Origin of the sequence: Micromonospora sp. NPDC048868 (genome assembly GCF_043198195.1) — a bacterium.
Classification (GTDB): Bacteria; Actinomycetota; Actinomycetes; order Mycobacteriales; family Micromonosporaceae; genus Micromonospora; species Micromonospora reichwaldensis.
On record NZ_JBICUN010000003.1, the window covers coordinates 331,580 to 446,922 of the forward strand.

A 115,343-nucleotide genomic window follows, 5' to 3' on the forward strand; every position below is an offset into this window, starting at 1 on the left:
CGAGTAGGCCGCCGGGTAGGGGTGGTGGCGGCGGTCCCACTGCGCCACCGAGCGGGCCCACAGCTCCGGGTCGCTGCTGTCGAGGCGGCTCACCTCGGCGGCGCACAGCGCCAGGAAACCGTCCACCACGTCGCGTACCGGGCGGGCGGCGTGCCCGCTCTTGCGGGCGACCCGGTCGGCCACCTCCCGCAGCCGCCGCACCGCCGTCGGGTCGACGGCCACGTTCCGGCCGGCGTGCGCCTCGGCCTCGGCGCGCAGGCCGTGCCACACCAGCGCGGCGAGGATGCCCACGTCGTCGGAGCGGCTCTCGGTCAGGCCGCGCTGCACCGCCTGCCGGGCCAGGTCGTGCCGGCCCTGCCACATGGCCAGCCCCGCCCGCAGGGTGAGCAGCGGGATCACGTGCCGCGCCCCGCCGCCGGCGAGCATCGTGGCCACCGCGTCCAGGTCGCGGTCGGCGGCCTCGACGTCGCCGTAGCCCACCGACAGCCGGCAGCGCGCCAGCAGCAGCTCCACCGCGTCCGCGCCGGAGGGGCGGTGCCGCAACGCCGCCGCGACGACCTTCTCCGCCTCGGCCCACTGCCCGACGCGGAACAGCCCGTTGGTGGCGATGGCCAGCAGCCGGGTCTCGTACGTGCGGCCCAGGCCGAGCTCGGCCATCCGCTCGGCGCCCCGGCGGGCCACCACGACGCCCTCCTCCAGCACGTTCAGCGGGCCGGTCAGCAGCTCGGCCAGGTGCAGGTACGCGCACGCCACGTCCTCCGGCCGACCCGAGCGCTCGGCGGTCTCCAGCGCGCGGCGCATCACCGCCAGCCCGGCGTCCGGGTCCTCCAGATACGCCTCCGAGAAGCCGAGCGCGGCGCTGGCCAGCACCACCTCCGAGGTGGAGCCCGGCACCTCGGCGGCCAGCTCCAGCGCCTCCCGGGCCCGCCGGCCCGCGTCGGCGTACCGGCCGAGGTGCAGCAGCAGCTCGGCCAGGTGCGCCGCCGCCGTGGCCCGCTCCCGGGGCGTGCAGTCAGCGGCCTCCAGGGCCAGCTGGTACTCCGCCTCGGCCGGCGCCGAGCGGCCAGCGGCGGCCAGGTAGCGGGCCCGGCGGATGCGCAGCGCGCAGGCCGACGGATCGGCGTCGGCGGCGGCCAGCTCCTCGATCAGCGTCAGCGCCCGGGCGTGCTCGCCGCAGTGGTGGGCGGCCTCGGCGGCGTGCCTGAGCAGCGTGACCCGGTCCACGTCCGGCGGTGCGACGCCCGGCGCGGCGGCCAGCTGCAACGCGACCGACCAGTGCCGGTGCGCCTCGGCCCAGCCGTGCAGCCGCTCGGCCTCCCGGGCCGCGGCCATCGCCGCCGGCAACGCCCGCGCCGGCTCGCCGGCCAGCCGCCAGTGGTGCGCCAGGCGCGCCTGGTGCAGCTCCGCCGGGGCCGCGGTGAGGGCCTCGGCGTAGCGGCGGTGCAGGGCGGCCCGCTCGGCCGTCAGCAGCTCGTGCTCCAGCACCTCGGCGACCAGCCGGTGCCGCAGCCGGTAGCCGTCGTCCGCGCTCACCAGCAGCCGGTGGGCGACCGCCGCCCGGGCCGCCTCGATCAGCTCGTCCTCGGGCAGCCGCACCACCCGAGCCAGCAGCCAGTGAGCCACCGGCTCGACGCCGGCCGCCACCGCGTGCACCACGGCGTGCGCGTGCTGCGGCAGCGCGTCCACCCGGGCCAGGAAGATCTCGCGCAGCGTGTCGGAGAGCCCGTCGCGGCCGTCGCGCAGGTCGCGGGCCAGCTCCTCCACCACGAACGGGTTGCCGCCGCTGCGCCGCCACACCAGCTCCGCCGCCTCCGGGGTGAGCGCCCGGCCGACCACTGCGGTGGCGAGCCGGTCGGTGCCGGCCCGGTCCAGCGGGGCCAGGTCGAGCACCCGCACCGTACGCAGCCGGCGCAGCTCGGTGAGCACCCGGCGCAGCGGGTGCGCGCCCTGCAACGACTCCGCCCGTACCGCCGCGAGCACCGACAACTGGAGGTCGCCCAACCCGGCCAGCAGGTAGAGCAGCAGCTGGCGGGTGCTGCGGTCGACCCACTGGAGGTCGTCCAGGACGAGCACCAGCGGCCGTCCCTCGGCGATCAGGTGCAGCCCCCGCGAGACCCGCTCCAGCAGCGCCCCGGCGCCGTCCGGGCCGGCGGTCTCCTCGGCGAACACGCCCAGGAGGTCACGGACCGCCGAGGACGTCCGGGCCTGGGAGCCGGTCAGTTCGGCGTCGAGGCGGCGCAGCGCCTGGAGCAGCGGGTGCAGGGGCGACGCGTCGCCGATGTCCAGACAGGAGCCGGTGAGCACCAGGGCACCGGCGTCGCGCAGCCGGGTGCCCACCTCGCGCAGCAGCCGGGTCTTGCCGACGCCGCTCTCGCCGGTGAGGAAGACGGCGGCGGTGTTCCCCTGTGTGACGTCGTCGAGCAGCACGGACCGTACTGTCGTCACCAGGTCGGCCCGGCCGACGAGTGGTGCGGTGTCCACGTCGCTGGCCATGGCACGCAGCCTAGTCAAGTGCCCCCGCACCGTTCTACGGGTCTTTCGCGCCTGTGGTACTCCTCGCGTCGAGATCGCGACCGACGGTTGCGCAGGGTGGACATACGTCGTTCGGCAGATCCCCCGTCGGCCCATCGGTGACAGTGTCCGAGGCGTCGTCAGCACCGTGGGGAAGGCGGGTGCGATGCCCATGGCCACCATCGTCGCCGGTTCGCAGCGGTCCACCTCGGCAGGCTGGCCGGTACCGGAGGAGAAACGCCTGGTCACCGTGCTGTTCGTCGACATCGTCGGGTCGACCGCGCTCGTCGAGCGGCTCGACCCCGAGGACGTGCGGATCCTGCAACGGGCGTACTTCGACACCGTGGGCGGGGTGCTGCGCCGGTGGCACGGGGTGGTCGAGAAGTACGTCGGCGACGCGGTGATGGCCCTGTTCGGGGCCCGCCGGTCCGACGGGTTCGACGCGTACCGGGCGGTGCGGGCGGCGCTGGAGATCCAGGGGGCCCTCGACCGGCGACCGCCGCCCGGCGCGCCGTGCCTCCGGGTCCGGGCCGGGGTGGCCACCGGTGAGGCGCTGGTGGACCTCGCCGCGGCGCGCGACGGCGGGCACGGCGTGGCCAGCGGAGCGGTGATCACCACCGCCGCGCGGTTGCAGGAGTACGCCCCGCCGGGCGGGGTGGCGCTCTGCGCGGCCACCCACCGCGCCACCGTGGGGCTGGTCGACCAGCGCCGCGTACCGCCGGTGGCCCTGGCCGGCAAGGCGCTGCCGGTCGACGTGTGGCACGCCACCGGCACGACCCGACCGGCCCCGACCCGGCACGAGGGGCCGCTGGTCGGGCGGCGGCGGGAACTGGCCGCCGCCCGGGATCTGATCGTCCGGGCCGTGCGGGGCCGCGACCCGCGCTGGCTGTCGCTGGTCGGTCCCGCCGGCAGTGGGCGCAGCCGGCTGCTGCACGAGCTGACCCGGGCGGTACGGACCGTGGACGGGGTGCCGGTGCGCTGGTGCGTCGCGCACTGCGCGCCGTACCCGGAGCCCCTGGCGCCCGTCGCGGACCTGGTGCGCGGGCTCGCCGGCCTCCGCGACGGTGAGCCGCCCGCGACGGTACGGCAGCGCCTCACCGCCGCCCTCACGGACCTGGTGCCGCCCGCCGGCCTGACCGAGGCGGTGTACGCGCTGGAGGCGCTGCTGGGCACGCCGGACGGCTCCGGCGACGCGGTGCGGGGCGTCGAGGTGGCGCGGGAGGCGCTGCTGGGGCTCGCCGCCCGGCAGCCGGTGATGGTGGCGGTGGACGACCTCGACCGGGCCACCGCGACGCTGCACCGTTTCCTGCACCGGCTCTTCGCGGCGGCCACCGCGCGGTCGCTGCCGCTGGTGGTGGTGACCCTGCACCGTGCCGACTGGACGGACGTGCTGCCCGGCCCACGGGACCGGCGGCACCGGTTGGCGCTGCCGCCGCTGCGCCCGGTCGAGACCGGACGGCTGCTGCGGCACCTGCTCGGCCGGGCGGAGCGGCCGACGGCGGGTGTCGCCCGGCTGCTGCCGCTGGTCGGGGGCAATCCGGGGCGGGCCGTCGCGTACGCGGCGTCACCGGACGCGGGGCGGTCCGTACCGGAGGCGGTGCGCCGGGAGGTCGACGCCCGGCTGGATTGCCTGGACGGGGCGCGGCGGGCCGTGCTGATGGCCGTCGCGACCGTCGGCGCGGGGATCACCGCCGCGACGGTGGCGCGCCTGCTCGACTGGGCCCCCGGGCGGGCCGCCCCGGTGCTGCGCGCCCTGGCCTCGACGGGTCTGCTGGTCACCCGCCCCGACGGCCGGTACGCCGTCGCCGACCCGGTGGTCCGCGAGGTCGCGTACGCCCGGCTGCCGAGGGCGGCGCGGGCCGCGTTCGCCCGCCGGGCCGGGTGGCCGGCGGAGTCGGACGCCTCTTCGGTGCCCGCGGTCGTGCACGCCCCCACCGCCCAGGTGGCGTCGGTGCCGGCGCGCGCCGACGCCGACCGCCCGGCGGCCCGGGACGCTCGCGGGTCGCATCCGGCACCACTACGGCGGCCCGCCGCCGCGCCCCGTCCCGCTGCCGCGCCCCGCCCCGCTGCCCCGGCCCGGCCCGCCCGCGCGGTCCGGGTCGCCGACGTGTCCCGGGTCGCGGCGCTGCCGGGGGCGCGTTCCGCGCCCGGTCCGCTGGTCGCCGTCCCCGCGGAACGTGCCGGGGGCGGCCGGGTGGTGGAGCTGCGTGGCTGGGTCGCGGCCCGCGATCGCCACCCCTCGGCCGGCCCCGATCCGACGACCGCGCGCGACCGCGTCGTCATCGACCTGAGGACCGGCAGGTCCACCGCCGTCACGGCCAACGACCTCGCCGGGCACCCGGCCGGCCCCGCTGCGCCGGCAGCCCTCGGGGCGCAGGGTTCGGCGCGGCGGCAGGGGCGCGGGCAGCGGCCGAGGTGGGCCCTGCCGCGCGGCACGCCGGTCGCGGCGTGAGCGGGCAGTGTGCCAGGCGCGGCGGGAAGGGTGGGGCGACCAGGAGGATCTCCCCCCACGATCCAAGCTAACGGGGATTCGATCCGGGCGGTATCGGGCGGCCGACCGAATGCGCGCCCGGGGCCGGTTGGCTAGGTTCGCCCGATGCCTGTCGAAGACACCAACGCCTCCGCCGCCGGCACCTGGACGCTCGGCGACCGCACCGTGCACCGGATGGGGTTCGGCTCCATGCGGCTCACCGTCGACCCGGACCGGGCGCGTGCCGTCCGCGTCCTGCGCCGGGCCGTCGAGCTGGGCGTCAACCACATCGACACCGCCGCCTTCTACGTCTCGCCGGGCGGACCGCTCGGCGTCGGCACCGGCCCGCCCCGGTACGCGACCGACCTGATCCGCGAGGCCCTCGCGCCGTACCCGGACGACCTGGTCGTCACCACCAAGGTCGGGCCGTCCTTCGACGAGGCGACCCGGCACCGGGAACTGGGCCCGGCGGAGCTGCGCCGGGAGGTGGAGGAGAACCTGCGCCGGCTCGGCCGGGACCACCTGGACGTGGTGAACCTGCGGATCGTCCGGCGACCCGGGCGCGACTCGGTGGCGGAACGGTTCGCCGCCCTGGCCGAGCTGCGCGACGCCGGGCTGATCCGGCATCTCGGCCTGTCCAACGTGCGGGTGGACCACCTGGACGAGGTGCGGGACATCGCGCCGGTGGTGTGCGTGCAGAACGCGTACGCCCTCGACGTGAACCGGTGGGCCGACGAGCTGCTGCGGGTCTGCGGCGAGCGGGGAATCGCCTTCGTGCCGTTCTTCGCGATCGCGGGCGCCGGGCGGGAGGCGGGCGCGGGCGGCGACCACGACGAGGCCGTACGGGCGGTGGCGCGGGCGCACGGCGCGACCCCGCACCAGATCCGCCTTGCCTGGACGCTGCACCAGGGGCCGCACGTGCTGGCCATCCCCGGCACCGGCGACCCGGCGCACCTGGCGCAGAACGTGGCGGCCGGGGCGATCCGGCTCACCCCCGAGGACCTGGCCCGCCTCCGCTGACCGTCGGCGCCCCGCCCGCACGGCGTGGTGGCGCGTCAGCGACCGTGGAGGAAGGCGAGCGCCCTGTCCCACGTCTGAGTGGTGGCGGCCGAGTCGTGTTCGGGTAGGTCGGGGTCGGTGTAGAGGTGGCCGACGCCGGGATAGCGGTGGACGCTCAGGTCCGCGCCCGCTCCGGACATCGCCCGCTGCCACCGGCTCAGCTCGGGCTCCGGGGGGTATTCGTCCGGGTCGGCCATGTGCAGCTGCACCGGCAGGCCCGGGCGGACCGCCTCCGGCACACCGCCGGCGCCGTGCAACAGCAGCAGCGCGGCGGCTTCGCGCCGCTCGCTGAGCAGCGCGCCGGCCACCGCGGCACCCATGGAGAACCCGGCCAGCACCGCGTCGGGCGGCGCCTCGAGCAGCGCGGCCCGGGCCCGCCCCATCACCGCCGGCTCGCCGATCCGCTCGAGCAGGGCGAAGCCCTCCTCTAGCGTGTCGACGGCCGGCGCGCCGTAGAGGTCGGGGGTGACGACGTGGTGGCCGGCGGCGCGCAGCCGGTCGGCGGCCGTCAACACGGCGGGTCGCAGCCCGTAGGCGGAATGAAACAGCACGACGTGTCCCATCAGGACATTCTGTCTGACGAATGCGACAGGGCCGGGCCGCCGCGCTGACCCGCCGCCGACGCCGACGCCGGGTCAGCCCAGCGATTCCAGTCGCCGCACCAGCTCGCTCGGCGCCGGCATGGCGGCGATCTCGGCGCTGACCTGCCGCGCCGCGTCGCGCAGCGCGGTGTCGGTGACGAGCCGGGTCAGGGTGTCGGCGGTGATGTCGCGGGTGCGGGCGGCGATGCCGGCCCCGCGCGCGGTCACCAGCTTGGCGTTGTGCCGCCGGTCGCCCGCCCCGACGGTCGCCAGCTGCGGCACCCCGGCGATCAGCGCGCTCAGGACGCTGCCCGCGCCGCCGTGGTGGACCAGCGCCGCGCTCGCCGGCAGGGCCGCGGGGACCGGGATCCAGTCGACCGTACGCACGTTGCCGGGCAGCGCCCGGCGGGCCAGCCGCGCCTCCGGGCGGACCAGCACGAACTCGGCGTCGACCCGGTCGGCGACGGCCACCACGGCCGGCATCGGTCCGGCGCTGCCGGGGCCGGCGACGGTGCTGCGGCTGACCAGCACCCGGGGCCGCTCCCCCGGCTCGCGCAGCCAGTCCGGCAGCTCGCCGCCCGCCTCGGTGGCGTAGCGCATCGGCCAGCCGTCCTGACGCAGCACGCTGGGCGGGGCGACGGCGATCGCGGCGGCCGGCGGCGGCAGCTCGGTCAGGCCGTGCCGGCGCAGCGCCGGGCCGAGCCGCGCCAGGGTCGCCCGGGCCAGCTCGCGGCCGTCGAAGAGGGCGTTCTCCTGGCGTACGGCGGGCACGCCGAGCGTCGCGGCGGCGAGGGCGCCGGCCACCGCGAACGGCTCGTGGACCACCAGGTCGGGTCGCCACTGCCCGGCGAGGGCGACCACCCCGTCGGCGAGCTGGTCGTTGACGGCGCCGAAGAGCAGCCCGGCGCCCCGGGTGCCGGCGGTGCCGGCCAGTTCGGCCCGCGCGGTCAGCGGGTGGCGCAGCAGCACGCGGCGGGCGATGCGGCCGAAGTCGAACGCGGGCGCGACGTCGCGCACCGGCAGCCCGGGGCGCACCGCGCGCAGCCCGTCGGCGGCGGTGGCGACGAGCACCTCGTGCCCGGCGTCGCGCAGTGCGGCGGCCAGCGGCAGCAGCGGAGCGACGTGCCCGATCAACGGCGCGGAGACCACCAGTACTCGCACCGCGCCGATGCTAGCCGCGCCGGAGCCCGTCGTGGGGGCGCCGGGAGACGCGGCCCGGGGCGGCCGGCGGGGTCAGCCGGCGGTCGGGGGCAGGGTGCGGCTGCGGCCCCGGAACTCGGCCACCACCGCGCCGTCGTCCCGGGTGACGGTGACGTCGTAGATGCCGCTGCGGCCGTACCGGGTGCGCTCGGTGGCGTGCGCCGTCAGCAGGTCACCCTCGTGGGCGGGACGGACGAAGCTGATCTCGCCGCCGGCGGCGACGGTGGCCGGGCCGTGGCTGTTGCAAGCCAGCGCGAAGGCGGTGTCGGCGAGCAGGAACACGAACCCGCCGTGGGCGATGGCGTGGCCGTTGACCATCGCGGCGGTCACCCGCATCCGGGCCACCGCCGCGCCGCCGGCGGCCTCCACCAGCTCGATGCCGAGCCCCTGGCTGGCGACGTCGGCGGCGAACATGGCGTACGCGGCGTCGCGCCCGGCCACCTCAGCCGTCCCGCCGTCGCTCGACGATCGCACCGTCCCGCCCATCGACCGCTCCACGCCCGCCCGGGGCGGCCCCCTCGACCGCCGGTCCCGGTACGGTACGCCGGCCCGCGCGCCCGGGACCAACGCACCCGGACGTTAGGCTGGCGGGCGCGCCGAGGTCACGTCCGTGGCACCGGCGGGGAGGGCGAGGTGACCGGATCGGATCCGCGGGTCGACCCCGACGTCGACCTGCGCGTACCCGCCGACCGGGGCGAGCTGGCCACCCGACCCGGCGCGGTGCTCGGGTCCGTCGCGGCCGGCGGCGCGCTCGGTGCCCTGGCCAGGGCCGGCCTCCAGCACGCCGTCCCGCACGGCCCGACGGGCTTCCCGTGGGCGACCTTCGCCGTCAACCTGACCGGGTGCCTGCTGATCGGCGTCCTGATGGCGGCGCTGGAGCGCTCCGGTGGCCGCCGACCGTTGCTGCGCCCGTTCCTCGGCGTGGGCGTCCTCGGCGGCTACACCACCTTCGCCACGTACGCCGTGGACGTCCGCCTGGCGCTCGACGCCGGCGCGCCGGAGGTCGCCCTGGGCTACCTGGCCGCCACCCTGCTCGGGGCGCTGGTCGCGGTCTGGCTCGGCGACGCCGTCGCCGGCCGGCTGCTCGACGCCGCCCGCCAGGACCGGCGGCAGCACGGGGCCGGCCGGTGACCGTCCTGCTGATCGCGCTCGGCGCGGCCGTCGGCGCGCCCCTGCGCTACCTCACCGACCGGGCGGTGCAGGCCCGGCTCGGCAGCGCCTACCCGTGGGGCACGCTGACCGTCAACGTGACCGGGTCGCTGCTGCTCGGTCTCCTGGCCGGGCTGCCCGTCGGCCCGACCGCCGGCGCCCTGCTCGGCACCGGCTTCTGCGGCGCGCTGACCACGTACTCCACGTTCGGGTACGAGACGCTGCGGCTGGCGCGCCGGGGCCGGCGGTTCCTCGCGCTGGTCAACGTGCTGTCCAGCGTGGCCGCCGGCCTCGGCGCCGCCACCGTCGGCTTCGCCCTGGCCCGGGCCGTCGCCGGCTGAACGGGCGGTCCAGCGGGCGGTTCAGCGGGCGTGGCGCTCCGGGTGGGCCCGGTTCCACACCCGCATCCGCTCCGGGTAGCCGGTGCGGGCAGCCTCGTACAGCGGCACCGCGTGCTTGCGGGCGATGGAGCCGGCGGCGCGCGGCGAGCCGGTGCGACGGCGGATCCACTCGCCGTCGTGGGCAATGGCGACCACTGTGGTGTCGGTCGCCGTGGTCTCCGGTTCCAGGTAGAACTCCACGCCCCGGCGGCTGGCCACGAACGCCTCCAGCGCGGCCAGGTCCTCGCGGGTCGCCTCGCGGTCGAGCTTCGTCGGGATCGCGTCGGCGGCGCGCGGCCGCCGGTTGAACCAGCCCATGCCCGGCTCCTCTCCTCGGCGTCTGCCCAGTGCAGCACCGCCACCTGGCAAACGCCTGCGCCGCACCTGGGAGCCCCCTGCGCGGGCCGGTCGCCGCCGCGCGGGCCGGTCGCCGCCGCGCGGGGCCCGCCCCGGCGGGGCGGCGGACGAGCACGGGCCGGGTGACCGCTCAGCGGGCCGGTGGGCGGGTGGCCGGCACCAGGGCGAGGGTGGGCAGCAGCAACAGTGGCACCACGAGCAGGGCCCGCAGGGTGCCGACCCGGTCGCCGAGCAGGCCGAGCAGCGGGGGGCCGGCGAGGAACGCCGTGTAGCCGATCACGGCGACCACGCTGACCCGGGCCGGCGCCCGCCGCTCGTCGTCGGCCGCCGCGCTCATCCCCACCGGGAAGCCCAGCGACGCGCCGAGCCCCCAGAGCGCGACGCCGGCGATCGCCACCGGCCCGGAGTCGGCGAGCACCGCGACGCCCGCGCCGAGCGTGGCGAGCAGGATCGTGGTGGACAGGACGGGCACCCGGCCCCACCGGTCCAGCGCGACGGTGCCTGCCGTGCGGCCCAGGGTCATGCCGACGACGAAGACGCCGAAGACCGCGGCCCCGGCCGCCTCGCTGAGGCCGTGGCCGTCGATGAAGGCGACCGCCAGCCAGTCGCTGGCGCTGCCCTCGGCGAACGCCGACACCAGCACCAGCAGGCCGACGAGCAGGGTGCGGGGCTCCCGCCAGGCGGCGAGCAGTTCACGGCGACGCTCGGCCGGAGCGGCCGACGCGGAGGCGGTGCCGCTCTCGGCCACCGGCAGGAAGGACCGGACGGCCAGCAGCGTGCCGAGCAGCACCACCGCGGCCAGCGCGGCGAGGTGCGCGGCGACCGGCACGCCGAGGCGGGCCGCCCCGGCGCCGAGCCCGGCACCGGCCACCGACCCGAGGCTCCACGCCGCGTGGAAGCGGGGCATGACCGTACGCCCCAGCCGCCGCTCGACCGCCGCGCCCTCGACGTTCATCGCCACGTCGCAGAGGCCGGAGCCGTAGCCGACGGCGCACAGCCCCATCGCGACCCCGACCAGGGAGCCGGCCACGGCGGCGACCCCGGTCACCGTCAGCCCGGCCGCGAGGAGCAGGGTGGAGAGCGCGACCGTGCGGGCCGCCCCGAGCCGCTGGGCCACCAGGCCGGCGGTGGGCATCGCGAGCAGCGCGCCGACGGACATGGCCAGCAGCAGCAGCCCGAGCCGGCCCGCGCTGAGCCCGAGCGCGTCCCGGGCGGCGGGCACCCGGGAGAACCAGGTGGCCACGGCCAGGCCGTTGAGCGCGAAGACCACGGCCACGCCGGTACGGGCGGCCAGCACCGCCCGGGGCACGGCCGGGCGCGGCGCGGCGGGCGGGGCGATGGTGCGGCTCACGGTGGCGGTCCTCTCGTCTCGGGTGGTCTACCGCCCGATCCCACACCTGAGAGCGCTCTCAGGACAACCCGGTCCCACCCCTTACCGTGGACGCGCCGGAGGGGGATGATTCGGTCGACCGTCCACGCCGCGACGGCCGACGACGGGGAGGACCGGAATGGCGACGACACACCGACCACCGACCCTGGAGGACGTCGCCCGGGCGGCGGGCGTCTCCCGGGCCACCGCCTCGCGGGTGCTCGCCGGCACCGGCTACGCCTCCCCCGCCGCCCGCGAGCGGGTGAACGTCGCCGCCGACAGGCTCGGCTACGCGCCGAACCCGGCCGCCCGCGCGCTCGTCCAGGGCACCGGGTTCCGGCTGGTGGTGGCGGTGACCGGCCCCGCCGTGACGGTCCTCGACGACCCGTACGTCCACCGGGTGCTCGGCGCGTGCGCCCGGGTCTGCGCGCCGCACGGACTCGGGGTGGCGCTGCACTGGCTGCCCACCCGGTCGCCGGGCGAGGTGCGCCGGCTGGCGGGGGACCGCAGCGTCGGCGGGGTCGTCCTGATCAACACCACCGAGGGGGTGCTGGACGCGATCCCGGCGCGGCTGCGCGGTCGGGTGGCCTCGATCGGCATCGGCTCCCCCCTCGTACCGGCCTTCGACGTGGACAACGGCGGCGGCACCGAGGCCGTGGTCCGGCACCTGTACGCCACCGGGCGCCGCCGCATCGCCATGGTGACCGGGCCTCGCTGGCTGTCCTGCGCCAGCCGGTCGGTCGGCGCGTACCGGCGGATCGTGCACGACGCCGCCCTGCCGGAGCGGCTGGTGCCGGGGGACTTCAGCGCGGACCGCGGCCGGGCGGCGGCCCGGGAGGTGCTGGAGCGCTGGCCGGACACCGACGCGATCGTCGGCAGCAGCGACGCGACCGCGCTCGGGGTGATCGACCGGCTGCGCGGCGACGGCGTCCAGGTGCCCGGGGACGTCGCGGTCACCGGCTTCGACGACATCCCGCTCGCCGCGATGACCACCCCCGCGCTGACCACGGCGACGCATCCGGTGACGCAGATCGCCACGGCGGCGGCGACGGCCGTGCTGGGCGGGCGACCGGTGCCGCCGGCGACGATGTTCCCGTCCCGGCTGGTCCGCCGCGTCAGCGGATGAGCCGGTCCCCGGCCGCAGCCGCGCCGGCGGGACCCGCCGGTGGACGACCGCGCCGCTCGCCGGCCACGCCTGTGGCGGACCGCCGCTGGCCGATCGCGCCGTGGCAGGCCGCGTGGCGGGGCCGCGCCGCTCGCTGATCACGCCCGTGGCGGGACGCGCCAGCGGGATTGCGGGTCGGGTTGGCGGGTAACCGCCGGCGCATGCCCGCCCAGGACGAGGAGCGGTGATCCGGTGACCGAGCCCGCAACACCGCACCGGCAGCCGGAGGAGAACCCCCGGCACGGCCGGCTCGCCGCGCGTCCGGCCCCGCCGACCGCACTGGCCGCCGCCGGGCTGGCGTCGCTGACCGACCCGCGGGGTGCCGCGCTGGCGATGGTGTACGCCCCGGAGCCGGTCGACGGGCCGCCGTACCGGCTGGTGCTGCTCCTGCACGGGGCCGGCGGCTCGGCCCGGCAGGGGCTGGACCTGCTGCTGCCGGTCGCCGACGCGCACCGGCTGCTGCTGGTCGCCCCGCAGGCGGTGGCGAGCAGCTGGGACCTGATCGGCGGCGAGGGCTTCGGGACGGACGTACGGCGCATCGACGGCCTGCTGGCCACGGCCTTCGCCGGCTACCCCGTGGCGCGGGTGGCGTTCGGCGGGTTCTCCGACGGCGCCTCGTACGCCCTCTCCCTGGGCCTGACCAACGGCGACCTGGTCGACGCGGTGCTGGCCTTCTCCCCCGGCTTCGCCGCGCCGCTGGTGACCCACGGCCGGCCCCGGGTCTACGTCTCGCACGGCACGCGGGACCCCGTCCTGCCGGTGGACGTGTGCAGCCGTCGCCTGGTCCCCCGCCTGCGCTCGCTCGGCTACGACGTCACCTACGACGAGTTCCCGGGCTCGCACGAGATCCCCGCCCCCATCCGCACCCGCGCCACCACCTGGCTGACCACCTGACTCCACCCCCGCCCCGCTCCCGCTCCCGGCGCCGCTGCCGCTGCCGCTGCCGCTGCCGATCATGCAGTTCTGGTGGGCAATGTGGGATGTTATGCGGCATTCGCGGGGCACCACGACTGCATGATCGACGCTGGGGCGGCGGCGGGGCGACGGGGCGGCGGCGGGGCGACGGGGCGACGGTGGGGATCGGGCGTGGAGTCGCTCGGCGGGCCCCCGGTCGGGGTGCGGGTCGGGGTGCGGGTCGGGTCACGTCGATCGACGGTTCGGGCGTGACCGGTTGGGGAAAGTGACTCCGGCGGGACGATGAGGGGCAGGACACGGCGGCTGCTTGCGACCCGGAGACCAGCGCGGGGACAGGGGGCCGGGACGTGGATTCGAAGCAGCGCGTCGGACCGGCGGGCGCCGGGGCGTCCGCCGACGACCTCTTCGCCGGCGACGACCCGACCAGCGCCGCGCACCGGGCCACCGACTGGGCCGCCACCGCCCTGGGCCCGGTGGAGACCTGGCCGCCGGAGCTGTACGCGGCGGTGCGCACGGTGTTGCCGTCGAAGATCCCGATGCTGCTGTGGTGGGGCACCGAGCTGGTGCAGATCTTCAACCACGCGTACACCCCGGTGCTCGGCGACAAGTACCCGGCCGCGATCGGTCAGCCGGGCGCGCGGTGCTGGGCGGAGGTCTGGGACGAGTTGGGCCCGCTCACCGACCACGTGCTCGCCGGCCGCGGCGCCACCTACGCGCAGAACCAACTGCTCCTGCTCAACCGGCACGGCTACCTCGAGGAGACGTACTGGACCTTCTCCTACAGCCCCGTACGCGCCGGGCACGGCCGGGTTCCCGGCGTCTTCGTGGCCACCACGGACGTCACGGCCCGGGTGCTCGGTGACCGGCGGCTGGAGACGCTGCGCGAGCTGGGCTCGATCTCGATCGCGGCGGCGGACACCACCCGCGACGCCGTCCGGGCGGCGGCCCGGGTCCTCACCGGCAGCCCGGCCGACCTGCCCGCCGCGATGATCTACCTACGTCCCGGGGGCGTGACGCCGGACGACGACTCCCACCTCACCGGCCCCGGGCCGGGCGGCAGCCGGGAGTCCGACGACGAACTGGTCCTGGCCGCCTCGGTCGGCGTGCCCGAGGACGACGCCGCCGCGGGTCCCGGGTGGCTGCCGCAGATCAGCGAGGTGGCGCGCACCGGCCGCCCCGCGCGGGTCCGGGGAGTGGCCCTGCCCGGTGACCCCCGCGCCGGGGCCGGGGCGGTCGTCGGGGTGCCCGTGGACGAGGTGGTGGTGCTGCCCCTGCTTGCCACCGGGCAGACCCACCCGGCCGGCGTGCTGGTCGTCGGCATCAGCCCCTTCCGCGAGCTGGACGAGGCGTACCGGGGCTTCCTCGACCTGGTGGCCAACCGGGTCTCGACGGCGTTGGGCGACGTGCTGGCGTACGAGGCACAGCGGCGTCGCGCCGCCGCGCTGGCCGAGCTGGACGCGGCGAAGACGGAGTTCTTCACCGACGTCAGCCACGAGCTGCGCACCCCGCTGACGCTGATCGCCGGGCCGGTCCGGGAGAGCCTCGCCGACCGGCGCGAGCCGCTCCCCGCGGGCCAGCGCGAACGCCTGGAGCTGGTGCACCGCAACACCGGCCGGCTGCGCAAGCTGGTCGACGACATGCTCGACTTCGCCCGCCTGGAGGGCGGCCGGCTGGACCCCGAACGGGTGGAGACCGACCTGCCGGCGCTCACCGCCGGGGTCGCCGAGTCGTTCGCGTACGCGATGCGCCAGGCCGAGCTGAGCTACCGCGTCGACGTCGAGGCGCTGCCGCGCACCGCGTACGTGGACCGCGACATGTGGGAGAAGGTGGTCGTCAACCTGCTCTCCAACGCCCTGAAGTACACCCTGGCCGGCGCGGTGCGGCTGCGGCTGCGGGGCGACGACGCGCACGTCACGCTGACCGTCGACGACACCGGCGTCGGTGTCCCCGCCGACCAGCAGCCGCTGCTGTTCCACCGCTTCCACCGCGTACGCGGCGCCGGCGGCCGGTCGCACGAGGGCACCGGAATCGGGTTGGCGCTGGTGCAGGAGATGGTCCACCTGCACGGCGGCGAGGTCAGCGTGCGCTCGGTCGAGGGCGAGGGCTCGACGTTCACCGTCCGCCTGCCGTACGGCCGGCCCACCGCCTCGGCCACGCACCGCGAGCGGGCCCACGAGACGTACGTCGCCGAGGCCCTGCACTGGCTGCCGGAGGCCGCGCCCACCCAGGCGGACGCGACCGACGACGACGCCCGGGACGCCGCGACGGTGCTGGTGGTGGACGACAACGCCGACCTGCGCGCGTTCCTCGCGAGCCTGCTCGCACCCCACCACCGGGTGGTCGTCGCCGCCGACGGCCAAGAGGCGCTCGACCGGATCGCCGAGCGGGTGCCCGATCTGGTGCTGACCGACGTGATGATGCCCCGCCTGGACGGCTTCGGGCTGGTCCGGGCGCTGCGCGCCGACCGGCGTACCGCCGGGCTGCCGATCATCGTGCTCTCCGCGCGCGCCGGTGGGGAGGCCGCGGTGGAGGGGTTGCGGACCGGTGCCGACGACTACCTGGCCAAGCCCTTCTCCTCGGAGGAGCTGCTGGCCCGGGTGGGCGCGCACCTGGAGCTGGCCCGGTTGCGCAACGAGGAGGCGACCTGGCGGGCGGCCCTGATCGAGTCGTTGCAGGACGCGTTCGCCGTGGTCGACGCCGACGGCGCGCTGGTCGAGGCGAACGAGGCGTTCTGCCGCCTGGTCGGCGCCGCCCAGCTGGCGACGCCGGTCGCGCCGCCGCACCCGTGGTGGCCGGAGGCCGACGCCGCGCCCGCCGACCGGCGCCTGCTGATCGACGTGCTGCGCACCGCGCGGGACGCCCGCCGGGGACGGGTCACCCTGCCGCTGCGGCACGCCGACGGGCACCGGATCTGGGCCGAGGCGGTCTACAACTCGCTGCGGGAGCCGCGTACCGGCCGCCGCCTCTGGGTCGCCACCCTGCGCGACGTGACCGCCGACGTCCGCGCCGCCGCCCGGCAGTCCGCCCTGGCCGCGCTCTCCGGCCGGCTCGCCCGCGCCACCGACGTGGCCGAGGTGCTCGACGCCGGCCTGTCCGAGCTGTGCACCCTGCTGGACGGCACCCGCGGCCTGGCGGTCTGCGCCGACGCCGCCGGCACGCCGTTGGCGGTGACCCAGGGCCTGACGCTGACCCCGCAGGTGCAGCGGGCCCTCGACGGGCTGCCCACCGAGGGCGAGCCGCAGCTGGTCGTCGACGACGCGGGACGGGTGACCGCGCTCGGGGCACGCGTCGAGCCGGGCGGGGCACCCGGCGGGGTGTGGCTGGAGCTGGACCCGCCCCGGTCGGTGCAGACGGTGGACCTCCCGCTCGTACGACAGCTCTGCGCGGCGCTGGCCCAGGCGCTGGTGCGCGCGCGGGCCTTCGAGACGCAGCGGACGGTGGCCCTGGCCATGCAGCGGGCGATGCTCGGCCCGGTCGACCTGCCGGCCGGTTTCGCGACCCGCTACCAGCCGGCGGTGGCGCCGCTCGAGGTGGGCGGCGACTGGTACGACGTCGTCCAGCTTCCCGGCGACCTCGTCGGCGTGGTGGTGGGCGACGTGGTGGGGCGGGGCCTGCCCGCCGCCACCGTGATGGGGCAGCTGCGCAGCGCCTCGCGCGCCCTGCTCCTGCAGGCCAAGAGCCCCGCCGAGGTGCTGTCCGCGCTGGACGACTTCGCCCGGATGGTGCCCGGCGGGGCCTGCACCACCGTCTTCTGCGCCATCATCGACCGCTCGCTGGGCGTGCTCCGCTACTCCTCGGCGGGCCACCCGCCGGGCATCCTGGTGCACCCGGACGGCTCCGCCGACCTGCTGACCCACGCCGGTTCGGTGCCGCTGGCCAGCGTCACGGTGCCCCGCCGGCCGGAGGCCGGGGCGCGGCTGCAGTCCGGTTCGACGCTGCTGCTCTACACCGACGGGCTGATCGAGCGACGCCGCGAACTGATCGACGCCGGCATCTCCCGGGCGGTCGCCGCGCTCACTCAGGGCCGCGAGCTGCCCGAGGGCGCGCTGGCCGACCGGATGGTCCGGGACCTGCTGCCCGACACCCGCAACGACGACGTGGCGGTGCTGGTCTACCGGCATCGGGAGCCGGCGGTCTTCGCCGCGGCGCTGACCGCCGACGCCGAGCAGCTAGCGCCGACACGGGAGGCGCTGCGGGAGTGGCTGACCGGCCTCGGCATCGGCCGGGCCGATGTCGACGCGGTGCTGATCGCGGCCGGTGAGGCGTGCGCCAACGCGATCGAGCACGGCTACCGCTTCGCCCCGGACGCGTCAGTCACCGTCCGGGGGCGGCTGCGCGCCGACCGGCTGGAGATGGTGGTCAGCGACACGGGCGGGTGGCGGGACGCGAGCCCCGACGACAGCGAGCGCGGCCGTGGCCGGCTGATCATGACCCGGTTGATGGACGAGGCCACCGTCGCCGGCAGCGCCGACGGCACCACCGTACGCCTGGTCAAGCGCGTCTCCGGCACCTGACGGGCTGCCCCTGGCCGGGCGCCGCGGTGGCGTTCGGCCGGGGCTGCCGGCGTCGGGTGGGCGACGGCAGGGACCCCCGGCGGGGTGAAGATCGGCTATAAGTGGCGGATGGAGTTTCCCGCCTACCTGGCCACCATGCCGATGCACGCGATCACCGAGATCCACGGCGAGCCCGGCCTGCTGGCCCGGTTCCGGCTGGAGCTTCGCGCGTTCGACGAGGCCGCGCGGGAACGGCTCACCGAGGCCCTCGACCTCGCCGCCGAGCTGCACCGCGACGACCGGCGGGTCCGCGAGCCCTACCTGAACCACCTGCTGCGGGTGGCGATCCGGATGATGCACCACTACCAGGTCCGCGACGTGGACGCGATCGTCGCCGGCCTGCTGCACGACGCGGTGGAGGACCACCCCGACGAGCTGGCCGCCGCGTCCGGCGGCGAACGTGCCGTGGCGCACCACGGCGAGGACGCCACCGCCGCCGCCCTGGCGGTGCTCGCGGAGCGGTTCGGGCCGCGGGTGGCCCGCCTGGTCGGCGCGGTCACCAATCCGGCGTACGACCCGGGGCGCGACAAGCACGTCCAGTACCGGGAGCACGTGGCGGCCAGCCTCGACCGGGAGCCGTGGGCGCGGGTCATCAAGATCTCCGACTTCACGGACAACGGCGTGGGCGTCATCCACACCGTCGGCCCGAAGGTGACCTCGTCGGCCCGCAAGTACCGGCCGCTCGTACCGGTCTACCGGGACCTCGTCACCAGGGCGGACACTCCCCTGTCGGCGCCGGTGAAGGAGCACATCCTCGGCCAGCTCGACCTCGCCGAGGAACGCTTCAGCGCCATCCTCGACGAACCACCCCACCCGAACTGACGAGGGTCTCGATCCGGTCAGGTCAGTCCGACAGGTACACGGTCCGGGTGGGTTCGGCGAGCACCGCGCGTGCGGCCGGCAGGTCGGCCAGCCGCGCGGCCAGGGTCGCCATCGCCAGCCGTTCGGGCAGCGCGGCGCTGAACTTGAGGCCGGCGAGGGCCTTCTCGCTGACGTCTGGGAGACAGAGCCGCTCGGCGGCATCGGTCAGGGCCGCCCGCACCATGTCCCGGTCGACGTCGGGTCGCAGCCGGACCGAGGCGTCGTCGTACCGCTGGGTCGGGTCGGCGATCTCGCTGAGGGTGGCGATCAGAGTGGCGTTGGCCCGGAAACCGGCCCACGTCCACCATTTCGTCTCGCCGTCGCCGTCGCTGACGACCATCGTGCCGCCGGGATGGACGAGGGGAGTGGCCTCCTCGCGCAACTGCGCGAGCCTGGTGCTGGCCCGACCGGTGCGGGAGACCGGCGGGTCGGCACCGAGCAGCACGTCGCGGATCGCCCGGACCATCCGGTACGACAGCCCCTGCGGTGAGCCGCCGGTCATCCAGAGCGCCTTGCCGCCGCCCTCGGCGGGTTCCACGAAGCAACGCCGCCGCTTCCAGTCGACGTAGGTGACCCGCCAGCTCCGCCCGGCGAGCAGCAACAGTCGCGGGCCCTGGACCTTCGCGGTGAGCAGCGCAGGATCGGTCCGGCCGATCTCGGTGCGACCGGAAAGCACGGTGAACTGGGGCGGGGCGGTGAACACCGCAAGCATGTCCATGAAGTGCCGTCGACCGAACCGCAGTTCCGCCTCCGGCCCGATGAAGAGCATCCCGGAGTCGACGTCGAGGTAGCCGCGGTCGACGAGGTGCCGCACGATCACCTCGGCGCTCCTGTCGAAGGGGGTCAGGCCGTTCCACTCCCCCGGCCACATCTGGTCACCGACGCGGTGCCGCTGGAGCGACAGCGCCAGCATCTGCTGTGCCACGATGTGCCGGGGCTCCGGCGGTGGTACGACCGCCTCGACCCAGCCCTGCGACCAGAGGTGGAGCAGCCCTGCGGCGTGCAGCAACCCTTCCCCGTCGAGGGCCAGGAAGAGGCAGTTGCGCCTGCTGCCGGGACGCCGGCCGGTCCGGCCTATCCGCTGCAGGAAGGCGGCGACGGTGCGCGGGGCGTCGATCTGGATGACCCGGTCGAGGTCACCCACGTCGATACCCAGTTCGAGCGTGCTGGTGGCCACGATGACGCAGTCCCGCTCCTGCGCGAACGCCTCCTCGGCCCGCCGGCGCTCGTCGACCGAGAGCGAGGCGTGGGAGAGGAACGTCGTCACGTCGAGTGCCCGCAGCCGCTGGCCGAGTTCCTCGACCAGAGCACGGGAGTCGCAGAACACCAGTCGCTTCTCGCCCCGGTGCAGGGCCGCGATCACCTTTGCCGCGTTGTGCACGGACCCGACGTAGTCCAGCTCGATCTCACCGGCAGGGGGTGATGCCACCGCCGTGACGCCGGCCGTGCCGATGTCCGGCGCCACCACCCGCGCCGGGCGCTGGTCACGGCCGGCACCCTGCAGCCAGCCCAACAGCTCGTCGGGATTTCCCACAGTCGCGGAGAGACCGACCCGTTGCACCGGGCGACCCGCCACTCGCGAAAGGCGTTCCAGAACGGCCAGCAGGTGCCAGCCCCGGTCGTCTCCGGCGAAGGCGTGCACCTCGTCGACCACGATCGTCCGGAGCTGCCCGAAGAACTCGTCGTGGTCCACGGCGGCGCTGACCAGCATCGACTCGAGGGACTCGGGCGTGGTGAGCAGGACGTCAGGCCGCTCCCGGAGGATCGTGCGCCGCCGTCCCATCGTCACGTCGCCGTGCCAGAGCGCGGCACGGCGGCCAAGCCAGCCGGTGTAGGCCTCCAAACGGGGCAGGAGGTTGTTGAGCAGCGCCTTTAATGGACACACGTAGAGCACGGAGGTGCCCGACCAATTCTCCTGTGCCATCCGGGACAGGAGCGGAAACACCGCCGCCTCGGTCTTGCCGCCAGCTGTGGGCGCGAGGAGCAGGGCGTCCTCGCCCTCCAACAACGGCTGCACGGCGCGCTCCTGCAAGGGGCGCAACTTGGGCCAATGCAGTGTGTTCACCACGTGGTGCAGCACGACTGGGTGCAGCAACTCGACGCTGCTCATGTCTCGTCTACGCATGCCTCATCAAGTCGTTGGAGAAGCCTCTCACTCAACGATTTGAAGTCCTGGAAGCACCGTTGCACGAGGGTCTGAGTGCTGCCCAGAGCGCCATCAGCTGACCGGAGGTCGAACATTGGCTTGCGGGCGTCGTGCGCCAGCGGCATCAGACTCTGGTAGTTACGCAGCGTCGCGACCTCGTAGGAGTGGTCGTCCACGCCGCCCGTCTGGTTCAGCACCGAACTGGCGAAGACGACTGGCACCCTGTCAAGCCACCGTTGATACGCCTTTACCGGACGGTCGAGTCTCATCTTGGGCTGCATGACGACGTATCCGAGGGGCGTCATGGTGCCCTTCGGCGCTGCGATGTCGACCGGCACGTGCGGAAGCACGTTGCCTTGCCACACCCGTCGCCAGTCCCGCAGGGCCGGCCCCAGGTTACGAAGTCCACGTAGCGAAAAGAGATCGGCGGCGAGGGGCATCAGGACCGTGTCGGCCGCCAGCAGCGCTGCCCGGTTGATGGCGCCGAGGTTAGGCCCGACGTCGACCAAGGCGACGTCGGCGCGAACGCGGCGACCAGCATCGGTGATCAGGCGGTGGAAGGCCGTAGTGGTCCGAAGGGCCGCTGGATCACCGATCAAGCTGTTCGGCCACGCGGCGGACAACTTGTCCTCGAAGGCACTCAGGTTGAGGTCACCCGGCACGAGCCAGAGGCCATCGGTGATCGTGATCGGATCGGCGAAGCGTACGTCACCGAGCCCCTGCATGATCGGCTGCACAGCAGAGGCGACCGTGCCCGAGTCCCGGTACGCCCGAAGGAGGAGCTTCTGTTGCCCGTCCACGAGCGGCCAGGTCGACTCGTGCCCTTCCTGCCAGATCTCGCTGAGTTCGTCCTCGTCGAGAAACGCCGCCGTCAGGTTGGATTGCGGGTCGAGATCCACTGCGAGGACACGGTGACCGAGCCTCTGGAGCATGTGCGCGAGATGATAGGTCAACGTCGTCTTACCGACGCCACCCTTGTTGTTGAACAGCGCGACCGAGATCACAAAGCCCTCCTGATCAGGACGGTCCAAGAGGCGTCATCGACGACGAATTCAGGCGGCGGGTTCCCGTTCCTTGCCAGCGAGGCTCTGATGCGGCCGATTCCCCGACCGAACTGGTTGACGTACCCGAGTGACTTCATGGCGGCAGCCAGAGACGGGTTGCGGTAGTCGTTGACCCGGTCGAAGTTGTCGGCTCGAACCTGCCCGAAGGGGCCACCAGGATTGGTCACCTCGACGCGATCGTCGAACCATGCGATGCGCACTGGCGCGTTGGACGACTCGTAGTTCCGGTGCATGAGCGCGTTCATGCACACCTCCCGCAGGGCCTCGACGGGGTAATTGGGACGAGCCTCCTCACGGAAGCCGCTCATCTCCACCAGCCGGGTCCGCAGATGTCCCTTGAGTACCGTCTCCAGCCGCTCGGCTGCGTCGATGATGTTCAGTCGAAGCTCCTGCTCGTCCAGCACCGCGCCACCGACGTCCGATCCCTCGTAACGCACGAACTGTACGTAGGCGCCGGGAATCCGACTGGTCGGATCGAAGCCAATGAGCAGCAACCCAAGGACCGTCGGGTGGCTCTGCAGGTCAGCGAGGCGTAGCGAGGCGAGCTGTTGCTCGGTCGACCGATGGTTCTCCTCGAGCACGGAGACATCGACCGCCTGGCGGAGGTACCCCGATCGGAAGAGGTCGAGATCCAGCTCGTCCAGCGCACTGTCCGGAATGGGCCGTACGTCGAATGGCACGTCGTAGGAACGCCGCCGCTCGGAGAGTACCTTCTCGTCGTTGCTGCTCGCCGTACGGGTGGAAGGTCCAGGCCGGACGTAGACGATATTGTCGAACCGCACGGGTGGGGTGTGCGAGGCGTTGACCCGGATCCGGATGACCGGCACACCCTGGTACGGCTCGACACTCACCACCACTGACGGCCGGTCGAGGATCCTTCCCTCGTCCCGGATGCTGGTGAAGGTGAGCAGAGCTTCGTCGGAGGTGTCCAGGCCGTCCACGGGCCGCCCGTGCTTGTCCACGCCGATAAGCAGGTCGCCGCCCCCACGCTGCGCCAGGTCGTTGGCCAGCGCGCAGATGGCCTTCCGAATCGCGTTACGGTCCTTCGCCTCCCGCTTGAATTCGAGGGTCGCGGTCTCCTGTGTGCCGAGGAGCGAGGCGAGGTCGTTGCTCATGATCTGATTCTCTCCTAGAGCTCGAGTGATATTTCGTCAGCGCTGGAGGCATTTCGCTCGACGGCGGTCATCTCGGTGGCGGACATGGTGAGGGCATAGTGCTGCCGGGGGTCGAACTCGGGGAACTGGTCGACCCGGTCGAGCACCTCCCCGACGAGTTTCTTGAGGTACAGGCGCGGCGCGACACCCACCTTGCCGCCGAGCCCGCCAGCGACCGCCCGGGCCAACTGGCCGAGGTAGGCGTCGTCGACCAGAGCGGCCACTCGCGAAGGGGCCGTCGAGCCGTCCGCGTACAGGTCGCGGACCCGTCCGCCCAGCTCGGTCAGGGAGTCGACGGTGAAGCCGGGCAGCCGGATCTGCACGGCGCGCGGGTTGTCGAACCGGGCATCGGTGGCGAAGTCGACGGCGAGCCGCTGCGCCAGTGGCGCGAGCCGCTGCACACCCTGCGGCCCTTCAAAGAAGGCCGGGGTGCCGGTTATCACCAGGTACAGCCCGGGGAACCGCCCCGAGTGCACCTCGTCGATGAGCTGACGCAACGCGTTGAGAGCCTTGTCCCGGGCGTCCGAGCGGACGCGTTGCAGGGTCTCCACCTCGTCGAGCACGAGCAGCAGGCCGGGGTGGCCGCTGTCGCGCAGCACGGCGAGCAACCCCTGCAGGAAGCTCAAGGCGGCGAAGTGGTCGAGGTCCCCCTTGACGCCGGCGACCCGGCGGGCGGCTGCGGCGACGTGTGGCTGACCGCCGAGCCAGGCGAGCACCGCGTCCGCCGTAGCCGGATCTCCGTCGAGGGTGGCGCGTCGGTAGCCGCGCAGGGCGGCGGCGAAGGCGGGGGCGCTCCGGCTCACGGTGGCGAGTCGTTGGTCGAGCAACGCGGCGACCGCCCGGTCGAGGGCGTCGACCTCGTCGGGGGCGACCTCGCCGGCCGCGAGGACGTCCTCCTCGAGCGCGTAGAACCAGCCGTCGACGACCGGCCGCAGCGCGCTCGGTGGGAACGTCGAGGTGTTCAGCCGTTCCGTGAGCCGCCGGTAGACGGTCTCCAGCCGGTGCAGCGGCGTCTCGTTCTCGGAGACCTGCACCTCTGCGGTGGCGAGGTTGGCCCGTCGGGCGCGTTCGGCGATCCACCGGGTGAAGAACGTCTTGCCGGAGCCGTATTCGCCTCGAACGGCCTTGAAGACGGAGCCACCGGCGGCGACGGTGTCGAGGTCCTCACCGACGGCTGTGCCGAACCGGTCGAGCCCCACCGCGAAGAGGTCCAGGCCGGCAGAGGGCACGGCACCCCGCCGCAGGGCGTCGACGACCTCGCGACGGCGGGCCGGACTGACCGTGGTCACGGTTTCGCCCCTGGCAGCCCAAACTGTTCCCGCAACAGCGCCAGGTCCAGGCGAACGGTCCGGTTGTCGTCGATCTGCGAGAGGACGGGATAGTTGTCGACGTTCAGGATGCGCTGCAGCGTGGTGACGAACCCTCCCGCACGTACCGGTGCCTCACCGGCACGTTGCGCGAGGACCGCCACCGGCAGCACGCCCTTCGCGTCGACCAGAGCGCGCAGCGCCGCCTCGATCTTCCGCTCGTCCACCCGGCGCGGCGTCAGGCTGTGCTGAGCCTTGAACAAATCCGAGGCGAGCAGAGCCGCCACGAGGTCCCCGTTCCTGGCAGCCGGCACCGGCGCAGTCGCGGTCGTCGCCTCCGGTACGTCGAACAGCGCGTCCCCGGTGACGGCCGGTGCCTTGCGGCGCGGCTTGGGCACGGGTGACGCCGTTACGGGAGCCGCGGCCGGTGCGGCGGCGGTCGCCTGCCACCACAGGGGTCGGCGAGCCTCGACGGGTGCCCAACCTGCCGGCGGCTCGGCGACGTTCGGCAGCAGGAAGGCCAGCAGCGGAATGGTGACCTCGGCGAGCGAGGCGCCACCGTGGTAACCCGCCTTGCTGGGCCGGTAGCGCAGGAGCGGGTCCCACAGCGCGATGATCCGCTTGCCTTCCGCGACCACACGCGGGCCGGTCAGCTCGATCTCGCCCGGGGCGGTCGGGCCCGGGCCGGTCCGATGGCGGGCGGAGGCGGCGTCAGTGGCCTTGACGTGCTGGCCCCCGCGTTCCAGGACGTGCCCGTGGTCGCTCGTGACGACGATCGCGCGGCCGGAGGACCGCGCCTGGTCGAGCAGGCTGCGCAGGAACCCGACGTCGTCGAGCTGCCACCCTGCCTCGCCGCCCTCCCGACCGTGCGCCAGCGACTCGTCCACGGTGTTGATCACTACCGCGACCACGGGAGCCTGGCCCGCGACCGCCGCCGCCAACTCGCCGGCGAACACCTCGCCCGCGCCGCCCCGGGCCGGGCCCTTGTGGAAGATCCGCGAGCCCTTGCCCCAACGACCCTCGGCGAAGATCCTCTTCTCGTGCTCCTGGTTGCCGCTGCGCAGCGCGCCGGCGAAGAGCGAGGTCCGCGAGACGGCGGTCAGTGTGGGCAGCGCCGCCACGACGCCCCGGCGGCGTCCCGCGCCGGCTCGGGCCAGCGGGTCGTACTCGACCCAGTGCTGGGACAGCTCGTCGGCGAGCTGCACCGCGACGGCGGCGCTCATGCCGTCGAGGACGACGAGCAGCACCGGCCGGTCGGCGCGGATCATCGGCTCGACGACCCGTGGGAGGAGGTTCTCCACGGTGAACAGTCCACCGTCGTTGCCCGGCCCGGCGGTCGCCCAGGCGCCGAGGCGTCGGGCGAAGGCGCCGTCGAGTTCGCGGCGGCGCGCCTGTGCGCGATCGTGGATCTGTCGGAACGCCTGCTGCAACTCCGGGTGGGCGTCCTCGCCGGCCCAGACGTGGTTGAGCGCCAGGTCGGCCCAGCCCCACTCGGCGATCTGCCGATCCACGCCGTCCGCGACGCTCTCGGGCGGCGCCACGTCCGTGCGGAGCCAGCGCACGAGGCGCTGCGCCATTCGAATCCGCGTGATCCGCACCGTCTCGGCCGCTGCCAGCCGGTGCTCGGCGAGGTGTTCGACCGCCCGCTCCAGCGCGGTGTCCGTCGCGTCGTGCAGCCCGGCGAGCAGGGCCCGGGCCGCGACGCCGATCCGCTGGTTGAAGCCGGTACGCAGGATCGAACTGTGCCCGGTGCTGCCGGCCGCGTTGAATTGGACGAGCAGTTCCTCGGCGCGGTCGAGTACGGCGTGCCCCTGCCGTCGTACGTCTGCTTCGGCAGCGGCGAGCAGGCCGGCGACCACCTGTACGGTCGCCTCGGCGAAGCCCCGCACCGTCGCGTCGTCGTTGAGGCTGCCGAAGTACTGGTCGACCCGGCCCTGGGCACGTACCGCGTCGGCGCTGTCGGTGCTCCACAACGCGTCGCAGACGAGGCCGAGAGGCAGGGCTTCCTGGCCTCGCCCGGCGGCGGTCAGCGCGAACAGTGCCTTAGCCGGCCGGCCGAACTGCTCCACGAGCCAGCGGGACAGCCCGGCCTGTTCCTCCTCGCGCAACAGTCCGTAGGCCTCGACCCCGCCCGGCTGGGCGCTCCAGCGCAGCAGGGCGGCGACGTCGAGGTCGTCCGGGTTCTCGCCCCGCCGGTCGAGGCCGAGGCGCACGGCTGCCAGGTGCCGCAGCGCGACGTCGCGGGTCAGCACGGCGGTGGCGAGCTTTGGCCAGCCCGCCGTCGGCATCGCGTCGAGCAACGCCATGCCGGCCCACGACTCCCGCTCAAGAGCGGGGTCCGGCAACTGCGCACCGAAGGCGTCCACGACGAGGTCCCACGGCTCGACGGTGTGCACCCGCTCCCGGAAGACCCGGCTGCGGACGCCGTGATGCAGCACGGACTCCGGGATGTCGGTGAGCAGGACCAGCACCTCGTCGCCGCGGTCGGCGACAAGGTGCTCCCAGACGGCGAGCGGCGAGACACACGCCTCGATCCGGGCACGGCGGCCATCGGGCAACAGCATCGTCGGGTCGTGCGGCCACGCGGGTTCGGCGCGCACCACCATCACCGGGTACGCGTCGCCGTTGCGGTGTCGGTCGAGCTGCTGCGCCACCTTCTGGCGCAGAGCCGCCGGGCTGATCCGCAGCGCCTGGGCAGGGGCGGGTGCCTGGGTCACGAGACGATTCTCCAGGTCACCTCGATCGTGGCGCCCGGGTGGGCGGCCGCGAAGGCACGAAGCTTCTCGACCGCTTGGTCCACGTCGGCCGCCGGGACGGCAACCTCGTTCCTCGGGGTGGCCACCGTGCCGCCGCCGTCGCCCGGCCGACGCGTGCCACCGGGATCGCGGCTCACGACCTCACGGGACCGGTCGTCGATCGACTCCCGACTGCGCGTCACACGACGGATGAGTGTCACCGCGTCGGACTGGGCCCTCCGTAGGGCCGGGGACAGCGGGGCGGTCAGCTCGTCGGCTTGGCCGACCCTGCGCAGTTCGGTAAGGATCGCCATCGCCTCGCCGGCCCAGGCGCCGCCGAGACCGCTGATGATCTCGAAGTTGTCCCAGGAGGCGGCGGTAAGGTCGGCGGACACCTGGGCCGCGCTCTTGATGCTCTTCCCGGTCCGGTCGGCCGGGCCGCCGAGTTCGGCACGAGCGAGGCGCTCCACGGTCTCCACGGCGGTACGCGACCCGACCAGCCCTTCCAGCAGGTCCGCGGCGGCACGGGCGGTGCCGAGCCGGCCACCGGTCGACTCCGTGTCGATGCCCAGCCACCTCGCGTGTTGTTCGAGCCGGGCGACGAGCCCGTGCGCCGCTTCGCGGTAGCGGGTCGCCTGGGTCACCAGGTCACGGCCGAACATCGCCACGAGCCGTCCCCGCCGCAACGCGATCGGCTGGAACCCGAAGATGGCCGCCGCGTGGGCGCGGGCGACCTCCCAGTCCTCCTGGCCGGGGAGGCGTTCCTCGCGCAATGTGTGGTCGGCGGAGATCCGGCCCAGGTCGGGCGCCGGGACGAGCGGACTGCCGTGGTGGTGGAACGCGCGGTCAGTCTGCTCAGCGAAGGCGGCCACGACGAGCTGCGCCACGATCGGATCGAGGCCGCGCGCCTGCGGCTGGTCGATCCAGCGCAGCAGGTCGGCCACCCGCAGCTCGCCCGTGATGCCCTCGGCGGCGGCCTTGTGGTGGAAGTGCTGGGCCCACTGCCCTTCGATGACGAACGCCGCCTCGTGCATTGTCCCGAGCCCGAGCGGGTTGGCGATCCGGCGCAGCGTCTGCCGGTGGGCCCGGTCCACCTCGACGCGGCCCTCGGGCGACTCGACCGCCTGCCGGACGTGGTCGAGGACGACCTTGACCTCGGGCAGGCGTACGGCCTCGCCCTTGCGGTCGGGGTCGAAGTCCGGGTGGGCGGGGAACTGCTGGCTGAGCATCTGGTCGCCGACGCTGCGCAGCGCGTCGTTGAACGTGGCGCCCATCGGCAGCTTCGGTTCGAGAGCGCGGGTGAGCGACTGCAGGTGGTCGTCAAAGCCGAGCTGCACGTCCGTGGGCTGCTTGGCGGCCAGCCCGTACGCCTGCCGCAGCACGGCCTGCATCTTGGCGACCAGGGCGCTGCGCTGGTTGGTCAGCGCGGCTTGGGCGCGGCGCCGGTCGTCGGGGTTGAGGTGTTCGGCATGGCTGTCGAAGCGCTGGCCTTCGAGCAGCTTGTCGATGATGGCGAGCTTGCCCAGGTCGGTGCGGCGCTCGACGGTCAGCGCCGCCGGGATCCAGCAGACCGTCTGGGCGGTCGTCCGGCCGGTCAGCTCCTGCACCCGCTGTCGGTCGTCGGCCGGCCCGTGGCTGCCGTCGTCGAACGGGTAGTCGATGATCATGCGCCAGCCGGCCGGGTCGTTCGGGTGGAACGCCTCGTCCCGGATGTCGTGCGGGTCGCGCACGTTGCCGTATACCAGCTCGACGGCGCGGCGGCTCCCCCGCCAGGTGAGCCCCGCCTCGGCGAAGAACGAGTCGCTCCACGGCACGCCGAGCTGCTGCCAGAGCAGCCGCTGCACGAGATGCTTGCGGGCACCCTCGTTGTCGTAGTGCTTGGCGGTGGCCAGGACGCTGTCGACGTCGACGCCGACCAGTTCCAGGGAGACGACCGGGTCGTCGCCCTCGCCGATGCGGATCTCGGCGAACCGGCCCGCCCAGTCGGCAAGCTTGCGGCTGACCTGGGCTACCTCGCCACCGGGGATCGGGCTGGTGATGCTGCCGTGGTTGAGCGCCGACAGCCGCCGGGCGGTCAGGTTCCGCAGCGCCGGCACGCTGGGCGCGAGGGCCGCCAGCAGCAGCGTCTTGACCAACCGGTCGTCGCCGGTGAAGGCCCGGACCCGGCCCACCGTCTCGGCGGGCTGCGGGTCGCCGCGGCGGGCCGCGTCGAGGTCGTCGTCGGTGAGGTCGTACTGGCCGAGGAGGTAGGGACGCAGCTTCAGGTCATAGAGCTTCTGGGCCATTTCGAACTCGGCCTTGAGCTTCTCGGTGAAGGGCTGGTCACCGCCACTGCTGATCACGTCGTAGAGGTCGCCGAGCGGCACGAGCTGACCAAGGCGCAGCGTGTCGCGACGGTCGACGAGCAGCTGGCGCATCAGCTTCAACGCGGTGCGGGAGCGCTGCAGCGCGCTGGAGACGTGCACGAGCGTGGAGAGAAACGCCGGGCTGAACGGGTACGTCGACCGGAAGGCGTCGATGTCGGCGCCGCTGCCCGAATCGGTGCCGAGCAGGGTGTCGAAGACCTCCCGGCGTACCTTCGTGGTGGCGTCGAAGGCCCGGGCGATGGCCTCGCCGGCCGTGGTGTCGAGGGGTTTGAGCAGCCGGCGGCGCGCGATCTCCGGGAGGTTGCGGTCCTCCAACTTGATCACGTCGAAGCGGCCGCTGGCCAGGTTGAGCGTGTCCTGGTAGCTCAGCTCGTTGGCGCCCGTGACCTCCTCGCCGACGAGCTCGCGCAGGTCACGCTGGCGGGCGATGAAGCTGATCACCGGGATGGGCCGGCGGGTGTCGCCGCCCTCGACGAAGTTGGTGATTTTCTGGATCTCGCGGGAGACGAACTGCTGGTCGCCGATCGAGTTGGCCAGCCAGAGGATCAGCTCGTCGAGGAAGAGGATCAGGCCGTGGTAGCCGAGCTCCTTGGCGTGCCGGCTGATCTCGGTCAGGCCCCGGTCGAGCGAGACGAACGCCTCGGCGTCCTCGCGCGCGTTGCTGAAGAAGCCCTTGTTCCAGCTCGTCAGCAGGTCGTTGACGAGCTTGCGGCGCAGCTCGTCGTTGTACGCGCCGGCGAACGCCTGGTCGAGCCGCTCGGGCGTCCAGAAGGTCTCGCTCTCGCCCCACTCGTCCTCGACGTCCCCGCCCGGCAGCCCGTCGATGAACTGCCTGTCGCCGATCTTCTCCCGTAGCGAGGCGGTCTGGTCCAGCAGCGCGTCGGTGCGGTGCACCGCCGGGATGGGCGCCTCGGGGTGCAGCGCCCGGACCCGGTCGACGTAGCCGCCGAGCACCCGCTGCTCCAGGGAGCGGGCGTCGAGCAGGTGGTACGGCACCAGCAGGAACTTGCGGCCGTCCAGCCAGACGCTGTGCTTGGCGACCAGCGGCGCGAACTCGTCCCGACCCCGGGCGACGGACTCGCCGCGCAGTAACGCGTGCAGCACCGCCATGAAGTGCGACTTACCGGAGCCGAAGGAGCCGTGCAGGTAGGCGGCCTTCGACGCGTGCCCCTCGACCGCGGAGCGGATCAACCCGAGCGCCTCGTCGAAGTTGCCGAGCAGCCGATCCGTGACCACGTAGTCACGGAGGGTGGAGTCAGCGTCGGCGACACTGTCGGCGAGCTTGAGCACGAAGTCGCTCGTGCTCGTGCGCTCCGGGATGTCAATGAACTCCCGGAGCAGCGGCGCAGGGGTGGGCGAAGACATGCTGCATACCGTACCGATCACGGAACACGCCGTCATGCAACGCCGACCTGTTCCATCCGCACGCCTGGTTCGACCGCTCCGCCTTTGCGCAAAGGAGGAGGCCGGCGGACGGCCGGCCCGAACCGGCGGTCGACACGCCGACGGACAGGATCAGGCAGCAGCCGCGGGTTCCGGCAGCGACCGCCCCGACGACGTGCGGCGCTTCCGAACGTCGCCGAGCCGTTCCCCGGGCGTTCCCACCGCTTCTTCAGACGGAGACGGCCGTACCGCCCGCCCTCATAGACGGGATCCGGACGCTGGAACCGTTCGCGTACACCACGCGGAAGCCGAGGTGGTGGGCCAACGGCGCCCAGCGCGCCGAGGAGGCGAGTTGCTCGACGCTGTTGACTTTGCCGCTGTTGACGAGCCTGTCCAGCATCACCGTCTCGAACGCCGCGGACTCGATCCAGTCGATCTGCTTCGTGAAGCCGCACACCATCGACGCCCCGGTTCTGTACAGGAAGTCGGCGAGGTACGCGTCGGGTCCCCGCAGCACGGAACACCCACCGATGTAGATGCGCTTGCCCTGCCACCGGCCAGACATCCAGCCTGCGACCTCGTCGAGACTGGTCGAATGCGACTTTGATAGCCACAACTCGCTGGGCGCACCGTGCAGCGCGAAGAAGCCCACCTCGTAGGCGGAGTACCTCTTCGACGACCACTGTTCGAGGAAGTACCTCAACTGCTCCGAAGTGACGGCGCTCTTGTGGATGTGTTTGAGGCTTCCCAACCGCTCCAACATGTCCAACGTCGGCAGCACCGACCGACGCTTGGTCAGATCGCTGTCCCACTCACCCTCGACACAGAACACACCCTTGGGCTTCGGCACGCGGAACCCCCTCGCATCTTTGGAACCGCAAGGCTAAGAAGTGCCGCCGTGGCCGACCATCCCGAGAAAGGCCGAACTAATCAGCCGACCGTCCCCCGGACACCATCGGGGGGTCGACATGTCCGCCCCTCGCCGCTGACAGCGATCTTCGAGCATGATCGGGTAGCCTCCACGCAGCAAGTGCCTCCCGTGATGGGCGATCTGAGCCTCTGACAAGTCAGGTCCTCCCGTGCCAGGAGGCACTTCTTCCCCTGATCCACGATGCGCGCAGCCCTTGCCAAAGGGCCGAGGCTAATTCGGGAGCGGGGCTGAGACCGGCACCCGATGCAACACTTGGCCAGCACCAAGGGGGAGCGCATGCCCATACCACTCATCGCTGCGGCCCTGATCGCGATCGGCACAGCCACCGGAGGCGGCGGCTTGGCTCTCGGAGGCGTAGGTGCCTACGACATCGTGCAAGCCACCAGTCGACTGAAGAAGGCCCAACGCCGCTACGAGCAACGACGCAGCGAGTCCGAGGCCACGCTCACCGCAACGAATGACAAGCTCAAGGCGCTGGGCGAGCACCAGAAGCAGGCGCTCGACGATGTCGTAACGCGCATGGGCGACTTCCTGCGTCGCCACGAACGACAGGTGCGTGAGAGTGAGCGTCTCCTGGTGGAGGGCGTCGATGCCACCATGAGTCAGGTGCCGGGGCTTCGGGGCCTCGACGTGGAAGCAGTCGCGTGGATCAGCGGCGCCCTAGGCTCTGCCGCAGCAGGTGCAGGAACGGGAGCCGGCGTCACCGCCGCCGCAAGCAGCTTCGGCCTGGCCAGTACCGGCGCTGCCATCTCCGGTTTGTCCGGGGCGGCTGCCGAGAGTGCGACCCTGGCCCTTCTCGGCGGTGGGAGCATCGCTTCCGGGGGCGGCGGCATGGCGCTTGGAGCCACGGCCCTCAGCTTCGTAACCATCGGCCCGGCCTTGCTCGTCGGCGGACTCGTCGTGAAAGGACAGGGCACCAAGGCGCTCACCCAGGCCACAGAATTCGAAGCCAAGATTGCCGTCGCAATTGCGGATCTCGACGAGACAGACGCTCGACTCTCAGGGGTTGACGCTCGTGCCGATGAGCTGAGCCATCTCCTCACGACGCTCAGCGCCCACGCGGTGGGGGCGCAGGACCTGCTGGAGTCAGAACCGTTCGACCCGAAGGTCCACGCAGCACGGTTTCAACGTGCCATGACCCTGGTCATGGCGGTTCGCGACGTCGCTGCCACACCGGTGATCGACACGCAGGGTGAGCTGAACGAACGAAGTGCGAACCTGACGGTGAAGTACCGTCCCTTGAGCGAGGAGCCCGGGGATGCCTGACCAACCCAAGGTGCACGTAGGGAAGATCGTCAAGCCCAACAGAAGTTCGCCATCCGCCCTCGACGGCTTCACCGCCTTGAAACAGATCGTGGAAGCCACAAGCGAATGCATCCAGATCCACGAGGTAGAGCGCACCAAGCGCGCCAAGTTCCAGGCGTACGAATCCACCGAGATCGCGCGGATCAAGGCGGCGGAGACAATCCTGCGAGACTACTTCGAGCAGGCTTTCACCGAGCGGCGCAACCTCTATCGAGAGTTGTTCACCCGGCTCGACCGGGCTCTTGACGAGGGCAACGGTGAGGTTCTGCACGACGTGGTCAGAGGCATCGTCGACATCGCCCGCAGCTCTCCGTTGGCAGACATGGGTGATCTGAGCAAGGTCCGCGCAGCCCTCGACGACCCCGACCAGGTTTGGGACCTCTGAACGTCAGTTGCCGCCCTTCAAAGGCGCCGACATGACCTGTTCTGTCAGCGCTTGCGATAGTGGGGCTTCACGTACGTCACTCCCTTGGGGAGGCCGCGGCCCACGATGCGCGCGTCCCGGACTTCTTCAAGGTATTCCTCTTCAGATTCCGGGGATGCCTGTGCGCCGGGAGGCAGGCGACGCAGGTGCCCGGCGACCTGGTGCCCCCGCCGGTGCGGATGCCACTCGCCGGGTGTCTCGCTCGCAGCCGTCACCTTTTCCACCCGGGGGACGTATCGCAGCAGGGGAACGTGCTTGGCTCCGGGCTGGGACGGGTGCCAAGGGCGACCGTCCGGGTCGACGCTGCCTTGGACCCGGTGCAGCGCTCGACCGGCGATCAGCCGTTGAACGGCCTGATGGATGCCTTTAGCCCGTGCGGTCGGCAGACCGAGGCGCAGGCAGTTCTGCACCAGGGCGTCCTCGGCGAGGATCGCGCCGCCGTCCTCGGTGAGGTAGCCGAGTTTCCGCAGCGTGTGCAGTACCCAGCTCATGTCGGTGAGATCCGGCACGCGACCGTAGGCGTCCGCCCCGGGCCCGTTCTGTCGGGTCACCACACGCGGGTCGTACCGGTGGGTGAACTGGACGCCATCGATGCGCTTCAGCTCCGGCAAGGGCGTGGTTCGGGCGGTGGCGACGCCCCGGGTGGGGTCCACGGTGATCGTGAGCAGGGTGCCCGCGTTCAGGTCCGCCGGCCACTGGATGCCGGCGATCTCCCACCGGCCCTCGCGACGCCGCAGCGACACTCGCTGCGTCCTGGCGAAGGACGACCCGCTGCGTGCTTCGTGGTCGAGGTGCAGGCGGAGCTGTCGCCCGGGCGAATTGTCGCTCAACCCGTCGGGCAGGGGGCACCACTTCCCGTCGAGGTGCGCCCGGTGCAGGGCGATGCTCCACGACATCTCTGCCCGCTTCTCCCCGCTGCCGTCAAGCCAACGGGCGGGGCCATCCTCCTCCTCGGGGCCGATGAGCCGGTCCTCGACTGCGGTTGCCTGCGGCGTGACGACAGGGGTCGCTACGGGCTTCTGTTCCCCTGTGGTGTATCCCGGCTGCCCGGCGCGCCGCGCCAGATCTTCGGCCTGCACCGAGCCGCCGTGGCGTCCTGAGCACGGATCCGCCGAGACGGTGACAGCACGTCGGCCGGCGGCAACTTCCTGGAGCTGGCGCTGCGTGCCGGCCGACACGGTGGTGTCGAGCGGAGTGCACGCTCGACCAGCGCTGAGGCTGAGCCGAATGACGTTGGCTGCCCTCGCATGCCGGGTGACGAGATGAATTCTGCCTCCGGACCCGAGGTCGAGCGCTGCCCGGCACAGCGCCTGCACCGCCTCATCAAGCATGTTGACGGCTCGACCGTTGCCCTGGCCAATCTGACCGCTCCGGTCGACCCAGCCGTAGCCGAACCAACCATCGCCCCGTGAAAACGTCTCGACCATCACGACCCGCTTCTTGGGAAATTGCCTGACGACCGTGGGACAGACGAGGTTGCTGTCGGGTCGGTGCTCAACGGGCGGCTTCGGCAAGGGTTGTTCGTCATCGACAGCGGCCGGCTTCGGGTCAGAAACGCGGAGTATCGGGTCCGGCTCCGTCAGCGCACGCGCCCTCAGCCCCCTCACCACCTCCGCCACTGTAGGAGTGCACGAGCGGCACGGATCGGGTGCATCCGCGTCGGCGCAGCTCGCGCGGTGCTCCCGGCATGCATCCAGCACGATACGGGTGATTCCGGGGTGGCTTTCGGCCAGCGACATCATCGCTTCGGCGAGGCAGTCAGTCCGGAGTCGTCGCACTGAATCACTGCACAACAGGCGCGCGATTCGGACGTGGAAGCTACCGACGATAAGTCTGGCTTCCAGGCACAGGGCGCTTCCCCGGGCGTACGCCTCCCCCGTCTGCCGCAGCCGGGTCGTCAGGTCGGCACCGGCGCGTGTTTCCGCCTGCCGGAGTTCGGTCTCCGTCGTGTCACGTGCCTCGCTCAGAGCGGACATAATTTCCTCAGCGCAGGATATCCATTGCTCCGCCGCCGCCACATGGGCCAAGCCCGCATCGGCCTTCCGCCCATTGAGGTCGTCCAGGACCGTGCGAACGAAGGTGGCAGCGTTAATCTGCCGAACCCGTCGCACAGCGGCGGGCAACGGCTCCTGCACAGTCGTCTCGTGTGCGTTCAGCCAGCCCCACAGGTCATCGGTGGGTCGTTCCAGTGCGTGCCGAGGGAGGCCACGCCGCTTCAGCACCCGGGCCAGTGCCTCGTCGAACGGAAACGCGGCGACTTCCCGCATGACCGTGGTGTCCAGCCCTTCCGCTGCTGCGGGCGGACGTCCCAACACTGTCAGTTCCGCCTGGTAGGCGCTCTTGAAGGCGAGAGCTGCCGTCTGACAGGCGCTCATGAGCCGGTCCCGCGTGCGGTGCAGCCGCCTTGCGGTGTCACTGTCGCCGGCCAACTGGGCGAGACGCGCCTCCATGTCAACGAGTTGTTCGGCGTAGCGCGCGGCGGCGATCGCCGCCGGTTCACCGGCCCTGCGCCGAAGCAGGTCCTCCTCGGCGGGTGCCAGCTCCGTGCCCTCTGCTTTCGCCCGATGCAGCGAGGCCAGCCACATGATGTCCCGAGGCAGCGGACTGGCGATCGTCGGGGGCGGTCCGAATGGCGCCGGAGCCGGCTTCTTCTTGGCCGTAGCCGCCTTCTTCTCGGCGGACGCCTTCTTCTCGGCGGGCGAGGTTGCCCTCGTCGCCGCTAACTGCGCCGTGCCAGCCGTCGCTCGGCGTGCCGCGTCTGGCTGGCGACGCGCACCCGCCGATCGGGTGGTGGCTCCCCTGGGAATCCGTCGGTTGAAGCAACTGTCACACAACAACACGGACCATTTGCCGCCAACCGTGGCCACCATGTCGGAGGTCCTCGCCGTACCGCAGCGGGAGCAGTGGAACGTCATCGACCTATCGAGCCGGTACTGCTGCATCCGCTGATAGGACCGAAGGACCCGCAGGATGCGGTAGCCGCGCGGAACGTCAGCGATCAAGGCAGCCTCCCTACCCCGATGGCGGTCAGTTGGTCACTGCTTGGCCTTGCGGCCACGGGTCGCCTTGGCTGGCCGCCACGACGTGAGCGCCTCGTCGGTGAGGTGGAGGCGGTTGGTGGTCTCGGCGAGGAAGCCGGCGTAGATGTCCGCCGGCGAGGCACCCCACTCGGGGTCGAACTCGCCGTGCCACTGGCGTACCCAGGGAAGCATCTCGCGCAGCCCCGCGACCAGCGGCGACAGCCGGTCGGCGGCCCAGCCGTCCTCCTGCTCGCGGGCGACGATCAGGGTGGCCAGGGCCTGGGCCTGCTCGCGGTGGTCCCAGCCGGCCCAGCCGACCAGCAGCGACGGGTCACCGTCGCGGCTGGCACCCGGGTACGAGACAAACCGCTCCTTGGGGACGTCGAGCTTGCCCCGGTGCTTCCAGTAGCTGCCCTTGAGGAAGTCCGCCGAGGTGTACTTCGGCGGCACCGGGATCTGCTTGCGGAACTCCCGCTTCGCCGCCTCGTCGGGTAGCGCGTCCTCCTGCCGCTGCAGGTCCCACACGTGCTCCCAGTCGGCGCGCTTGGCCAGCCCGGAGTCCTTGTAGCGCAGCGCCGCCAGGTGCGGCACGTGCTCGTCGGCGACCAGGTCGGCGATCACCTTGCCGAGATCCTGACCGGGCGCGTAGAGGTTGGCGACGGTGAGCACGTCGTCGTCGCGGCGCAGCTCGTCGGCGAGCTGGGCGGTGGTCAGCGGGCGCGGCTGCTCCAGCCCGTCGACGTGGTGGTACCACAGCTCCCGCGCCTCGCACCGGTCCAGCAGCCAGTCGCGCAGCGCCTTGCGCTGCATCGCGTCCCAGCCGTCGGTAGCCCAGCGCCGCTTGCACTCCGGCCGCTCAATCAGCCCGATGTTGCGGTTGCCCTCGATGACCGCGATCCGCCGCTCCACGATCGCCTTGTACTCGTCCGACCAGGACGCCGGCAGCTCCGTGATCGGCGTCGACCCGTGCCGCGCGAACCACTGCGTCTCCAGGCCCTCGTCGCGCATCTTGCGGGCGAGCACGATCTCGAACGCCCGCTGCCCGAGCTGCAGCATCGGCGGCCGGACGCTCTCCGGGGCGGTCAGGTCCTCGTCCAGCAGCCCGTAGAGCGAGTAGACCTGCCAGTCCAACTCCTCCTGCAAGGCGATCATCATCCCCCGGACCGCGTGCCACTCGTAGCTGGCGGCGTCCAGCCGGTCGCGGGTGGGCACCCCGGAGGCCGCGACCGCCGCCGGGGTCACGGTGGCAAGCCGCTGCGCCGCGCCATCGATCTCCCGGCTCAGTTCGAGGGGGTACGCCGACGGCAGCGGAAACTCCTGCAGCTTCGTTCCCGTGAACTCGTAGAATTCTTCCCACTCATCGCCACGGTAGCCCTCATTGACGCCGCCATTCCCCTTACCATGGCACACCTGCTTCAACCAGAAGCAGGCGATAGAACTATTAAGAACTCCTAGCATTTGATCCCGAACTTCGCTTGACTGACCCTGCGGCATCAGAACAGGCGCATGCTGATTCACCACTTGACTTGACCGCAATTCGGCAAAGTGATTATGGGTAGCAACATCAGAAAAAACGATGCGCACAGCATGGCGGTACCTCTCCGCCACCCACCTGTACCAACTCCACCAGGGCTCCCCAGACTCCAAGCGGGTTGTCCTGTTGAAGCCAGTTAGGGCAAGAAGACTCCTGCGAAGACGCCACAAATGCCTACCCCAGGAATCATCGAGATTCGGCTCGACGAGGACTTGCTCGCTAGAATAGGGTACCAATGCAGTGTGAGACGGGCTCGCCGACCAGTCCCTCACATCCTCACCCGCAACGAATGGCCTTCTGGCGAACTCGGGCGTAGCTGCGCGACGATGCCAATCACCCCTGAGCTCGAATGCGTCATTTAGGCCAGGAAAGCTAGCAAAGCCGATGGGGCCAGCCAACAATTCTCCCAAATTCAACGAGCACGTTTCGTTGATCTTTCCCATTACTGCTGCCGCCCCGCCTCCGCTAAGGCTCCACGGGAAGGCTGCCAGCTGCAGACGCGGAGTGTCTGCAGCACTCACCCATTGGCTGTCCGAGCCAGGGCGGTCAACCTGTTCGACAATGGCTTTCCAGACGTGACCTTGACCCGGATGCGCAGGGGCGTTCGGCTCGCCTCGAATGCCCATGATGGTGCGAATCGTTCCCGCTCGACGGCGGTTGGTGTTGCGACCGACCAGGATGACAGTGGGGGTGCCATGTCCAGGGATGTAGGCACCGGATGTGTCGATGACGTGGGTTAGATTAACCTCGATGGCGAACAGCTTTTCGATCATCTTCTTGCCGAACTCGCGCTTCATGAAGGAGTTGGCGGTGATCTGGCCTACAAGACCCGCGCCCTTGCCGTCGCCGTCGCCGTCGGTCTTCGCAAGCTGGAAGAAGCGCTGCGCGAATGGCACCGAGAGGGCGTACTTGCCGGAGCAGGCGTCGTACATCTCGCGGTAGGCGTCGTTGAGACCTTTGTCCTTGACCGTGATGTAGGGCGGGTTGCCCACGACAACGTGATAGCTGCCGGAGCTCAGGATTCCTGGATGCTCTTGCACGTCCTCGGTCGCGTAGGCAAATTCCGTCATCGGGTCCTCGCCGAAGAGCATGGCCTGCCGCCGCTTGATCAGCGAGTCGCCAACGGCGAGATGCATCGGGAAGACATAGCCAGCCGCGTCGGCGAGCGTCTTGACGCCGCTGGCGCGGAGTGCGGCCGCCAAGAGCCGGAAGCGGGCGATGGCCACGGCGAAAGGGTTGATGTCGACGCCGTGGACGGCGTCGAGGGCAAGGCGTACGCGCTCGTGGGGGTCTCGGTTTGGGGCGTGCTGCTCCCACTCCTTCAGCAGTCGGTGAAAGGCACCGAGGACGAAGTGGCCCGAGCCGCACGTCGGGTCGATCATCTTGACCACGTCGTGGCCGAACTCGGCGATCGCCGGGGTGAGCGTCAAATCGAGGATGAACTCCTCGACGAACTCTGGCGTCTGGAGCAGGGCGTAGGTCTTGCGGGCCGCCTCGGAGAGATCCTGGTAGAGATCGCCGAGGAAGCGGGTGTCCCACTCCGGGTCGGTGAAGTCATGGACCAGTCCTCCGGTCTCGCTGCGTCGACGCCAGAAGCCAATCAGGTTCTTTGCCTCGTCGTGAGACAGCGGAATCTGGTAGAGCGGATTGTGCCGCTTGTCGAACAGCGACTTGCCGGCCTGAGTGCTGGCGATGGCGTCGAAGCCCTGGTGCAGCCAGTCACGCAGCGTCTTGTCGGGCTGATCGCGGAAGAACTGCGCCTCTGCTTCCTCGGCCAGCACCAGCCGGTCTCCGGGACCGGCCAGGTAGGGGTCGGGCAGCAGGCCGTTGTCCTCGCAGAAGCGTACGAAGACGGTGCCGAGCACCCAGGCCACGGCGACCTGGGTGACGCGCTCGTCGCGCCAGGCCGCCCAGGTGGCGGCGGTGCGCCCGACCTTGAAGGCGTGGTCGTACTCGCCACGCAGGCGGAGGCGCACCTCCTCGACCGATTCGGCCTGCTCCCGCAGGTCCTTTTCCAAGTTCTTGACCTGCTTCTGCAGGTCGGACAAGAGCAGCTTCCGGTCGATCACCCGACGACTCTAGCCGTCCCGTCGACGGGACGGGGGTACCCGTTGGGCCCGTTTCCGTCGCCGGCCCGCTACCTACGGCTCCCGCATCCAGGTCTTCGGGTCGGTGACGAAGACACCCTTGCCCTGCTGTCGACGGATGACGCGCAGCGCCTCAAGTCGAACGTAGGCCAACTGAACCGTGCCGTAGCTGACGCCATAGTCCGAGCGCGTCTGCGCGACCGACGGCAGACGATCACCAGGCTTCAGCTTGCCCGACTTGACGTCGGCTACTACGTCGTCGGCGATGCGGAGGTACTCGGCTGATTCGGGCATGTCACTCCTCGCGTGGCAACCCGAATTCGATCACAACTCAACTACCTGAACAACGTTCTTTGACTTCCCTGTGTTCCCTAGTTATGTTGGAGCGGAGCCCGTCCTCGCGTGGCAACGAGTTCGGCTCATCCCCTGGTCGGGGCGGGTGTCCGTGCCCGTCCCGGCCCCGTCCGGCTGCTCTGCTGTCGTACCGCCGAATTGGGCTGCGGCGGCCGAGCGGGCGGGTCGTCCGCGGCCCCCTCGCGGACGACCCGCCCTTCCAGACCCCACCCGCGCGGAGCCTGCGCGCTCCCGCCTGCCCTGGAAAGAGGATCGTCGTGGCTCAGGTGTACCGAGGTGCTCAGCCCCATCCCGCCGGCTACCCGGGCCGGTTGACGCCACACGAGGTGCGGACCCGCGAGTTCGCCGCGCGCCGGCGCGGTGTCGACCAGGTGGAGGTACGCGAGTTCCAGGCCCGGGTGGCCGACGAGCTGGCGATGCTCAACGAGACGGTACGGCTGCTCAGCCAGGAGAACGACCGGATCAGGCGGGCGCTGCGCGACTGGCAGACCATGCACGCGCGGGAGTGCCGGCCGCCGGAGGAGCACCACCGTAACTCCGGTCACTGGTGACCACGCGCCCCTCTCCCGGCGACCTGCTCGTCGTCGACGGCCGGGCCTCGGTGCAGTTCGCCGGGGACCGCGCCCTGACCTTCCGCGTCGTCTCGGTCTGCGACCAACCGACGTACGCCGGCTGGATCTGGCTGACCGGCTACGTCTTGAACCGGCGCGGCGAGGCGACCGACAAGCGCGAGATCTACGTCCAGCTCGCCGGTCTCCGCCCCGTCGTCAGCCCGCCGACCCCGCAACGCCCGCGTGCCACCCGCTCCTATGCTTCCCACGGTGACCAAGGTGACGGCGGAGCAGCTCGCAACCGCTCGGGGCTGCGTGCTCGGGCTGATGCTCGGTGACGCGATCGGCGCGGCGGGCGGAAAGGTGCCGGCGGGCGGAACACTACGGGTCACCAGCGCCGGCCAGCTCGCCTGCTTCACCATCGAGGGGATCATCCGGGCCAACATCCGGGGCACCCACAAGGGCATCTGCCATCCACCCGGCGTGGTGCGCCACGCCTACACGAGGTGGGCCGCGATGCAGCACATCCCAGGGATCAAGCGCTGGCAGGAGCAGGACTGGCCAGACGGCTGGCTCGCTCAGGTGCCGGTGCTGGCGTCCCGGCGTGGATCGGCTCCCGCCACCGTCTCCGCGTTGCAGAGCCAAGCCACGTACATGCCGGGGAAAGCTCCCTGGGCCAGCGCCGGGGCCCATGGGCTCACCCGTAGCCTGTTTGCCGGGCTCGTTCAAGGGTGGGGACCGCAACCGGGGCGCTTCGCGGCGGAGATCGCAGCCACCACCCACGGCCCGGCAGCGGCCGACGCCGCCGCGCTGGGTGCCACGGTCATTGCCAACGTCGTCAAGCGTCAGGACGTCGAGAAGGCGGTGGAACTCGCGCAGCGGGAGTGCCAGCCGATCGTGACGGTCCTGACCGGGCTGCCACTCGCACCGGCCCTGCACGCCGGGCGCACGCGTCCGCGCCGAGCAGAGGTCCTGGCGCAGCTCGCGCCGGACGCTCGTGCGGCGTCTGCACTGGCCGGAGCCGTCTACGTGGCGCTCTCCTATCCCGACCGCTCGCAGCTACGCGACGCCCTGCTCTTTGCCGCATCCGTTCCGCATGGCAAGCACGTGGCCGCTACCGCCGGCGCGTTCCTCGGTGCCGCGCACGGCGTCGATGCGCTCCCCGTCGACGTGGTCTCCCGAGTCGAGTTGGCGTGGGTCGCCGACGTCCTGGCCCGGGATCTCCTCACCGAATTCGCGGACGGCCCGTCCGGAAGCGGCTACGGCGACGAGACCGATCCGCACTGGTGGGAGCGTTATCCGGGCTGGTAGCCCATTCCCGCTGTCGGGACCGGGGCGTGAGTGGAGATGGCGGCAACCGTCAGCTTCGCTGCTGAAGCCATTGGCGTGCGGTTCTGATTGTCGGCACAACCGTCCCGTGCAGGTAGGGCACGCTGGTCAGCCGCCCCCAATGGTCGGTCAACCGCATGGCGGATGGGTGGTTGAAGGCGGCCACAAGCGTGTCGACACCAGCAATCTTCGTCCGCTCAAGGTTCGGTGTGATCTGACGACGACGGCCCATGAGCGTGGTGAGCGCCTTGTGTACCTCAACACCCTGGACGATGCAGAGGGTTGGCTGCAGTATCGCGATCGTCGCCGCCATGTGCGGGGCGCAGTTGCGGCTCATCGTGGCGTTACCGAGCGACCTGGTCGTGCCGCTGACCACGGCCGAGCACAGTCGCATGTTGGCCATGGCGTAGGCGTCGAAGAGGTGTACCGGGGAACGGACGCCGTTCAGGTGGAGCAGCTCACCGGCCCGGTCGGGCCCGGGTTCACGCCCGACGGCGAGCCGCAGCGCGCTCGTGACACCGCGCATGTGCGGGTTCCGGGCCGTGAACGCCAAGCCGGCGGACTGCATCACCTCGGCATGACGCTGTTTGAGCGTCACGCCCTCGCGCGCCCGCCCGGTCTCCATGGCGATGACGAGGGTCCGCTCCGGCACGCCGTCGAGGACCAGGTCGTAGTGGTGTCCGACGTGCGAAAGTTGCCCCGCGGCGAAAGCGGCCTCTGGCCGGGACGCCGATCGACGTCCGCCCAGGGCGCTCTCACGGCAGCTGCCGAGCCTGCGGCAGACGCAGGCCCCGGACGGCGCGAGGACGTGCTCGGCCATGTATTGATCGAGCTGCGCGATCCGGCTGGCGGTGACGACAGGGTCGCTGGCGTGGGTCATGAGGAGGGACCGATCGGGGTCGGAGCAGGGGTGGGGTCGACGGAGGCTCCCGCCCTGGGAGTGGGTGCCGTCCGGGTGCCGTCACTTTCGGCGCCGACGAGCGCTTCCCGCAGCAGGGCCGTCTCTTTGGCGCTCGGCGGTCCGGATGAACCTGAATGCCACTCGACGACCAGTCGCTGCCCCGACGGCAGCGCGTACGTCCGCACCGCCCGGCTGGGCACCTTCGACCCATAGTGCCTGCCGCCGGATCCCAGCCTGCCCGTCCGCGGCAGCTTGAGCGCTTGGGCGATGCCGTCCCAGGGCCGGCCAAAGGCGAACACGTCCTGCAACGGTAGCTCCGCGATCGGCTGCCACACGAACTCCTCGATGACCTCCGGCGGCGGCCGCAGCGGGGCCGTGATGGATTTTGAGTGCCACGGATAGCACTCGAAGATCAACAGGTCACGATGGTCGGCGCTCGGGTCCTGGAGCCACCGGCGGGTGAACTCAAGCCGCGCCTGGTAGTACCTGTTCTTCCCCATCTCATCCGGCAGGGTCCATGGCGAGCGGTTGTAGGGGCATGTCGTGGCCCACCTGCTGTACGAGCCGTGCTCCTTGATCTCCTTGGCGAAGATGCCGTCCCGCCCCTGGAAGCGGCGACGGAACTCGCCGGGGTTCAGGCCCAGCACCACCATCCGTGGCGTGTGCTCCAGACCGAGGAGGTCACCGTGATAGGGCTCCGGAAACCCGTCGCGGGTCACCTCGCCAGGGCCGGCGCCCACATAGGAGTCGAACCATGCCTTGAGTTCTTCCGGCATTCGATCGTCGCCGCTGAGCCAGGATTCGACGTGGGCGTCCCAGAAGGCCGCGACGCGCTGCCGCGCGGAGGTCGTCATGACGAAAAGTTAGCGACGCGTGACTGGTCAGGCCAGGGCGCAACGCGAAGAATCAGCCTCGTGACCGAAACCTTGCGCCAATTGGCCGTGTTGCTGCGGGATCGCGACGAGTTGGACGCCCGAATCGCGGCGCTCACCAGGCGATCAGCACAGCCGGGTGACATCGGCGAGTTCATCGCCGCCCAGGTGTTCGACATCGAGCTGGCCGACACGGCGAACCAGGCCGGCTACGACGGCACATTCCGAACCGGTTCGCTCGCCGGCCGGACGGTGAACGTCAAGGCCTACGGCGACGCCTTCGCCGGTCTCGACATCAGCCCGCACCACTGCGACCACTACCTGATCCTCAGCGGGCCGGCTCGTCCCCCTGGCGCAGTGCGACACCACCGGTGGCGGATCTCGGCGGCGTACCTTCTCGACACCCGCCGCCTGCTCGATACCCTTACGGTCAGGGGTGTGAAGATCGGAATCGCGACGAGCATTCGCAGAGCCGACCTCGAGGTCGCCCAAGTCTTCCCCACTACCGGGGCGCACGCCCCGATACGCCTCACGCCGGAACAGACAGCGCTGTTGTCGCTGTTCGCGTAGATCCCTCCTGCCCCGGTGCCACCACTCGCGGGCCGGACATGCGCAGCGCCGCTAATTGAACCCGCCGACCGGGGCGGACTGTCGTGATGACGACAGCGCGATGCTCCCTCGATCGGGCTCGGCACCGACCGTCACACAAGCGACAGGCGATTTTCCATGGAAAACGGCGCTTTCCCACGCCAGTGGATCAATAGCGGGAAGGCCCAGCGCATTCTTGACAGGCATTTTGACGTTGGCATACTGGGCGGTGCCCGTTCCCCCGGTGTGCGCCATCACGACAGATGCGGTGACCCATGGACGACCTGTCGGCAGCAGGCCTGGCCGCCGCAGCGAGCGCGGCTCTGATCCAGGCCATGGCCTCGGACGTGTGGCTCAACGTGAAGGAACACGCGGCACGCATTCTCGGTCGCGACGGGACGGAGTCGGTGGCCCGCGCGGACCGGGTCCTGGAGGATTCGCGCGAGCGGGTGCTGGCCGCATCACCAGACCGCAGGGATACGGCGTCCGCCCTGGAGGCGGCCCGTTGGGAGGGCCGGTTGCAGGCCCGGCTGGAAGAGGACCCGGACTTCGCCGTCGCGATAAGGGAGCTGGTCGCCGCGGTCCGGGCGTCCGGCGAAGGCGTCGACCAGTCGATCACCGTGCAGCAGAACGTGACCGCCGGCCGGGATTCGTACACCGCAGGCCGTGATCTCACCGTGGGTCGCCCCGAACGAACCCCGTGAGTGACGCGTGACCGCGCCCCAGCAGGATGTCAGCGCGCGGCGCGACGGCTATATCGCAGGCCGGGACCTGCACCTGCATGTGGCGGGGCAGCAGCTCAGCCTCTATCCGGAAGAACGCTTCGCCACGCCGCTGTCCTACGATCGCGAACGGCCGATCTTCCTCCAGTACCTGAATCCGGAGATCCGGTCGTGTTACGGCCGCCCACCGACGGCCCGTTTCACCGAGGCGGACCTGTCCCAGGCGCTGCACGCGACGCGGCTGGCCGTGCTCGCCACCGACGAGGAACTGATCCTTCCCGCGTCGTACCTGTTCGAGGTGCCCAGCCTGTCGATCTTCCTCACCCGGATCAGGTCACTCGTGGTTCGGGGTGTGGTCCACTACTCCTCGCACATCGCCGACCTCGACTCCTTCGTGGAGCACAAGGCCGTCGAATACCGCCGCGACGCCCGCAACCCCTACGAGCTGACCCCGCACCGCAGTCTCACCGACGGCCTCGTCTGGCGGCCCCGCTACGCGCAGAACACCGCCACCGACATCGGCCAGAGCTGGAGCATCGCGCTACAGCCGGACGGCGAGTTGGCCACGACGCTCGCCAGCATCGCCGGTCGCTGGCCCCCGACGGCCGGTGACGTCGAGGCGCACCTGCATGATGTCCCCGAACGGCTCGACGGGCAGGCCTTCATCAGCCGGTTCGTCCGGGCCACGGTGCCGGTGACTTTGGGAGCCGAGGAACGAGCCAGGATCGACATGTTCCTGTCCCGCGAGTACCTCGCCAGCTACCTGCGCGACCTCGACGCCGCCGTCGTCGCCGACTTCGACTTCGGCGACTTCTCCTGTGGCATCCGCCAGCTGCGGACGTCCCTCGCGGACCGCGTGCTGTCCGCCCGCTCGTTCGACCTCGGCCTGCGATGGCTCGGCATCCACGACTTCGTCCACCGCAGCGCCCGCTGGCCCGACCTGCTCAGCCTGCGCTCTACTCCCGAATTCGGCACCGTCGCCACCGCCACACAGCATCCAGTGCTCCGCGCCCGGCTCCGCGAGGCGGTGATCCGCGGGCGGAAGCGCATCAGGTTCCAGAACGCCGCGACCATCCAGCAGGCGTTGACCGTGGTGGCCGTCGTCGCCAACAAGCTCGATGTCACGTTGAACCAGGCAGATCCCGACCGAAGGGCACGATGATGCTGATTTCCGTCTACTGTTCCGGATCGATCATCAAAGGCACTGGTGATCAGCAGCGTCTCTGCTGGACGGATGTGGAGCGGGAGGATGTTGCGGGCGGGGCGGCTCCCTGCGACGTCGTCTTCCTCAATCCGGACGACCCGATACCGGACGCAGGCAACACGTTGGGCCAGTTCGGCCGGGACATGTACCAGGTGATGGTGGCGACGGCGGTCATCGTCGACGCTCGGATACGCCGCGGCATCGGCATCGGTGTCGAGATGGCGGCAGCGGTCACGCTGGGAACGCCCGTGGTCGTGGTCGCACCCCGCAATTCGCAGTACCGCAGTGACGTCCTGGAGTACCGGGGCGTGCGGGTGACCGACTACGTGCACCCGCACGTGGCGGCGCTCGCCACCCACGTGGTCGACGACTTCGCCGCCGCCGGTCGCGCTCTCGTGGCGTTGGCCGACCGACCCAGGGCAGCCCAACCTCGCCCTGCCTGGCTGTCCGCCGCACTGGACGAGTACGAGAACAACGTGCTCGACATCGACACGCCGATGCTCGACGCACTACGACGGATCAAGGCCGGCGCGGCGCGAGTGCCCAGCACGACGGCATGATCGCCGACACCGGGTCCAGCGCCGCTGAGCCGATCGGCGCCAGGACGGGGGTGGGCGGTCTCCACCTGGTGCACAACCGGCACCTGGAAACGCTGTTGTTCGACCGCAACCTGACGGACCTGCCGTTCCGGCGGGCCTGCCTTGCCAGCAGCCGGGAGTTCGTCCGGCACATCCGGGACGAACTCGACGGCGCCGACCTCGCCGAGCTGATCATCCTCAGCAAGGGGTTGGTCTACCAACTCGCGGAGGCGGTCGCCATCGAGGCGGGCCGAAACCTGCCGGCGAACCTGGTTTCCACGAGCAGGGTGGCCGTCGCCTCCGACGATGCCACGGTCGAGGTGTCCTACGCGCGGTTCGACGCCGGCGGCTCGACGCTGCTGATCGGCGACACCGTCGCCTCCGGCGCGACGATCGTGGCGGCGCTGCGGGAGTACCAGCGGTTCCACCCCGTCCGCCGCCTGTACGTGCTGTCGTACGCCGGCGCCCTGCACGGAGCGGCCCGCATCGCCGACTACTGCGCCGGCAGCGGGATCGAGTGCACCATGCTCTTCGGCCTGGCCGCGTTCGGGCTCGCCGAGAACGGGTTCGACCTGTCTTTCCTGCACCCCGCGACAATCACCAGGGACGCCTACCGCGAGCGGGCTCGACGGCAGTTCGCCGGCAAGCCCGTCTCGGCCGTCGGGTGGGACTTCGGCTCGCAGGCCATGGCACCGGAGAAGTACCGCCAGCTCTGCTGGGTCGAGGCCGGCTTGTGGGAACTGCACGGCTCACCGGCTCTCGCCGTCGCCCGCGAGCCGGAGAACATGGAAGCCCTCGCACACGAGGCACCCGCGTACGCGGGCGCCACGTTCCAGGCTCCGGGCAACGACGCGGTCCGAGGCGCCGAGGCCATGGCGGACGCTCGTGCGTCAAGCGGTGACTGCGCTGCGGTGGGCGTTGACGACCCAGGCGTCCGGTAGGGCGATCCACTCGTTGTCGCCCACCCGTACGACCGCACCGTCCAGCTTGGGCAGCAGCGCCGGGTCCTCCATCGGGCAGAGCAGCCACACGTCGCCCGCCCCGCCCCGCGCCGCGTCGGCCAGCTCGTAGAGCCGGTCCACCGCCCGGTAACGCGCCAGCACCGCCGCGTCGTGCAGCAGCACCGGCCCCTCGCCGGCCCGCAACTCCGCGCGCAGCTCGGGCACCGCAAGCTGCCACGCCTGTTCGGCGTACTCGCCCAGCTTGATCGCCGGCCGGGAGCCGGGCTCCGCGATGTCGGCTCTCAGCACCGTCTCCCAGGTCGGCTTCGGTCGCGCGTCGACCAAGGCGTGCAGGTGGTCCAGGAAACGGGCCGCCACGTTCACCGGTCGGGCGTCGAAGCGCCGGATGAGTTCCTCGCGGGCCGGGGCGTACCGGTTGAGGCGTACCGTCAGGGCCCGGAACCCACCGGCCGACCTGGCGCCCGTCAGGCGCTCCTCGGCCCGCATCGCCGCCGCCAGCTCCGGCGACTCGGCGGTCCACCGGCTCGGCGCGGCCGTAGCCGACGGGCGACGCTGCACGTACGACATCGAGGACGACGCGTTGCGGGGCGGCGGCGGGACATACCGGTCGCGGTCCCAGCGAAGCTCGAAACCGGCCTCGGCGAGCAGCCGGTCCAGCTTCGGGTGCGGCGGCAACGGCTCCAGCTCGGGGAACCGCGCGGCCACCCGGTCGGCGACCTGCGTGGGGGTCAGGCCGCGTCGCTTGTCGGGCCCGGTGGCCGGGGGCACCACACCGGCCTGGGCCAGCCGCAGCGCCCGCACCGGATCAAGGTCACGAGGATAGAGCTCCAGCCGCGCGGTCGCGGCGGCCCGCTCCGAGGCCACCGCCGCGAGCACCACCCGTCGCCGCTCGTCGATCGCGTCGGCCGCCCCGCCGGGCACGGTCACGGCCGCGAGGGTACGCAGCACCGTCGCCGGGCTCGGCAGCACCTCGCTGGCGGCGAGCTTGTCAGCGGCCTTGCCGAGGGCGTCGGCGTAGTCGAGCAGGGCCGGCGCTGCCGGGGTGTCGGGACCGTCGTCCTCGCCCGCCTCCAGGGCCACAAGTAGCCGCTCGCCGTGCCGGCGCAGCAGCAGGCGCGGCTCATCGGCCAGGGCGTCGACCTCCACGGCGGCCCGCACCGCGGCGAGCGCCACCGCCTGACGCAGCGCGTCGCCGGTGCGCACCGAGCCACGGCTGCCCAGCAGCGCCGTGGCCAGCTCGCCGACGCCCATCACCCGGCCACCGTCGCGCAGCAGCTCGATGATCTGCGTACGCACGCTGCCGACCACCGGGATGTCGTGCCAGCGCTTGCGCTGCTTGCCGAGGATCTGCGCGATGCGGGCGGAGCTGACGCCCAGCGCGGTGGCGACCTGCGGCTGCTGCGGCCAGGGCGGCAGCGCCGGCAGTGCGCCGGATTCGTCGGGCAGGTGCAGCAGCAGCCGGGTGCCCTCGATCTCGGTGCCGTTGCGGCCGTTCTTCGCCGGCAGCAGCAGCGTGGCGATCGCGTCCACGCCGACGCGTACCAGATCGGCGTCGCCATGCCCGGCGTTGGTTTCGGTGGCGGCCTCGGCGGTGGCGGCCTTGCGGGCGGCGGGGGTGGTGGGGAGGGTCTCCCGCTCCCCCAGCCGGCCACGCCACTCCTTGACCCGGCGCTGCAGCTCCTTGCGGGTCCGTGCGCCGAGGCCCGGGAGGGTGGCGAGCTTGTTCGCCACGGTGAGCAGCTCGCCGACGGTGGTGGCCTCCAGCCGGTGGGCGGCGGAGACGGCGCGCGGGGTGAGGCCGGCGGCCTCCAGCACGGTGGCCCGGGTCGCCCTGGTCGCGGCCTCGTCGCGGGCCGCCTCGGCGGCCTGCCCGTCCGGTTCGTCGGCCTCGATCTCCGGGTGGTCGGTGCCGACCGGGGCGCTCGCGTCGGAGCGACGGAACACCTGGTGCCAGGCGTCGCGCATGTCCTTCAGCGAGGCGAACCGCTGCCGGTGGTCGCGGTGCAGGGCCTTCCGGAAGAAGTCGACCAGGTCGTCGCGGATCGCCAGGTCGAACGCCTCCACGGCCAGCACCGGCGGGCCCTCGGTGAGCTGCGGTTCCGTGCCGCCGTCGCCCCAGACCGGCAGCTCGCCCGAGGCCATCTCGTGCAGGGTGACCGCGAGGGCGTACCACTCGGCGTGCTTGTCGTAGACCTGCCGGTTGGCGGTGCCGAGAAACGGGTCCAGGTAGCGGGGGGTGCCGGCGGCGGTCTCCTTGACCGAGACGCCGGCCAGGGAGAAGTCGAACAGCACAAGCTGGCGGGTGCGGTTGGGGCGGATCCGGATGGCGATGTTGTCGGGCTTGACGTCGCGGTGGTAGACGCCCTCGCCCTCCAGGTAGTCGAGCGCCCCGAAGAGGTAGTGGCTGTAGGTCTCCAGCTCGTCGACGGTGAGCCGGCCGTCGTCGCGCAACTTGCGCGCCAGCGTCAGCTCGCCGGCGTGCTCCAGCACCACGACGGTGCGGTTGCCGAGCTGCAAGGGCTCGGGCCTGGCCAGCCGGATCACGCGGGAGTCGGTGAGCGGGCCGAGCACCCGGGCCTCGTGCGCGAGCCGGGCGCCCTTCTCGTCGGAGAGGCCGACCTTGAGCACCTCGTCCTTGCCGGTGCGCTCGTTGTGTGCGAGGAAGGCGCGGCACGTCGAGCCGGTGCCGAGGCTCTTCTGGATCGTCCACTCGCCGACCCGGTCGCCGCCGCGCGCCTCCAGCGGATCGACCTGCTCGGGCTCCCGTTCCTCCGGGTGCACCGAGCCGGGCGGCGGGGCGGTCAGCTCGTCCTCGACCTCCTGCAGCATCTCGATGAACTCGGCGACGGTGGTGAGCCGCTGGGTCGGCACCGGGGCGGTGGCCGCCTGGATCAGCTCGTCGGCGAAGAGACTGATCCCGTCGGCCACAGCGGTGGCGCGCAGCCCGTTGTCGCGGGCCAGCCGCGAGAGCAGCTCGGGGCGCTTCGCCGCCGGTGGCTCGCCGGTCAGGATCAGGTACGCCAGCGCGCCCAGCCCGAAGACGTCCATCGCCACCGCGTCGGGCTTCGGGGCGGTCAACTCCGGCGCGAGGTACGCCTCGGCGGAGTGCTCGATGTGCGAGGCGGCGTGCGAGGAGTGGGTGACCGGGTCACCGCTGCTGCCACCGGCGGTGTCGGCGCCCCGCGTGGCCGCCTGCCAGTCGCTGACCTGCAACTGTGGCACCAGCCAGGCCTCGTCCTCGCTGCCACCCCGACGCCGCCGACCCGGGCTGACCAGCACGCTGCGGGCCGACAGGGCGCGGTGGTGCAGCCGCCGGCGGTGCGCGTACGCCACCGTCTCGGCGAGCTGACGGATCATGGCGAGCCGGCTCAGCGCATCGAGGCGGTCGCCGTACTGGGCCATGTAGTGGTCCAGCCGGATGGAGCATTGGTCGTACCGGAAGATCAGCGCGGGCCCGGCCTCGTGCGACTCCATCGAGTCGACCCGCACGATGCCCGGGTGGTTGATGCCGTGCAGCACGGTCATCTCGCGCTTGGCGGCGCGTTCGATGCTGGCCCGCTCGGACTGCACCGCGTTGCGCTCGACCAGGTAGATCCGGATCCGCCGGTGCTCCCGCTCCAGCTCCCGGTGCCGGGCGTGGTGGTCCTGCCACGTCGGGCCCAGGTCGAACGGGCGGGTGTCCAGCTCCCAGGCCCCGATCTGGTAGTGCTTGCGGCTGCGGGCGATGCCGACGGCCTTGAGCAGCTCCGGCAGCGCTGCGGACACCTCCTTGGTGACCCGCTGCCGCTCGTCCTGCGGTGGGCGCTGCAACAGCGAGCCGATCGTCGGCAGCGGTCCCGGCTGGTGGCCGGGAGCGGCCTCGGGGCCGTGGATGCCGTGCAGGTGGTGCTCGGCGAGGTTGACGATCAGGCCCGGCTTGGACAGGAAGACCGCCGCCTGCACGAACGGGATCCTGAGCGGCGGACCCTTGCGCTGGCTCGCCGCCGCCTGGAGCAGGGACTTGATCCTCTTGGCTTTGGCGTCGGCGAGGTGCAACGGGTTGTCGAACGTGCGGGTGCTGTTCGGGCCGTACAGGATCCAGTTGGAGCCGCTGGAGGTCAGCCGGCCAGTCAGGCTCTTGACCTCGATGAGGTAGAGCCCACCCGGGCCCGCCACCAGCAGGTCAACCTCGTAGGGGTGGCCGGTCTGCGCGGTGAAGGTGAAGTTCGACCAGGCGCGGTAGGGCTCGGTGTCGGGCAGCAGCGCTTGGACGTGCGCCAGCGCCTCCCGCTCGTGCGTGAACTGCGACGGCGTGATCGTCGTCCACCGGCCCTCCTGCATGCCAGAGATCCTAGGGGCAGGTCAGCGGGTGGCGGTGACCGCCGTTCCGGTGGTCGCCACGGCGCCCGTTCCGCCCGCCGGCCCCTACCCGCAGTCGCAGACACCGTTCCTTGGAAGCTGGACGAAGCAGGTGGGACACACCGGCCGGCGAGGCTCGGGGGCCTGATCGCGTCGGCGCTTCAGGGTCTCCCGCAGCTTCGGCGCCAGCGCGGGTACGCCGCCACCTGCCGGCAGAGCCGCCCCGAAGTGGTGGTAGCAATCCAGCCGGGCCTGGGCGGCATGCTCCTCCCTGGCCATCTCGTCCGCCACCTGAGGTTCCCCGATGATCCGGAGGACCTCGTCGTATCCGGGGCCGACCATCCCGTCGTCGGCCCGCACGACCAGCGCGCTCAGCGGCGGATCACCCCGACGGCGGGCCTCGCGGATGACCCGGTTGAGGACGCTGCCGATCCAGTTCTGCAACAGAGCGGACGTCCGAATTCCCGAGGCGGCTTGGAATCTGTCTCTCAACTCGCCGTAGGTGATGATCGCGTGGTAGCCCCGGGCCACTTCGACCAGGATGTCGTACGCGTGCTCGGCCCAGGCGTCCCAGGCTTCCTGCGCGGTGATCTGGTCGCCGTTCTCCCGCCAGTACCCACGCTGTCGCAGCACGCTTCCTCCTACTCGGACGGTGCGGTCAGCTCCGCAGGGAGAGCGTAGGTGCAGAGGCACGATCCAGAGGTCCCTGCCGTGCGATCCCTGGTGGCGGACCCGCTATCCGGCTGACACCCGGGCGTCGCGCCCGCGCGTCGTCCACCGTCCCGCCGGCAGGCGACCTTCGCCACGCATGCCGGCCGGTCGCGCTCGACCGTCATCCTGCGGCCTGCGCGGACCTCTCGGACGTCCGGCTCGCCCGGATCTCGTCCAGCCTCGCTTCGAGCGCCCTGGCCTGGGCGACGGAACCGCCACGGACGCCGAGGCCGCCACGGGCCGCGCGATAGAAGAGGTCCCGCGCCTCGTTGGCCCGCTGTAGCAGGTCGGCATGGTCGTCGCCCTGGCGAAGCCCGCGAGCAACCATCTCGACCCCCCACACGGCATCCCGCCAGTCGCGCGCCGCCGACACCGTCGCGGCGTCCCCGAGCAGCAGCAGGCTCTCCCAGGCGAGCGTGCGCCGGACGTCCGCGTCGGCCAGTTGCGCGAGGCCTTCCTCCCGGTCGATCCGGTGCCCGCGGGAGTGTGGTCGCTCGTCGGCGAGCATTCGTACCGCCACGGCGTGGATCTCCTTGATCACCCGCGCGAACTCGACGTACGCGTCGAGCCGACGATCGTCCCAGCGGACACCCTGGTTCCGCTTCCATCGGGCTCGATCGGCCACGGAGGTCGCAACGATCGTGCCGACGGTGCCGATAAGCACGCCGATGAGAGCGGGCAACTGCGCGACGATGCTTGCCATAGCTGGAGCCTGCCAGCCGGTGGCAACCGGACCGACACCACCACGCCCGAGGCCGCACGGGCTTGACCCTCGAGTCGGTCGAGCCCCGAGCATGTGCCGGAAAGACCCGACGGCCACCCGGCCCCGACCGCGAGGAGCACGGTGGACACGAACGACGCCGACGACGTCATGGCGCACATCGGCCGCGCCCTGGAACTGGGTGGAGCCGGCGACCGCGCCGCCGCACGCGCGGCCCTCACCGAGATCTGGGAGCAGGTCCGCGGCACCGGGGACGCGCTGCACCGCTGCACCATCGCGCACCACCTGGCCGATTTACAGGAATCCGTCGCGGACGAGGTGGCGTGGGACCACCGTGCGCTGGCCGCCGTCGCCGACCTCGACGACGAGCGCGTGCAGCAGCACGACGCGTCGTTACGGGTCCGCGCCCTCCTGCCGTCGCTGCACCTGAACCTCGCCGACGGGTACCGCCGCGCCGGCGACGTCGGGCGCGCCCGGCACCACGTGACGGTCGCGGCACCGCTGGCCGCCGAGTTGCCGGACGACGGGTACGGCACGATGATCCGCGAGGCGATCGCACGGGTGGGCGCGCTGCTCGACGCCGGGTCCCGGGAACCTCTCGCCGCACCGTGACACCCGCCGGCGTGAGTTCGGCACCTTGGACGGGCACCAGTCCGGTAGCTTCTTCGGGCACCACGTGGCCCACGGGCTCGGCGGGACATGTTTGGGTCGTGAGCAAGATCGGCATCTTGATTCAGCACCAATCCGCGCCGACTGGTCATGATCGGCATCGTGTTCGGGCCCAGATCCAGCACTCTGAGTAACTCCTTAGCAACCCCTTGCGGTGGCGCCGGTGTGATCGCCAGGTTCGTTGACAGTCATCGATCAAGTGCAGGATGGATGTCAGGGAACAGGCTTCGATCGGCGCGGTTGGCTTCCCTTGTGGTGGCCTCGACGCTGGCTGCCACGGGGGGTTTCGCATCAGCGGCGTCGGCCGATTTGGGGCCGTTGGATCACTGCACGTCGGTCGATGGTGGTGAGCTGGTCTACGACGACTTCACCAAGTACAACAACTCGCTGTCACACGCGGTGAATCAATGGAACTCACTGAACCCGATCGACGTCAAAGCTGATACGGCCTCGACCTACGCCGACGTCGACGTCTCCGACTACACCAACTCCAGCGACAGCCGGTCGGGCTGGTTCGACTGCAGTGCGGGCGCGGACGACATCAAACTGAACACGCACCACATGGACGGGTACAACGACTCACAGAAGCACGCGGTCATGACCCACGAGTTCGGCCATTCCCTCAAGCTTGGCCACGGGCCGGAGATCGCGGTGATGGACTCCTGCCCGGGCTGTTACAACCCGAACATGAACAACAACCTGCAGTCGTGGGACATCAGCCCGTATCACAGCGTATGGGGGTGCTGACAATGAACCGCCTTGTTCGACCGCTGGTCGCAGGCGCCGCCGTAGTCGCGGTGGCTTCTGGCGGGTAGTTGGCCTATGACTCGCTGCGGCCGGGCGAAACGCACTCGGTGCACTCGTCCTACGCGTTCGACGTCAAGGATGAGACGAAGGTGGCCGGTTTCGCCGACTACGTCGTCGTCGCGACGGTGGACCGTGTCGTCGAGGTGCAGGAACGCGACGACACGCCCTACACCGTCTTCGAGGTGACCGTGGACAAGTCCCTCAAGGGCGAGCCGGTCAAGACGCTGCGGGTGGTCCAGCTTGGTGGAACCCTCGGCAAGGACACCTGGCGGGTGGAAGGCGAGCCGCTGCTGCGGCCCGGCACGACCTACGTGCTGGCGGCGAAGACGGAGCAGGGGCGCGAGACACATCAACTGGTGGGCGGGGCGGACTTCCCGGTCGTCGACCGGGCCGCGGCCCGTGCTGGGGGGGTCGGGCCCGGTGGCCGAGTGGCAGGACAGCGTCGCCCGCCAGCGGTGGCCCGAGGAACTACCGAAGAAGTCCTGACCGCCGTACTTCGACCGGGCACCTCTGGCCTGTCGCTCCCAGACCCCTAACGACGAACAGCGGCGTCGGGACAGTTCGTCCCGACGCCGCCGCGTCTCATCACCGCACGGAGCCGGGCCCTTCAGACCCCGCATCGGAGCCTGCGCCCCGCAGGTGCTGCCGAGGGAAGCTGGCCAAGTGGTGCCCGTTGAAGCGGCCGAGAACACGTCGGCGCGCCCCCGTCAGCTCGGGACGTCGCGGCGGCGGAAGCCGGCCGTCCCGGCCGCCAGCAGGAGCGCCGCCACCCCCGTCAGCACGACCAGCGGCAGCGCCGCCGGGTCGACCGCGGGGGCCGACGGCACGTGGGTGTACGGCGACATGTTCAGCGCCGCCTGCGGCAGGTCGAGCACCGCGCCGAGCTGCCCGAGCAGCAGGAACACGATCAGCGCCGCCCAGGACAGCGCGACCGACCAGCGGGGCAGCAGGCCGAACAGCGCGGTCACCACCCCGGCGACCACCAGCAGGGCCGGCAGTCGTACCAGCGCCGCCCCGCCCAGCCCGACGGCCCGGCCGAGGGGGTCGCCGGCGACCAGTCCGTAGCCGAGGCCGGTGGTGAGCCCGCCCAGCAGCACCAGGGCGACCGCGCCGAGCGTCGCCGCGACCACCTGGGTAATCAGCCAGCGGGTACGGCTGACCGCCGTGGCGAGCACCGCCTCCAGCAGCCCGTCGGCCTCGTCGTTGCGCGTGCGTAGCAGCGCCTGCACGACGTACGCCCCGATGGTCAGCGCGAACAGCCCCAGCATCGCCGCCAGGTACGCGTCGATGAGTTTCGCGCCGCCGCCCATCGCGCTGATGGCCTCGGCGGCGGCCGGGTTCTCCTCGATCATGGCGTTGAACTCGTCGCCGGCGATGCCCATCGAGAACCCGAGCACCGCCACGCCGACCGCCCAGCCGAGCAGCGCGCCGCGCTGCAACCGCCAGGCCAGCCCGGCGGGGCTGAGCAGCCCGGGTGCGGCCGTGGCCGGCCCGCGCCGGGGCGCGACGAGCCCGGCGCCGATGTCCCGCCGCTCGGCGAGGGCGTAGGCCGCCGCCACCCCGGCGACCAGCAGCGCGACGGGCAGCGCCAGCGTCCACCAGCGTTCGCCGCCGAAGGCGCGGACCTGGTTGCCCCAGCCGAGCGGCGAGAGCCAGGACGGCCAGGCGCTGACCACCCGCAGCCCGCCGTCGGTCTGCTCGCCCAGCACGTCGCCGGCGGCGCGGAGCAGGAAGGAGATCCCGACTGCGGCGGCGGCGAGCGCGTTCGCGCCCCGGGAGGTGACGGACAGTTGGGCGGCGACGGCGGCGACGCCGGTGAACGCCAGGCCGACGCCACCGATGGCGGCGGCCGCGGCGGCCGACCCGGCGAGCGGCAGTCCGGCGCCGGCCAGTGCGGCGGCGAGCAGGGCGGTGGCGGCCACGTTCGCCGCGACGATCACCAGCAGCGCGGCGGTGAGCAGCGCGTACCGGCCGACGACGGAGGCGCCCAGCAGTTCCGCCCGGCCGGTCTCCTCGTTCTGCCGGGTGTGCCGGATGACCGCGAAGGTGCTCAGCAGCGCGGCGAGCAGGGCCAGCGTCACGTACGTCTCGGCGGTCACCACCGCGCCGAGGTCGGTGCCGGCGATCGGCCCGTTGAACGCGCGGGCGACCAGGCTGGACGCCGACGTGGTGGCGTAGCCGACCCGGGACGCCTCGTCCGGGTAGAACTCCTTGACGCTGCCGGCGAGGGCGTAGCCGAGCAGGGGCGTGCCGAGCACCCAGATCGCCAGCCGCAGCCGGTCGCGGCGCAGCACGAGGCCGGCGAGCCGCCCGGTGCCGGTGAACGCGCTCATCGGGCACCCCCCGGCCGGTCGGCGTCGGGGCGGTCACCGTCGGTCCGGCCCACCGCCGGGGCGGAGGCGCCAGCGGGGACGGCGGCACGCTCGTCGCCGTAGTGGCGCAGGAACAGCTCCTCCAGGGTGGGCGGGGCGCTGGTCAGCGCGCGTACGCCGAAGCGCACCAGGTGCCCGAGCAGCTCGTCGAGGTGGGCGGGCTCGACCTCCAGGTGGGTGCGACCGTCGACCTCGCGCACGTCGTGCACGCCGGGCAGGTCCGCCAGGCCGGTCGCCGGCCGCGCGGTTTCGACCGTCACGGCCGTACGGGTGAGGTGGCGCAGCTCGGTGAGGGTGCCGGACTCGACGGTGCGGCCCTCGCGGATGATGCTGACCCGGTCGCAGAGTGCCTCGACCTCGGCCAGCACGTGGCTGGAGAGCAGCACGGTGGCGCCGTCGCGCTTGAGTTGGCGGACCTCGTCCTGGAACACGGCCTCCATGAGCGGGTCGAGCCCGGAGGTCGGCTCATCGAGCACGTAGAGCTCGACGGCCGAGGCGAAGGCGGCGACGATGGCGACCTTCTGCCGGTTGCCCTTGGAGTAGGTGCGGCACTTGCGCGTCGGGTCGAGGTCGAAGCGCTCCAGCAGCTCGTCGCGGCGGCGCCGGTCGAGGCCGCCGCGCAGCTGGCCGAAGAGGTCGATCGCCTCGCCGCCGGAGAGGTTCGGCCACAGGTTCACGTCACCGGGCACGTACGCGAGGCGCCGGTGCAGGGCGACCGCGTCGCGCCACGGGTCGGCGTCGAAGACCCGCACGTCGCCCGCGTCGCGGCGCAGCAGGCCGAGCAGGACGCGGATGGTGGTGGACTTGCCGGAGCCGTTGGGCCCGAGGAAGCCGTGCACCTCCCCCGCCCCGACCGTCAGGTCGAGCCCGTCGAGCGCGCGGACGCTGCCGAACGTCTTGACCAGGTTGCCGATGGAGATGACGGGCATGGGCCCTCCTGTCGCTGGTGGTGCCGACGACCACACTGTACTGACCGGCGGTCAGTCGAATCAACAGGGACGCCTGCCATCGGTCAGACGCCGCTAGGCTTGCCGCCATGACCGCCGAGGCGCCCGACGACACGCGTACCCGGATCCTGCGCGCCGCGCTCGACCTGTTCGCCGAGCACGGCTACCAGCGCACGCCGCTGCGCCAGATCGCCGAGCGGCTGCGGCTGACCAAGGCCGCGATCCTCTACCACTTCCCCACCAAGGAGCACCTGCTCACCGCCCTGATCGAGCCGATGGTCGCCGAATTCGAGGCGCTGCTCGACGCGGCCGAGGCGGGGCCGGCCGAGCGGGCCCGGTGGACGGTGCTGGAGGGCTGGGTGGACATCATCCTGGGCCACCGCCGACCACTCGGCATGCTCTTCCACGACATCGCGCTCGTCGGCCGGGGCGACACCTACCACCGCCTGATACGGATCGCGATGCGCGCCAACGACCTGATCGCCGGGCCCGACGCTGGGCGCCGGGAGCGGGTCCGGGCGGTTCAGGCGGTCGCCGCGTGCAGCGACCCGGTCGTCTTCTTCGTCGACGTGCCGGACGCGGTGCTGCGGGCGGACATGCTGGACGGCGTGCGCCGCCTGCTCGGCGACCCGACCGGCTCCGGCCCCGCTGGCGGCTCCGACCAGGCCGACGGCGCGGGCACGGCGGGCGGCGAGAACGCGGCCGGCGGCGCGAACACGGCGGACGGCACGGGCACGGCCGGCGGCGAGAGCGCGGCCGGCGGCGAGAATACCCGCACGGCGGCGACCAGCGGCGGCACGGGCACGGCGGCCGACGGTGGCGGCGGTGCGGGCACCCCGGCGGCCGGCGGCGCGGCGAGGGGTCGGCGCCGGCCCGGGCGACCTCGGGCGATGAGCCCGGAGCAGGTCGAGGCGGCCCGGCGGATGCACGCCCGGGGCGACCACTCGGCGGACGAGATCGCCGCCGCGCTCGGGGTCTCGCGGGCCACCGTCTACCGCCACCTCGACCCGGCCGCCGCGGAATAATGAGACTGGTTCTGCGACGGTTTTGAGAACAGGGCCGACCGCGTCTTCCGCGGAAGGCGAAGCGATCAGTAGGAGGCACCCTCATCCGAGGGTGCCTCCCACTGCGTTGATCCGAGGTGGGCGGTACCGGGCTCCGATCACCGCATCGTCCGCATCGAACGGCTCACGGACCGGAACGGACAGCTGCCGGCTGAGGGTCCGGTCCGGGCGCCGGGCATCCCGCCCTCATCGAGTTACGAGACGACTCTCAGCGGGGAGCGCTGCCGAAGGCGCTCGAGAGGTACGCCCGGGAGTCGGCGATGGCGCCCTCGATGATCCGGGCCGCCTCGCGGGCCTCCTCGGGCCGGTGCCCGGCCTGCACCTGGAGCCGGAACCGGGACGAGCCGGTCGGGGTCACCGGGAACTCGACCATGAATGCCAGCACCCCTCGGTCGAAGAGCAGGCGGTTCGCCGTCCGCGCCAGCTTCTCGTTGCCGATCAGTAGCGGCACAATCGGTGACGGCTCACCCATGCAGGTCAGACCCCGGCCGGTCAGCTCGTCGCGCAGGGCGTGGATCGCGGTGAAGAGCCGGGCCCGCAGCACGTCCCCCTCGGCCGACCGGATGATCCTGGTGGCTTCCCGCACCACCGCGGTCTGCACCGGCGACAGCGCGTTGGAGAAGAAGTGCGAGCCGCCGAACATCTTGATGTACTGCTTCAACGCCGGCGAGTTGGATGCGACGAAGCCACCGTTGGAGCAGAACGTCTTGGAGAAGGCGCCCATCACGATGTCGACGCTGCCGAGCAGGTCCTGCATCCCCAGCACGCCCGTGCCGCCGGGCCCCATCGAGCCGAGGTCGTGCGCCACGTCGACCAGCAGCGTGGCGTCGTGTTCCCGGCAGACGCGTTGCAGGGTGACGAGGTCCGGCCAGTCCGCGTCCACCGAGAAGAGCCCGTCGGTGACCACCAGGATGCCGTTGCGGGTGTCCGTGGCCCGGATCTCGGTCAGGTGCCGGCGTACCGCCTCGACGTTGAGGTGCTCGTAGCGGACCACGTTCCGGGTGGCCGCCCGTGCCCCCTGCTGGAGGCAGGAGTGGGCCAGCCGGTCGATCAGGATGTGGTCGGACTGCCGGACCAGACCGACGACCGCGCCGAAGCCGGCCGCCCAGCCGGTCGGAAAGAGCGTCACGTGGTCGAGCCCGACCAGGTCGCCGAGGGCAGCCTCCAGCTCGTCGGAGATGCGGGTGTTGCCGAGCACCATCGGCGAGCCGGCGCTGTGCGGCCCGTAGTCGTGCATCGCCCTGGCCGCCGCCTCCCGGATCGCCGGGTGGGTGTTGAACGACAAATAGTCCTGCGAGTTGAAGTTGATGCCGCGGGCCCGCCGGCCCAGGTCGTTGGTGATCTGGGCGACGCTGTCCGGTGCGGCCTCCAGCACCCGGGAGTACTGCCACGTCTCCGTGCGTCGACGCGCCTGCACCCAGCCGTAGAAGTCCTCGGTGCGGGTCAGCAGGTTACGGCCGGCGGGCCGGTAGAAGTCGTACGCGTTCTTGTCGAGGGCGTACTCCTCGTCGGGGTCGACGGGGTTGCGCAGGTGGGCCGGCTCCCACATCTCGGTGAGGTCGGCGACGACCTGGGCCAGCTCGTCGTCGGCGCCTTCGAGCGACGCGAGGTCGTCCCACGGGATGTGGGTGGCCCAGTTACGGGTCATCTCGGAGACCTCGGCCGCGGTACGCGTCATGGTCTCGAAGTCCCGGCAGTGTGCCGCCTTGAGGATGATCCCGATCAGTTCGCCGTCTTCACGCTGGTCCAGCTCGGTGGTCACGGTGTCGTCTCCCTGGAGGATCATCAGGCGAAGAGGTTCTGCTGGTAGCTGCGGGAGGTCTCCGCGAAGTCCTCGAAGACCGCGTGGTCTGCGGAGGACTCCTTCGCGGCGTCGTTGAGCAGGAAGAGGTTGGAGGCCTGGAAGAACTCCGACACCGGCGCGACGTCGGCGTGGGTGGCGATGAACCGGTCGGTCTCCTGCTGGTTGCCCCGCAACGCGACGAACAGTTGCAACTCGTCGTGCCGGTACGGACGCATCTCGGCGAGGGTGCAGACGTAGTCGTGGTAGGCGGCGGCGTTCTGGCTCCGGCGGCGGTCCCCGTAGGCGGTCATCGCCTCGTCGATCGACGCGTCACCGCGGAGCCACCGGTCGAGTGCGGCGCTGACCAGCTCGGCGTCGCGGAAGGCGTGGGTGATGCCGATCGCGGTGCACTGGTCCTTGGCCGACTCGGCGTCACCGACGAGCACCCACCCGGGCCCGTGCAGTGGCCGGAGGAAGGCCGACTGGTCCAGGGTGCCGTAGATGCGCTCCTCCCTGGTCCCCTTGCTGCGCACCACGTCGCCCAGCTCCGGACTGACGAAGTCCAACGCCTTCTGGTAGTTGCCCGGAACGTCAGCGCGAAACTCCCGCGACCACTCACTCGGCCCCCAGACCAGGACCATGTTCTGGTCGAAGTTGGTCGGCGCCACCGCGCAGGCCAACCGGCCGCGCCGGTGCAGTTGTGCCGGGCCCAGGTCGAAGCCGGACCAGTAGCTCCAGTAGGCGAACGTGCAGCGGGGCCGCTCGTCGTACTTCGGCAACGCGAGGGTGCGGGCGACGAACGAGTTCCGGCCGTCGGCACCGACCACGATCCGGGCCCGCTCCTCGACCAGCTCTCCGTCGACCGCGCGCCCCCGGATACCGACGACCTGCCCGTTCTCGACGATCAGCTCACGAACGGTGAAGTTCGTCCGCACCTCGGCGCCGGCCTTGGCGGCCGCGCCGACCAGGATCTCGTCGAGCACCCGGCGCCGCACGGACGCATAGCTCTGCACCACGCCCGAGTCGTCGCCGTGCAGGTCCCGGAAGTACTCGCGCAGCAGTTCGGTCGGCACCGAGCCGGTCAGCGAGATGCCGTCGTTGACCACCTCGACCGTGGTGTGCGCCGGAGTGACCGCCAGGACCTCGTCCAGCAGTCCCCACCGGTTCAGGTAGGACATCCCGTGCGGCCAGAGGAAGTGCGTCGAGATGACGTCGCTGGGAAACGAGGAGCGGTCCACCACGAGCACCCGGTGTCCGCGCTGGGCGAGCAACAGGGCGGTGGACGCACCCGAACAGCGGGCGCCGATGACGATCGCGTCGTACAACTGAATCGATCCTTCGTTGATGTGGCGGTGGCGGCGCAGGTAGCGGCGGCGGAAACCCACCTGAGAGCGGCCCCGGGGTCCGCGGATCGCGCAGGTCACCCGGGCTGCGTGCGGCGTCGGCCACCGTTGCCGGTGGCTGCTTCTGCCACACCTACCGATCGAGTCGGCAGGCCCGGCGGAGAGCGTAGCTCATGTCCACAGTGGATAGAAACCGCTCGGAGTGAGCGTCCGAGGTGACTTCAGTGGACTGGCGCCGCGCACAGATCGAGCGGATCGCGGCAGATCCGGAGGTCGAGGCTCGGTCTCGCTGTCCCGGCCTGGGAGACCGCATGAGGAACACCGGTCCCCTGGGCCCGCATCCGACAGAAACTGCGCGGAAGATGTCGGGTGATCGGGACCGGTGCCGCCGCACGATGGGGGCATGGATGACACGACCTTGGTGTCCCGCTTCCTTCGCGACGGCTTCGTGAAGCTGGAGGGCGCCGTCGCGCCGCGCGTGGCAGCGGACTGCGCGCGGCTGCTGTGGCGGGAGACGGGCTGCGACCCGGACGATTCAGCGACGTGGACGCAGCCCGTGCACTGGGTGCCCGGCCTGGCGCAGGGACCGTTCGCTGCCGCTCCCAATTCCCCGTTCCTCCATCACGCGTACGACCTGCTCGTCGGCGCGGGACGCTGGGAGCCGCGCTACTCGCTGGGCACGTTCCCGCTGCGCTTCCCGCACGAGGAGGAGCCGGACGACGCGGGCTGGCACATCGAGGGCAGCTATCTGCCGGAGGGCGAGAGCTGGTACTTCACCAATGTGCGCTCCCGCGGCCGGGCGCTGCTGATGCTGTTCCTGTTCAGTGAGGTCGGGGAGACGGACGCCCCGACCCGGATCCGGGTCGGCTCACACCTCGACGTGCCGACGGTGCTGGAGAAGTACGGGGAGAACGGAGCGAGCGGACTGGCCCTTGCGCCCGACCTGGTGGCGGCGTCCGAGCACCGGCCGCTCGCCCTCGCCACCGGATCTCCGGGCGACGTCTTCCTGTGCCACCCGTTCCTGGTGCACGCGGCGCAACCGCACCACGGAGCGCGGCCTCGTTTCATGGCCCAACCGCCGCTGATGCCGGCCGCACCGTACGAACTGGAGCGGGCCGACGGCGCCTACTCACCCGTGGAGATCGCGATCCGTCGGGGTCTCGGACGGGACGCCCCCGGTCCGGACGGGGACGGCGCCGGGGCGACATGCCCCGTCCGTTCCTGAGCGCCTGGCCGAAGGCCTTGTCGGAGACCTCGGGGAGCCAGGGTGAGGTCCACGGCGGTGCGCCGGTGAGGTTGCCGCCGCCCGTGCGACGGAGGCGGGGGTGGCAGTGGTTCTGCGGGTGAGTGGCCGCAATGCGCGGTTCCAGCAGTGGAAAGCTCTCCTCGGCAATCGGACCAAGCGGCAGCGACGCGGCGAGTTCCTCGTGCAGGGCGTGCGCCCGATCACCATGGCCGTCGAACACGGCTGGCAGATCCGGGAGCTGCTCTACGACACCAGCGCTCAACTGTCCGGCTGGGCACGCGAGGCCATGGACACGGTCCGGGCCGAGAAGTTCGCCGTCTCGCGTGAACTGATCCACGAACTGGGAGGTAAGGCGGACACGGTTCCAGAGCTGCTGGCCGTGGTCGCGTTGCCGGAGGACGACCTGCGCCGTATCCCGGTCGGCCCGACCATGCTCACCGTCGTGTTCGATCGGCCCACCAGCCCCGGCAACATCGGGACCCTCGTTCGGTCGGCGGACGCCTTCGGCGCCGGCGGCGTCATCGTCACCGGCCACGCCGCCGACGTGTACGACCCGAAGGCGGTCCGGGCGAGCACCGGCTCGCTGTTCGCCCTGCCCGTGGTCCGGGTGCCCTCCCACCAGGCCGTCCTGTCCTGGGTCGCTGACGTCCGCGCCGAGGGCATCGGCATGAGCATCGTGGGAACCGATGAGCGCGGCCTTCTGGACGCCGCCGAGTGCGACTTCACGCAACCCACCCTGACGTTGATCGGCAACGAGACCGCCGGCCTCAGCTCCGGCTGGCGCGAGGCATGCGACCAGCTCGTCCGGATCCCCATGTCCGGGTCCGCCAGCTCCCTGAACGCGGCGACCGCCGCGACTGTCGTGCTGTACGAATCGGCACGCCAGCGGGCCGCCGCCCGGCGGTAGCGCACTGATGGCAGGCAGCCGACCGGCGGTTGTCCGCCACCATCGCGCCACCCGACCCGCCGCGCCCCTCTGGGCTCTGACCCGTCAGGCGGCCAGGGTGGCGTAGCGGCCGGCGCGCTCCAGCAGGCCGTCGTGGCTGCCGGACTCGACGATCCGGCCGTGGTCGAGCACCGCGATCCGGTCCGCGTTGCGCACGGTGGAGAGCCGGTGCGCGATGGTGATGGTGGTACGCCCCCGGGCCACCTCGTCGAACGCCCGCTGCACGGCGCGCTCGGTCTCGGTGTCCAGCGCGCTGGTGGCCTCGTCGAGGATCAGGATGCGCGGGTCGCGCAGCAGCGTACGGGCGATCGCGAGGCGCTGCTTCTCGCCGCCGGAGAAGCGGTGTCCCCGCGAGCCGACCATGGTGTCGTACCCGTCGGGCAGCCCGGCGATCAGGTCGTGGATCTGGGCGGCGCGGGCGGCGGCCTCGATCTCGGCGTCGGTGGCGTCCGGGCGGGCGTAGCGCAGGTTCTCCCGCACGGTGGTGTGCAGCAGGTACGTCTCCTGGCTGACCACGCCGACGATCGCGGCCAGATCGGCCAGGCGCAGGTCGCGCAGGTCGACGCCGTCGACGGTGATCCGGCCGCTCGTCGGGTCGTGCAGGCGGCTGATCAGCGCGGCCAGGGTGCTCTTGCCGGAGCCGGTCTCCCCGACCAGCGCCAGGCCGCTGCCGGCCGGCACGTCGAGGGTGATCCCGGCGACGGCGGCGGTGTCGCTGCCCGGGTAGCGGAAGGTGACGTCGGTCAGGCGCAGCTCGCCCCGGATCCGGCGGGGGTCGACGTCGACCGGCTCGGCGGGGTCGTCCACCTCGACCGGCAGGTCCAGGTACTCGAAGATCCGGGCGAACAGCGCGAGCGAGGCGGTCACGGAGACGCCCACGTTGAGCAGGCCCATCAGGGGGCGGAAGAGCCCGCCCTGCAACGCGGTGAAGGCGACCAGGGTGCCGATGCTGAGCGTGCCGGCGGCGCCGGGCAGCCCGGCGCTGAGGTAGATGACCGCCGGGATGGCGGCGAAGACGACGCTCATGGTGGCCATCCGCCAGCGGCCGGCGAGTTCGGAGCGCAGTTCCAGGTCGACCAGGCGGTCCGACGAGGCGGCGAAGCGGGCGGCCAGGGCGGGGCCGGTGCCCAGCGTCTTGGCCAGGTGCACGCCGCTGACGGACAGCCCCTCCTCGACGGTGACGTTGAGGTCGGCGAGTTCGCGCTGGCGTTGCGCGGTGATCTCGCGGCGCAGGTGGGCGACGCGTCGGGTCAGCCAGATGGCCGGCGGCAGCACGACGAGCGAGACCAGCGAGAGCCGCCAGGAGAGCGCGACCATCGCCGCCGCCGTGGCGACGACGGTGGTCAGGTTGGCCGCGATCGAGGTGGCGGTCGAGGTGACCACGCTCTGCATGCCGCCGATGTCGTTGGTGATGCGCGACTGCACCTCGCCGGTGCGGGTGCGGGTGAAGAACGCCAGGGACTGCCGTTGCAGGTGGGTGAAGACGTCGGTGCGCAGCCGGTGCATGACCTGCTGGCCGACCCGGGTGGAGATCCAGGTCTGGAGCACGCCGAGCACCGAGGTCACGGCGGCGACGGCGACCATGCCGGCCACCAGCCAGCCCAGCAACGGCAGGTCGCGCTCGGGCAGGGCACGGTCGATCACGGCGCGGAGCAGGAAGGGCGAGGCCATGGCGAGCACCGAGGAGACCACGATGATCGCGGTGACGGTGGCGAGCGCCGCCCGGTGCCGGGCGAAGAGCGCGCCGATGCGCCGCAGGGACACCTGGCGGGCCTGCGCCTTCTCGGCGGCGCTGACCTTGCGGGGGCCGCGGTCGCGGCCGGAGAGGACGGGTTCCAAGGGGTACTTCCTCACGTGGGAGATGCTGAGGTTGCCTCAACATGAGGGAACAACAGCTTCTGCTGCTACCGTATTCCCCGTGACGGCAGACACGGACGACGCCGAGGACGGCCTCGCCGAGGCGTTCTGGGCGGTGACCCGGCGGCTGCGCCACCGCACCCGCGAGGCGCTCGCGCCCTGGGACGTCACGCCCGCGCAGTCCCGGGCGCTCGGCGTGCTGATGCGGCACGGCGCGCTGCGGCTCAGCGCGCTCGCCGAGCACCTGCGCATCGCCCCGCGCTCGGCCACCGAGGTCGTGGACGACCTCGAGGCACGCGGGCTCGTGCGGCGCCGGCCCGATCCGGCGGACCGGCGCGCCACCCTGGTCGCGCCGACCGGGGAGGGCACACGCGCTGGCGCCGCCATCCACGCCGCCCGCCGGGCCGCCGCCGAGGAGCTGTTCGGCCGCCTGGCACCCGCCGACCGGGAACAGCTCGCCCGCATCCTGCGTACGCTGCGCGACTGACCGCCCGACGCGCGTGGCACCGGGGTTTGCCGCCCCCGGCGGCGGGTAGCCCAGCCACCCGTCCTGCCGACGGGACCGGGTCCCCCGCGCGGGCGGCCCGGCACACCTGCGACGCCGACAGGAGTGATCACGGTGGGTCGGATGCCCCGGAAGCCCGGTGACCGCTGACGATGTGCGGCATCAGTGGCGAGGCGAGGTTCGACGGATCGACGCCGGACGCCGGCGCGGTGACCCGGATGACCGAGGCGATGCGCTCCCGGGGCCCCGACGGGGAGGGCCTCTTCGACGACGGCTGGGTGGTCCTCGGGCACCGCCGGCTCACCATCATCGACCTCACCGAGGCCGGCTCCCAGCCGATGGTCCGCGACGACCTGGGGCTGGCGCTGGTCTTCAACGGCTGCGTCTACAACTATCCCCAGCTGCGCGAGGAGCTGCGCGGCGCGGGGCACACGTTCCACTCCACCAGCGACACCGAGGTCGTCCTGGTGGCGTACGCGCAGTGGGGCGAGCAGTTCGTCGACCACCTGGTCGGCATGTTCGCCGTCGTGCTGGTGGACCGCCGGCGGCGCCGGCTCGTGCTGGCCCGCGACCGGCTCGGCATCAAGCCCCTCTACCTCGCCGAGTCACCCGGCCGGCTGCGGTTCGCCTCCACCCTGCCGGCGCTGCTGCGCGCCGGCGACGTGGACACCTCGATCGACCCGGTGGCGCTGCACCACTACCTCTCCTGGCACTCCATCGTCCCGGCGCCCCGCACCGTCCTGCGCGGCATCCGCAAGCTCCCCCCGGCCACCGTGCGCGTCGTCGAGGCCGACGGGCGCAGCCGCCAGCACGTCTACTGGCGGCCCGACTACGCCCGGGACCCCGCCCACGCCGGCATGGACGCCGAGGACTGGCGGGCCGCCGTCGGGGAGGCGCTGCGCGAGGCGGTACGGCGGCGGCTCGTCGCCGACGTACCCGTCGGCGTGCTGCTCTCCGGCGGCCTGGACTCCAGCATGATCGTGGCGCTGCTGGCCGAGGCCGGGCAGCAGCACCTGCAGACCTTCAGCATCGGCTTCGACAGCCGCGGCGGCGAGGCCGGCGACGAGTTCCACTACTCCGACCTGGTCGCCCGCACGTTCGGCACCGACCACCACCGCATCCGGCTCGCCGACGACGACCTGGTCCCGGCGGTACGGCGGACCGTGCACGCGATGACCGAGCCGATGGGCAGCCACGACGTGGTCGCCTTCCACCTGCTCTCCGAGCAGGTCGCCCGGCACGTCAAGGTGGCCCAGTCCGGCCAGGGCGCCGACGAGGTCTTCGCCGGCTACGGCTACCACCAGCCCCTCACGCGGGTGCCCCGCGACGACGCGGCGGCCACCTTCGCCGACGCGTTCTTCGACCGGGACCACGCCGAGCTGAGCCGGGTGGTGGACCCGGCGTACGCCTGCGACCGCGACGCCAGCCGCGAGCTGCTCGCGGCGGACCTGGCCGCGCCGGGCGCGCAGACGGCGCTGGACGCGGTGCTGCGCCTGGACACCCACCTGATGCTCCCCGACGACCCGGTCAAGCGGGTGGACAGCATGAGCATGGCGTGGGGGCTGGAGGTGCGCACCCCATTCCTGGACCAGGACCTGGTGGCGCTGGCGGCGGCCTGCCCACCCGAGCACAAGGTGGCCGACGGCGGCAAGGGCGTACTCAAGGAGGTGGCCCGCCAGGTGCTGCCCGTCGAGGTGGTCGACCGGCCGAAGGGCTACTTCCCGGTGCCGGCGCTGCGCAACGTCGACGGGCCGGTGCGGCAGCTCGTCGCCGAGGCCCTCGCCGCGCCCGCCGCCCGCGAGCGCGGCCTGTTCCGCCGCGAGTACGTCGCCGAGCTGCTCGCCGAGCCGGACCGGGCGCAGGCCGCCGCCGGCAGCAACAAGCTGTGGCAGCTCGGCCTGCTGGAACTCTGGCTCCAGTCCCACGACATCCGCTGACCGCCTCCCGGCCGACGCACCCGGTCGCCAGGGCTCGGCGGGTCAGGCGGCGCGGGTCTCGGCGGCCAGGTGGTCCAGGACGGCGCGCACGTCGTCGCCGGTGCGGGCCATGACCCGGCGCTGCCGGGTGGCGCCGTTGCCGTCGCGCCGCAGCCGGACCAGCTGGTCGCGTACGTAGTCGAGGTCGCCGTGGCGGGCCAGGGCCGGCGCGACCGTGTCGACGAGCTCGCCGACCAGGTCCCAGGCGGGACGGGCGACGCCAGCGCGCAGGTCGATCAGGTCGCCCTCCAGCCCGTCGTGGGCGGCCCGCCAGTGCGCGGCGGAGACCAGGCAGTCCCGGATCCGTCGGGCGGGGACCCCGGCGCGGGCGTCGTCGGCCATCGTCGCGACGAGCGCGCGGACCAGCCCGGCGACAAGCACCGTGTCGTCCACCGCCGGGCAGACGTCGCCCACCCGCACCTCCACCGTGGGGTACGCGGCCGACGGGCGCGCGTACCAGTAGACCATCGCCGCGTCGAGCATGATCCCTGCGTCGATCAGCTCCGCCACCGTCGCGTCGTAGTCGGCGACCGACTCGAAGTGCGGGGTCGGCCCGATGCTGGGCCAGCGTTCCAGCTGCATGGAGCGCCAACTGGCGTGCCCGGTGTCGCGTCCGTCGTGCAGCGGCGAGTTGGCGGTGATCGCCTGCACCACCGGCAGCCAGGGGCGCAGGTGGTTGCAGACCTGGATGGCCAGTTCGCGGTCGGGCATCCCGACGTGCACGTGGCAGCCGCAGACGGCGGGGTCGTGCGCCACCGGCCCGAACCGCCGGGACATGGCGTGGTAGCGCGGTTTGTCCGGCACCGTCCGGTGCGGCTCGTGCACGGGCGTGGCACCGACCGCGACGAGCCGCGCCCCGGCGGCCTCGGCCGCGTCGCCGACGGAGCGGCGCAGCGCCACCAGGTGCGCGCGCAGCTCGGCCAGGTCGGCGGTGACCGGCGTGACCATCTCCACCATGCTGTGCCGGAACTCCTGCCGGCTCTGGTCCCGCGCGCTGCCGGACAGGGCGGTGAGCACCCGGTCGGCGACCGGCAGGCTCTCCCCGGTCCGCGGGTCGAGCAGGAGGTACTCCTCCTCGACCCCGAGCGTCAGCGTGGTCTGGTCGGAGGCGGTGGCAAGTGCCGGACGGTACGTCATGGGCGCTCGCGTCCGTTCGTCGGGCGACGCGCCGGGCGCCGCGCTGCCGGACGACCCGAGTTCCCGGCCCACTGGCTGGACAAACGCGCGGGGCGCGGGCGTCAACCGCCCGTCAGCACCGACGTCGCCCGGCTGTCCAGGAAGGCGCGTTCGGCCGCGTTGTCCGTCAGCTCGGCGGCCGTCCGGTACGCCCGCGCCGCCTCCCCCGCCAGGCCGAGCCGCCGCAGCAGGTCCGCCCGGACGGCGTGGAACACGTGGTACCCGGCCAGGTCGAGCACCTCGACGGCGGCCAGCCCCGCTGCCGGCCCGGCCACCTCGGCGAGCGCGACGGCCCGGTTCAGCGCCACCACCGGCCCCGGGGCGTACGCGGTGAGCTGGTCGTACAGCCGGAGGATCTGCGCCCAGTCGGTGCCGGCGGCGTCGGGCGCGTCGCTGTGCACGGCGGCGATCGCGGCCTGGATCTGGTATGGCCCCGGCCGGTCGCGGCGCAGGCAGCGGCGGACCAGGGCCTGCCCCTCGCCGACGAGCCCGGCGTCCCACCGGCGGCGGTCCTGCTCGGGCAGCGGCACCAGCGCGCCGTCGGCCGTGGTGCGGGCGGGGCGGCGCGCCTCGGTGAGCAGCATCAGCGCCAGCAGCCCCAGCGCCTCGGGCTCGTCCGGCATGAGCCGCACCAGCAGCCGGCCGAGCCGGATCGCCTCGGCGCACAGATCGTCGCGGACCAGCCGGTCGCCGGAGCTGGCGGTGTGCCCCTCGGTGAAGATCAGGTAGAGCACGGCCAGCACGGCGGGGAGCCGGTCCGGCAGGTCGGCGTCGCCGGGCACCCGGTACGGGATCCCCGCGTCGCGGATCTTGGCCTTGGCCCGGACGATCCGCTGGGCCATGGTCGCCTCCGGCACCAGGAACGCCCGGGCGATCTCGGCGGTGCCCAGCCCGCCCAGCAGCCGCAGGGTCAGCGCGACCCGGGCGGCGGGGCCGAGCGCCGGATGGCAGCAAGTGAAGATCAGGCGGAGCCGGTCGTCGCGCACGGGTCCCTCCTCGGGCGGTACGTCGCGGACGTGCAGGAGGGCGGCCTGGGCGTACCGGTCGGCGCGGGAGGCCTCCCGCCGCAGCCGGTCGACGGCCCGGTTCCGGGCGGTGGTGATGATCCAGCCGGCCGGGCTGGGCGGCGGCCCGGTCTCGGGCCACCGCGCCACCGCCACCGTGAACGCCTCCTGCACCGCCTCCTCGGCGATGTCGATGTCGCCGAGGAGGCGGACGAGGACGGCGACCGCGCGGCCGTACTCCGCGCGGAACACCGCCTCCACGTCGGGCATGGTCAGCTCTCGCCCTGGAAGGGGCGCACCTCGATCGGCAGGGTGGTGGCCAGCGCGTACCGGCGGCCCCACGCCAGCGCGGCGTCGAGGTCGGGCGCCCGGAGGATGGTGATCCCGCCGAGGTGTTCCCTGCCCTCGACGAACGGCCCGTCGGTGACCAGCACCTCGCCGTCGGACGGCCGCAGCACGGTCGCCGTGTCGGGCGCGTGCAACCCCTGGCCGAACACCCAGCAGCCGGACGCCTCCAACTCCTCCCGGATGGCGCCCAACTCGCGCATCACCCCGGCCAGGAACTCCGGGTCCGGCAGCCCGTCACCGTTTGGCTGGTGGATGCTGAGCAGGTACTGCTTCATGGCCCCTCCCCGCGTCGGCGGCCGACGGTGCCGCCGGCCTCTCATCCTCCACACGAACGGAGCGGGCCAGGATCGACAACCCGCCGGAAATTGCTCCGCCGACGGCCGGCGCCGGTCAGCGCGGGGTGGCCGCCGACGGCCGGCGCCGGTCAGCGCGGGGTGGCCGCCAGCAGGTCGGCCACGGCGTCGACGGTCTCCGGATGCGCCGCCAGCAGCGCGGTCAGGCCGGCGGGAACGGCGGTGGTGGCGGCGTCCGGCTCGCGCCAGCCGCCGTCGCAACCGAGGAGCGCGGCGACGGCGTCCACGCTCTGCGGGTTGGCCTCCAGCAGCGCGGCGACCGGCCCGGACACGGCGGCGGGGACCGCCGGCGTCGACGGCGGCGCCGAGGCCGACCACGGCGGCACCCAGGCGTCCAGCGCGGCCAGCGAGCCGGGGAACGTACGCCCCGCCTCCCGCACCAGCAGCGGCACCAGCTCCGCGCCGTGCTCGCGCAACGTGGTGATCAGGGTGGGCAGCCACGGCAGCAGGACCGGGTCGGGCAACCGGGCGAACGCGGACGACATCACCTCCACGACGAACGGCGCGAGCCCCGGCACCGGCTCCAGGGCCTGCACGAAGCCGCTGAGGTACTGCGGGAAGGCGGGCACCACCAGCGGGTTGGCGAGCAGCGCGGCGCACCGCTCGCGCAACTCGGCCAGGGGCAGCAGGCCCAACTGGTGCCGGGCGGCCCAGAGCAGCGCCACCTTGGCCGGCGTCTCCGGATGGGACTGCGCGACGGCGAGTTCGAGCTGGGACCGGTCGCAGCCCAGGGAGATCGCCAGGCTCTCCATGCCGAACAGGAAGCCCAGCATGGCGCCGACCTGACGCACGCCGCTCTCCTCGTCGACGAACGCCGTGGGCAGCAGGGTGCAGTAGTGCGCGTACCCGGTGGTCACGAACGCCTCGCACCAGGCCGGCAGCGGCCCGGTGGCGCGGTGGTGGGCCAGCAGCCGCCGGATCCGGCGCAGCACCTCGGGGGCGTCGTCGACGGTGCGTTCGGCGGCGAGCAGCTCCACCGCCCGGGCGCCGAGTTCGTCGACCAGGCGCGGGCTGTCGAGGAGCCGGATGGCGTCCTCGACGGCCTCCAGCGCGACCGAGGCCGTCGCCTCCGGGCCCCGCACGGCGCGGCGCAGGCGCTGCTCCAGCACCTGCTCGACGGTCACCCCCTCGTAGCCCAGCTCGATCAGCGCCCGCTGGCTGCGGCCGAGGGCCAGGTCCCAGCTCTCCTGGATCGAGCGCTGCCCCAACCGGCGCTCGCCCATGATGGGCCGGACCGCGTCGCGGGGCAGCAGGTGCCGCAGCCGCCACAGCAGATCCGAGCAGGGCACCAGCTCGGGGTTGGCCCGCAGGTCCACCAGGGCCCGCTGGATCGTGCGCTTCTCCAGGTCCAGCCCGAGCGGGGCGAGCCGGTCGTGGACGTCGCGGGCGAGCGGCGGAAGGGCCTCGTAGCCCACCTGACCGACCCGGTCGCCGCCGAACAGGATCTCGCAGAGCCGGCGGACGTCCCGGCGGCCCGGGACGACGTCCTTCTCGATGCAGGTGACCGCCGCGTCGGCGAAGTCGTACGGCGTGGGGCGCGCGCGGTTGCGCAGGCCGGCGAGGAGGATCGAGGTCTCGAAGACGGCGATCGCGTCGGCGGTGCTGGCCAGGTAGCCGTTGCGCCGGGCCAGCCGGACGATGTCGACGCACCAGCCGCGCAGCTCCGCCTCGTCCAGTCCCTGCGTCGCCGGCGGCTGCGCCAGGTAGCCGGAGAGCCGGTCGGCGACCCCGGCGGCGGGTGCGGGTGCCGGGGTGGCGCGGCGGCGGCCACCGGTGCGGGTCCGGCCGCCCCGCTGCCCCTCCAGCCGGAACGGGCTCAGCTTGGTGCGGGCGACCGCCTTCGTCCAGGTGGCGGAGGCGATCGACACCGAGCCGGGCGCGAGGCCGAACTGCGCCTCGATGGCGGAGTGGCTGGACGGGATGAGCCCGTAGTGCCATCGGGTGCCGGTGCGCGGGCTGATCTCGAAGGGGGCGTCGGACCGCAGCCCGAACTGCTCCACCCGGCTGGCGGCGTGGAACGCGCCGCAGACGTAGAGGCAGTCGGCGGGATCGGCCCCGGAGGCGGCGAGGTGCTGCCGCATCCGGGTCCACATGTAGCGCTCGCGGTCCTCGTCGCGGTCCTGCCGCTCCGCCCCGGCCGGGCGCAGCCGCCGGAACAGGCTGCCGATCAGCACCATCACCTGCCGGTAGGTGTCGTGGTCGGCGTCGGCCAGCGGCTGCTCGACGTACTGGTCCCACCACTCCGACCAGTGCCGGACCTTGCCGTGGTGCAGGAGGTAGGCCTCCAGCTCCGCGAAGCGGGGCCGCAGGTCGCCGATCTCGACGCCGACCGCGTCGCCGTGCAGGGCAGCCTCCTCCCCCGCCGGCGCGGCGGCCTCGACGTCCCCGCCGGCCGGGGCCTCGTCGGCGGGGCGGCGCGGCGACCACTGGAAGACGTGGTCGGTGGAGCGGTCCACCAGCACCAGCTCGACGCCCGGCGTCTCCAGCGCGTACGCGATGGCCTGGTATTCGGCGCTGGCCTCGGTGATCGGCGCGACCACGCTGAGCGGCCCCCAGTCGGCCGGGAAGCCGTCCAGCTCCGAGGCGAAGGCCTGCACGGCCACCGGGAGACTGCAGTTGCGCAGCTCGCCCAGCAGCGGCTGGAGGTCCTCGCAGAGCTCCAGGTAGATCACCTTCGGCTGCTTCGCGCGCAGCCTGCGGACCATGGCCAGCGCGGACGCCGGGGAGTGGTGGCAGACCGGGAAGATCTCCAGTTCCTCGCCGAGGGCGCGGTCGACGTCGTCGACGATGCCGGCCAGGATCTCCGCGACGGCGCCCGAGCTGCCGGCGAAAGCGCCCGCGGCGGCCGTGAGCTGCTCGCGCAGCGCGCCGAACGGCCCCGCGGTGGTGGGGGCGGTCACGACAGGGCGGCGATCGCCTGGCGGCCACCGTCGAGGAAGCCCTCCCAGCCGCCGTCCTGCTTGGCGCGCGGCTCGACCACCCCGTGCAGGTACTTGTTGAGGATCGCCAGGTCCTCGGGGCTGCGGCGGGCCAGCGAGCCGACCAGCGACCCGGCCAGCGTCGCGGCGCGCAGGGTGCGGTCGCCGAAGAACTGGCTGTGCAGGATGGCGTCCTCCAGCACGCCGATCTGTTCGGCGGTGGACAGCGCCGACTCCAGCTTCTCGTCGTCGCTGGTCGCCGAGGTGGCGGCGGCGCGCAGGTCGGCGAAGCTCTGCAACAGGATGTCGAGCAGGGTGGGCGGCACGTCCAGCGTGATCTGGTGGCGGCGCAGCAGTTCCTCGGTGCGGAAGCGGACGATCTCGGCCTCGCTGCGCTTGTTGGTCACCACGGGGATCCGGACGAAGTTGAACCGCCGCTTGAGCGCGGAGGAGAGGTCGTTCACGCCCCGGTCCCGGCTGTTCGCGGTGGCGATGATCGAGAAGCCGGGCTTGGCGAAGACGATGTTGTCGTGGTCCAGCTCCGGGATGGAGACGTACTTCTCCGACAGGATCGAGATCAGCGCGTCCTGCACGTCGCTGGTGGAGCGGGTCAGCTCCTCGAACCGGCCGACGGTGCCCTGCTCCATCGCCGTCATGATGGGCGACGGGATCATCGACTCCCGGGACTGGCCCCGCGCGATGACCATGGAGACGTTCCACGAGTACTTGATGTGGTCCTCGGTGGTGCCGGCGGTGCCCTGGACCACCAGGGTCGAGTTGCGGCAGACGGCGGCGGACAGCAGCTCGGCCAGCCAGCTCTTGCCGGTGCCCGGGTCGCCGATCAGCAGCAGGCCCCGGTCCGACGCCAGGGTCACGATGCTGCGTTCGACGAACGTGCGGTCGCCGAACCACTTCTGCGGGATCTCCCGGTCGAGCCCGTCGGCCCGTTCCGAGCCGAGGATGAACAGGCGGACCATCCGCGGACTCAGCCGCCACGAGAACGGCTTCGGATCGGTGTCGACCGACTCCAGGAAGTCGAGTTCCTCGGCGTACTTGACCTCGGCGGGGGCACGGAGCATCTCGGACATGAGGGGTTGTTCTCCTAGGTGAGGAAGCTCTTGAGCTCGAAGACGAGTTTGCGGATGTGACCGGAGATGACCGGCGTGCCCAGGTCCTTGAAGCGTTGCCGGAACCAGGGGTTGACGCTCTGCTGGCCCGAGCTGTTGACCGAGCCGACCGGGATGAACCGCACCCCGGAGCGGTGCACCGCCTCGATGCCGTCGAACAGCGGCTGGGAGCGGTCGAACTCGTAGAAGTCCGAGATCCACACCATGACCGTGTTCTTCGGCTCGACGATCTTGGGGCGGGCCAGCGCCATCGCGACCGGGCCGTCGTTGCCGCCGCCCAGCTTGGTACGCAGCAGCACCTCGAACGGGTCGTGCACCCACGGCGTGAGGTCCAGCGCCCGCGTGTCGTACGCGATCAGGTGCACGTCCACCTTGGGCAGGCCGGCGAAGATCGACGCGAGGATCGTGCAGTTGACCATGGAGTCGACCATCGAGCCCGACTGGTCCACCACCACGATCAGCCGGGCCGGCGTGACCCGGCGGGCGGTCTGCCGGTAGTAGAGCCGGTCGACGTAGAGGCGCTCGTCCTCCGGGCTCCAGTTGGTCAGGTTCTGCCAGATGGTGCGGTCGAGGTCGAGGTTGCGGTAGACCCGCTTCGGCGGCACGGACCGGTCGACGACGCCGACGCTGGTCTGCGCGACCTGGGTACGCAGCACCTCGGCGACCTCGTCGACGAACCGGCGGATGAGCGCCTTGGCGTTGGCCAGGGCCACCCCGGAGAGGTTGGCCTTGTCCCGCAGCAGCTGCTCGATCAGCGACATGCTGGGCGTCAGCCGGCTGGCCAGCACCGGGTCGGCCAGCACCTCCCGCAGGTGCATCCGGCGGACCAGGTCGCCCTCGATGCCGGCCAGCACCCCGCCGAGACCGTCGCCGCCGCCCTGCCGGCGCAGCCCGCCGGGCTCCATCCCGAGGGCCTGCTCGAACCAGCCGGCGTCGGACTGCCACCGGGCCAACTGGCCGGCGTCGACCGCCCCGTGGCCGGTGGCGAACACGTTGAGCAGCAGCTTCGACACCAGCGCGGCGCGGCGTACCTCGGCGGCGCCGGGCGCACCCGACGCGCCCGGCGGCCCGTCGCCACCCGCCTCGACGGCAGGCGCGGTGGCAGGGTCGGCGCCCGGCACGGCGGCCTCGCCGGGTGCCGCTGTGCTGGCGGTGCCGGGCGCGGGCCCGTCGGGCGGCTCGGGAGCCGACGCGGCGACTCCGGCAGCCGGCTCGGCGGGCAGGCCGCCAGCCGGCGTGTCGGGAAGGTCGGCGGCCGCAGGGGCGTCGGGTGTCGGGCTGAGCAGGCCGCGCAGCTCGTCGGCGACGGCCGGGAAGCGCTGGACGACGGTGTCCACCGACACCGCCGGGTCCAGCAGGGCGGCCGGCAGCCCGAGGTCCTCGACGACCGCCATGCTGGCCGACTCCAGGGCGGGCTGCTCGTCGGGGTCGAAGAGCCGGGCCAGCAGCCGCCAGTAGAGCACCTGGCGCCGGTTGGCGTCGGCGAGGTCCGCGGGGGTCGGGGAGTCGTTCATCGGCGCAGCAACCGTCCCGCGCGCTCGCGCAGCACCGCCACGGCGTCGCCCGCCTTGGCCTCGGCCTTGGCGATCTTCGGGTCGGTGACCCCGCCCGCCCAGTCGCCGGTGTGCGCCTCGACCGGCTGGCGTTTGACGGTGGCCCGCACCGCCAGGGGTTGCAGCGACCACCGTCCGTCGTCCCACCGGATCAGGCCGAGGCACGCGGACGAGGCGGCCACCAGCGCGGGGGTGAGCGGGCCGCAGGACGGCAGCCGGTGGACCTCGACGGCGATCGACTGGCCGCCGATGTCGAAGGTCGTCGTGCCGTCGTCGTCGCGTACGGTGTAGCCCTCCACCAGCACGGGCTCGGCGATCCCGACGGGATGCCGCTCCAGGGGCGCCGGCGCCGCCGCGACGGCCGTCGGCAACAGGACCCGGGCGGTGGCGAACGGGTCGGCCGGCTCGCCGGGTCGCACCCGGTCGTCCCGCCAGAGCAGGTCCGCCCCGTGCAGCGGCAGCCCGGTGACCGTGAGGCTGCGCCGCTCGGCCAGCGCGGCCAGCAGCACGGGATGGGCGTCCAGCAGCCGCCACAGCGCGGGCCCGACGATCGTCTCCACCTTGACCGCGCCGACCGCGCAGCGGACCAGCCGCGGCGGCCCGCCGTCGGCCGGTTCGAGGATCGCGTGCACCTGCGCCTGCACGGCGGTGTCGTGCTCGTGCACGTCGACGCCGAGCACGAGCAGCCGCCCGGAGACCTCCTCGACGGCGGTCGGGACGGACTCGGCCGCCGCGTCCTGGGCGAGCAGCACGCCCCGGGCCCAGAGGTCGGCCCAGCGCCGCAGCGGCGGCTGCGCCATCGTGGCGACCGGCACGCAGGCGCGCAGCTCGGCGGCGAGCCCGTCGAGCAGCACCGCCAGCCGGCGCAGGCCGGGCTCGGCGAGGGCGGCCTCGACCGGCGCCCCCGCGGCGGCCACCAGCTCGTGGTCGACGCCGCCCCACCCGGTCACCGCCACCTCGTGCAGCCAGGCGCGGACGCCGGCGCGGGCCGCTGACCCGGTGCCCGGGGACTCGACCGGGCCGGGAGCCCAGGGGGCGCGGGCCCGGCCCAGCGCGGTGTCGAGCTGCCCGAGCAGCGCGTCGTGGGCGGCGCCGAGCAGCGCGCACCGGGCGCCGGCGAGGGCGAGCAGGTGTTCCTCGGCCACCGAGCCGGCGGTCACCTTGGCCACCGCCTCGGCGAGCCGGTCGCCGAGCGGGGTGGCGGTCAGCGCGCCGGCCATGGCGGCGAGCGCAGCGGCGTCGGCCTCACCCACCCGGGCAAGGCCGCGGAGCAGGGCGTCGTCGAGGCCGGCGACCAGGTCGAGGGCGTCGGTCAGGCCGGTCGGGGTGCCGTCGCGCAGGACGGTGAGCTGCGTGCCGAGCATCAGCGGCCCGCCCCGGTGGCCGGGAACCAGTGCAGCTCGGGCAGGGGGACCGCGCTGCCGGGCAGTTCCAGGTAGGACAGGTGGCGCAGGAAGCGACTGAACACGACGGCGGCGGGGGTCGGCTCGTGCCGCCCGGCGAGGGCGGCCAGCAGCTCCCGGGCGGTGTCCACCCCCGCGCCGACGTCGACCCGCAGGTAGCGGGCGACGCGGTCGGCGCCGTACTGGAGCAGTGCCTCGTCGGCCAGGGCGTGCAGGTGCTTGCACGGCGCGCCGCGCAGCCCGCCGCAGGGGCGGTTGTTGTTGGTGCTGCAGTGGTAGGCGTGGGTGCCGGAGGCGATCGACGAGACGTAGACCCGGTCGACGTCCGACCCGCTGGAGACCACGCCCTGCAACCGCCCGTCGGCCAGCTCCAGGAAGGGCACCTTGGCCAGCTTGCGGGGCCGCGCGGGCGGCACCACCCGCACCGTGCTGCGCCGTCGCCACGCGGTCCGTTCCGCGTCAGCCACTGTCCGACCTCCCGTCCGCCGCTCCCGGCGCCGCCCATGACCATCCGCACGCCGGAGGGGTCGCCGGCGTCGCTGTGACGACATGGATCATGGACCACGGGTACGACAGACCCTGAGTCGGGTTTACGGAGGGTGGTCGCTGCGGAGGCCGCCGCGCCCCTATGCTTCGGACACCGACGCCGACGGGAGGCGGGATGTCACCGGTCATCGCGGTCCCGGGCAGTGCCGGTGCCACCCGGGTCCACCACCTGTCACCGCACGCCGCCGGACGCGTCCCCGTTGCCGGACACACCGGCGGCGGATCGCTCGGCCGGGGCCGTCGGGGTGCCGCCGACGCCCGCCCCGGGGTGCGGTGTCGGGCCGTCGGGGCAGGCACCCGATGGTGTAGAAAAGGCGGGGTGAGCGCAGCGATGACGCGCGGCAGGGCACACGGTCGCCGGACGGTCCACCGTGGCTGAGACCGAGCTGCCGCCACCGTCGGTGGATGCGGGGGCCGCCCTGGTGCGGCTGGGGGACGTACCGCTGGCCGACCTGCTCGCCGGTGCCGGCGACGGAGTGCTGGCCCACGTGCTGGCCACGCTCGTGGCCGGCGACGAGCCGGGCCGGCAGCTCGACGTGTCGGCGTTCGAGTCGAGCTTCTGACGTGTCCGCCGACGCCCCGACGTCGGCCGCCCCGCCCCACCCTGACCACGCCCGTCCGCCGACCCGGCACGACCCCCCGGCACCGGCGGCGGGGTCCTGCGGGCCCGCCCCGGTGGCCGGCGCGGCGCCGCCGGCCCGGGTCCGGCAACTCGTGCTCAAGGTGCACAGCCGCTGCAACCTGGCGTGCGACCACTGCTACGTCTACCGAAGCGCCGACCAGCGGTGGCGGGAGCGGCCCCGGGTGATCGCGCCGGGGACCGTGGCCCAGGTCGCGCGGCGCCTCGGCGAGCACCTGGCACGGCACGGCCCCGACCGGGTACGCGTCGTGCTGCACGGCGGCGAGCCGCTGCTGGCCGGTCCGGCGACCCTCGACCGGACCGTACGCACCCTGCGGGCGGCACTGCCCCCCGGCGCGGCGCTCGACGTCGGCGTGCAGACCAACGGCGTGCTGCTGGACGATGAGTTCCTGGCGCTGTGCCACCGCCACGACATCGACGTCGGGGTGAGCCTCGACGGCGGCCGGGCCGCCAACGACCTGCACCGCCGCTACCCCGACGGACGGGGCAGTTTCGCCGACGTGGCCGCCGCGCTGCGGCTGCTCGGCCGCCCACGGCACCGGTCCCGCTGGGCGGGACTGCTCTGCACTGTCGACCTGGCCAACGACCCGGTGGGCGTCTACGAGTCGCTGCTCGCGTTCGACCCGCCCCGCCTGGACCTGCTGCTGCCGCACGGCAACTGGAGCACTCCCCCGCCCGGGCGCCGGCCGGGCGGCACCGACACCCCGTACGGCGACTGGCTGGTGGCCGTCTTCGACCGCTGGTACGCCACGACGCCCCGCCGCACCGGGATCCGGTTGTTCGAGTCGCTGATCGCGCTGGTGCTCGGCGGCCGCAGCGGCACCCGGGCGGTGGGCTTCGCCGAGCCGGACGTCATGACGATCGAGACCGACGGCACCATCGAGGGCACCGACACCCTGAAGACGACCGACGACGCGTCGATGCGTACCGGCCTCGACGTCTTCCGCCACTCCTTCGACGAGGCGTTGCGGCACCCGGCACTGGCGGGCCGGCCGACCGGTCCGGCCGTCCTGGCCGCCGCGTGCCGGGCCTGCCCCGTGCTCAGCGCCTGCGGTGGCGGCCTGTACGCGCACCGCTTCCGCGCCGGCGCCGGCTTCGCGCACCCGTCGGTCTACTGCCCCGACCTCTACCGGCTCATCGACCACGTACGACGGGTGGTGGCGGCGGACGTCGACGCCCTGCGCCGCCGCACCCTGGCCGCTCCGCCCGACGCCGCCCCGGCCCGGCGGCGGTGAGTCGGTGGTGCTCTCCCCCGCCCAGCTCGCCGGCCTCGCCGCGGGCCACGGCGACGACGCCACGCTCGAGGTGCTGCGCACCGGTCAGCTCGGACGGCGGCGGCTGCTGACCGTCGCCGCCGCCCGCGCGGACGGGACCGGTTCGCCCGCCGCGCGGTGCCTCGCCCTGCTCGCCCTCGCCGAGCGGGCGGATCCGGCGGCCGTCGCCCACGTCCTGGCCCACCCGCCGGTCACCGGCTGGGCCACGGACGCCCTGCACGGCCGCCCCGACGCGGCCTACCTGGCCGGGCTGGCGGCGGCCGCCGCGCTGCGCGCGGGCATTGCCTTCACGCTCGCCGTGCCCTGCCCGCAGGGTGCGCTGCTGCTGCCCACGGTGGGCGGCGCGGTCGGGCTCGGCGCCGGCACCGCGCTCGTGCGTGGCACGGGACGGCGCTACCCCCCCGGGGCGGCCGGCGCGGGCCCCCCGCCGCCGGGGTTGTCGGTGCACGGGTCGGCCGGCGCCGTGCACGCCACCGACGGGTCGGGCGACGGGCACGCCCCGGCACGCGGGTGGCTGCCGAGCCGCCGGCTCAGCCCGGGCCGCGACGCGCCTCCGGCCGGGGTGCTCGTCGACGACCAGGATCCGCACCGGAGCCGCTACCACCGGCCGCCGGCGAGCCGCCTGGACGACGCCACGGCGGAGCGGCTCGACCGGCTGACCGGGCAGGCGTGGCACTGGCTGACCGACCGGCTGCCGGCGCACACACGGGGGCTGGCCACGCTGCTGCGTACGCTGGTGCCGCTCACGCCGCCGCCGTCCGGGCACCCGGTCAGCGCCACCAGCCGCGCCGCACTGGGTGCCATCGCGCTCTCCGTGCCGGCCGACCCGCAGACGCTCGCGCTGCTGCTGGTGCACGAGTTGCAGCACACCAAGCTGGGCGCGCTACTGGACCTGCTGCCGCTGCACGCGCCGGGCGGCCCGGCCCGCTACCGGGCGCCGTGGCGGTCAGACCCCCGCCCCGTCGGCGCGCTGTTGCAGGGCGCGTACGCCCACCTCGGGGTGGCCGAGGTGTGGCGCTGCCGACGGCACGAGGACATCCGCTGCGCGTTCGAGTACGCGTACTGGCGGGTGCAGACCGCGCGGGCCGTCGCGCAGCTCGCCGGCAGCGCGGAGCTGACCGACGACGGGCGGGCCTTCGTGGCGGGCATGGCCGGCACCCTGCGCGGCTGGCAGCCCACCGGCGACGCGCGGGTCGAGGCGGCGGCGCGCGACGTCGCGGACGGCGGGGCGGTGCGCTGGGCGCTGGCCAACCTGGTTCCCGACGACGACGGCGTAACGGAGGTGGCGCACGCGTGGCGGCGGGGTCGGCCCCCACCGCCGATCGCCGCACCCGCCGTCGTACCCGGCCCGGCCCGGCCCGCGTCGACCGGCGACACCGGCGCGGAGGCGGCGGTGCGGCGGCGGCTGCTGGCGACGACGGAGCACGGCGGCACGGGCAGCGGCGAGGCGGACGCGACGGAGCGGGTGGACCGCGCCGACCGGGCGTACGCGGCGGGGGACGCCGGCGGCGCCCTGGTCGGCTACCGCCGCCGGCTCGCCGGGGACCCCGGTGACGCCGACGCGCTGGTCGGCGTCGCGCTGGCCGCCGGGCGGCTGGGGCGTACCGCCGCCGCGCGGGTGCTGACCACCCGCCCCGACCTGGTCCGGGCGCTGTGCCGGCGGCTGCCCGGCGCCGACCCGCTGGCGGTCGCGACCTGGCTGGCCGGCGGCCCCGACTAGCGCGCCCTCCCGGCCGTGCCCGGCGCATGGCGGGCCCAGCGCAGGGCGGGCCCAGCGCAGGGCGGGCCCAGCGCAGGGCGGGCCCAGCGCAGGGCGGGCCCAGCGCAGGGCGGGCGCTCAGAGCAGGGCGGGCGCTCAGAGCAGGGCGGGCTCGATGTAGCCGTTGAACCGGTCGCGCTGGCGGGCCTGGACCACCCGCGGGTTGTCGCCGCCGAACAGCTGCACCAGCTGGCCGAACGCGTCGTCGTAGAGGGCGCGCCCGGCGTCGGCCTCGCTCTCGGTGGCGATCCTGCTGACCGCGAGGTTGAGCGCCGCCGAGACGCTGTCCGGGTGCTCGGCACCGAGGGCCCGGATCAACTCGACGTACGCGGTGGTGTCCAGCAGCAGGGCGGCGTCGCGCTCGCCGAGCGCGAACAGGTCGTTGGCGAGGTTGAGCGTGGCGAGCAGGGTGTGCGGGTGCCGCTCGCCGAGGCTGGCGAGGAGCTGGTCGCGGACCCGCTGGGCGAGGTCGAGCGCCTGGGGGTGTTCGCCGCCCTTGCGCAGGAACACGCCGAGGTTGTTGAGGCAGGCCAGGGTGATCGCGTGGTCGGCGCCGAGGACCTCGGTGTACGCGTCGCGCAGCCGCCGCGCCATCCGCAGCGCGGTCGGGTTGTCGCCCACCGCCGACCAGGTGGTCGCCAGCGCCATCTCGCAGGAGAGGGTGTCGGCGTGCTCGCCGCCGAGGGTGCGCTGGTAGCGCACCACCGTGCGTTCGAGCACCCGGTGCGCGTCGGCGAAGCGGCCGAGCTGGCGCAGGGTCAGCGCCAGCTCCTTGGCGGTACGCAGGGTCTCCGGGTGGTCGGGGCCGATGATCTTCTGCTGGTTGGCGGAGGTGCGTTGCAGGACGCTGTGCGAGCGCCACAGCTCCCCGGTGTCGCGCAGGCCCCGGCCGTAGTTGCTGGCGGAGGCGAGGGTGGACGGGTCCTCGTCGCCGAAGCGTTCCCGGCGCCGCTCGTAGATGTGCTGGTCGAGCTGGGCCGCCTCCCGGAAGTGGCCGACGAGCCGCAGCGAGACGGCGAGGTTGTTCTCGGCGGTCAGCGTACGGCCGCTGTCCTCGCCGAAGCTGCGGACGCTCAGCTCCAGGGTGCGCCGGTCGCGCTGCTCGGCGTCGTGGTAGCGGCCCTGGGCGCGCAGGTCGGCCCCGAGGCTGCGGGCCGTCATCAGGGTGTAGAGGTGGTGCTCGCCGAAGATCCGCCGCTGCCGGTCGTAGACGTCCTGGTCGATCTCGAAGGCCCGGTCGAAGAGGCTCTGCGCGCGCAGGACGTTGGCCAGGTGGAACCGCATCCGCAGCGTGGTGGGGTCGTCGTCGTCGGTGTCGCGCCAGCGCTCCAACGCGTCCTCGGCCAGCGAGCGCGCGGACTCGTAGTCCCCGCGCCGGTAGAGGTAGCGCACCGTGTCGGCGACGAGCTGGCGGGCCTCCTCGGCCGTCGACTCGTGCAGCGCCGAGGGACGTACGTGCGGCCACAGCTCGGCGTAGCGCGGCCAGTTGGCCGGTTTGTCCGGGTCGCGGGGGCTGGCGGCGGCGAGCAGCGACTGGGCCTGGCGGCGGGTCTCGGCGGGGTCGTCGAGCTGGTCCTTGATGACGAGCTGCACCAGCCGGTGGATGCGGACGGTGTTGTTCTCCGCGTCGACCTGGGCGAGGCCGTAGCGGCCCAGCTCGGCGGTGACCAGCCCCTGCAGGATCGGGTCGGTGAGGGTGGGGTCGAACGGGGCCATGAAGACGGCGAACCGCTCGCCGGTGAGCATCGCGACCGGGATCGGCTCCGGCGCGTAGTACGAGCACAGCTCCAGCAGGCGCGCGGCGGCGGGCTTCTCCTGCCGCAGCTGGCGCAGGGTCACCAGCCAGGTCGCGGCGAGCGTCTTGGAGTATCCGGCCGACTGCCGGCCCTCGAGGATGCGCAGCAGGCCGGGGGTGTCCAGCGAGGCGAGGTACTGCTGCACCGGCAGCGCCGTGGCCCGCAGGTAGGCGGCGCCCTGTTCCACCGCCAGCGGCAGGTCGCCGAGTTTCTCCGCGACCTGGGTCGCCTCCTCCTCGGTGAGGCCGCGGACGCGCTCGCGCAGCAGCTGGACGCTCTCCAGCCGGTCGAAGACCGTCAGCTCGGTGGCGCCCGCGTACTCGCTCCAGGTCTGGTCGCGCGTGGTGAGCAGGACGTGCCCGGGGCCCTGCGGCAGCAGCGCCCGGGTGGCCCGCGACGGCTCGTCGGCGTTGTCCATGATGATCAGCCAGCGCCGGCCGGGGCCGCCCCGGCGCAGCGCGTCGAGCACCCGCCGGACGGCCTCGCCTCCGCCGCCGGCGCCGAGCCCCATCGCCTCGGCGAGGTCGGCCAGCCCGCCCCGGATCCGCTCCTCGCTGTCGGCGGGGATCCACCAGACCACGTCGTAGTCGCGGGCGAAGCGGAGCGCGTACTCGGCGGCGAGCTGGGTCTTGCCGACCCCGCCCAGACCGTGGATCACCTGCACGCCGGAGGCGGGCGAGGCGGTCAGCCGGTCGCGCAGCGCCTCCAGCTGCGCCGCCCGGCCGACGAAGGTGGTGCCGTGCTGGCGCACGTTCCAGACCGCCGGGAACGAGCCGGGGAACCGGCCGACCGACCGCCCGGTCACCGCGTGCGCGGGTGCGCCCACCTCCTCGAGCAGCAGGGTCCGGGCGGTGCCGGCGTCGACGTCGCTGAGGTCGACCGGGGTGCGGTCGGTGTAGGGCAGGGCGAGCCGGGACTCGTCGACTCGCAGCGGTACCAGCACGCCGGTGCCGGCGACCTGGTCCCGGCTGGCGGCGGCCTTCCACGCCTCCCCCGCCAGCGGCGTGGCCGCGAAGTGCCGGGTCAGCACGACCAGCACCCGGCTGGCGGCGGCGAGGGCCCGGTCGAACTCGGTGCGGCCACCCGCACGCACCGGCACGTCGACCGCGCGGCGGTCCACCCGCAGCCCGGCCTCCTCGAGCTGGTCGCTGATCCACTCCGCCCAGAGCCGGTCCATCGAGGCGTAGCCGACCAGCACGGTCTGCTCGGCGGTGAGCCGGGACCGCTCGAACGCGGTCAGCGAGCGGCGCCGTTCCTCCTCCGGCATCGGCTCCAGCCGGGTGACCCGGCCACCGGTGACCACCGACGCGAGCTGCTCGTACGCCGCCAGCAGGGTGCCCGCCTGCTCCGGCCGGTCGCCGAACGCGGCGAGGATCTCCTCGTAGGCGTAGAACGCGCGGTAGGGCACCTCGATGGTGTTCCAGTAGCGGGCCCGCGCGGCGTCGGAGAGGTGGTCGAGGAACGACGCGAACTCGGCCCGGACCAGGTCCCGGCCGGTCTCCAGCTTGCGCAGCTCGGCGTCCTCCACCCGGGTCGGCACGGGCACCAGCAGCGGCGGGTCGTCCGGGCGCTGGGCGCGGATCGAGCGGGCCACGGCCGACGCGCCCCGGATGCTCTGCGTCGACATGGTGAAGCAGTTGACGACGGTGTCGGGCAGTTGCACGGTGCAGATGCCGGCGACGTCGCTCAGGCCCGTACGGCTGTCGATCAGCACGATGTCGTACTCGGCGCGCATCTGCGCGCGGACCGCGTCGAAGAAGGCCGCCCCGCCCTGGCGTTCGTAGAAGTTCGACCAGTCGAAGGTGCTCACCAACCGCGAGTACGCCGAGTCCTGCTGGCCGGCCGCCACGAAGTCGATCACGCCACCGTGCGGGAACTCCCAGTTCAGCGAGACCGCCCGCCGCTGGATCTTGGCGTGCCCGGCGAGCAGCTCCTGCGGGTCGTCGCCGGGGTTGCGCTGCATCGTGGCCATCGAGTAATCCCAGATCATCTCGATGACCCCGGGGGTGGCGCGCAGCTCGGAGTCGCGCAGGAACGGATGGAAGTAGCGGTGCAGGCCGGGCGACTCCAGGTCCCAGTCCACCACGAGCACCTGGAGCCCCTGGCTGGCCAGGATCCAGGCCACGTTGGCCAGCGCCATCGTGCGTCCCGTGCCGCCCTTGTAGGAGTAGAACGTGACGATCTGCCCGCGTGCCGCGTCGTTCACCGCCATCGGCTGACCGCCTCCATCAGGGACCTTCGAGGATCGGGCGGTGCACCGGGCCGTCCGACGGCGGCTCCTGGTAGACCGTGCCCGTGCGGTAGATGCGGCTCTGGGCCACGACCAGCGCGTCCTCCAGCTCGGCGTGGAAGCGGCCGGCGGTGGCGATCTCCGGTCGCCACATCGCGGGATCGTTGCGCACCACGTGGTGCGACAGGACGCGCGCCAGGGTCTCCCACAGCCGCTGGTTGCCGTCGGCCGCCGCGTCGTCGGCGGCCGTCCACGGCACCAGCACCGGGGTGGTGGTGTCGGGGTCGCGGTCGTAGCCGACGAGGCTCAGCTCGTAGCGCGGCAGGCCGGCCGACCAGACGTCCACCACGAGCACGACGATCTGGTTGTGCGCCCGGGCCCACTCCCGCACCTCGGCGAGGTCGACGGCGTCCTCGACCGTCCAGCCGTAGCTCTTGGTGGTGGCGACCGCCCCGGCGTAGCTGCCGATCGGCGCCTCCAGCTCGGGGCGGTACGGCCGCCAGTCCCGGGCCAGCGCGCCGTAGCGCTCCTCCGCCCCGCTGCGGGTGCCGGCCAGCTCCGCCGCGCTGCCGGCGGCCAGGACGAACCAGACGTGCCGGGCGCTTGTCGAGCGGGGCGACCGGGCGGCGGACGAGCCGGGTGCCGGCCGCCTGCGGGTGGTCTCGAAGGCGCTGGTGACCTGGGCGAGCACCGGCCGTCGGGCGGGCCGGAGCAGGCGGTGCTCGCGGTCGGTCTGCACGATGTGCTTGGCCAGCGCGTCGACGAAGTCCTGGTATTCGTCGTGGTGCCGGCGGCGCTGCTTGAGGGTGAGCAGCCCGTCCTGGGCGTACACGGCGCCGGCCGGGAAGTTCTTGTGCTGGAAGCCGGTCAGCGCCTCGGGCACGCGGTCGTAGGGGATCCAGCGGATCGGCAGCACGGCGGGGGGACGGCGACGGAACTCCCGCTCGTGCGCGTCGACCCGGTCGGCGAAGACCCGGAACTCGCGCCCGCAGTAGTCACTGACCACGTAGCGGGGGGAGGTCAGCGCCACCAGGCAGGAGCTGGTGGCGAGGGCGTCGGCCAGCTCCTGCGACCAGGTCGCGCCGAGCGGCATCTGCCCGTCGACGAATCCCGCCTGGTCCCAGCCCACGCCGGCCAGCCGGGCCACCGCCTCGCTGAGATCGCCGAAGAACTCCTGCACCTGGCCGTTGCGGTTGTCCTCATGGGCGTAGCTCAGGAAGAAGAGTGGCACGCCCGCCTCCGCTCACGGGTCCCACGATCGTACGGAAAGTATATGTCCGTCGATGCCAGGGTAGCGTCGTGCGGATCTTCGCACCGACCCGTGGAGAGTCGTATCCCCGACGCTTCCGCGCAGGCGTCGGCGACACACCGACCCATCACGGGTCGCTTAAATAAGGGATGGCTGATATAAAGGGTTCCGTGCACGCCTTCGACGTACTCGGTGACCCGGTGCGGCGCCGCATCCTCGAACTGCTCACCGACGGCGAGACGACCGCCGGCGGGCTGTGCGACGTGATCCGGCGGGAGTTCGGGATCTCCCAGCCGGCCGTCTCCCAGCACCTGAAGGTGCTGCGGGACAACGGCTTCGCCACCGTGCGGGCGGAGGGGACCCGGCGTCTCTACGCCGTCGATCCCCGGCCGCTGCGGGAGGTCGACCGCTGGCTCGACAACTTCCGCCGGTTCTGGACGCCGCCCCTGCACGCCCTCGCCACCGAGCTGGCCCGAGGCAAGCGCGAACGGCGGCTGCGCGAGCAGCCGCCCACGACAGACGACACGACCGACCACGGGAGAGACCGATGATCGACGCGACCGAGCAGATCAACGCCGTACGCCGCCAGCTCGGCCGGCGGGTGCTGGAGGCCGGCGAGGCCCGGGTGATGACCATCAGCCAGACGTACGACGCGTCGCTGGAGGACCTCTGGGACGCCTGCACCAACGCGGAACGGATCCCCCGCTGGTTCATGCCGATCTCCGGTGACCTGCGGCTGGACGGCCGCTACCAGCTGGAGGGCAACGCCGGCGGCACGATCGAGCGCTGCGATCCGCCGAAGGGCTTCGCCGCCACCTGGGAGTTCGGCGGCGAGGTGAGCTGGATCGAGGTGCGGCTGACGCCGGTCGGGGACGACCGGACCCGGTTCGAGCTGGAGCACGTCGCACACGTCGACCAGGAGCGCTGGGACCAGTTCGGCCCGGGCGCGGTCGGGGTCGGCTGGGACCTGGCGCTGCTCGGCCTGGCGTCGTACCTGGCCGCCGACGGCAGCGGGGTCACGCCGGAGGAGGGCGAGGCCTGGTCGGTGTCCGAGCAGGGCCGGCAGTTCGTGACGGCGAGCAGCGAGCGGTGGGGCGAGGCGAGCGTCGCCGACGGCACCGACGCCGAGGCCGCCCGGGGCGCCGCAGAGCGCACCACGGCCTTCTACACCGGGGCGCCGCCGGCCTGACCGCGCCGGCGGCCGGCCGGAAAAGCGCGCGCGTTCCGTCGGACCCCTCGGGCAGACTCGCCGCCATGTCGCCGCGATCCGTCACCGAGCTCGTCGCCGCCGTCAACGCCGGCGAGAAGATCCGCTACCTGCACTTCTGGGGTCACCGACCGCAGCGTGACGGCAGCGTCGGGCCCGGCTGCCTGAGCCAGTGGTGGCCGGCCCCGTTCACCGACGGCGAGCGGACGTACGCCACCGCCGAGCACTGGATGATGTGGCACAAGGCGATGCTGTTCGGCGACGCGGCGGTCGCCGAGCGGATCCTGGCGGCCGGGCACCCCCAACGCGCCAAGTCGCTCGGCCGCGAGGTGCGGGGGTTCGACCAGGCGACCTGGGAGGCCCGGCGCTTCGACATCGTGGTGGCGGGCAGCGTCGCGAAGTTCGACCAGCACGACGACCTGCGGGCGTACCTGCTCGGCACCGGCGAACGGGTGCTCGTGGAGGCCAGCCCGCTCGACCGGGTCTGGGGCATCGGCCTGACCGCCGACGACCCGCGCGCGGACGATCCGGCGCGCTGGCAGGGCGCGAACCTGCTCGGCTTCGCCCTCATGGCGGCCCGGGACGCACTTCGCGCGGGCCGCCCGTGACCGCCGGGAGCCGCCGCCGCACGCCTCGGGCGGCGGCTCGCGGCGGCCACCGGTGCGCCGGGTAACGTGCTGCGGCATGACCGCCGTGGCGTACTCCCACTGCTCCTTCTGCGGCGCCGCCTATCCGGCGGGGGCCGGTTGGCCGCGGGCCTGCGCGGCCTGCGGCGCGACGGTCTGGCGCAACCCGCTGCCCGTCGCGGTGGCGGTGCTGCCGGTCCGCACGGCCCGGGGCCTCGGGGTGGTGGTCGTCCGCCGCGACATCGAGCCCGCCCGCGGCCAGCTCGCGCTGCCGGGCGGCTTCATCGAGTACGGCGAGGAGTGGCAGGAGGCGCTGGTCCGGGAGCTGTGGGAGGAGACCGGCCTGCGCGCCGACGCCGCGGACGCCCGACTCCTCGCGGTGCACGGCGCCCCGGCCGGCGGCACGATCATGGTCTTCGGCGAGCTGCCCGAACGGCGGGCCGAGGCGCTGCCGCCGTCGGCGCCGACCGAGGAGGCCACCGAGTGGCTGGTGCTCACCGAGCCGACGGAGCTGGCCTTCTCCACCCACACCCGGGTGCTCGCCGAATTCCTCGCCCGGCGCGCGGGCTGAGCCGGACCGCTCAGTCGGCCAGGTACCGGGCGGGCACCGCGTCGGTGAGCCAGACGTCGTTGGCGCTGCGATAGAAGGCGTGCCCGTCGCGGGCCATCGCCGCCGCGTCCACGGTCAGCACCACCAGCTCGCCCGGCCGGCGGGCACCGACCCGTCGGGCGGTCGCCAGGTCCGGCGACAGGTGGACGTGGTGCCGGCCGGCCCGGTGCAGGCCGGTGGACCGGATCGAGTCGAGCGCGACGCGGCTGGTGCCGTGGTAGAGCCGTGCCGGCGGCGCGCTGGGCGCCAGTTCCAGGTCGACCGGGATCGAGTGCCCCTGGTTGGCCCGGATCCGCTCGACGCCGTCGGCACCGCGTTCCACGGCGAAGCGCTGCTTGTCGTTGCCGGCCACCACGGCGTCCAGGTCGGCGCGGTCGATCCCCAGCGCGGCGAGCAGGTCGTCGACCGACACCCAGCCGGCCCGGTCGGGCACGAGGCCGAACCGGGCGGGCTCGTGCCGCAACGCCAGGGACATCCGCTTGCTCAGCCGCACCATCGCCCGGTGATCCATTGGCGGAGTCTCCCCCGCCGGGCGCCGCCGGCGCCATCGGATTCGGCCGGACCCGCCACCGCATCGGCGCCGGGCCGGCCAGCCCCGGCCGGCAGCCGATATCCTCGGCCGGGTGAACGCGGCCCGGCAGAACGAGCGCAGGCTGATCGCCTCCAACAAGAAGGCGCGGCACGACTACACGATCCTGAAGACCTACGAGGCGGGCATCGTGCTGGCCGGCACCGAGGTCAAGTCGCTGCGCGAGGGTCGGGCGTCGCTGGTCGACGCCTTCGCCCAGGAGCGCGACGGCGAGCTGATGCTCTACGGGCTGCACATCGCCGAGTACGGCTTCGGCAGCTGGACCAACCACGCGCCCCGGCGCACCCGCAAGCTGCTGCTGCGCCGGGTGGAGATCGCCCGGATCCTGGAGCGGACCCGCGAGGGCGGCCTGACGCTGGTGCCCCTGTCGATGTACTTCTCGGGCGGCTGGGCGAAGGTCGAGCTGGCCCTGGCCAAGGGCAGGAAGTCGTACGACAAGCGGCAGGCGCTCGCCGAGCGCGACGCCGAGCGGGAGATCGCCCGGGAGCTGGGCCGCCACCTCAAGGGCCGCACCGCCCGACGGGGCTGACCGCTCCCTCGCCGCGCCCGCACGCCGGTGTCGCCCGCCCCCGTCGCCTCCCCCGCCCGCCGGCCGTCAGCGGGGGCCGGAGGACGGCGGCGCGGACGACCCGGCGGGCCCGGGCGACGGCGGCGCGGACGGTTCGGCGGGGTCCCCGGCGGGCACCCGGCCGAGGCAGCGCGGGTCCGCCCGCCCCACCGGTTGCCGGGGGATCATCCAGTCCAGCGCCGTCTCCTCCACGTGCCAGCCGTACACGTCCACGCGGGTGACCGGGATCCGCCCCGGGTCGGGGCAGAGGAGTTGCCCGCGTACCTGGTCGTTCGGCAGGAAGCGCACCTCGCCCCGCCCGTCGAGCACGATCGTCATCCGGTCGGTCACCGTGACCGCCTGGCCGCGTACCACCTCCCGCACCGGGCCCGCCTCCGGGCCGACCTCGACGGCGACCGCGGGCAGCAGCGGCACCCGCAGGAAGACCACCCCCGTGACCAGCGGCACCACCGCCGCCACCGCGTAGGCGAGGCTGTGGGTCAGCGCCGGGGCGACCGGGCGCGGCACCGGGCCGGTGAGCACCACGGCTCCCAGCGGGGGCACGACCAGCAACAGGGCCGTGGCCAGTTCGCCGTCGCGGACCGCGGCCGGCACGGCGGGCGCCAGCCAGGCGTAGCTCGCGGTCGCCGCCACGACCGGCAGCACCAGGGTGGTGACCAGGAGCAGGCGGGGTCGGTCCGGGTACCGGAGCCGGGTCCGCAGCGCCAGCAGCCAGAGGGCGAGCATCATCAGCAGCGGCAGGAACCGCAACTGCCAGGTGAGCGCCGCCAGGGCGATCGCCGCCACCAGCACCCAACCGGGGGTACGCACGGTGCCGTAGGCGAGCAGCGAGCGATCCGGGTCGAACCGGTCAGGCGCGCTGACCTGGAGCAGCCGGCCGAGGACGGTCAGCACCAGCACCACAAGCGGGAACGCCCACACCAGCGCGATCAGCAGGGCGCTGAGCAACCCGAGCGGGCTGACGTACTGCACCAGCAGCAGCATCGTCGGCATGTCCTGCCGGCTGAGCCGCCAGAGCCGCAGCACCAGCAGCAGCACCGGGAACGCGGGCAGCAGCGTCAGCAGCCACTGCTGCGCCTGTTGTGCCTGCTTGGTGCCCGGGCGACGGTCGGCGCGCCCGATCGCGGCCGGCTCGGAGACGGCAGGGCCCATCTCTCCCACGGCCACTGCCGCACCTCCACCTTCTCCTCGGGCTCCGGCTGCCGGCCGACCGCCACCTGCTGCAGGTTGCTGTACTGCTGCTCCGAGGCCAGGTACCGGTCGAACGCCGCCTTCCACCGGTAGCCGTCGGGCCCCTCCGCCGACTGCTGCAGGGAGAGGTTGACCAGGTCCCGCATCGCCGGATCGGGGCCGGTGTTCACGCCCCACTTCTCCGCCGCCTCCTCGCCGATGTCCCAGTGCTGCAACTCCTGGCGCCCCCGCAGCTTCACCGCCGGCGGCAGCTCACCCGGCGGGCGGGGGCCCACGAAGCCGGCCAGGATCGCCGCGTCGGTGGTGACCGCGTCGACCTCCCTGTCGTAGAGCGCCTGGATGCACTCGCTGATCCGGTTGCGGCCGATCGGGCTCGCGCCCGCGTCTCGGAGGCGCCGCTCCGAGGTGGACGTGCCCAGCGTGCAGACCTTCGCCCGGTCGAGGTCGCGCAGGCTGGCGACCTTGCGGCTGTCGGACGCGAGCGTCACCACCGACTGCTCCGTCTCCAGGTAGGGGAAGGAGAAGACCACGCCCTGCCCCTGGCGCTGCTCGGTGATGCTGTAGGAGGCGACCACCAGGTCGACGGTGACGAAGCTGCCGCCGGCGTCGCGCGCCTGCCGGCGGGCCCGGTCCTCGCTCTCGATCGCCAGCAGCGTCACCTCCGGCGCGTCGAACCCCAGGTCCTCGGCGATCATGTACGCGATCTCGATGTCGAAGCCCTCGAACGCGCCGTTCTCCAGCTTCTGCGCCACACCCGGCTGGTCGTCCTTGACCCCGATGACCAGCCTGTCCCGGTTGGTCAGCCCCGCCCGCTCACGCAGCTCGTCCCAGGTGGGCGGGCCGGTCGCCACGATCACCCGCACCGTGGCCGCCACGATCACCACCAGCAGGAGCAGCAGGGCGGCCAGGCGCACCTGCCGGGCCCTCGACCGGCGGGCGGTGGCGGCCGCCACGGATTCCGGCGCCGGTGGGTTGCCGCTGCCCTCGTCGTCCTGACCCAACTCGGCCCTCCCGGTCACCGTCCCCCGCCCGAGCCCTCCATTGTGGTCCATGCCGCCAGGTCACGACAGCATCCGGACGGCCGGTCGTGTTGCGGCGGCGTCTGCCGCGAACACGAGGAACATAGGCTTGTCCGGGCCGCATCCGCGATGGGCGGCCCGCTCTTATCCTCGCATCTGCCGGGCGCTAGGCTGGGCCGGTGACGACGTTCCGGATCGGGGAGGCCGCCGAGCTGCTCGGCGTCAGCGCCGACACCGTGCGCCGGTGGGTCGACGCCGGGCGGCTCGCCGCCGGCCGCGACGAGCACGGGCACCGGGTCATCGACGGGGTCGAGCTGGCCGCGTTCGCCCGGGGGCAGGCCGCCGAGCCGGACGACCGGTCGGACGCCTCCTCGGCCCGCAACCGGCTGCGCGGCATCGTGGTCAACGTCGTCAAGGACACCGTGATGGCGCAGGTCGACATCCAGGCCGGGCCGTTCCGGGTCGTCTCGCTGATGAGCCGGGAGGCGGTCGACGAGCTGGACCTGCGCGTCGGTTCGCTTGCCGTCGCGGTGATCAAGTCGACCACGGTGGTGGTGGAACGCGCCTCCCCGTCGGGGTCCTCCCGCGGCAGGCAGGGGTCGTGAGAGCGGCGCGGCGGGCGCGGACGGTCGCGGCGGCGGCGATCACCGCCCTGGTGGCCCTGGCCGGGTGCGGCGCGGGCACCACCGCCGGTGGCGGGTCGACGGACGGCACGGTGACCGTGTTCGCCGCGGCCTCGCTGACCGGGTCGTTCACCCGGATCGGCCAAGACTTCGAGGCGGCCCACCCGGGCACGACCGTGGTCCTCAACTTCGCCGGCAGCGCCGCGCTGGCCGCCCAGATCAACCAGGGCGCCCCGGCCGACGTGTTCGCCTCGGCGGCGACGCGCAACATGACCACCGTCGCCGAGGCCGGCAACGCCGACGGCGACCCGGTGGTCTTCGTCCGCAACCAGCTCGTCGTCGCCGTGCCGAAGGGCAACCCACGGGGCGTCGCCGGGCTGGCCGACCTGGCCCGGCCGGGCGTGAAGGTCGCCCTCTGCGCGGAGCAGGTGCCCTGCGGGGCGGCGGCGCGGACGGCGCTCGACGCCGCCTCGGTCGCGCTCACCCCGGTCACCCTGGAGCAGGACGTGCGGGGCGCGCTGTCCAAGGTGCGGCTCGGCGAGGTCGACGCGGCCCTCGTCTACCGCACGGACGCCCTGGCCGCCGCGGCCGACGTGACGGCCGTCGAGTTCCCTGAGTCCGCCCGCGCCGTCAACGACTACCCGATCGTCGCGCTGCGGGACGCGCCCAACCCCGACGGCGCGCGGGCCTTCGTCGCGTACGTCCGCTCGGAGCGGGGGCGCGCGGTGCTCACCGCGGCCGGGTTCCAGGCGCCGTGACGCGTACCCGCAGCGGACGCCTGCGCCGGCGGGGTCCCGGGGTGCCCGTCGCGCTGCTGCTGCCGGCCGTGCTGGGCCTGGTCTTCCTCGTCCTGCCGCTGGTCGGGCTGGTGGCCCGTACGCCGTGGGCCGACCTGCCGCAGCGGCTCGCCGCACCGGGCGTGCTCACCGCGCTGCGGCTGTCCCTGCTGACCGCCACGCTGGCCACGCTGCTCTGCCTGCTGCTCGGGGTGCCGCTGGCCTGGCTGCTGGCCCGCGTCGAGTTTCCCGGCCGACGCCTGGTACGCGCCCTCGTCACCGTGCCGCTGGTGCTGCCGCCCGTCGTCGGCGGGGTGGCGCTGCTGCTGGTCTTCGGTCGGCGCGGCCTGCTCGGCGGCTGGCTCGACGCGACCTTCGGGATCACCCTGCCGTTCACCACCGCCGGGGTGGTGCTGGCGGAGGCGTTCGTGGCGATGCCGTTCCTGGTGATCGCCGTGGAGGGGGCGCTGCGCGGCGCCGACGGCCGGTACGAGGAGGCGGCGGCGACCCTCGGCGCCGGCCGCTGGACGACGTTCACCCACGTCACCCTGCCCCTGGTGGCTCCCGGCCTGGCGGCCGGTGCGGTGCTGTGCTGGGCCCGGGCGCTCGGCGAGTTCGGCGCCACCATCACCTTCGCCGGCAACTATCCGGGGCGTACGCAGACCATGCCGCTGGCGGTCTACCTGGCGCTGGAGACGGACGTGCAGGCCGCCGTGGTGCTCAGCCTCGTGCTGCTCACCGTCTCGGTGGCCATCCTCGCCGGACTGCGCGACCGCTGGATCACCAGCCCGTGAGCGCGCCCCTGCTCGACGCGCACCTCGTGGTGGAACGGGACGGCTTCCGCCTCGACGTCGCGCTGCGGGTCGCCGCCGGCGAGGTGGTCGCGCTGCTCGGCCCCAACGGGGCGGGCAAGACCACCGCGCTGCGCGCGCTCGCCGGCCTGCTCCCGCTGACCGGCGGGCACCTCACCCTCGACGGCGTCGACCTGGACCGGCCGCAGCGCCGCGCCTGGACGCCGACCGAGCGCCGGCCGATCGGCGTGGTCTTCCAGGACTACCTGCTGTTCCCGCACCTGAGCGCGTGGGAGAACGTGGCCTTCGGGCCCCGGCGGCACGGCGCCGACCGGCGGACCGCCCGGCGGACCGCCCACGACTGGCTGGACCGGGTCGGCCTGGCCGAGCACGCCCACCGCCGGCCCCGGCACCTCTCCGGCGGGCAGGCGCAGCGGGTCGCGCTGGCCCGCGCGCTCGCCGTCGAGCCGGCGCTGCTGCTGCTCGACGAGCCGCTCGCCGCGCTCGACGCCCGCACCCGGCTGGACACCCGGGCCGAGCTGCACCGGCACCTCGCCGCGCACCCGGGGGCGACCCTGCTTGTCACCCACGATCCGCTGGACGCGTTGGTGCTGGCCGACCGGCTCGTGGTCGTCGAGGAGGGCCGGGTGGTGCAGGAGGGGGATGCCGCGACCGTCACGGCGCGGCCACGCACCGACTACGTGGCCCGGCTCGTCGGGCTGAACCTGCACCGGGGCCACGCCGACGGGCACCGGGTCCGGGTCGCCGACGGGCTGACCCTCACCGTCGCCGACCGGCTCGACGGGGAGGTCTTCGTTGCCTTCCGGCCCTCGGCGGTGGCCCTGCACCCGTCGCGCCCCGAGGGCAGCCCGCGCAACACCTGGGCGGCGACGGTGGCCGGCGTGCAGCGGCACGGCGACGACCTGCGGGTGCAGCTCGACGGGCCGATCGGGGTGTCGGCGGACGTCACGCCGGCCGCCGCCGCACAGCTGCGACTGGCCCCCGGCCGGCCGGTCTGGGCCGCGGTGAAGGCGGCGCAGACCCACGCGTACCCCGCCGGCTGACATCCTGCGGCCCGAGGGCCGGCGGCCCGCGCGAGCGCTGCCCGCGGCGGCGTCGGGGCGCGGTCGACGGCGGCACACCGGATCCCGGCCAGGCAACGGCGCGGCACTGAGCCCGGGGGTGGTGCGGATCCCGGGACGGCGCGGATCCCGGGACGGCGCGGACGCGAGCGGCGCCGGACGCGGCGCGGACCCGGGCGGGTCAGGCGGCGGGGTCGGCGGCCAGCAGGTCGGCGTGGGCGGCCCGGAGGCGGGCGAGGCCGGGGTCGCTGCCCGGGGTGACCCGGCGGTCGAGCTCGGCCCAGACGTCGGCGAGGGCGGCGGTGACCGCGCGCAGCTCGGCGGCGTGCCGGTGGGCGCTGCGCCGGTGCGCCTCGTCGAGGCGCCGGGCCCAGCCGGCGGTGACGGCGGCGAGGCGGTCGGTGTCGGCACGCGCCTGGGCGGCGCTGCGGGCGGCGGCCGCCGGGACGATCGCGGCCACCGGGCGGGGATCGCCGTCGCGGGTGACGACGGTGACGGTGTCGGTCAACTCGGCCAGCGCGACGAGCTGGGTGAGCCGGGTGCGCGCCTCGCGAAGCGGCACCGAGCGCGGCTGGTCGGTGTGCGGGGTGAGAGCGGGGACAGCCATGGATGGATGGTCGCCCCCGGGTACGACATTTCCGCACGCCGACGGTCCAGGGTGGACGCGCGGACCGGAAACTGGCGCGAGCCGGGGCCCTCGCGGCGGATACGCTGCCGGCCCGGCGCCGCACCGCGAACCGGCTCGGCGCACCCCACCAATGAAGGAGCTGCCGTGTCCCGCCTCGACGTCCGGACGGTCGACCTGCGGAGGATCAACTCGCTGACCAAGTACCCGTCGATCCCCACCTACCACGCCCTGGACCCGGGCAACGGCGGGCTGCTGGCGGAGTGCGTGGCGTTCACCGGGCCGGTCACCCTCACCGAGAAGGTCGACGGGACGAACGCCCGGATCGTCGTGCTGCCCGGCGGCGCGTACCTGATCGGCAGCCGCGAGGAGTTGCTGTACGCGCGCGGCGACCTGATCGGCAACCCCGCGCTGGGCATCGTGGACGCCCTGCGCGACGTGGCCGAGCGGCTGACGGTCGCGGCGGCGGACGACCGGATCACGGTCTTCTACCTGGAGGTGTACGGCGGCAAGGTCACCGCCGCCTCCCGGCAGTACACCGCCGAACGCCGGGTCGGGCACCGGCTCTTCGACGTGGCCGTGCTGGACGACCCCGCGCCGATGCTCGACTGGCCGGCGCAGCGGATCTCGGCCTGGCGCGACGGCGGCGGCCAGCGCTTCCTCGGCGAGGCGGACCTCGTCGGGCGGGCCGACGCGCTGGGCCTGCCGACGGTGCCCCGGCTGGCCACCGTCCCCGCCGGGGAGCTGCCCCGCGACATCGACGGGACGCACGCGTTCCTGACCGGTCACCTGCCTCGGACCCTGGTGGCCCTGGACGGGCCGGCCGGCCGGTCCGAGGGGCTGGTGCTCCGCGCGGCGGACCGCTCGGCCATCGCCAAGGCGCGGTTCCAGGACTACGAGCGCACCCTGAAGCGTCGCGAGGCCCGGCGCTGACCCGAGGGCCTTCCTATCGCCTGGGCGATAGGAAGGGCCCCTTCCTCACACTTCGATCTGGACAACTACAGTTAACAATCCTAATAATTGTGCATCCGTCGATCCGACGGCCCTCGTACCCGGGAGGTCCGGATGCGTCGCCCTGCCCGAAACCTGTTGCTGGCCGCCGTCGCGGCCCTCGCCACCGTCACCGCCACCACGCTGACCCTCGCCGCGCCGGCCCAGGCCGCCGGCCCGACCGCCACCTTCGTCAAGACCGCCGACTGGGGCACCGGATGGGAGGGCCGCTACACCGTCACCAACGGCGGCCCGGCCACCATCACCGGCTGGCAGGTGGCCTTCACCCTGCCCACGGGCACCACGCTCGGCTCCTACTGGGACGCCACGGTCAGCAGCGTCGGCCAGCGGCACACCTTCACCAACCGCTCCTGGAACGGCACCGTCGCCCCCGGCGCCTCGGTGTCGTTCGGCTTCCTGGCCACCGGCTCCGGTTCCCCCACCAACTGCACGCTCAACGGCGCGCCCTGCTCGGGCGGCACGCCCACCACCCCGCCGACCACGGCACCGCCCACGACCGCCCCGCCCACCACGGCGCCGCCCACCACCCCGCCACCCACCACGCCTCCGCCGACCACGCCCCCACCGACCACGCCGCCGCCGACGGGTGGGCTGCCCCGGCACGCGCTGATCGGCTACCTGCACGCCAGCTTCGCCAACGGCTCGGGCTACCTGCGGATGGCCGACGTGCCCGCCGACTGGGACATCATCAACCTCGCCTTCGGCGAACCCACCACGGTCACCTCGGGCGACATCCGGTTCCAGCTCTGCCCGGCGGCCGAGTGCCCGGGCGTCGAGACCGAGGCCGAGTTCATCGCCGCGATCCGCGCCAAGCAGGCGCAGGGCAAGAAGGTGCTGCTCTCCATCGGCGGGCAGAACGGCCAGGTGCAGCTCACCACGACCGCCGCCCGGGACACCTTCGTCCGGTCGGTGGCGGCCATCATCGACCGGTACGGCCTCAACGGGCTCGACATCGACTTCGAGGGCCACTCGCTCTACCTGGACACCGGGGACACCGACTTCCGCAACCCGACCACGCCGGTGATCGTCAACCTGATCTCCGCGATCCGCACCCTCAAGCAGCGGTACGGGGCGGGCTTCGTCCTCACCATGGCGCCGGAGACGTTCTTCGTCCAGCTCGGCTACCAGTACTACGGTTCGGGCCCGTGGGGCGGGCAGGACCCGCGCGCGGGGTCGTACCTGCCGGTGATCCACGCGCTGCGCAACGACATCACCGTGCTGCACGTGCAGGACTACAACTCGGGGCCGATCATGGGGCTCGACAACCAGTACCACACCATGGGCAGCGCGGACTTCCACATCGCGATGACCGACATGCTGCTCGCCGGCTTCCCCGTCGCCGGCAACGCCGACCGGGTCTTCCCGCCGCTGCGTGAGGACCAGGTGGCCTTCGGCGCCCCCTCTTCCCCCAGCGCCGGCAACGGCTATCTCGCCCCGGCCGGGGTGCAGGCCGCGGTGACCTGCCTGGTGAAGGGGCAGGGCTGCGGCCCGTACACCCCGCGCAGCGGCACCAATCCCGCCCTCCGGGGCCTGATGACCTGGTCGATCAACTGGGACCGGTTCTACGCCTGGGAGTTCCGCCTGAGCCACGGCCCGTTCCTGAAGTCGCTGCCCTGACGCCGGCGCCGCCGTCCGGGCCACCCGGCCCGGGCAGCGGCACGATCGCCGGTCCCCGGCGGTTCCCTGCCGCCCGCAATCCGGTTGCGCCGGGGGACGGCCCGGTCCACGCTGCCCTGGCGGGCACGGCCGCGCTGCCCCGGCGGGCGACGGGCCGCGCTGCCCCGGCGGGCGACGGGCCGCGCTGGCCCGCCCGACACAGGTCCCGGTGGTACGTCCCGCACGTCGGGGCCGGACCGCCGGGCCGACCCCGGGCGGGCGCTGCGGCATCGGGAACGGGGAGGCGGAGTGCGGAGCATCGGTGACCTGGCGGCCGGGATCGACGCGCGGACGGTCGTGCTCGTCGAGGGGCCGAGCGACCGGGTCGCCCTGGAGACCCTCGCCGCGCGCCGCGGCCGGGACCTCGACGCCGAAGGCGTACGGGTGGTGGCCATGGGCGGCGCGACGAACATCGGCCACTTCCTCGACCAGCTCGGCCCGGCGGGACGCGGCCTGCGGCTGGCGGGCCTCTACGACGAGGCCGAGGAGGGCTACTTCCGGCGCGCGCTGGAACGCTGCGGCTTCGGCGTCGACCTGTCCCGGGCCGACCTGACGGCCCTCGGGTTCCACGTCTGCGTGGCCGACCTGGAGGACGAACTGATCCGGGCGGTCGGCGTCGCGGGGGTGCGGGCGGCGCTCGCCGCCGAGGGCGAGCTGCGCTCGTTCGACCTGTTCCAGCGACAGCCGGCCCAGCGGGGCCGGGCCGTCGAGGCGCAGTTGCGCCGGTTCCTCGGCACCCGGTCCGGCCGCAAGAGCGCGTACGCGCGGCTGCTCGTGGCGGCGCTGGAGCCGGACCGGGTGCCCCGCTCACTCGACGCGGTGCTCGCCGGCGTCTGAGCGCACGCCGCGCCACTCGGGCGCCAGCACCGACCACACCTCGATGTCGACCCGTCCGGCCGGGCCGGGATAGACCTGGCGCAGCGTCCCGTCGAGGCGCATGCCCAGCCGCCGGGCGGTGGCGATGCTGCGGGTGTTGTCCGGCTTGGTGCGCCACTCGACGCGGTGGATGCCGCGTTCCCGTACCGCCCAGTCGATTAGCCGGCCGACCGCCCGGCTGACCAGCCCGCGGCCCTCCCCGGCCGGCTCCAGCCAGCAGCCCGCCTCGCAGACGCCCCTGGCGGCGTCGAACGAGACCAGCATGACCCCGCCGACCAGCTCGCCCCGCCGCCAGATGCCCCAGATACCGCCGGCGTCACGCGCCCACAGCTCCGCGTAGCGCTGGAGCACGGCCCGGGCACCGGCCAGGTCGTCGACCAGGAACGAGGGCGACACCCAGGGCGCGATGTGCGTACGGGCCCGCTCGAGGTGGGCGAGGAACTCCTCGGCCCGCCAGGGCTCCAGGGGACGCAGTTCCGCGTCCTCGGTCAGGGACAGGGCGAACACGGTGACCTCCGATGCAGACGGTTGAGCGGGCAATGTACCGCTATACACTCCGGGTATACGCGGTGTGTATAGTCGCCGGCATGTCGATCGGACAGACCTTCCTGGGCCTCCTCGAGGCCACCCCCCGCCACGGCTACGACATCAAACGCCTCTACGACGAGCGCTTCGGTCACGCCCGACCGCTCGCGTACGGGCAGGTCTACGCCACCCTGTCCCGGCTGCTGCGTGGCGGCCTCGTCGAGGTGGAGGCGGTGGAGCCCGGCGAGGGCCCGGAACGCAAGCGGTACGCGATCACCGAGGCGGGCGTCACCGACGTGGCGCAGTGGCTGGCCCGGGCCGAGAAGCCCGAGCCGTACCTGCAGAGCACCCTCTACACCAAGGTGGTGCTGGCCCTGCTGACCGGCCGCCCCGCCGCCGACGTGCTCGACGTGCAGCGCGCCGAGCACCTGCGGATGATGCGCGAGCTGACCCGCCGCAAGCGCGACGGCGACCTCGCCGAGCAACTGGTCTGCGACCACGCGCTCTTCCACCTGGAGGCCGACCTGCGCTGGCTGGAGCTGACCGCCGCCCGTCTCGACGAGCTGGCCGCGACGGTGCGGTCGTGAGCGCCCCGCTGCTGCTCGCCGAGGACCTGCACCGCTCGTTCGGCCCGACCCGGGCGCTCGCCGGGGCGAGCATGCGCGTCCACCCGGGCGAGGTGCTGGCCGTGATGGGCTCGTCGGGCTCCGGCAAGTCCACGCTGCTGCACTGCCTCGCCGGCATCACCCGGCCCGACTCCGGCCGGGTCCGCTACGCCGGCCGTGACCTCGCCGCCCTGAGCGACGCCGAGCGCAGCGCGCTGCGCCGCGAGGAGTTCGGCTTCGTCTTCCAGTTCGGCCAGCTCGTACCGGAGCTGACCTGCCTGGAGAACGTCGCGCTGCCGCTGCGGCTGGGTCGGGTCGGTCGGCGCGAGGCGGAGCGGCGGGCCGCCGAGTGGCTGGACCGCCTGGAGGTCGCCGAGGTGGCCGGCAAGCGGCCCGGCGAGGTCTCCGGCGGGCAGGGGCAGCGGGTGGCGGTCGCCCGGGCACTGGTCACCCGGCCACGGGTGGTCTTCGCCGACGAGCCGACCGGCGCCCTCGACTCGCTCAACGGCGAGCGGGTCATGCGGCTGCTCACCGCCGCCGCCCGGGACACCGGGGCGGCCGTGGTGCTGGTGACGCACGAGGCGCGGGTCGCCGCGTACTCCGATCGGGAGGTCGTGGTCCGCGACGGCCGCACCCGGGACCTGGAGGTCGCGGCGTGACGCGGCTGCGCGACCGCGCGGCCGACCTGGGCATGGGCGCGCGGATGGCGTTCACGGGCGGCCGGGACGGCTGGCTGCGGGCGGTGCTCACGGCGGTCGGCGTCGGGGTGGGGGTGGCGATGCTGCTGCTCGCCGCCGCGGTGCCCGGCGCGCTGGACGCCCGGCAGGCGCGCGGCGACGCCCGCGACGACCTGCGGATGGGCGAGAAGATCCCGGCCGCCGCGAACACCCTGCTGATCCGCCAGACCGACACCGAGTTCCGGGGGCAGCCGGTGCGCGGCCGGGTGCTGCGGCCCGAGGGACCGGCCGCGCCGGCGCCGCCCGGGGTGGCCGCGCTGCCCCGCGCCGGCGAGGTGCTGGTCTCCCCCGCCCTGCGCGACCTGCTCGGCTCCGCCGACGGCGCGCTGTTCGCCCCCCGCCTCGGCGGGGCCACGGTCACCGGCGTCATCGCCGACGAGGGGCTGGCCGGCCCCCGCGAGCTGGCCTACTACCTGGGCAGCGACACCCTCGCCGCCGACGACGCCACCCGGCTGGACGCGTTCGGCGGCGGGCTGCCCGGCGAGGCCTTCGACCCGGTGCTGGTGGTGCTGGTGGTCGTCATCTTCGTGGTTCTGCTGCTGCCCATCGCGGTCTTCCTCGGCGCGGCCGTGCGGTTCGGCGGCGAGCGGCGCGACCGGCGGCTGGCCGCGCTGCGCCTGGTCGGCGCCGACGCCGCGATGGTCCGCCGGATCGCCGCCGGTGAGGCCGCCGCCGGCGCGCTGCTCGGCGTCGCGGCCGGCGGCGTGCTCTTCGCGCTCGGCCGGCAGGTGGTGCCGCTGGTCACCCTCATGGACCTCAGCGTGTACGCCGCCGACGTGCGCCCGCCGCTGCCGCTGGTGGCCGCCGTCGCGCTGGCGGTGCCGGCGCTCGCCGTGGTGGTGACGCTGGTGTCGATGCGCGCCGTGCTGGTCGAGCCGCTCGGGGTGACCCGGCGGGCGACGCCGGTGCGCCGGCGGCTGGTGTGGCGGCTGCTGCTGCCGGCCGCCGGGCTCGGGCTGCTGCTGGCCGGCGCGGCCGGAGTCGCGCCGCTGGGCAACGAGCGGCAGACCGCGGCCGGCGCCGTGCTCCTGCTGGCCGGCGTGGTCACCCTGCTGCCCTGGCTCACCGACCTGCTCGTACGCCGGCTGCGCGGCGGCCCGGTCGCGTGGCAGCTCGCGGTGCGCCGCCTCCAGGTCGACAGCGCCGCCTCCGCGCGGCTGGTCAACGGCATCGCGGTCGCCGTGGCGGGCACCATCGGGTTGCAGATGCTCTTCGCCGGCGTCGCCGGCCGGTTCACCTTCGACACCGGCCAGGACACCTCCCGGGCCCAGGTGCAGGTGCAGTTCTCCCCGCAGTCGGACGCGGCGGCGGGGCTGGACCGGCTGGCCGACGCGCCCGGGGTGACCGCGAGCAACGCCACCCTGGCCACCTCGGTCACGGCCGGCGAGGCGTACGGCACGCTGCGGATCGGCGACTGCGTGGCGCTGGCCGAGTTCGCGCGGCTCGACCGGTGCGCCGACGGCGACGTGTTCCTGGTCCCGGACGCGGAGGGCGAGCCGGCCGGTTTCGGTGCGGGCAGCGCGGTCACGGTCGCCGACGGGGTGACCTGGCGGGTGCCGTCCACCGCCCGGGAGGCGCCGGTGCGCGTCGACCCGTCCGGCTACCGGCAGGGCGGGGTGCTGGCCACTCCCGGCGCGGTCGACACCGCCCGGCTGGGGCCGCTGCGCGCCGAGGCGTACCTGCGGCTCGCGCCCGACCGGCCGGACGCGGTGGAGCACGTCCGCAACGCCGCCGCCGGCGTCGACCCGTACGCCTCGGTGCTCACGCTGACCGAGAACCGCCAGGCCAGCCAGTTCGTCAACGTCCAGCGCGGCCTCTACGCCGGCGCGGTGGTCACCCTGCTGCTGATCGGGGCCAGCATGCTGGTCGGCGTGCTGGAGCAGCTGCGGGAGCGCCGCCGGCTGCTGGCGATGCTGGTCGCGGTGGGCACCCGGCGCTCCACGCTGAGCTGGTCGGTGCTGTGGCAGAGCGCCGTGCCGGTGGTGATCGGGCTCGCCCTGGCGGTGGTGTTCGGCCTCGCCCTCGGCGCGGTGCTGCTGCGCATGGTGCAGACGCCGGTGACCGTCGCCTGGCCGGCGCTGGGCATCTCCACCGGCCTCGGGGCGGCCGTGGTGCTGCTGGTGACGGGGCTCAGCCTGCCGGTGCTGTGGCGGCTCACCCGCCCCGACGGCATCCGCACGGAGTGATCATCCGCCGGGTGCACCGCAGGTGCGCCCGGCGGCCCCGGCCGGCTACGGCGACTGGACGCGGGCGAGCAGCTCGGCGAGGTGCACGGCCCGTACGGTGGACCGGCGCCGGCGCAACCCCGTGCGCAACTGCCGCAGGCAGCCCGGGTTGACGGCCACCACCAGGTCGACGCCGGCGGCCTCGATCTCGTCGAGCTTCGCGTCCAGGATCCGCCGGGAGTCCTTCGGCCGCAGCAGCGAGTACGTGCCGGCGGCGCCGCAGCAGGCGGCCGCCGACGGCAGCTCGACGTAGTCGGCGACCTGGCGCAGCAGCGTCCGGGGCTCGGCGAAGACGCCGAGGCCGTTGCGCAGGTGGCAGGAGTCCTGGAGGGTGACCCTGGCCCGCCGCCCGGCCACCCGCAGTTCCGCCCCGGCGGGCCGGTCGGCGAGCCAGGTGGACAGCTCGCGTACCCGGTCCCGGCCGAGTACGGAGGCCAGGTGCGCGGCGCAGCCGCCGGAGGTGGTGACGATCGTGCCGGGCAGGTCCGCGCCGAGCCGCTCGGCCAGCCGCTCGCCCCCGGCCAGGTCGCCGTTGTGGGCGTGCAGCGCGCCGCAGCAGCCCTGGGTGGTGGGAACGGCCAGCTCGGGGGCGAGCGCGTGCGCCGCCCGGCTGACCGCCGGGTAGAGGCCCCGCTCGACGCAGCCCAGCATGAGCTGCGCGCCCGGCGTGTCGGCCGGGTCCTGCGCGGCGGCGGGGACGGCTGCCGGGGCCGTTCTCGGCGCGGACGGGGCGGGCCCCGCCGGGCCAGGCATGGCCCGTCGTGCGGTGGCGGGCCGGCCGCGGGCGGCGCGGCGGACGAGGCCGGACAGCCGCAGCAGCCAGCGTTGCTCGACGAAGAGCATCAGCGCCCGGGCCACCAGCGGTCGCCGCCAGCCCCGCCACTGGTGCACCCGCCACTGCTCCAGCAGGCTGCCGTACTCGACCCCGGCCGGGCAGACCGGCTCGCAGGCCCGGCAGCCCAGGCAGAACGAGGACTGCTCGGCGAGGGTGTCGTCGTCCGGGGGCAGGGTGCCGTCCTGCAGCGCCCGCATCAGCGTGATCCGGCCGCGCGGCGAGGACGCCTCGTCGCCGGTCATCGCGTACGTGGGGCAGGCCGGCAGGCAGAACCCGCAGGAGATGCAGCGCGACAACTGCTCCGGGTCGAACACGTCGCCGGTCATGAGCCCAGCTTTCCGGGGTTGAGGATGCCCGCCGGGTCGAAGGCGCTCTTGATCCGGCGCAGCAGGGCGAGCTGGTCCTCGCCGAGGCGGGCGGCGAGGAACGGCAGTTTCGCCGCCCCCACCCCGTGCTCGCCGGTGATGGTGCCGCCGAGGTCGATGGCGGCGGCGAAGACGTCGGCGAAGGCCGCCTCGGCCCGGCGTACCGCGTCGTGGTCCTCGGCCGAGTCGAGCACGCAGGTGGGGTGCAGGTTGCCGTCGCCGGCGTGGCCGAAGGTGGCGATGGCGACGCCGTGCCGGGCGGCGACGGCGTCGATCCGGTCGACCATCTCGGCGATCCGGGGCCGGGGCACGGTCGCGTCCTCCAGGATGGTCACCCCGCCCCGGCGGGACAGCGCCGGCAGCGCGCAGCGCCGGGCGGCCAGCAGCGCCTCCGCCTGGGCGACCTCGCGGGCCGTGGTGACCTCCACCGCGCCGGCCTCGACGCAGGCCGCGCCGATCCGCTCCAGGTGGGCGGCGACGAGGTCGGGCGGGCCGTCGTCGCCGAAGAGGAGCAGGGCGCCGGCGTCGGTACGCAGCCCCAGGTGGGCGAAGTCCTCGACGGCGTCGATGCAGGCCCGGTCGAGGAACTCCAGCGTCGCCGGCACCACCCCGGCCCGGATCACCCGGGCGACCGCCTCCCCCGCGTCGGCAAGCGTCGGGAAGTACGCGACCCCGGTGTTCGCCGACGCCGGTGCGGGCAGCAGCGCCACGGTCGCCTCGGTGATCACGGCGAGGGTGCCCTCGGAGCCGGTGAGCAGCCGGGTCAGGTCGTAGCCGGCGACGTCCTTCCAGAGCCGACCGCCGGTGCGGATCACCTCACCGGTGGGCAGCACCGCCTCCAGGCCCAGCACGTAGTTGCGGGTCACGCCGTACTTCAGGCCGCGCAGCCCGCCCGCGCAGGTGGCGATGGTGCCGCCGACCGTGGCGACGGTCCGGCTGCCGGGGTCGGGCGCCCAGAGCAGGCCCTGTGCGGCGGCGGCGTCGGCGAGGGCGGCACTGGTCACGCCCGGTTGCGTCCGGGCGAGCAACTCGTCCCCGCTGACCTCCAGGATGACGTTGAGCCGGGTCAGCACCAGCACGATCCCGCCGCGCAGCGGCACGGTGGCGGCGCACAGGTTGGAGCCCGCGCCGCGGGGCACCACGGGCACCCGGTGCCGGGTGGCGAGTGCCAGCACCGCGGCGACCTCGGCGGTGTCGGCCGGGAAGACCACCGCGTCCGGGCGGTGCGAGAACAACGGCGTCGCGTCCCGCGCGTACGCCACGAGGTCGCCGGCCGCGTCGTGCACGTGCGACGGGCCGACGATCCCGCGCAGCTCGGCGAGGACGGTCGCGGACAGCGCCATGCCCACCCTTCCCTGTAGCTTTTTGCCGGTTCGTGACCGGTTGCCTGGCGACAGTTTTCACCGATCATAGAGAGCCGGCGGGGCTGGGTGAAGACGGCGGGCCGGCCGGGGTCCGGCCGTCAGCGCGGTGGCAGGTACTCGCGCAGCGCGGCGAACTCGGCCGCCGTGAGAAAGGACGGATTGGCCCCCTGCGGCTGCCTGAGCACCTCCGCGCCGGCCAGCCGCACGTCGCCCTGGAAGGACTCACGGGGCACCCGGTGCGCCTCGTCGAGGACCGTCAGGTCCAACGGCACCGTCCAGGCCGCGCCCGGCTCCCCCGGCACCGCGGCGGCGGCCACCAGCCCCACGCCCCAGACGCCGTACGCGAGCCGGCCGCAGCTGCCACTGGCCCAGAGGACCACCGGCTGACCGGCGCGCATCAGCCGGGCCCGGTAGCCGGGGCGTACGCACCAGCCCGTCACCCGCGGATCACGGGCGAAGCGGCCGGCCAGGTCGGCCCGGTCCGCGTTGCCCTTGATCAGCCACGCGCCGAGGTCGTCGAGGTGCACCCGTCGGTCGGTCACCCCCTCATCCTCGCCCGGATCCCGGCCAGCCGCCCGACCGGCCGGGACCCGTCGTCAGGCGACGTGACGCAGGTAGCCCGCGACCGACGCGTCGAGGACCTCCCGGCCGGGCCGGGCCCACACCTCGGCCGAGAAGACCTCCACCTCGACCGGCCCGGCGTAGCCGGCCTCGTCCACGGCCTCCCGCAGCCGGCGCAGCTCGATGCAGCCGTCGCCGGGTAGGGCCCGGCCGAGCAGCACCCCCTCGGGCAGCGGGGTGACCCAGTCGCACACCTGGAACGCGGCGATCCGCGCCCCCGCCCGGGCGATCTGCGCGTACACCGTGTCGTCCCACCACACGTGGTACGCGTCGACGACGACCCCGACCACGCCCGGGTCGAACCGCTCGGCGATGTCGAGCGCCTGGCCGAGGGTGGACACCACGCAGCGGTCGGCGCTGAACATCGGGTGCAGCGGCTCGATCGCCAGCGTCACCCCGGCCGCCGCCGCGTGCGGGGCCAACTCGGCGATGGCGTCGGCGACCTGCCGGCGGGCGCCGTCGATGTCCCGGCTTCCCGCCGGCAGCCCGCCGGAGACCAGCACCAGGACCGAGGTGCCGAGGGTGGCGGCCTCCTCGATGGCGCGCAGGTTCTCCTCCCGCCAGCCGTCGGCGGTGAAGAACCCGCCCCGGCACAGGGACGTGACCGCCAGGCCGGCGTCGCGGACCAGCTTCGCGGCGCGGGCCAACCCGTACTCGGCGACCGGCTCCCGCCAGAGCCCGATCCCCGGCACCCCGGCGGCGACGCAGCCGGCGACCACCTCGGGCAGCGGCCAGTGCTGCGACGTGGCCTGATTGAACGAGAACCGCCCCAGGTCCGGCTCACTCCTCGCGCTCACTGGTCGACTCCCGCCACCGTGAACAGCGCCCGGGCGCGGGCGGCGGCCAGGTCCGCGTCGGGCAGCAGCCCGGCGGCGTCGGCGAGGGTGAGCAGGGTGGCCAGGTGCGCCGGCGAGCGGCCGGACTGCGCCCCGCCGACCATCGTGAAGTGGTCCTGGTGCCCGGTCAGCCAGGCCAGGAAGACGATGCCCGTCTTGTAGTGCCAGGTGGGGGCCGCGAAGATGTGCCGGGCCAGGGGCACGGTCGGGGCGAAGATCCGGTCGTACGCCGCCAGGTCCCCCCGGTCCAGTGCCGCGAGCGCCGCGGCGGCGGCCGGCGCGATCGCGGCGAACACCCCGAGCAGCGCGTCGGAGTGGCCGCTCGCGTCGCCCCGGATCAGCTCCGGGTAGTGGAAGTCGTCGCCCGTGTAGAGGCGCACCCCGGCGGGCAGCCGGCGGCGCAGCGCCACCTCGCGGCCGGCGTCCAGCAGGGAGACCTTGATCCCGTCCACCCGGCTGTCGTGGGCCTTGATCAGCCCGACGACGGCGTCGGCGGCCTCGTCGAGGTCGGCCGACCCCCAGTAGCCCGCGAGCGCCGGGTCGAACATCGGGCCGAGCCAGTGCAGCACCACCGGCTCGTCGGCGGCGGAGAGCAGTTCGTCGTACACCCGCAGGTAGTCCTCCGGATTGCGGGCGGCGGCGGCCAGGTGGCGGCTGCACATCAGCACCGGGCGGGCCCCGGCGGCCCGCACGTCGTCGAGCTGCTCGCGGTAGGCGCGGGCGACCTCGGCCAGGGTGGCCGGGCCGGGCGGGAGCTGGTCCGTGCCGACCCCGGCGACGATCCGCCCGCCGACCGCGCGGGCCTCGGCGGCGCTGCGCCGGATCAGCTCGCGGGTGGCCGGGTAGTCCAGGCCCATGCCGCGCTGCGCGGTGTCCATCGCCTCGGCCACCCCGAAGCCGTACGACCACAGGTGGTGCCGGAAGGCCAGGGTGCGGTCCCAGTCCAGCACGGCCGGGGCGCCGGGGACGTTCTCGGCCGTCGGATCGGCCACCACGTGCGCGGCGGCGTACGCGATCCGGCTGGTCGGCGGCCCGGCGGGGCGCGGGAAGCCGGCGCCCCCGGTCAACCGGTACCGCCGCCCACCCGGCAGCACCACCTCATTGCTCGCGCTCACAGCGCCACCTCCGTTCGCGACTGCGGGGCTCGCAGACCCGGCTCACTCCTCGCGCTCACAGGTCCAGCTCCGGGATGTCGAGGCGGGCGCCCTCGCGCGCCGACCGCAGGCCCAGCTCGGCGAGCTGCACGCCGCGCGCGCCGGCCAGGAAGTCCCACGGGAACGGCTCGTTGGCGACGACGTGCCGCAGGAACGCCTCCCACTGCACCTTGAAGCCGTTGTCGAACTCCTCGTTGTCCGGCACCTCCGTCCACTGTGACCGGAAGGGCTCGGTGACCGGCAGGTCGGGGTTCCACACCGGCTTCGGGGTGACCGCCCGGTGCTGCACCCGGCAGCTGCGCAGCCCGGCCACGGCGCTGCCCTCGGTGCCGTCGACCTGGAACTCGACCAGCTCGTCGCGGTGCACCCGGACGCACCACGAGGAGTTGAGCTGCGCGACCACGCCGCCGTCGAGCTCGAAGATGCCGTACGCGGCGTCGTCGGCGGTCGCCGGGTAGGTGCGGCCCGCCTCGTCGACCCGCTGCGGCACGTGCGTGGCGGTGAGGCAGGAGACCGTACGCACCCGGCCGAAGAGCTCCTCGAGCACGTACTGCCAGTGCGGGAACATGTCCACGACGATGCCGCCGCCGTCCTCGCTGCGGTAGTTCCAGGACGGGCGCTGGGCCGGCTGCCAGTCGCCCTCGAACACCCAGTAGCCGAACTCCCCGCGCACCGACAGGATCCGGCCGAAGAAGCCGCCGTCGATGAGCCGCTTGAGCTTGCGCAGCCCGGGCAGGAAGAGCTTGTCCTGCACCACCCCGGTACGCACGCCGGCGGCGCGCGCCGCCCGGGCCAGGTCGAGGGCGCCCTCGGTGTCCTCGGCCAGCGGCTTCTCGGTGTAGATGTGCTTGCCGGCGTCCAGCGCCCGGCGGATCGCCTTCTCCCGCTGCTGGGTGACCTGGGCGTCGAAGTAGATCTCGACGTCGTCGCGGGCCAGCGCCGCGCTCAGGTCGGTGGTCCAGTCGGTCAGCCCGTGCCGCTCGGCGATCTCGCGGAGCTTGGTCTCGCTGCGCCCGACCAGGACGGGCTCGGGCCAGATCGACGTGCCGTCGGCCAGGGGCACGCCGCCCTGCTCGCGGATGGCGAGCAGTGAGCGCACCAGGTGCTGCCGGTAGCCCATCCGGCCGGTGACGCCGTTGACGATGATGCCTATCGACCTGCGGGTCATGGTGTTCCTTCCCTCCGCGGGCGCCTCCAACCGGGACCGGCGGCGGGCGACCTGTTCCACGCCTGCGCCGCCGCCGGGAGGCTCCCGGCGGCGGATCTCAGGCAAGCGCTTTCCTGGGCAGCGTAGGGAACGCCTCCCTCCTCAGGCAAGAGGCTGTTCGCCCCGTCTCGCGGCCGGCGCCGACCGCCGGGCCACGCGGGCGGGCGCCGGGGCGGGGAAGCGCTTTCGCTGCGGTACGGTGACGCATGGCCGGCACCGGGGCGCGGCCGTCGAGAAACGACCGAGGGGGCGGCAGTGGCGACCCTGTCCGACGTGGCCCGGCGGGCGGGGGTCTCGCCCGCGACCGCCTCCCGGGTGATCAACGGCAGCAGCAAGCCCGTCACCGAGGAGCTCCGCGAGCGCGTGCTGCGCGCCGTCGCCGACCTCCAGTACGTGCCGAACGCGCACGCCCAACTGCTGGCCCGCTCGCACCGCGTGGCGGTGGGCGTCATCGTGCACGACGTCTCCGACCCCTACTTCGCCGAGATCACCCGGGGCCTGCAACGGGTCGCCACCGACCAGGGCCGGCTGCTGATGATCTGCAACAGCTACCGCGACCCGGACCGCGAGCTGGAGTACGTCGAGCTGCTGCGCGGCCAGCAGGTCGCCGCGATCATCCTGGCCGGCTCGGGCTACCACGACGCCACCTTCACCCGGCTGCTCAACGAGAAGCTCGCCGCGTACGAGGCGACCGGCGGACGGGTCGCGGTCATCGGCCGGCACGAGCACTCCGGCGACGCGGTGATGCCGGACAACCGCGCCGGCGGCCGGTTGATCGGCGAGGAGCTGTACGAACTCGGTCACCGGGCGATCGGGGTGGTGGCCGGGCCCGCGGTGCTCACCACCACCACCGACCGGCTCACCGGCCTGCGGGAGTCCCTCGCCGCGCACGGGCTGAGCCTGCCCGAGCACCGCGTCCGGCACGCCGAGTTCGACCGCGACGGCGGTGTCGCCGCGACGGCCGCGCTGCTCGACGCCGACCCCGAGCTGACCGCCGTCGTGGCGCTCAACGACTCGATGGCGATCGGCGCGCTGGCGCTGCTGCGCTCCCGGTCGGTGGCGGTGCCCCGGCAGGTGTCGGTCATCGGCTTCGACGACATGCCGATCGCCCGGGACGTCACCCCGGCGCTGACCACCGTCCGGCTGCCCCTGGTCGAGATGGGGGTCCGCGCGATGTCGTTGGCGCTCGATTCGGGGGCCGCGGCGCCCCGCGTCGAGGTGCTGCCCGCCGAGGTGGTGCGCCGGGACAGCACCGGGCCGGCCGCCGAGGTCACCCCGGTCCGCCCACGGGCGGGGGGTTCCGGCGCGTCAGCCGGCTGACGACCCTCCGGTCACCGGGACGCCCCGGCCACGGTGGACACCGTCGTCGGTGGCCCCGGGCATGGCACCCGGGGCCACCTGGCGCCAGGTCGCTCGGAGGACGGCCCCCCAGATGCGCGCGGCCGTACCGGCTGCGGCCCCCCCTGCCGGCTGCTCCTCGGCGTGCGGTGAGGTGCACACCCTGAGCGGCTTGCGCATCCCCCGTTTCCGTCCCCTGTGCCGCGCCTGGCGGTCGTCGGCCGACGCGCCGACACGGAGTCGACACACGCTGGTGCGGGTGTCCTACCACACACTATGGCTGTCCGCTACGGTGTCACTGCCACAACAGTGGTCGGCGTGGTCAGTCAAGCACGGTCCGCCACGGCCCGCAACCATTGTGGCGGCGCAGCCCGGCCCAACCACTATGGTGGGCGTCCTCGGGTCGGATCGGGAGGGGTGGTCATGGCCGACGGCGGCAAGGCCAGCGGATCGACGTCCTTCGCCGACCGGCTGCGGCACCTGTTCGAGACGCATCGCCGGCCCGGCAGCGACAGGCCCTTCTCGCCGGAGGAGGTCGCCAGGGCCACGGGGCTCTCGACGAGCTACGTCAACTACCTGCTGAGCGGCGAGCGGGACAATCCCACCCGGTCGGCCATCCAGCAGCTCGCCAACTTCTTCCGGGTGCCCCCGGGCTACTTCTTCGACACCGTGGCCGCGGACGGCGAGGGCGACCCCGACCTGGAGACGATCACCGTCCTGGCCCGCCGGATGCCGCCGGGGGCGCCCAGGGCGAGCCTACGCGCCATCGTGGAGCAGGTCGCGGCGCTGGAGGCACGCAACAAGCCCACGGGGCGCGGCCGGACGTAGGGCGTGCTCCCGCCTCCGTTCACCGCAGCAGCAGGAACGTGGGGGCGGCGATGAGCGCCCCCACGACGGTGCCGGCGGCCACCTGGCCGACGGTGTGGTCGCGCAGGCGCACCCGCGACCAGCCGACCAGCGCCACCACGGGCGCCGAGGCGAGCAGCGCCGGTCCGAACTCGATCACGAGCACGGCCGCCGCGCCCGCCGCCACGGCCGCGTGGATGCTGAGCTTCCACGCCAGGTTGACCACGGTCACGGCGAGGCCGAGGGCGAACATGACGACGACCATCGCCAGGACGGGGCGCGGGGCGCCGAATCCGATCATCACGGCGAGGCCCACCAGCACGGACAGCAGCCCGTACGCCAGTGGCCGTCGGCGCTGTTCCCGTCGCCTGATGTGGTGGTCGGTCAGCCGGCCCCGGCGTACGCCCCACCAGATCAGGCTGTTGGGGATGATCGAGCAGAACAGGGAGCCGACCAGGGCCCAGCCGAGGCCCACCTCGACGGGCGACGCGGCGTGCAGGCCCACGACGACGGGCATCAGCGCGGCCAGCAGCGCCGGGGCGAAGACCTCGGTGGCGGCGCGGGCGAGCAGCCTGCCGGTGCGGCGGTCGGGGCGGTCGATGACGTCGTGCACGGTCCACATTCTGCCGACCGCCCCGGGCGGCGGGCACACCGCGGGCGTGAGCTGTCACGTTCCGCCCCGCTCGG

The 115,343-nt window shown here is 73.4% G+C and carries 93 protein-coding genes and 2 pseudogenes (1 of these 95 cut by a window edge); 46 read left to right on the forward strand and 49 right to left on the reverse strand.

Annotation, left to right across the window (positions count from 1 at the left end; all coding sequences use genetic code 11):
- On the reverse strand, positions 1-2,493 hold the 5' portion of the coding sequence (locus tag ACGFNF_RS06530; protein ID WP_357576311.1) for an AAA family ATPase. The gene continues 402 nt to the left of window position 1, outside the view; the window shows 2,493 of its 2,895 coding nt (coding positions 1-2,493); it begins with the start codon at positions 2,491-2,493; its stop codon lies beyond the left edge, outside the window.
- A 184-nt stretch (positions 2,494-2,677) separates the two neighbouring features.
- Here ACGFNF_RS06530 and ACGFNF_RS06535 point away from each other — a divergent pair, with 184 nt between their 5' ends.
- The gene (locus tag ACGFNF_RS06535) at positions 2,678-4,963 is read left to right on the forward strand and encodes an AAA family ATPase (protein ID WP_357576312.1); all 2,286 of its coding nucleotides are present in this window, start codon (positions 2,678-2,680) and stop codon (positions 4,961-4,963) included.
- A 144-nt stretch (positions 4,964-5,107) separates the two neighbouring features.
- Positions 5,108-6,001: an aldo/keto reductase gene (locus ACGFNF_RS06540; RefSeq protein ID WP_357576313.1), complete on the forward strand. Its 894-nt coding sequence runs from the start codon at positions 5,108-5,110 to the stop codon at positions 5,999-6,001.
- 35 nt (positions 6,002-6,036) lie between these two features.
- Here ACGFNF_RS06540 and ACGFNF_RS06545 read toward each other — a convergent pair whose 3' ends face one another.
- The 3 genes from ACGFNF_RS06545 to paaI form a co-directional block, all read right to left on the reverse strand.
- Positions 6,037-6,603, reverse strand: coding sequence for a dienelactone hydrolase family protein (locus ACGFNF_RS06545; RefSeq protein WP_357576314.1), 567 nt, complete (start codon positions 6,601-6,603; stop codon positions 6,037-6,039).
- Positions 6,604-6,675: 72 nt separating this feature from the next.
- Positions 6,676-7,782 (reverse strand): nucleotide disphospho-sugar-binding domain-containing protein, encoded by a 1,107-nt coding sequence (locus ACGFNF_RS06550; protein WP_393166219.1) that lies wholly within the window; start codon positions 7,780-7,782, stop codon positions 6,676-6,678.
- 72 nt (positions 7,783-7,854) lie between these two features.
- On the reverse strand, positions 7,855-8,307 hold the full coding sequence (paaI, locus tag ACGFNF_RS06555) for a hydroxyphenylacetyl-CoA thioesterase PaaI (protein WP_357576316.1): 453 nt from the start codon (positions 8,305-8,307) through the stop codon (positions 7,855-7,857).
- 147 nt (positions 8,308-8,454) lie between these two features.
- On the opposite strand from paaI, the gene ACGFNF_RS06560 reads away from it, so the two are divergent.
- Together ACGFNF_RS06560 and crcB are read left to right on the forward strand one after the other, a co-directional pair.
- Complete coding sequence (locus ACGFNF_RS06560; RefSeq protein ID WP_357576317.1) at positions 8,455-8,952, forward strand: CrcB family protein; 498 nt, start codon at positions 8,455-8,457, stop codon at positions 8,950-8,952.
- Positions 8,949-9,311, forward strand: coding sequence for a fluoride efflux transporter CrcB (gene crcB, locus ACGFNF_RS06565; RefSeq protein ID WP_132234770.1), 363 nt, complete (start codon positions 8,949-8,951; stop codon positions 9,309-9,311). Before ACGFNF_RS06560 ends, crcB begins: the two co-directional genes overlap by 4 nt.
- 21 nt (positions 9,312-9,332) lie before the next feature.
- Here the strand turns inward: crcB and ACGFNF_RS06570 are convergent, their stop codons facing one another.
- A complete protein-coding gene (locus ACGFNF_RS06570; RefSeq protein WP_357576319.1) occupies positions 9,333-9,668 on the reverse strand; it encodes a hypothetical protein in 336 nt (111 codons plus the stop codon).
- Between the two features lie 169 nt (positions 9,669-9,837).
- Positions 9,838-11,058, reverse strand: a complete 1,221-nt coding sequence (locus ACGFNF_RS06575; RefSeq protein WP_393166222.1) for an MFS transporter — start codon at positions 11,056-11,058, stop codon at positions 9,838-9,840.
- Positions 11,059-11,215: 157 nt separating this feature from the next.
- On the opposite strand from ACGFNF_RS06575, the gene ACGFNF_RS06580 reads away from it, so the two are divergent.
- From ACGFNF_RS06580 to ACGFNF_RS06595, 4 genes are all read left to right on the forward strand, one after another.
- On the forward strand, positions 11,216-12,202 hold the full coding sequence (locus tag ACGFNF_RS06580; RefSeq protein WP_357576321.1) for a LacI family DNA-binding transcriptional regulator: 987 nt from the start codon (positions 11,216-11,218) through the stop codon (positions 12,200-12,202).
- A gap of 231 nt (positions 12,203-12,433) precedes the next feature.
- Complete coding sequence (locus ACGFNF_RS06585; RefSeq protein ID WP_393166224.1) at positions 12,434-13,135, forward strand: alpha/beta hydrolase; 702 nt, start codon at positions 12,434-12,436, stop codon at positions 13,133-13,135.
- A 368-nt stretch (positions 13,136-13,503) separates the two neighbouring features.
- On the forward strand, positions 13,504-17,670 hold the full coding sequence (locus tag ACGFNF_RS06590; protein ID WP_357576323.1) for a SpoIIE family protein phosphatase: 4,167 nt from the start codon (positions 13,504-13,506) through the stop codon (positions 17,668-17,670).
- A gap of 108 nt (positions 17,671-17,778) precedes the next feature.
- Positions 17,779-18,531, forward strand: a complete 753-nt coding sequence (locus tag ACGFNF_RS06595; RefSeq protein WP_393166226.1) for an HD domain-containing protein — start codon at positions 17,779-17,781, stop codon at positions 18,529-18,531.
- Between the two features lie 22 nt (positions 18,532-18,553).
- Here ACGFNF_RS06595 and ACGFNF_RS06600 read toward each other — a convergent pair whose 3' ends face one another.
- The 7 genes from ACGFNF_RS06600 to ACGFNF_RS06630 form a co-directional block, all read right to left on the reverse strand.
- Positions 18,554-20,695, reverse strand: a complete 2,142-nt coding sequence (locus ACGFNF_RS06600; RefSeq protein ID WP_393166228.1) for a DEAD/DEAH box helicase — start codon at positions 20,693-20,695, stop codon at positions 18,554-18,556.
- Complete coding sequence (locus ACGFNF_RS06605) at positions 20,677-21,720, reverse strand: ParA family protein (RefSeq protein ID WP_393166230.1); 1,044 nt, start codon at positions 21,718-21,720, stop codon at positions 20,677-20,679. The genes ACGFNF_RS06600 and ACGFNF_RS06605 overlap by 19 nt, the downstream gene beginning before the upstream one ends.
- Positions 21,717-22,895, reverse strand: a complete 1,179-nt coding sequence (locus tag ACGFNF_RS06610; RefSeq protein ID WP_393166232.1) for an ATP-binding protein — start codon at positions 22,893-22,895, stop codon at positions 21,717-21,719. Before ACGFNF_RS06610 ends, ACGFNF_RS06605 begins: the two co-directional genes overlap by 4 nt.
- Before the next feature lie 14 nt (positions 22,896-22,909).
- On the reverse strand, positions 22,910-24,223 hold the full coding sequence (gene brxD / locus ACGFNF_RS06615; protein ID WP_393166234.1) for a BREX system ATP-binding protein BrxD: 1,314 nt from the start codon (positions 24,221-24,223) through the stop codon (positions 22,910-22,912).
- The gene (pglZ, locus tag ACGFNF_RS06620; protein ID WP_393166236.1) at positions 24,220-26,958 is read right to left on the reverse strand and encodes a BREX-2 system phosphatase PglZ; all 2,739 of its coding nucleotides are present in this window, start codon (positions 26,956-26,958) and stop codon (positions 24,220-24,222) included. The genes brxD and pglZ overlap by 4 nt, the downstream gene beginning before the upstream one ends.
- Positions 26,955-30,707, reverse strand: a complete 3,753-nt coding sequence (locus ACGFNF_RS06625; protein ID WP_393166238.1) for a hypothetical protein — start codon at positions 30,705-30,707, stop codon at positions 26,955-26,957. Before ACGFNF_RS06625 ends, pglZ begins: the two co-directional genes overlap by 4 nt.
- Positions 30,708-30,954: 247 nt before the next feature.
- Complete coding sequence (locus ACGFNF_RS06630) at positions 30,955-31,575, reverse strand: DUF6642 family protein (RefSeq protein ID WP_393166240.1); 621 nt, start codon at positions 31,573-31,575, stop codon at positions 30,955-30,957.
- 357 nt (positions 31,576-31,932) lie between these two features.
- Here ACGFNF_RS06630 and ACGFNF_RS06635 point away from each other — a divergent pair, with 357 nt between their 5' ends.
- Together ACGFNF_RS06635 and ACGFNF_RS06640 are read left to right on the forward strand one after the other, a co-directional pair.
- Positions 31,933-32,922, forward strand: a complete 990-nt coding sequence (locus ACGFNF_RS06635; protein WP_393166242.1) for a hypothetical protein — start codon at positions 31,933-31,935, stop codon at positions 32,920-32,922.
- Positions 32,915-33,346, forward strand: a complete 432-nt coding sequence (locus ACGFNF_RS06640; RefSeq protein ID WP_393166244.1) for a hypothetical protein — start codon at positions 32,915-32,917, stop codon at positions 33,344-33,346. Before ACGFNF_RS06635 ends, ACGFNF_RS06640 begins: the two co-directional genes overlap by 8 nt.
- A 44-nt stretch (positions 33,347-33,390) precedes the next feature.
- Here the strand turns inward: ACGFNF_RS06640 and ACGFNF_RS06645 are convergent, their stop codons facing one another.
- The 3 genes from ACGFNF_RS06645 to ACGFNF_RS06655 form a co-directional block, all read right to left on the reverse strand.
- Complete coding sequence (locus ACGFNF_RS06645; RefSeq protein WP_393166246.1) at positions 33,391-36,387, reverse strand: hypothetical protein; 2,997 nt, start codon at positions 36,385-36,387, stop codon at positions 33,391-33,393.
- A gap of 33 nt (positions 36,388-36,420) precedes the next feature.
- The gene (gene pglX / locus ACGFNF_RS06650) at positions 36,421-40,008 is read right to left on the reverse strand and encodes a BREX-2 system adenine-specific DNA-methyltransferase PglX (RefSeq protein WP_393166248.1); all 3,588 of its coding nucleotides are present in this window, start codon (positions 40,006-40,008) and stop codon (positions 36,421-36,423) included.
- Between the two features lie 72 nt (positions 40,009-40,080).
- Complete coding sequence (locus ACGFNF_RS06655) at positions 40,081-40,320, reverse strand: winged helix-turn-helix domain-containing protein (protein ID WP_393166250.1); 240 nt, start codon at positions 40,318-40,320, stop codon at positions 40,081-40,083.
- Between the two features lie 371 nt (positions 40,321-40,691).
- On the opposite strand from ACGFNF_RS06655, the gene ACGFNF_RS06660 reads away from it, so the two are divergent.
- The 3 genes from ACGFNF_RS06660 to ACGFNF_RS06670 are packed head-to-tail and all read left to right on the forward strand — an operon-like array spanning position 40,692 to position 42,242.
- Positions 40,692-40,931, forward strand: coding sequence for a DivIVA domain-containing protein (locus ACGFNF_RS06660; RefSeq protein WP_393166252.1), 240 nt, complete (start codon positions 40,692-40,694; stop codon positions 40,929-40,931).
- Positions 40,928-41,269 carry a hypothetical protein gene (locus tag ACGFNF_RS06665; protein ID WP_393166254.1) on the forward strand — a complete coding sequence of 114 codons (342 nt, stop codon included), beginning with the start codon at positions 40,928-40,930 and terminating at the stop codon, positions 41,267-41,269. The genes ACGFNF_RS06660 and ACGFNF_RS06665 overlap by 4 nt, the downstream gene beginning before the upstream one ends.
- Positions 41,202-42,242 carry an ADP-ribosylglycohydrolase family protein gene (locus tag ACGFNF_RS06670; protein ID WP_393166257.1) on the forward strand — a complete coding sequence of 347 codons (1,041 nt, stop codon included), beginning with the start codon at positions 41,202-41,204 and terminating at the stop codon, positions 42,240-42,242. The genes ACGFNF_RS06665 and ACGFNF_RS06670 overlap by 68 nt, the downstream gene beginning before the upstream one ends.
- A gap of 49 nt (positions 42,243-42,291) precedes the next feature.
- Here the strand turns inward: ACGFNF_RS06670 and ACGFNF_RS06675 are convergent, their stop codons facing one another.
- Both ACGFNF_RS06675 and brig1 read right to left on the reverse strand, forming a co-directional pair.
- The gene (locus ACGFNF_RS06675) at positions 42,292-43,140 is read right to left on the reverse strand and encodes a hypothetical protein (protein WP_393166259.1); all 849 of its coding nucleotides are present in this window, start codon (positions 43,138-43,140) and stop codon (positions 42,292-42,294) included.
- Positions 43,137-44,015: an anti-phage DNA glycosylase Brig1 gene (gene brig1, locus ACGFNF_RS06680; RefSeq protein WP_393166261.1), complete on the reverse strand. Its 879-nt coding sequence runs from the start codon at positions 44,013-44,015 to the stop codon at positions 43,137-43,139. Before brig1 ends, ACGFNF_RS06675 begins: the two co-directional genes overlap by 4 nt.
- 60 nt (positions 44,016-44,075) lie before the next feature.
- Between brig1 and ACGFNF_RS06685 the strand changes: the two genes are divergently transcribed.
- From ACGFNF_RS06685 to ACGFNF_RS06705, 5 genes are all read left to right on the forward strand, one after another.
- Positions 44,076-44,603 carry a DUF6998 domain-containing protein gene (locus tag ACGFNF_RS06685; protein WP_393166263.1) on the forward strand — a complete coding sequence of 176 codons (528 nt, stop codon included), beginning with the start codon at positions 44,076-44,078 and terminating at the stop codon, positions 44,601-44,603.
- A 293-nt stretch (positions 44,604-44,896) separates the two neighbouring features.
- Positions 44,897-45,325: a hypothetical protein gene (locus ACGFNF_RS06690; RefSeq protein ID WP_393166265.1), complete on the forward strand. Its 429-nt coding sequence runs from the start codon at positions 44,897-44,899 to the stop codon at positions 45,323-45,325.
- Positions 45,326-45,332: 7 nt separating this feature from the next.
- Entirely contained in the window at positions 45,333-46,505 is a 1,173-nt protein-coding gene (locus ACGFNF_RS06695) for a hypothetical protein (protein ID WP_393166267.1), read from the forward strand.
- Positions 46,505-47,107: a hypothetical protein gene (locus ACGFNF_RS06700; RefSeq protein ID WP_393166269.1), complete on the forward strand. Its 603-nt coding sequence runs from the start codon at positions 46,505-46,507 to the stop codon at positions 47,105-47,107. The genes ACGFNF_RS06695 and ACGFNF_RS06700 overlap by 1 nt, the downstream gene beginning before the upstream one ends.
- Positions 47,104-48,066, forward strand: coding sequence for a hypothetical protein (locus ACGFNF_RS06705; protein WP_393166271.1), 963 nt, complete (start codon positions 47,104-47,106; stop codon positions 48,064-48,066). The genes ACGFNF_RS06700 and ACGFNF_RS06705 overlap by 4 nt, the downstream gene beginning before the upstream one ends.
- Here ACGFNF_RS06705 and pglW read toward each other — a convergent pair.
- From pglW to ACGFNF_RS06720, 3 genes are all read right to left on the reverse strand, one after another.
- Positions 48,016-52,407, reverse strand: a complete 4,392-nt coding sequence (gene pglW / locus ACGFNF_RS06710; RefSeq protein ID WP_393166273.1) for a BREX system serine/threonine kinase PglW — start codon at positions 52,405-52,407, stop codon at positions 48,016-48,018. The genes ACGFNF_RS06705 and pglW overlap by 51 nt on opposite strands.
- An 84-nt stretch (positions 52,408-52,491) precedes the next feature.
- Positions 52,492-53,058 carry a hypothetical protein gene (locus tag ACGFNF_RS06715; protein ID WP_393166275.1) on the reverse strand — a complete coding sequence of 189 codons (567 nt, stop codon included), beginning with the start codon at positions 53,056-53,058 and terminating at the stop codon, positions 52,492-52,494.
- A 199-nt stretch (positions 53,059-53,257) separates the two neighbouring features.
- Positions 53,258-53,839 carry a hypothetical protein gene (locus tag ACGFNF_RS06720; protein WP_393166277.1) on the reverse strand — a complete coding sequence of 194 codons (582 nt, stop codon included), beginning with the start codon at positions 53,837-53,839 and terminating at the stop codon, positions 53,258-53,260.
- A 168-nt stretch (positions 53,840-54,007) separates the two neighbouring features.
- On the opposite strand from ACGFNF_RS06720, the gene ACGFNF_RS06725 reads away from it, so the two are divergent.
- The 3 genes from ACGFNF_RS06725 (at position 54,008) to ACGFNF_RS06735 (ending at position 55,869) form a co-directional block, all read left to right on the forward strand.
- Complete coding sequence (locus tag ACGFNF_RS06725; protein WP_393166386.1) at positions 54,008-54,469, forward strand: hypothetical protein; 462 nt, start codon at positions 54,008-54,010, stop codon at positions 54,467-54,469.
- A gap of 312 nt (positions 54,470-54,781) precedes the next feature.
- Entirely contained in the window at positions 54,782-55,273 is a 492-nt protein-coding gene (locus tag ACGFNF_RS06730) for a hypothetical protein (protein WP_393166278.1), read from the forward strand.
- Between the two features lie 68 nt (positions 55,274-55,341).
- Positions 55,342-55,869: a hypothetical protein gene (locus ACGFNF_RS06735; RefSeq protein WP_393166280.1), complete on the forward strand. Its 528-nt coding sequence runs from the start codon at positions 55,342-55,344 to the stop codon at positions 55,867-55,869.
- Positions 55,870-56,040: 171 nt separating this feature from the next.
- Here ACGFNF_RS06735 and ACGFNF_RS06740 read toward each other — a convergent pair whose 3' ends face one another.
- Positions 56,041-57,666, reverse strand: coding sequence for an ABC transporter permease (locus ACGFNF_RS06740; protein WP_393166282.1), 1,626 nt, complete (start codon positions 57,664-57,666; stop codon positions 56,041-56,043).
- A complete protein-coding gene (locus ACGFNF_RS06745) occupies positions 57,663-58,634 on the reverse strand; it encodes an ATP-binding cassette domain-containing protein (protein WP_393166284.1) in 972 nt (323 codons plus the stop codon). Before ACGFNF_RS06745 ends, ACGFNF_RS06740 begins: the two co-directional genes overlap by 4 nt.
- Before the next feature lie 107 nt (positions 58,635-58,741).
- Here ACGFNF_RS06745 and ACGFNF_RS06750 point away from each other — a divergent pair, with 107 nt between their 5' ends.
- Positions 58,742-59,677: a TetR family transcriptional regulator gene (locus tag ACGFNF_RS06750; protein ID WP_357576334.1), complete on the forward strand. Its 936-nt coding sequence runs from the start codon at positions 58,742-58,744 to the stop codon at positions 59,675-59,677.
- Positions 59,678-59,924: 247 nt separating this feature from the next.
- Here ACGFNF_RS06750 and ACGFNF_RS06755 read toward each other — a convergent pair whose 3' ends face one another.
- Both ACGFNF_RS06755 and ACGFNF_RS06760 read right to left on the reverse strand, forming a co-directional pair.
- Positions 59,925-61,478, reverse strand: a complete 1,554-nt coding sequence (locus ACGFNF_RS06755; RefSeq protein ID WP_393166286.1) for an aminotransferase class I/II-fold pyridoxal phosphate-dependent enzyme — start codon at positions 61,476-61,478, stop codon at positions 59,925-59,927.
- A gap of 23 nt (positions 61,479-61,501) precedes the next feature.
- The gene (locus ACGFNF_RS06760) at positions 61,502-62,830 is read right to left on the reverse strand and encodes an NAD(P)/FAD-dependent oxidoreductase (protein WP_357576405.1); all 1,329 of its coding nucleotides are present in this window, start codon (positions 62,828-62,830) and stop codon (positions 61,502-61,504) included.
- 415 nt (positions 62,831-63,245) lie between these two features.
- On the opposite strand from ACGFNF_RS06760, the gene ACGFNF_RS06765 reads away from it, so the two are divergent.
- The gene (locus ACGFNF_RS06765; RefSeq protein ID WP_357576336.1) at positions 63,246-64,067 is read left to right on the forward strand and encodes a phytanoyl-CoA dioxygenase family protein; all 822 of its coding nucleotides are present in this window, start codon (positions 63,246-63,248) and stop codon (positions 64,065-64,067) included.
- A 100-nt stretch (positions 64,068-64,167) separates the two neighbouring features.
- Complete coding sequence (locus ACGFNF_RS06770; protein WP_393166288.1) at positions 64,168-64,995, forward strand: RNA methyltransferase; 828 nt, start codon at positions 64,168-64,170, stop codon at positions 64,993-64,995.
- 84 nt (positions 64,996-65,079) lie between these two features.
- Here the strand turns inward: ACGFNF_RS06770 and ACGFNF_RS06775 are convergent, their stop codons facing one another.
- The gene (locus ACGFNF_RS06775; protein ID WP_393166388.1) at positions 65,080-66,798 is read right to left on the reverse strand and encodes an ABC transporter ATP-binding protein; all 1,719 of its coding nucleotides are present in this window, start codon (positions 66,796-66,798) and stop codon (positions 65,080-65,082) included.
- Between the two features lie 154 nt (positions 66,799-66,952).
- Between ACGFNF_RS06775 and ACGFNF_RS06780 the strand changes: the two genes are divergently transcribed.
- Positions 66,953-67,378, forward strand: coding sequence for a MarR family winged helix-turn-helix transcriptional regulator (locus ACGFNF_RS06780; protein ID WP_357576338.1), 426 nt, complete (start codon positions 66,953-66,955; stop codon positions 67,376-67,378).
- 170 nt (positions 67,379-67,548) lie between these two features.
- A complete protein-coding gene (locus ACGFNF_RS06785; protein WP_393166290.1) occupies positions 67,549-69,333 on the forward strand; it encodes an N-acetylglutaminylglutamine amidotransferase in 1,785 nt (594 codons plus the stop codon).
- 42 nt (positions 69,334-69,375) lie between these two features.
- Here ACGFNF_RS06785 and ACGFNF_RS06790 read toward each other — a convergent pair whose 3' ends face one another.
- The 9 genes and pseudogenes from ACGFNF_RS06790 to ACGFNF_RS06830 all read right to left on the reverse strand — a co-directional run bounded on the left by ACGFNF_RS06790 (position 69,376) and on the right by ACGFNF_RS06830 (position 79,721).
- Positions 69,376-70,509, reverse strand: a complete 1,134-nt coding sequence (locus ACGFNF_RS06790) for a glutamate--cysteine ligase (protein ID WP_311412619.1) — start codon at positions 70,507-70,509, stop codon at positions 69,376-69,378.
- Between the two features lie 101 nt (positions 70,510-70,610).
- Complete coding sequence (locus ACGFNF_RS06795) at positions 70,611-71,822, reverse strand: RNA polymerase sigma factor (RefSeq protein WP_393166293.1); 1,212 nt, start codon at positions 71,820-71,822, stop codon at positions 70,611-70,613.
- A gap of 2 nt (positions 71,823-71,824) precedes the next feature.
- Positions 71,825-72,175, reverse strand: a complete 351-nt coding sequence (locus tag ACGFNF_RS06800) for a YciI family protein (protein WP_393166295.1) — start codon at positions 72,173-72,175, stop codon at positions 71,825-71,827.
- 149 nt (positions 72,176-72,324) lie between these two features.
- Entirely contained in the window at positions 72,325-75,153 is a 2,829-nt protein-coding gene (locus ACGFNF_RS06805) for a hypothetical protein (protein ID WP_393166297.1), read from the reverse strand.
- Positions 75,150-76,259 (reverse strand): AAA family ATPase, encoded by a 1,110-nt coding sequence (locus ACGFNF_RS06810; protein ID WP_357576343.1) that lies wholly within the window; start codon positions 76,257-76,259, stop codon positions 75,150-75,152. The genes ACGFNF_RS06805 and ACGFNF_RS06810 overlap by 4 nt, the downstream gene beginning before the upstream one ends.
- Positions 76,260-76,273: 14 nt before the next feature.
- A pseudogene (locus tag ACGFNF_RS06815) lies at positions 76,274-77,443 on the reverse strand (VWA domain-containing protein); the annotation flags it as partial.
- Positions 77,444-77,545: 102 nt separating this feature from the next.
- Positions 77,546-77,812, reverse strand: a pseudogene (locus tag ACGFNF_RS06820) (VWA containing CoxE family protein); the annotation flags it as partial.
- On the reverse strand, positions 77,809-79,215 hold the full coding sequence (locus ACGFNF_RS06825; RefSeq protein WP_393166299.1) for a hypothetical protein: 1,407 nt from the start codon (positions 79,213-79,215) through the stop codon (positions 77,809-77,811). The pseudogene ACGFNF_RS06820 and the gene ACGFNF_RS06825, both read right to left, overlap by 4 nt.
- Entirely contained in the window at positions 79,215-79,721 is a 507-nt protein-coding gene (locus ACGFNF_RS06830) for a hypothetical protein (RefSeq protein ID WP_132234858.1), read from the reverse strand. Before ACGFNF_RS06830 ends, ACGFNF_RS06825 begins: the two co-directional genes overlap by 1 nt.
- Positions 79,722-80,171: 450 nt before the next feature.
- Between ACGFNF_RS06830 and fxsA the strand changes: the two genes are divergently transcribed.
- Genes fxsA through ACGFNF_RS06845 form a run of 3 tightly spaced genes read left to right on the forward strand, consistent with a single transcriptional unit; the run spans position 80,172 to position 83,434 of the window.
- Complete coding sequence (fxsA, locus tag ACGFNF_RS06835; RefSeq protein ID WP_132234860.1) at positions 80,172-80,363, forward strand: FxSxx-COOH cyclophane-containing RiPP peptide; 192 nt, start codon at positions 80,172-80,174, stop codon at positions 80,361-80,363.
- Between the two features lies 1 nt (position 80,364).
- On the forward strand, positions 80,365-81,675 hold the full coding sequence (locus tag ACGFNF_RS06840) for an FxsB family cyclophane-forming radical SAM/SPASM peptide maturase (protein ID WP_393166301.1): 1,311 nt from the start codon (positions 80,365-80,367) through the stop codon (positions 81,673-81,675).
- Positions 81,676-81,679: 4 nt separating this feature from the next.
- The gene (locus ACGFNF_RS06845) at positions 81,680-83,434 is read left to right on the forward strand and encodes an aKG-HExxH-type peptide beta-hydroxylase (RefSeq protein ID WP_393166303.1); all 1,755 of its coding nucleotides are present in this window, start codon (positions 81,680-81,682) and stop codon (positions 83,432-83,434) included.
- A gap of 135 nt (positions 83,435-83,569) precedes the next feature.
- On the opposite strand, the gene fxsT is transcribed toward ACGFNF_RS06845, so the two are convergent.
- On the reverse strand, positions 83,570-87,481 hold the full coding sequence (fxsT, locus tag ACGFNF_RS06850) for an FxSxx-COOH system tetratricopeptide repeat protein (RefSeq protein ID WP_357576349.1): 3,912 nt from the start codon (positions 87,479-87,481) through the stop codon (positions 83,570-83,572).
- Between the two features lie 16 nt (positions 87,482-87,497).
- The gene (locus tag ACGFNF_RS06855) at positions 87,498-88,730 is read right to left on the reverse strand and encodes a TIR-like protein FxsC (RefSeq protein WP_393166305.1); all 1,233 of its coding nucleotides are present in this window, start codon (positions 88,728-88,730) and stop codon (positions 87,498-87,500) included.
- Between the two features lie 188 nt (positions 88,731-88,918).
- Here ACGFNF_RS06855 and ACGFNF_RS06860 point away from each other — a divergent pair, with 188 nt between their 5' ends.
- From ACGFNF_RS06860 to ACGFNF_RS06875, 4 genes are all read left to right on the forward strand, one after another.
- Entirely contained in the window at positions 88,919-89,299 is a 381-nt protein-coding gene (locus ACGFNF_RS06860; protein WP_132234872.1) for a helix-turn-helix transcriptional regulator, read from the forward strand.
- Positions 89,296-89,937 carry an SRPBCC family protein gene (locus ACGFNF_RS06865; RefSeq protein ID WP_393166307.1) on the forward strand — a complete coding sequence of 214 codons (642 nt, stop codon included), beginning with the start codon at positions 89,296-89,298 and terminating at the stop codon, positions 89,935-89,937. The genes ACGFNF_RS06860 and ACGFNF_RS06865 overlap by 4 nt, the downstream gene beginning before the upstream one ends.
- A 65-nt stretch (positions 89,938-90,002) precedes the next feature.
- Entirely contained in the window at positions 90,003-90,563 is a 561-nt protein-coding gene (locus ACGFNF_RS06870; RefSeq protein ID WP_357576352.1) for an NADAR family protein, read from the forward strand.
- Positions 90,564-90,639: 76 nt separating this feature from the next.
- Positions 90,640-91,152 (forward strand): NUDIX domain-containing protein, encoded by a 513-nt coding sequence (locus ACGFNF_RS06875; RefSeq protein WP_357576353.1) that lies wholly within the window; start codon positions 90,640-90,642, stop codon positions 91,150-91,152.
- A gap of 10 nt (positions 91,153-91,162) precedes the next feature.
- Here ACGFNF_RS06875 and ACGFNF_RS06880 read toward each other — a convergent pair whose 3' ends face one another.
- On the reverse strand, positions 91,163-91,702 hold the full coding sequence (locus tag ACGFNF_RS06880) for an RNA 2'-phosphotransferase (protein ID WP_393166309.1): 540 nt from the start codon (positions 91,700-91,702) through the stop codon (positions 91,163-91,165).
- 112 nt (positions 91,703-91,814) lie between these two features.
- Between ACGFNF_RS06880 and smpB the strand changes: the two genes are divergently transcribed.
- Positions 91,815-92,309, forward strand: a complete 495-nt coding sequence (gene smpB, locus ACGFNF_RS06885) for an SsrA-binding protein SmpB (protein WP_393166311.1) — start codon at positions 91,815-91,817, stop codon at positions 92,307-92,309.
- A gap of 66 nt (positions 92,310-92,375) precedes the next feature.
- Here the strand turns inward: smpB and ACGFNF_RS06890 are convergent, their stop codons facing one another.
- Together ACGFNF_RS06890 and ACGFNF_RS06895 are read right to left on the reverse strand one after the other, a co-directional pair.
- Complete coding sequence (locus tag ACGFNF_RS06890) at positions 92,376-93,515, reverse strand: hypothetical protein (protein WP_357576356.1); 1,140 nt, start codon at positions 93,513-93,515, stop codon at positions 92,376-92,378.
- Positions 93,407-94,540 carry a transporter substrate-binding domain-containing protein gene (locus ACGFNF_RS06895; protein ID WP_357576357.1) on the reverse strand — a complete coding sequence of 378 codons (1,134 nt, stop codon included), beginning with the start codon at positions 94,538-94,540 and terminating at the stop codon, positions 93,407-93,409. Before ACGFNF_RS06895 ends, ACGFNF_RS06890 begins: the two co-directional genes overlap by 109 nt.
- A 197-nt stretch (positions 94,541-94,737) precedes the next feature.
- Here ACGFNF_RS06895 and ACGFNF_RS06900 point away from each other — a divergent pair, with 197 nt between their 5' ends.
- The 4 genes from ACGFNF_RS06900 to ACGFNF_RS06915 are packed head-to-tail and all read left to right on the forward strand — an operon-like array spanning position 94,738 to position 97,812.
- The gene (locus ACGFNF_RS06900; protein WP_393166314.1) at positions 94,738-95,163 is read left to right on the forward strand and encodes a molybdopterin-binding protein; all 426 of its coding nucleotides are present in this window, start codon (positions 94,738-94,740) and stop codon (positions 95,161-95,163) included.
- On the forward strand, positions 95,160-95,939 hold the full coding sequence (gene modA / locus ACGFNF_RS06905; RefSeq protein WP_357576359.1) for a molybdate ABC transporter substrate-binding protein: 780 nt from the start codon (positions 95,160-95,162) through the stop codon (positions 95,937-95,939). Before ACGFNF_RS06900 ends, modA begins: the two co-directional genes overlap by 4 nt.
- The gene (locus ACGFNF_RS06910; RefSeq protein ID WP_357576360.1) at positions 95,936-96,751 is read left to right on the forward strand and encodes an ABC transporter permease; all 816 of its coding nucleotides are present in this window, start codon (positions 95,936-95,938) and stop codon (positions 96,749-96,751) included. The genes modA and ACGFNF_RS06910 overlap by 4 nt, the downstream gene beginning before the upstream one ends.
- Entirely contained in the window at positions 96,748-97,812 is a 1,065-nt protein-coding gene (locus ACGFNF_RS06915) for an ABC transporter ATP-binding protein (RefSeq protein WP_393166316.1), read from the forward strand. The genes ACGFNF_RS06910 and ACGFNF_RS06915 overlap by 4 nt, the downstream gene beginning before the upstream one ends.
- A 199-nt stretch (positions 97,813-98,011) precedes the next feature.
- Here ACGFNF_RS06915 and ACGFNF_RS06920 read toward each other — a convergent pair whose 3' ends face one another.
- Positions 98,012-98,437 carry a type II toxin-antitoxin system Phd/YefM family antitoxin gene (locus ACGFNF_RS06920; RefSeq protein WP_393166318.1) on the reverse strand — a complete coding sequence of 142 codons (426 nt, stop codon included), beginning with the start codon at positions 98,435-98,437 and terminating at the stop codon, positions 98,012-98,014.
- A 165-nt stretch (positions 98,438-98,602) separates the two neighbouring features.
- Here ACGFNF_RS06920 and ACGFNF_RS06925 point away from each other — a divergent pair, with 165 nt between their 5' ends.
- The 3 genes from ACGFNF_RS06925 to ACGFNF_RS06935 all read left to right on the forward strand — a co-directional run bounded on the left by ACGFNF_RS06925 (position 98,603) and on the right by ACGFNF_RS06935 (position 101,959).
- Positions 98,603-99,388 (forward strand): RNA ligase family protein, encoded by a 786-nt coding sequence (locus tag ACGFNF_RS06925; RefSeq protein WP_393166321.1) that lies wholly within the window; start codon positions 98,603-98,605, stop codon positions 99,386-99,388.
- Between the two features lie 153 nt (positions 99,389-99,541).
- A complete protein-coding gene (locus ACGFNF_RS06930) occupies positions 99,542-101,083 on the forward strand; it encodes a chitinase (RefSeq protein ID WP_393166390.1) in 1,542 nt (513 codons plus the stop codon).
- Between the two features lie 288 nt (positions 101,084-101,371).
- A complete protein-coding gene (locus ACGFNF_RS06935; protein ID WP_393166323.1) occupies positions 101,372-101,959 on the forward strand; it encodes a TOPRIM nucleotidyl transferase/hydrolase domain-containing protein in 588 nt (195 codons plus the stop codon).
- Here the strand turns inward: ACGFNF_RS06935 and ACGFNF_RS06940 are convergent.
- Positions 101,930-102,505 carry a GNAT family N-acetyltransferase gene (locus ACGFNF_RS06940; protein WP_393166326.1) on the reverse strand — a complete coding sequence of 192 codons (576 nt, stop codon included), beginning with the start codon at positions 102,503-102,505 and terminating at the stop codon, positions 101,930-101,932. The two genes, ACGFNF_RS06935 and ACGFNF_RS06940, sit on opposite strands and share 30 nt — an antisense overlap.
- Before the next feature lie 80 nt (positions 102,506-102,585).
- Between ACGFNF_RS06940 and ACGFNF_RS06945 the strand changes: the two genes are divergently transcribed.
- From ACGFNF_RS06945 to ACGFNF_RS06955, 3 genes are read left to right on the forward strand one after another with little or no spacing between them, the layout of a single operon-like run.
- Complete coding sequence (locus ACGFNF_RS06945) at positions 102,586-103,110, forward strand: PadR family transcriptional regulator (protein ID WP_151453153.1); 525 nt, start codon at positions 102,586-102,588, stop codon at positions 103,108-103,110.
- Positions 103,107-103,787, forward strand: coding sequence for an ABC transporter ATP-binding protein (locus ACGFNF_RS06950; RefSeq protein WP_357576367.1), 681 nt, complete (start codon positions 103,107-103,109; stop codon positions 103,785-103,787). Before ACGFNF_RS06945 ends, ACGFNF_RS06950 begins: the two co-directional genes overlap by 4 nt.
- Complete coding sequence (locus ACGFNF_RS06955) at positions 103,784-106,051, forward strand: FtsX-like permease family protein (RefSeq protein ID WP_393166329.1); 2,268 nt, start codon at positions 103,784-103,786, stop codon at positions 106,049-106,051. Before ACGFNF_RS06950 ends, ACGFNF_RS06955 begins: the two co-directional genes overlap by 4 nt.
- Before the next feature lie 45 nt (positions 106,052-106,096).
- Here the strand turns inward: ACGFNF_RS06955 and ACGFNF_RS06960 are convergent, their stop codons facing one another.
- From ACGFNF_RS06960 to ACGFNF_RS06985, 6 genes are all read right to left on the reverse strand, one after another.
- Positions 106,097-107,251 carry a (Fe-S)-binding protein gene (locus tag ACGFNF_RS06960; RefSeq protein WP_393166331.1) on the reverse strand — a complete coding sequence of 385 codons (1,155 nt, stop codon included), beginning with the start codon at positions 107,249-107,251 and terminating at the stop codon, positions 106,097-106,099.
- Positions 107,248-108,633 (reverse strand): FAD-binding oxidoreductase, encoded by a 1,386-nt coding sequence (locus ACGFNF_RS06965; protein ID WP_393166333.1) that lies wholly within the window; start codon positions 108,631-108,633, stop codon positions 107,248-107,250. The genes ACGFNF_RS06960 and ACGFNF_RS06965 overlap by 4 nt, the downstream gene beginning before the upstream one ends.
- Positions 108,634-108,752: 119 nt before the next feature.
- Complete coding sequence (locus ACGFNF_RS06970; protein ID WP_393166334.1) at positions 108,753-109,196, reverse strand: hypothetical protein; 444 nt, start codon at positions 109,194-109,196, stop codon at positions 108,753-108,755.
- A gap of 54 nt (positions 109,197-109,250) precedes the next feature.
- Complete coding sequence (locus ACGFNF_RS06975; protein WP_393166336.1) at positions 109,251-110,072, reverse strand: sugar phosphate isomerase/epimerase family protein; 822 nt, start codon at positions 110,070-110,072, stop codon at positions 109,251-109,253.
- Positions 110,069-111,226, reverse strand: coding sequence for a dihydrodipicolinate synthase family protein (locus ACGFNF_RS06980; protein ID WP_393166338.1), 1,158 nt, complete (start codon positions 111,224-111,226; stop codon positions 110,069-110,071). The genes ACGFNF_RS06975 and ACGFNF_RS06980 overlap by 4 nt, the downstream gene beginning before the upstream one ends.
- 55 nt (positions 111,227-111,281) lie before the next feature.
- Positions 111,282-112,433 carry a Gfo/Idh/MocA family protein gene (locus tag ACGFNF_RS06985; RefSeq protein ID WP_132234929.1) on the reverse strand — a complete coding sequence of 384 codons (1,152 nt, stop codon included), beginning with the start codon at positions 112,431-112,433 and terminating at the stop codon, positions 111,282-111,284.
- Positions 112,434-112,727: 294 nt separating this feature from the next.
- On the opposite strand from ACGFNF_RS06985, the gene ACGFNF_RS06990 reads away from it, so the two are divergent.
- A complete protein-coding gene (locus ACGFNF_RS06990; protein WP_393166340.1) occupies positions 112,728-113,792 on the forward strand; it encodes a LacI family DNA-binding transcriptional regulator in 1,065 nt (354 codons plus the stop codon).
- 441 nt (positions 113,793-114,233) lie between these two features.
- Positions 114,234-114,638: a helix-turn-helix domain-containing protein gene (locus tag ACGFNF_RS06995; protein ID WP_357576375.1), complete on the forward strand. Its 405-nt coding sequence runs from the start codon at positions 114,234-114,236 to the stop codon at positions 114,636-114,638.
- Between the two features lie 19 nt (positions 114,639-114,657).
- Here the strand turns inward: ACGFNF_RS06995 and ACGFNF_RS07000 are convergent, their stop codons facing one another.
- Entirely contained in the window at positions 114,658-115,269 is a 612-nt protein-coding gene (locus ACGFNF_RS07000) for a phosphoesterase PA-phosphatase (RefSeq protein WP_393166342.1), read from the reverse strand.
- Between the last annotated feature and the right edge of the window lie 74 nt (positions 115,270-115,343).

Bases quoted from the DNA above. Each gene is read 5' to 3' on its own strand.
- ACGFNF_RS06535 (WP_357576312.1), top strand. From the start codon at position 2,678: ATGCCCATGGCCACCATCGTCGCCGGTTCGCAGCGGTCCACCTCGGCA.
- ACGFNF_RS06540 (WP_357576313.1), top strand. From the start codon at position 5,108: ATGCCTGTCGAAGACACCAACGCCTCCGCCGCCGGCACCTGGACGCTC.
- ACGFNF_RS06545 (WP_357576314.1), bottom strand. From the start codon at position 6,603: ATGGGACACGTCGTGCTGTTTCATTCCGCCTACGGGCTGCGACCCGCC.
- paaI (WP_357576316.1), bottom strand. From the start codon at position 8,307: ATGGGCGGGACGGTGCGATCGTCGAGCGACGGCGGGACGGCTGAGGTG.
- ACGFNF_RS06570 (WP_357576319.1), bottom strand. From the start codon at position 9,668: ATGGGCTGGTTCAACCGGCGGCCGCGCGCCGCCGACGCGATCCCGACG.
- ACGFNF_RS06580 (WP_357576321.1), top strand. From the start codon at position 11,216: ATGGCGACGACACACCGACCACCGACCCTGGAGGACGTCGCCCGGGCG.
- ACGFNF_RS06595 (WP_393166226.1), top strand. From the start codon at position 17,779: ATGGAGTTTCCCGCCTACCTGGCCACCATGCCGATGCACGCGATCACC.
- ACGFNF_RS06600 (WP_393166228.1), bottom strand. From the start codon at position 20,695: ATGCGTAGACGAGACATGAGCAGCGTCGAGTTGCTGCACCCAGTCGTG.
- ACGFNF_RS06610 (WP_393166232.1), bottom strand. From the start codon at position 22,895: ATGAGCAACGACCTCGCCTCGCTCCTCGGCACACAGGAGACCGCGACC.
- ACGFNF_RS06625 (WP_393166238.1), bottom strand. From the start codon at position 30,707: ATGTCTTCGCCCACCCCTGCGCCGCTGCTCCGGGAGTTCATTGACATC.
- ACGFNF_RS06635 (WP_393166242.1), top strand. From the start codon at position 31,933: ATGCCCATACCACTCATCGCTGCGGCCCTGATCGCGATCGGCACAGCC.
- ACGFNF_RS06640 (WP_393166244.1), top strand. From the start codon at position 32,915: ATGCCTGACCAACCCAAGGTGCACGTAGGGAAGATCGTCAAGCCCAAC.
- ACGFNF_RS06655 (WP_393166250.1), bottom strand. From the start codon at position 40,320: ATGCCCGAATCAGCCGAGTACCTCCGCATCGCCGACGACGTAGTAGCC.
- ACGFNF_RS06675 (WP_393166259.1), bottom strand. From the start codon at position 43,140: ATGACCCACGCCAGCGACCCTGTCGTCACCGCCAGCCGGATCGCGCAG.
- brig1 (WP_393166261.1), bottom strand. From the start codon at position 44,015: ATGACGACCTCCGCGCGGCAGCGCGTCGCGGCCTTCTGGGACGCCCAC.
- ACGFNF_RS06690 (WP_393166265.1), top strand. From the start codon at position 44,897: ATGGACGACCTGTCGGCAGCAGGCCTGGCCGCCGCAGCGAGCGCGGCT.
- ACGFNF_RS06700 (WP_393166269.1), top strand. From the start codon at position 46,505: ATGCTGATTTCCGTCTACTGTTCCGGATCGATCATCAAAGGCACTGGT.
- ACGFNF_RS06705 (WP_393166271.1), top strand. From the start codon at position 47,104: ATGATCGCCGACACCGGGTCCAGCGCCGCTGAGCCGATCGGCGCCAGG.
- pglW (WP_393166273.1), bottom strand. From the start codon at position 52,407: ATGCAGGAGGGCCGGTGGACGACGATCACGCCGTCGCAGTTCACGCAC.
- ACGFNF_RS06720 (WP_393166277.1), bottom strand. From the start codon at position 53,839: ATGGCAAGCATCGTCGCGCAGTTGCCCGCTCTCATCGGCGTGCTTATC.
- ACGFNF_RS06725 (WP_393166386.1), top strand. From the start codon at position 54,008: ATGGCGCACATCGGCCGCGCCCTGGAACTGGGTGGAGCCGGCGACCGC.
- ACGFNF_RS06740 (WP_393166282.1), bottom strand. From the start codon at position 57,666: ATGAGCGCGTTCACCGGCACCGGGCGGCTCGCCGGCCTCGTGCTGCGC.
- ACGFNF_RS06745 (WP_393166284.1), bottom strand. From the start codon at position 58,634: ATGCCCGTCATCTCCATCGGCAACCTGGTCAAGACGTTCGGCAGCGTC.
- ACGFNF_RS06750 (WP_357576334.1), top strand. From the start codon at position 58,742: ATGACCGCCGAGGCGCCCGACGACACGCGTACCCGGATCCTGCGCGCC.
- ACGFNF_RS06765 (WP_357576336.1), top strand. From the start codon at position 63,246: ATGGATGACACGACCTTGGTGTCCCGCTTCCTTCGCGACGGCTTCGTG.
- ACGFNF_RS06785 (WP_393166290.1), top strand. From the start codon at position 67,549: ATGTGCGGCATCAGTGGCGAGGCGAGGTTCGACGGATCGACGCCGGAC.
- ACGFNF_RS06790 (WP_311412619.1), bottom strand. From the start codon at position 70,509: ATGACGTACCGTCCGGCACTTGCCACCGCCTCCGACCAGACCACGCTG.
- ACGFNF_RS06795 (WP_393166293.1), bottom strand. From the start codon at position 71,822: ATGCCCGACGTGGAGGCGGTGTTCCGCGCGGAGTACGGCCGCGCGGTC.
- ACGFNF_RS06800 (WP_393166295.1), bottom strand. From the start codon at position 72,175: ATGAAGCAGTACCTGCTCAGCATCCACCAGCCAAACGGTGACGGGCTG.
- ACGFNF_RS06810 (WP_357576343.1), bottom strand. From the start codon at position 76,259: ATGTCCGAGATGCTCCGTGCCCCCGCCGAGGTCAAGTACGCCGAGGAA.
- ACGFNF_RS06825 (WP_393166299.1), bottom strand. From the start codon at position 79,215: ATGCTCGGCACGCAGCTCACCGTCCTGCGCGACGGCACCCCGACCGGC.
- fxsT (WP_357576349.1), bottom strand. From the start codon at position 87,481: ATGGCGGTGAACGACGCGGCACGCGGGCAGATCGTCACGTTCTACTCC.
- ACGFNF_RS06865 (WP_393166307.1), top strand. From the start codon at position 89,296: ATGATCGACGCGACCGAGCAGATCAACGCCGTACGCCGCCAGCTCGGC.
- ACGFNF_RS06870 (WP_357576352.1), top strand. From the start codon at position 90,003: ATGTCGCCGCGATCCGTCACCGAGCTCGTCGCCGCCGTCAACGCCGGC.
- ACGFNF_RS06875 (WP_357576353.1), top strand. From the start codon at position 90,640: ATGACCGCCGTGGCGTACTCCCACTGCTCCTTCTGCGGCGCCGCCTAT.
- ACGFNF_RS06880 (WP_393166309.1), bottom strand. From the start codon at position 91,702: ATGGATCACCGGGCGATGGTGCGGCTGAGCAAGCGGATGTCCCTGGCG.
- ACGFNF_RS06920 (WP_393166318.1), bottom strand. From the start codon at position 98,437: ATGGCTGTCCCCGCTCTCACCCCGCACACCGACCAGCCGCGCTCGGTG.
- ACGFNF_RS06945 (WP_151453153.1), top strand. From the start codon at position 102,586: ATGTCGATCGGACAGACCTTCCTGGGCCTCCTCGAGGCCACCCCCCGC.
- ACGFNF_RS06960 (WP_393166331.1), bottom strand. From the start codon at position 107,251: ATGACCGGCGACGTGTTCGACCCGGAGCAGTTGTCGCGCTGCATCTCC.
- ACGFNF_RS06965 (WP_393166333.1), bottom strand. From the start codon at position 108,633: ATGGCGCTGTCCGCGACCGTCCTCGCCGAGCTGCGCGGGATCGTCGGC.
- ACGFNF_RS06985 (WP_132234929.1), bottom strand. From the start codon at position 112,433: ATGACCCGCAGGTCGATAGGCATCATCGTCAACGGCGTCACCGGCCGG.
- ACGFNF_RS06995 (WP_357576375.1), top strand. From the start codon at position 114,234: ATGGCCGACGGCGGCAAGGCCAGCGGATCGACGTCCTTCGCCGACCGG.